Here is a 115,343-nt window from a genome sequence, read left to right as displayed (position 1 = left end):
AGAACGGCTTCGTCTACGCCCACTCTCCGCTGCTGACCGCTTCCGACTGTGAGGGTGCCGGCGAGATGTTCCGCGTCACCACCCTCGACCTCGACAACGTCCCCAAGAACGAGGACGGCACCGTCGATTACACCAAGGACTTCTTCGAGAAGCCCGTCAACCTGACCGTTTCCGGCCAGCTGGAAGCCGAGGCCATGGCAATGGCGTTCGGCAAGGTGTACACCTTTGGTCCCACCTTCCGCGCTGAGAAGAGCTTTACCACCCGCCACGCCGCCGAGTTCTGGATGATCGAGCCGGAGATGGCGTTCTGTGATTTGAACGGCTACATGGACACCGCCGAGGCCATGACCAAGTACGTTATCCGCTACGTTCTGGACAACTGCCCCGATGAGATGGCTTTCTTCAACCAGTTCATCGACAAGGGCCTCATCGAGCGCCTTGAGCTGGTGGCAAACAGCGAGTTTGGCCGCATCAGCTACACTGACGCCATCGAGATCCTGAAGAAGAACAACAAGAAGTTCCAGTTCCCCGTGGAGTGGGGCGTGGACATCCAGACCGAGCACGAGCGCTACCTGACCGAGGTGGTGTTCAAGAAGCCTGTCTTCGTCACCGACTACCCGAAGGAGATCAAGAGCTTCTACATGAAGCAGAACGCCGACGGCAAGACCGTCGCCGCAGCCGATATGCTGGTCCCCGGCATCGGCGAGCTCATCGGCGGCAGCCAGCGTGAGGAGGACTACGACAAGCTCGTGACCCGTATGGACGAGCTGGGTCTGGACAAGTCCAGCTACGACTGGTACCTGAACCTCCGCAAGTTCGGCGGCGTGGAGCACGCAGGCTATGGTCTGGGCTTCGAGCGCATGATCATGTACCTCACGGGCATCCAGAACATCCGTGACGTGCTGCCCTTCCCCCGCACGGCTTACGGCTTCTAATCAGTGAGTCAACCTCTCCGTCATTGCTTCGCAATGCCACCTCTCCTGACGAGGAGAGGCTTTGGCAGAACGGGAAACTTTTCCTTTTCGCCAGAGGCTCCCCTCGGTAGGGGAGCTGGCAAAGCCGCAGGCTTTGACTGAGAGGTTTTCTTTTATTTTCAACAAGGAGAGCAAAACAAGTGGAAAACATCGCCCCGGCATTGCTGGAATGGTTCTACAAAAACCAGCGCATCCTGCCTTTCCGCACCGACCCCAGCCCCTACCACGTCTGGCTCAGCGAGATCATGCTGCAGCAGACCCGCGTCTCGGCGGCGCTGCCCTATTATGAGCGCTTCCTCGCCGCCCTGCCGGACATTCCCGCGCTGGCGGCGTGCGAAGAAGAAAAGCTCCACAAGCTCTGGGAGGGGCTGGGCTACTACAGCCGGGTGCGCAATCTGCAAAAGGCGGCGTGCATCGTCTGTGAGCAGTACGGCGGGCAGCTGCCAGCCGACTACGACGCCCTCCGCGCTCTGCCCGGTATCGGGGACTACACAGCGGGAGCCATCGCGTCCATCAGCTTCGGGCTGGCTGTCCCGGCGGTAGACGGAAATGTGCTGCGGGTGTTTTCCAGACTGTATAATGACCCTGGCGTTATTACAGAACCGACAGTAAAACGAGCTTTTACGGCCCGGGTCATGGAGCACCAGCCCCCCGAGAAGGCGGGCGACTACAACCAGGCTCTGATGGAGCTGGGCGCACTGGTCTGTGTGCCGAACGGCTCACCGCTCTGCGAGCAGTGTCCGCTGGCGTCTCTGTGTGAAGCCCGCAGGGCCGGTACGGCGCTGGAACTGCCCCATAAGGCTGCGCCCAAGGCACGGCGCATCGAGCCGGTGACGGTAGTGCTGGCCGAAGATGCCGAAGAGCGCTTCCTGTTGCAGCAGCGGCCCGAAAAAGGTCTTCTGGCCGGTCTGTGGCAGCCGCTTCTGTGGGAGGGCGAAGCCCTCAGCGCCGAAGAAGTCTGCGGCCGGCTGGAAGCGCTGGGCCTTGCCTGTGAGGGCATCGAACCTCTGCCGGCGGCAAAACATATTTTCAGCCACATTGAGTGGCGGATGAGCGGCTATTCTGTCTGCGTCGGCAGTGCGGAAGCTCCGGCGGGCTGTGTCTGGACCAGCCGCGAACAGCTGCAGAACGAATACACCCTGCCCGGCGCATTCAAGGCGTATAAGAAAAAGCTGGGACTCTGAAAAAAGCAAAATTTTGCCTTTTTGGTTGTAATTTTCGTGAAGTCCGGGTATAATAGTTTCAGAATAGACCGAGCCTGTGCCGCGGAACGACCGCTGAAAATAGCTGGACCGCTGGTTCGACCAAAAAGGAGTGTGCTGAACCTATGAAGAAATCCTGTCTGATCGCTGTTATCGCAACGCTGGCTGCTGTGGCTGGTGCGCTGGCTGCTGTGGCTGTTTATCTGCGCCGCCGTGAGAAGGAGCTGGACGAGTACGAGCGTCTGCTGTTCGGCGAGGATACCGCCGCCCCCGCTGAGGAAGAGCCTGCTGAGGCCGAAGACGAGGCCGAAGACGAGGCTGCTCCCGCTGAGGATACTGCCGAATAACGCGGGCCGAAACAGAACAAAATGACGAAGGGCGCACCGGCAGTCTGTAACAGGGCTGTGCCGGTGCGCCTTTTTATACCCTCTCAGGCGCTTGCGCCCAAACTTTAGGAGGAGAGTGCATATGAAGCGGCTTTTGTTATGGCTCATCGGCGTCGCGCTGGGCGTCGTGGTGCTGCTTGCGGCGGTGCTGGGCGTGAGCTATTCGTTCACCTCGGAGGGCGCGAAGCCCGCGTCTGAGGTGCAGTTCGCCGGGCAGGAGCTGGAGCCCAACGGCTGGTGCTGGCAGGTACCGCTGCTGGGCGGGCAGGTGGATAAAGTCTTCGCCAGCCCCCGCACCCTCACGGTGCAGAAGCTGGGCGTCCTCTACGACGCCCACCCGGCCTTCGCTCTGCCCGAGTGGTACAGCTACGGCCCGCTGACCATCACCGATAGCGCGGGCAATGTGGTCTTCGAGGGGACTGCGGCCACCTACGACGATTTTTTGTTCCCGGCCAACGGCGACTATAAGGCCGAGCTGACCGTCTGGCGTCTGCCGGAAAATATGCTGGCCACCCAGTTCGAGGGCGGCAGCACCGGCGAGCTGCGGCAGGACGTCCGGCTCGAAAAGCCCGCGAAGCCCATCGGTTGGTATTATTACTCTTTCCGCTTTACGCTGCAGGCAAGCGCCGAGGTGGAGCTTTCCGCCGAACGGATGGAGCAGGGCGGCACGGTGGCCGCGGCTTTCACCGGCATGGTGGGTGAGACGGCCCCTACGGTGGAAACAGACCTCGGCAATGTGCAGGCTGTCCGTCTGGGCAGCGGGTGGCGAGCCTATATCCCGGCGGCCTACAATGCCGCTGCCGGTGCGCATGAAGTGACCTTTACCGTGGGCGGCGAGACGGTGGTGAAGAACATCACCGTCATCCCGAAGGACTTCGGCACCGTCGAAGTCGAAGCCGAACCGGAAGCCTCCGAAGCTGCCAACACCGAGTTCCGCAATGTCATCTGGCCCCTCTATGAGCAGCCCGCCCGCGAAAAGCTGTGGAGCGGCGGCTTCGCCTGCCCGGCGGAGGATTACATGACCCTCGTGGACTTCGGCCAGACCAAAGTCACCGGCGGCAAGCAGGGCAGCAAATCGAACTCCACGAAACTCTACACCATCCCGGGCGACCCCTGCCGCGCCCCCGCCAACGGCGTCGTGGTGCTGGCCCGGAACCTTGCCCTCACCGGCAACACCGTCGTCATCGACCACGGCTGCGGGCTGCGCAGCTACCTCTACGGGCTGGATGCTCTCTCGGTGAGCGAGGGTCAGAGCGTGGAGCGCGGGCAGGCCGTGGGCGCATTGGGCGAAGACCTGACCATGGACTTCAAGCTCGGCAGCAAGAGCGTGAATCCGTGGCTGCTCTTCCAGACCAGCGGCGGACTGTTCTGGAAGGAGAATGGGTGAGGTCGGCAAATCGGAATTGATATAAAAAAGAAGGACACATAGATGAAAACAGTGGTTCTTTATAATATTATTTCTTTTATCATCCTAGTTGCTTTGACTTTTGTCTTAAGGATTGTTAGTAAGAGTAATTTAAGACAAAATCAACAACTTGTTATTAAAGTCATTGCAACTATTTTAATTGTTTGTGTGATAGCGTTCGTGCTTTTTATTGATGCAATAGCATTTGGCATTATAGGACCAGTTCCAAATTAACAATTCGCGTTTGTGGAGCGAAGCAGAACAATGAAAGCCCCAGTGGGGCTTTTAAGTGACAGAACGGTCTTGCGGCAGCAAGATGGAGGGGCCTCGCCCCGACAAGTTCAAGTTTATCATAAAGAATCCAGATATAAAACGAGCAGAGCCTCTACCTTTCGGTGGAGGCTCTGCTCGTTTCATATCTGCGGTTTTGCTCAGGAAATGGCGTCCACATCCCACTTCATCTGGACGGCGTCGGCGCCTTCCAGTGCGATGTGGAGCGCACCGGCGTTGTCGATGGCCTGCTCCGGCGTCCGTGCGCCGCACAACACGTGCAGGCCGGGGATCATCCGGGCCGTCAGGGCGATGACCAGCTGCGCCTTGGTGCAGTGGTACTTCTCGCAGAGGTCAGACCAGCTGTCCAGCAGCCGGATGGCCTGCGCCCGGCGGGCGGGCTGGAAGCAGGGGTTCGTGTTCCGGGTGCTGCCCTCGGGGTAGGTGGTGTCCATGGTCACCTTGCCGGTGAGCAGACCCTGCTCCAAGGGAGAATAAGCCTGAATGGACACGCCCAGCTCCTTGCAGGTGGGCAGCAGCTGCTTTTCGATGCGGCGGGTCAACAGGCTGTACTTTTCCTGAATGACATCCAGCTGGCCGTATTTGCAGTAGCCGCGGATGAACTCAGCGGTGGTGTTGGACGCGCCGATGGCACGAATTTTGCCCTGCTCCTTGAGCTTCATCATGGCTTCGACGGTCTCTTCCAGCGGGAAGATGGAAAGGTCCGGCGTCTGCCAGTGGGTGTAGAGCACGTCCAGATGGTCGGTGCCGAGACGGCGCAGGCTGTCTTCCACATCCTCGATGATGCTCTTGGCCGACAGGTCGCGGTAGGTCTGCACGCCGTCCACCACCTTGTGGAGAACGGGGCTTTCGTGCCGCCACTCGAGGCCGCACTTGGTGGAGAGGATGACCTTGTCCCGGTCGATGTGGCGCAAAGCCTCGCCCACCACCTCTTCGCTGTGGTAAAGCCCGTAGATGGGGGCGGTGTCTATCCAGGTGATGCCCTGCTCCACGGCAGTCTCGATGGCTTTTACCGACAGGGCGTCGTCGTTGTCGCCCCACCAGCTGCCGCCGCCGATGGCCCAGGTGCCAAGCCCCAGAAATGGTGCGGAGAGGCCGCTTTTGCCAATGTTACGTTTTTCCATAAATCGTTACCTTCTTTTCCGGCAGCGCCCCGCGAAGGGGGGTGTTGTCGCTGACTGGTATATATTGTTGTATTTTAAATTTATTCCAAAAAGAGCTGCCATGCAGGTCTTCTGCACAGCAGCTCTTGGGAACCTGTAACTTAAATATTGCCAAATTCGCTCAGCTTTAACGTCTCATTGTGCGTTTCAGCCCAGCGGATAGCCCAATCGGAGGTGAACAGGAGCAGGCGGTTGCCCTTCATGTCCTCGACGGCCTTGGTGTCGCTGGTGAGGTCGAGGTCACGCAGGACGTAGGTGTCGGGGTCGTTCTGGATCCAGCGCAGCTGCTCGAAGGGGAGCTGCTGCATCCGGATCTCGACGTTGTACTCGGTGTTCAGACGGTACTCCAGCACTTCCAGCTGCAGCACGCCGACGACGCCGACCACGACTTCTTCCATGCCGCCGCCCACTTCGCGGAAGATCTGGATAGCGCCCTCCTGAGCGATCTGCTCCATGCCTTTCACGAACTGCTTGCGCTTCATGGTGTCCTTCTGCTCGATGCAGGCAAAGTGCTCGGGGGAGAAGGTGGGGATGCCGGCGAACTCGATCTTCTTCTTGCCGGTACACAGGGTGTCGCCGATGGAGAAGATGCCCGGGTCGAACAGGCCGATGATGTCGCCTGCGTAGGCTTCATCGACGATGGCGCGGTCCTGCGCCATCAGCTGGGTGCCGGTGGCCAGCTTGATGTTCTTGCCCTCCTGCACGTGGTAGGCTTCCATGCCGCGCTCGAACTTGCCCGAGCAGATGCGCATGAAGGCGATACGGTCGCGGTGGGCTTTGTTCATGTTGGCCTGAATTTTGAAGATGAAGGCAGAGAACTCATCGCGGCAGGGGTCAACGGCCTCGCCGGTCAGGCTGTCCACGCGGGCCAGCGGGGTGGGGGTGAGGCGGAGGAAGTTCTCGAGGAAGGGCTCGACGCCGAAGTTGGTCAGCGCAGAGCCGAAGAACACGGGGCTCAGCTCGCCGCGCAGCACGCGGTCGAGGTCAAATTCCTCGGCAGCACCGTCCAGAAGCTCAATTTCGTCCACCAGCTGCTGGTGCAGGTAGGGGGTCAGCAGTTCGTCCAGTGCGGCATCGCCCAGCTCGGCCTCGGTCTCTTCGACTTTCTTGACGCCGTTGGCGCGGCCGTCGCTGGAGAAAGCAAGCACTTTGCGGGTGTTGCGGTCGAACACGCCCTTGAACTCCTTGCCGCAGCCGATGGGCCAGTTCATGGGGTAGGTCTTGATGCCCAGAATTTCTTCGATGTTCTCCATCAGCTCGAAGGGGTCGCGGGCCTCGCGGTCCATCTTGTTGATGAAGGTGAAGATGGGGATATGGCGCAGGGTGCAGACCTTGAACAGCTTGATGGTCTGGGCCTCGACGCCCTTTGCGGCGTCGATGACCATGACAGCCGAGTCGGCTGCCATCAGGGTGCGGTAGGTGTCCTCCGAGAAGTCCTGATGGCCCGGGGTGTCCAGAATGTTCACGCACTTGCCTGCGTAGTTGAACTGCAGCACAGAGGAAGTGACGGAGATGCCGCGCTGCTTCTCGATGTCCATCCAGTCGGACACGGCGTGCTTTGCGCTCTGCTTGCCCTTGACAGAGCCTGCCTGATTGATGGCTCCGCCGTACAGCAGCAGCTTTTCGGTCAGCGTCGTTTTGCCGGCGTCGGGGTGGCTGATGATAGCAAACGTCCGGCGGCGCTCGATTTCTTCACGATTTGTCATAAAAGTTTCGTTCTCCTGAGATGCGGCCCCGCGAAGGGCCGGGTGGATGTATCAGCAAACAATAGGGTCTGTTTACATGGGAAACTCTCCTATAAAATTACATACAACGCTTATTTTAACAGAAAATCCACATGGATGCAAGAGTTTTTGCTATTTTTTCAGAATAAGGCAGGGCAGGGGCGCGGTGTCGGCCCAGTTGGCAAAATCGCACACCAGTACGGTATATTTTTCCAGCGGGAGAGCCCGCAGCCAGCCGAGGATGCTCTGCTTTTCGTCCGTGCCGATAACGCGACCGCTGTAGAGGATGGCGCTGAGCACGCCGCCGGTGCGCAGCGCCGCGAGGGCGGCTTCCAGCGCAGGGATGCTGCTGTCTGCTGTGGAGAAGACGCTGTGGTCGGCCCCGGGCAGCCAGCCTAAGTTGAACATCACGATATCCGCCGTGCCGGGCCGGACATACTGTAAGAGGTTCGCGTGGCTGTCGCAGATAAGCTCTGCCGTAAGGCCCTGCTTTTCGAGTCGGGCGCGGGTGGAAGTGATGGCCTCGGGCTGGATGTCGAAGCCCAGCACCCGGCCTTCCGGGCCGACAAGGCGGCAGAGGAACGCCGTGTCGCCGCCGTTGCCGCAGGTGGCGTCGATGCAGAGCTTCGGGTGGGGGAGATGGGCGGCAAGATAGTCCTGCACGAAGCGCACCGCCGTCAGATCGGGGGTGCGGCGGCGGACGAGCCGCCCATCCTCAGGCGCAAAGCCGAATTTCTGCCAGAACAGCCCTTCGCCCTTGTCGGCGGGCAGGGGCGCGGTGAACACCGTCGCAGCCTCCCGGTCATAACCGCCGAACCGGCGCAATATCTCTTTTAACAGGTAGGAGCCGTAGCCCTTCCGCCGCCACTGGGACAGGACGGACAGGGCCGTGATGTCCGCGCCTTTTGGGGTGGGGGTGACGTCGCACTGGCCGATGATGTCGGCCTCTTTATAAAGGGCAAAGCCCATTTGCGTGGCGCTGATTTTCATAGAAACTCCTTAGGACTTGGAAGCTGTTCCCATAACCATTGCACACCGTCTGAACGGCTTTTTTGACCGCATTCTGTGTTGCTTTCCCTTGCAATCCGTCAGGATTGCTGCGGAAAATCGCCTTGCCTGCGGGCAAAAAATCTCGTTTATCCGGCGCACTCTGGCTATGGAAACAACTTCTGATTTCACACATTCTTCACTGGGGAAACGATTGATTTTCACAATTAGCAGATAGAATAAAACCGTGCCAGAGAGGAGCGGAAAAGCTCTTCCCCCGACCATATCCCTTAGAAAGGAAGTAATCACGATGGATGAAAACAAATGGGAATATGACTATTCCTCTTCCAATAATCCTGCCGGTGATACCGGCTACCCAAATGTGGGGTCCAGCGGCATGAACACCGCAAACACTGCTTCTGCCTTCAGCGAGAGCACCCAGCCTTCCGGCGGCACAACGCCGCCCCCCGCAGGCCCGCAGAACACAGCCCCTGCCGCGCCGAAAAAGCCCAGGAAGAACGCAGGCAAGGCTGTAAAGAGCATCGTCGCTCTGGTGCTGGCCGCAGCCATGGGCTTTATGGGCGGCTTTGTGGGCGCACGTTTCGGCGGCAATAACAAGGTCATCATCCAGCAGGTGGAACGGTCCGACAGCTCTTCGGCAGACTCTGAGAGCGCGGCCGAAGGCACGACTGTTTCCAGCGGCATGAACACCGCACAGGTGGCCAAGACCGTCAGCCCCAGCGTCGTGGTCATCACCACCGAGCAGGTGGTCTACTCCCAGTGGTCCTGGTACGGCCAGAGCCAGGTGGAGAGCGGCGCCGGCAGCGGCGTCATTATCAGCTCGGACGGCTACATCCTCACCTGTGACCATGTCGTGAGCGGCGCGTCCAACATCACCGTCACCATCGGCGACAAGGACTACCCTGCCACCGTCGTGGGCGAGGATTCCACCAGCGACATCGCCGTCATCAAGATCGATGCCGACGGCCTGACCCCCGCCATCGTGGGCGACAGCGACAAGCTGGCTGTGGGCGACAACGTGCTGGCCGTGGGCAACCCGCTGGGTGAGCTGGGCGGCACCGTCACCAGCGGCATCGTCAGCGCCCTGAACCGCAGTGTCTCCATCCAGAGCTCCAGCTCTGTCAACACCATGTCCCTCATTCAGATGGATGCTTCTGTCAGCCCCGGCAACTCCGGCGGTGGCCTGTTCAACATGAACGGCGAGCTGATCGGCATCGTCAACGCAAAGTCTTCCAGCTCTGACGCTGAGGGTCTGGGCTTCGCCATCCCCATCAACGACGCCATCAAGGTGGCGCAGGACCTGCTGGAGAACGGTTACGTCACGGGCCGTCCCTACATGGGCATCACCTATCTGGCTGTCACCGACGCACAGACGGCGGCACAGCTGGGCGTCAACGCCTACGGCATCTACGTCGTGGACGTCGTGTCCGGCGGCCCAGCCGATAAGGCGGGCCTCAAGGCCGGCGACCGCATCGTCAGCATCGACAACACTGAGGTGGCCCAGAAGACCGACCTTGGCACCCTGATGCAGGAACACTCCGCCGGGGACACGCTGTCCATCACCATCGCCCGCGACGGCCAGATGCAGACCGTCAGCCTGACGCTGGGCGAAAAGAACGCCTCCAACAGCGGCAATGGCACCAACGGCGCATCCCGTCAGGAGAAGTCTGCCGAGTCTGCACCTCAGCAGGACCCGCAGGGCTAAAAGTTAAGACATCCCCCAGAAGTTCCTTTCTTCTTGTTGGGCGGCTCGCCGCGTAAAGCGGCGGGCCGCTTTTTGTTATACCTGGCCGAAAATCGTTGCACTGCATGGCAGCAGTGTCACTTCGCCGCCGCAGACCCGGCTGGGGCCTTTCCAGAGCGCAGACGATACGCCGTCGCTCAGCAATTTCCACTGGCCGTCGGGCAGGTGGGCCCGTTTTTCTTCTTCCGTGGGATTGTAAAAGACGCAGAGCGCCCGCCATGCCGCGCCGTCGCCGGGTGCGGCGGGCAAAGTCCAGCCCACGAGGGGCTGTTCCAGCGAGAAAAACTTGATAGCCGCCGGGCTGGCCGCGTCCGGGGCGCTCAGGCGGGGGAACTGCGCCCGCAGGCCCAGAAGCCCCCGGTAATAGTCCACCAGTCTGTGGAACTGCGCGGCTCGTTTCCAGTCCAGACGGTTGAGGGAGGGCGAAGAGCGGTAGGTGTTGCCCTGACCTTTTTTGGTGCGGGCGAACTCCTCGCCGGCCTGCATGAAGGGCATCCCCATGCAGGTGAGATAAATGCCCGCCGCCAGCCGGTTCTGGGCCAGCGCCGCCGAGTCGGCGGCAGTGTACTCGGGACGGGCGTACCGGACGAGCATCAGTTTGTCCCAGAGAGTGAAATTGTCGTGGGCAGAGACATAGCTGACGATTTGGGCGGGCGAATGGGCGGGCATCTTGTCGCTGCGGCACCACGCGGCCACGGCCCCGCCGATGTCCCAGAAGCTGCCCGGCCTGCCCTCGACGTAACCCGGCTCCCGGGCGTCAAAACAGCCGCCCTTGATGACGTCGCGGGTGCTGTCGCAGAAGATGCCGATGCGCTCGGACAGCATGGCGAGGTTCGCCTTGTTGGCCTCGTACCGGTGGAGCTGGCTTCCGCCGCCCTGCCACGGCTCACCGTACATCAGGATGTTTCTGCCGCACGGCAGAGCGTCCAGCGCGGCCCGCAGTTCGTTCATGGTGTCCACGTCATAGAGGCCCATGAGGTCGAAGCGGAAGCCGTCGATGTGATATTCCTGCGCCCAGTAGAGCACCGAGTCGATGAGGTATTTCCGGGCCATGGGCCGCTCGCTGGCAAACTCGTTGCCGCAGCCGCTGCCGTTGGAGAAGCTGCCGTCCGGGTTCTGCCGGAAAAAATAATAAGGCACCGTGCTGTTCAGCGGGTTCTCGTTGCGGTACATATGATTGTACACCACGTCCATGACGACGCCGATGCCCGCCGCGTGGAGGGCGGCTATCATCTCCTTGCACTCCCGCACCCGGACTTCGCCTTTCGTGGGGTCGGTGGAGTAGCTGCCCTCGGGGATGTTGTAGTTGGTGGGGTCGTAGCCCCAGTTGTACTGCCGGGTGAGAGGGCGGCTCTCGTCCACACTGCCGAAGTCGAAGATGGGCATCAGCTGCACATAGCCCACTCCCAGCCGCTTGAGGTAGTCGAGGCAGGTGGGGAAGGTGCCGGCGGAAGAAAGGGTGGTTCCTTTCTGGGTAAAGGCCATGAATTTGCCCCGCCATGCATTCCGAACGCCGCAGGCCGGGTCTTGCGAGAAGTCACGGACGCTGACCTCCCACACCGTCCGGCGGGAGGCCGGGACGATGACCCGGTGGTCGTGGTTCCAGTCGGGCGGGTCGATGCGGGGCGCGTCTAAAATCATGCTCCGCAGGCCGTTGACGCCTGCCGTCCGGGCGTAGGGGTCGCCCGTCTCGTATGCTGTGCCGTCCACCTCGACGGTAAAGGTATAGTAATGTCCGTGCTGGTCGCCGGGCAGATAAACCGACCAGACGCCCTGCCCGTGCTGTTCCAGCGGCAGGGTCCCCATGCAGGCCCCGCCGTCGCCCCGGCGGTAGAGGTTGACTGATACCTTCTGCGCCGTGGGCGCCCAGAGCCGGAGCCGGGTGCCGGAGGGGTTATATTCCGGCCCCAGAGGGCCGCTGTAGTTTGTCTGCCGTGCAAAGGCGCTGCTCTCGAACAGCGTTTTCCACTCTGCGGGCGTTTTCATTTCGTTCCATTCCCTTCGCATATCAAATCAATATAAAATTAGTGTACCCGCCTGCCCGTGGATTTTCAAGACTTTTCTTGCAAAAGGGGGCAAAGTACACTATACTGGGAAAAAACGCAGGACGGAGGCAGGCAGATGGCATACACCGACGATTGGGAGAACTTGATGAACGGAGTGTTCGGCCCGGGAGGAAAACTGCGCTTTGATACGCAGAAAACGCCGCCGGAAAAGCCCGGTTTGCCTGATATGAACGCAGCCCTGCTCGAGCAGCAGAAAAAGCTGGATGAAATGCTGAAAAAACAGAACGCCGAGCTGCGCAGAGACACCACACAGGAGGCGCTGGCCCAGAGCCAGAAGATGCTTGAGGATATGGAGGCCGACGGCCTGCTGGCCAAAGGAACCACCGAAGTCAAACAGGAGCATCTGGGCAGCTTCGAAGGGCTGGCCGCTGAGGTGAAAAAGACAGTGCTGGGGCAGGACGCCTTCGTGGACGGCGTCGTGCGGGCGATGCGCCGGCCTTTCGTGCTGGGGACGGAGGCCCCCACGGCCCGGAACGTCATCCTGCTCTGCGGTGCGCCCGGCACGGGGCGGCATTTCGCTCTGACGGAGACGGCCCGCTGCATGGCCGCCCGGGGTCTTTTGCAGAGCGATAAGCTGGCCGTTATGGATCTGGCGCTTTACCCCAACTCGGGGGCTGAAAAGCTCTTTTTGCAGGATCTGTATGCCGCCCTCCATGCGCCGGGCGAGATCCTGGTCTTTGAGCACTACGAGAGCTGCTACCCGGGCTTTTTGAAGACGCTGGCAGACCTCGCCGTCAAGGGCAGTGCGCCCCTGTCCAGCCGGTATCTTGTCAACAAGGAGGGCATCCTCGTGGACGCCGGAACGGCGCTTGCCCCCGGGGCTGTGAGCCGCATCACCCCCTGCGGCAAGTACCTCGTCTTCTTCTCCCAGAAGGGCCGGGAGGCGCTGGCCGATAAGTTCGGTGCGGCCTTCGTCTCGGCGCTGGGCGATGTCTGTGAGACCAGCGCCTTTGCGCGGGAAGCTCTCGCCGCGCTGGCAGCCCAGCAGCTCAACGCGCTGGCCGCAAAAGTGAAGACCCGCCTCGGCCTGACCCTGTCGGCGGGCGCGGATGTGCGGGACTATGTGGCGGCCCAGTGCAGCCCGAAGCAGGGTGCGGCGGGGCTTTCGGCCTGCTGCGATAAGATATTCCGCGCTCTGAGCGAATATTGTCTGCAAACAGATGCCACGCTTACCGGAACGATTACACTGACTGCCCGGGAGGACGGCCTCGACTTTGCCCTCAACGACGCCGGACCCCAGAAGCTCTTCGACCTACTGCCCGCCGCCTATACCGGCGCAGTGGAAGAAATCAGGAAAGAGCTGAACGACCTCGTGGGTCTTGCACCGGTGAAGGAATACGTCTTCGGTCTTGCCGATAACATTCAGGTGCAGCAGCGCCGTGCGGCGGCGGGCCTCAAGACCGCCAGCCTCTCGATGCACATGATCTTCACCGGCAACCCCGGCACCGGCAAGACCACCATCGCCCGGCTCGTGGCAAAATACCTCAAGGCCATCGGCGCCCTCAAGGGCGGGCAGCTGGTGGAGGTGAGCCGGGGAGACCTCGTGGGCCGCTACACCGGCCACACCGCCCCCCTGACCAACAGCGTCATCCAGAGCGCGCTGGGCGGCGTCCTTTTCATCGACGAGGCCTACAGCCTCTATCGGGGCGAGCAGGACAGCTTCGGCCTTGAGGCCATCGACACGCTGGTGAAGGGGATGGAAGACCACCGCGACGAGCTGGTGGTCATCCTTGCGGGCTACACCGGGGAGATGGAGACGTTCCTGACCGCCAACAGCGGCCTTGCCAGCCGCTTCCCGAACAAGATAGAGTTCCCGGACTACACTGCCGATGAGCTGCTGGACATCACGAATGTGCTGGCGAGGGGCAAGGGCTACAGGCTGGCCGAGAGCTGCACGGAACCGCTGCGGGGCTACTACGAGCGCCGCCAGGCAGAGGACGCCCGCACGGCGGGCAACGGACGTCTCGCCCGCAACACGCTGGAAAAGGCCATCTTCAACCAGAGCCGCCGCCTCGTGGCAGAGCCTGCGGCGGAGTTGGATGTCATCCTGCCCAGTGATCTAGAACTCCAATGATAAAAACAAACGCTGGCACGAACGTGCCAGCGTTTGTTTTTTACAGATTTTCCATCCGCAGCAGGTAGTAAAGCACCTCGATAAGGACGTTTGGCGAGAGCAGCGATGCCGCATGGCTGCCCTCGATGAGCCGCTGTTCGCGGTTGGAAGCCGTCATCACATAGTCGGCCAGCTGGGCCAGCGGGCCGTGGCTGTCACAGGTGATGACCAGCACCGGTACATTCCGCCCTTTGGCGACAGCGGACACCTCTTCCAGCCTGGCGCTCTGCCCGGAGGCCGAGAGCACGATGAGGATGTCTTTGGGTGTCAGCGTCTGAGCAAAGGCAAGGTTCTTCTCGTGGACTGCGCTGGAAACGCACCGCTTGCCCAGGTGGCTGAACCGGATGGAGGCATCGAAGGCCACCGGCAGGCCGCCGCCCTCAGAGACCACCTCCATGACCTCGCAGCTGCGCAGAAGAGAGAGTATCTGCCGCAGCTGGCGGGTATCAATGGCCTGAATGGTGGCCCGCAGCTCCTCTTCGCGGTTTGCCAGAATGTTCAGAAGTGCCTGATGCAGCTCGTCCTGCCCTTCGTCCCGCATACGCTGGGCTTCTTGCTGCTCCATGGCGTCCCGTGCCAGCGCCAGCTGGAATTTGCGGTAGTTCTCGAATCCCAGTTTGTGGCACAGCCGGGTGACGGTGGCCTCGGACGAACAGCTCAGCCGGGCCAGTTCTGCTGACGTACACATCGACGCCCGCTTTACATCTGCAAGGATGCAGTCCGCAATGCGCCTCTCGGCGCTGTAAAGCTGGATGCCGGAACATAGCAGCGTTACTACGCTTCCGGGGGCTTCGCACATAAGTGATCCCTCCTCGCATTATGCGCAAGACACAATTTCTTCTTGAGTTCTACTTGAGATTGTAGCAGTTTTAACGAGGAAAATCAATTCAAATTTCCATAAATTTTCAGAGTTGACGAAAATTGACTTTTTCTGCCGATTTTTGCATCCTGCACGGTTTTGCCGCAGGAAGCGCAAAAAATGCCCCTCCGCGGAGTGCGGAGAGGTATCGGGAACCAAATATTCAGCGCAGCTTAGTGCAGAAAGGTGTTTCAGCAGCCTTCCTTCTCAGTCAGCTTGCGGCCCATCAGCACGCCCATGACGGAGGCCATCATCAGGCCGCGGGTCCAGCCGGAAGAGTCGCCGAGGCAGTGCAGGCCCTTGATGTTGGTGTCGAGGTTCGAGTCCATCTTGACCTTGTTGGAGTAGAACTTCAGCTCAGGGCTGTACAGCAGGGTCTCGTTGGCGGCGAAGCCGGGGACGACCATGTCCAGCATCTTGATGAACTCGATGATGTTGGTCATGGCGCGGTAGGGCATGGCGGCGGTGATGTCGCCGGCCACGGCGTCCTTCAGGGTGGGCTTGACGTTGGACTGGGCCAGCTCCTTCGCCCAGGTGCGCTTGCCGTCGAGGATGTCGCCGTAGCGCTGCACCATGATGTGGCCTGCGCCCAGCATATTGGTCAGCTCGCCCACCTTCTGGGCGTAGGCGATGGGCTGGTTGAAGGGTTCGGTGAAGTTGTGGGAGACGAGGATGGCGAGGTTGGTGTTCTCGCTCTTCTTCTCCTTGAAGCTGTGGCCATTGACCACGGCCAGGTCGTTGTCATAGTTCTCCTGTGCCACGAAGCCGCCGGGGTTCTGGCAGAAGGTGCGGACCTTGTTCTTCCAGGGCTTCGGGTAGCCGATGAGCTTGGACTCATACAGTACCTTGTTCACCTTTTCCATGACCTCGTTGCGGCACTCGACGCGGACACCGATGTCCACGGTGCCAGGCTTGTGGGCGATATGGTGCTCTGCACAAATTTTCTCAAGCCAGTCTGCGCCGCGGCGGCCGGTGCCGATGACCACGGTGTCGCCGTAGACGGCGCGGGGCTCCCCGTTGCCCTGACGCAGCAGCACGCCCTTGCACTCCTCGTCTTCGAGGATGATGTTCTCGCACTCGGTGGAGAAGAGCATCTCCACGCCGTTGTCAGCCAGATAGTTCTGGATGGCGAGATAGAGCTGCTGTGCCTTCTCGGTGCCGAGGTGGCGGATGGGGCAGTCCACCAGCTTCAGACCGGCGTGGATGGCGTTCTTGCGGATCTCCTTGATGTCCTCGCCGGTGTAGATGCCCTCCACATGGGGGTCAGCGCCGAACTCGAGGTAGATCTTGTCGGTGTAGTCGATGAGCTCCTGTGCAAACTCTTCGCCGATGAGGCTGGGCAGGTCGCCGCCGACCTCATAGGAGAGGCTCAGCTTGCCGTCGGAGAAGGCGCCTGCACCGGAGAAGCCGGTGGTGATGGCGCAGGTGGGGCGGCAGTTGACGCAGTGGCCGATCTCGGCCTTGGGGCAGTGGCGCTTTTCCACCGGCTTGCCTTTTTCCACCAGCAGGATGTGCTTCTTGCTGCCGTGGCGCAGCAGCTCCACAGCGGTGAAGATGCCGGCAGGACCGGCACCAACGATGATGAGATCGTACTTTTCCATAACTCTTTTTATCCTTTATGTTGAATTGATTTTGGGTTTCGTTTTTCAGCAGAGGGTTAGCCTTCGCCTATCGGGAGCAGACGGAGAGGGCAAGCCCGCTAAAGTTATTTGTTCTCCTGCTCCACCTCGGCGCTCTCATCCACATAGTCGAGCTCCACAGCGGTAGACTCCACATCTGCGTGGGAGACATCCGGGGCGATGACGCCGTCGCCGTTCAGATCTTGGCCGGTAATGGCTTCCAGCATGGACTGGGTCTCCGGATGCAGCTTTATAAAGCGCCGGACGGCCAGCATGGTGTACAGGGCGCTCAGCAGGTTCAGTGCGCCTTCCAGGATGAGGATGAGGCCGATGGCCATCACCAGCGTCTCCATGGTGCCGAAGGGGTCCACCACCATCACGATGCCCAGCACGACGCTGAGCACGGCCAGCAGCAGAAAGACCTTCCAGCTCGAATACTCGCACCGGCGCAGCTCGAGAGCGTTCTGGATGCGGCCCAGACTGTCAAAGATGACGAACAGGCCGAACACGATGGGCAGCACCCGCACCACCACATCGCTGCGGATGATGAGGAATGCGCCCAGCGCCAGACAGACAAGCCCCGAGATGAGGGTGAGCTGGCTCTGGAACACGCCACGCTCTACGACAAAATACCGCACCAGCTGCACTGCCGCGCAGGCCAGCACCACGCCGCCCAGCGCGTAGCAGACCACGTTGAGGGCCGTGCCAGGCACCATCAGCAGGAAGATGCCCAGCGCCAGATAGAGCAGGCTCATGAGGATAAGGTTCCACTTCAGCTTTTTTGCCATAGAGTTCACGTTCCTTTCAGGTTATACGGCCGCGTCCTGCTTTTCGGAGAGCGGGACGATGACGGTACGGTTGATGCGGGCCATGAAAACGAGGCTCAGCGCAAGGCTGACCACCTCCGCGATGATGAAGGCCCACCAGACCATGTTCACCTCGCCGGTGCGGCTCAGCAGCCATGCAGCGGGGATGAGCACCACCAGCTGACGGCAGATGGAGACGGTCAGGCTGAACACGCCGTTGCCCAGCGCCTGGAACACCGAGCTCAGCACGATGCCGGCGCCCGCCAGCAGGAAGTGGGGGCAGATGATGCGCAGCGCCGGGACGCCGATGGCCAGCATGGCGTCGCTGGCGGCAAAGAGGCCCAGCAGCTTATCCGGCAGGAACTGGAAGATGCAGAAGCCCACCAGCATGATGCACTCGGCGTAGAAGACTGAGAGGCGGATGGTCTTTTTGACCCGCTCTGGCTTCCGTGCGCCGTAGTTGTAGCTGATGATGGGGACCATACCGTTGTTCATGCCGAAGATGGGCATGAACACGAAGCTCTGCAGCTTGAAGTAGACGCCGAAGACGGCGACAGCCGTGGCCGAGAAGGCCATCAGGATCTGGTTCATGAAGAAGGTCATCACGCTGCCCACGCACTGCATGGCGATGCTGGGCAGGCCGACGGTGTAGATGCGGCCGATGGCCTTTGCGCTGGGCCGGAAGCCCCGGAAGCTGATCTGGATGTCGGGGTTCTTATTGAGGTTGAAGTACAGCGTCATGCCCGCGCCGCAGAACTGGCCGATGACGGTGGCCGCGGCAGCGCCGGTGGTGCCGGACAGGGCCTCGCCGCAGTAGCCGAAGATGAAGATGGGGTCGAGAACGATGTTCACGACAGCGCCCACCAGCTGGCTTATCATGCTCAGATGGGTGCGGCCGGTGGCGGCCAGCAGCTTCTCGCCCATGGTCTGGGTAAAGAGGCCGAGGCTGAGCACGCAGCAGAGCTGCAGATACTGGATGCCCTGCCGGGCGATGTCCATGTCCGAAGTCTGTGCGTAGAAGTAGGGTTTCATACAGGTGAGGCCGATGACGAGGAAGACGGCGTAGCTGCACAGGGACAGGAAGATGCCGTTCTCGGCGGTCTTATTGGCCCGTTCCTGGTTCTTTTCGCCGAGGCTCTTGGACAGCAGGGCGTTGACGCCCACGCCGGTGCCGACGCCCACGGCGATCATGACGTTCTGCAAAGAGAACGCCAGCGAAACGGCGGTCAGGGCGCTCTCGCTGACGTGGGACACGAAAATCGAGTCCACCACGTTGTAGAGGGCCTGCACCAGCATGGATACCATCATCGGCACACTGAGCTTGATGAGCAGAGGGTTGATGTCCATGGTACCCATGATGTTTTCCCGCTCACCGGCGGGAGAGGATAAGGACTGCTTGTTTTCCACGATTTCTCCTTTTGATGTTGATGACTTGGGGATGCAAAGTTCTTCTATGCCGCAAACGTGGGCAGAGCGCAAAAGCACCCCACCCACGCAGCATCATTATTTATTTTGCCCCTTCCGGGGCGGCGGGCATCAGCCCTCCATGGCCTTCTCCTTGGCCTCTGTGGCGGCAAGGATCATCTGCACACAGGCGTCATGGCCCAGTGCAGCGTTGATGGCAAGGTCATAGTTGTGGGCGTCGCCCCAGCGGTTCTGGGTGTAGTAGTTGTAGTAGGCGGCACGGTTGCGGTCGGTCTTGTCGATCTCGTCCTTGATGCCCTTTTCGTCCTTGGCCTGCAGCATGTTGTTCTCCTTGCCGTAAGCCAGACGCCACTCCTTGGGGGCGTAGACGAAGACGCGCAGCACGTCTTTGCGGTCGCGCAGGACGTAGTCGCCGCAGCGGCCCACGATGACGCAGGGGCCTTCGTCGGCCAGCTGCTTGATGATGCGGCTCTGCAGGATGAAGACCTGATCGCCCAGCGGAAGGTCATTGCCCATCGTATACAGGCTGTACAGCAGGCTGTGGGTGTGCCGCTTTTCGCTGGCGGCCACGGCCTCCTCGGACAGTCCGGAATTCTTGGCGGCCATCGTGATCAGTTCCTTGTCGTAGAGTTTGATGCCCAGTGCGCGTGCCACGTCCTTGGCGATGTAGCGTCCGCCGGTGCAGTACTCGCGGCCCAAAGTGATGATCGTCTTTGCCATAATATGTTCCTCCCATGTTGATGATTTATCCCAAAAAGCTCTTGGCTGTGCTGCCTCTCAGGAGACAGAAGGCTCGGTGCTTTGGTTTGCTTCTGATAGCGGCAGCGTGGGCGGCGGAGGGGCTGGCAGACGTACCTCTGCAAACTGCATGGTGCCGGTCTGGTCCACGATGTAAACGCTGCACCGCCCGCCTGCGTCGGTCTGCTCGGACGGGAAGCGGAAGCCGCCTGTCCGTGTCCGCTCCATCCGCCGGAAGGTGCGGTGGGCTGTGGTGGCGTGGGCTACTCCGTCGTGAGGGCTGCAGGCCGCCCAGCCGGAGAATTCTGCCGGGAGCAGCTGCCGCTGGCCCTTCTGGGCCAGATACCAGCAGTCATCCTCGGCGCTGTACACAAAGTCGCAGGAGACCCGCCGGGGGCGGTTGGCCTCGGTGTTCCGGGGCTTGGGGCGGAGGGCGATGGCCCGCCCGGTGAAGTAGCGGGCAAAATCCGTCACCGCCATCGTGCAGTTCACGGCCCCGTCGCTGTCGGCGGTGGGGTCGTTGAGCAGGACATAATCGGCGAGGACCGCGTCATCGTGGCCGAAGCCCCGCAGACCCATCCAGACTCCGATGGGGTCCCGCTGGCCCCGGATGCGGCGCTCGATGCGCACGGCTACGGAACAGCCGTCGTGTATCTGCTCCCGCAGGTCCTGCAGGTCCATCCACGCCTGCCAGCAGGGAAAACCGCAGCAGCCTGCTGCCGCAGCGGCGAAAGCGCCGTTGCTGGTGCTGCCGGTGGTCTTGTCCTCCATGACGTAGGCCACCTCTTCGGGCAGGATGTCCTCGCCCCAGCGGTTCATCAGGGCCGCCATCACCAGCGGCAGGTCCATGTCCCGGCCAAAGCTGGGGTCATGGGCCGAGAGGCAGTATTCCGGTAAGTACAGGCGGCGGTTGATGGGGTGGCCGCTCTGCTTATCCCACGCAAGGGGGCGGACCGCCGCCGCCAGCAGCCGGAGCGCCGGGGTGACTTTATCGTCGTTGGTCGAAAGATTGACCTGAAGCTGGACGCCGGTGCCGCCGCCGGGCAGCGCCACCGTCACGGTGTCGCCCATCAGGAAGATGAGGCCGTCGTCGCTGTGGGTGCTGATGCTGGCCCGGGGGTAATCCGGCGCCCACTTGCCAAAGCTCATCCAGCCCGTCCAGCTGCCGCCTGCGTAGACGCGGCAGCGCACCTCCACCATCGTGTTCTGGGGCGCGTGGGCGTTCCAGCTGACGTTCAGGTTGCAGAAGGCCGGCATGGCGAACTCGGGCGTCGTGTAGCTGCCGTATTGCAGGTACCGCCCGGCCACGCTGTCCAGCACGACGCTGCCGTTGTCCAGCGCTACATTATCGAGCTGTCCGCGGGAAAATGTCTCCGTGCCCTGCAGCACCAGATTGTTCCGCTGTTCCATTGCACGCATCCCCTTTCCGCGTCGGTGTGTCGTTTATTCCTCGTCGTCGCTGCGCTCCTCGGCCATCTCGGCTTCATACTCGGCGTCGTGGAGCTTGCGGATGTTCTCCTCGATGTGGAACACCCGGTCGAGGTCGCCGTAGACGATCTGGCTGGTGATCTCCACCTGGAACCAGAAGCCGAACACCAGCATGAGCAGCAGGCCCAGCGGCATACAGAGGATGACGAGGCCCCAGAACAGTACCGTCACGAGAGACGCAGCCAGTGCGTGGGGCAGGAAAGCGATCATGCAGTTGACGCTGTTCTTGAGCGTCTGGCCGAAAGGCTGATCCAGCAGGACTACCTGGGGCCACATGTAGGAGAACAGCATGTGGAAGATGACGAGGTTGAGCACCGTGGCCACCCACATGCCTACGCCGACGTTGGTGCCGTGGTAGAGCAGGTTGAAGCAGAAGTACACGAGGAAGATCTGCACCGTGACCACGACGCAGTAGAGCACGCCCGGCAGGATGCTGGCTTTGAAGTTCTGCTTGAAAGCCTTGCGGTAGGTGGTCCACCAGTAACCAGCCTCATCGCGCAGAGCGCGCAGGACGGTGTCGTACATGCCTGCCAGCACCGGACCGGCCAGGATGCCGCCCACGGCGGCGCTGAGCACCATGACGGGCAGGCTGTTCATCAGGAAGCCGATGTACACCAGACAGATGACGGGCAGAAAGCCCAGACAGGTGAGCAGGTTTGCAAGGAACATCCCGCTCATATCCCGGCCCACCAGCTCGAAGAAGCGGCCTACGCCGGTCTTGCGGGGGGCGTCCTTTTCGACGCCCGGCCCGGACTTGAAATCGTTTGCAGAAGGGAACAGACTCATGTTGTGTGAATATCCTCTCTCGCTGTCCCGAAAGACGGCTTACATTGCACAGCACGGTTTTGGCAGGAAACGCCATTGTGCTGGCTTTCTGATTATAAATATACCCGGATTTTGTGGATTTTGCAAGCCGCAAAGCCCTCTAAATGTAAAAAAAGTATTTCCTCTCCCTTTTTGGGGCGGAGTGTGATACAATAGAAACGGCTTTTTGAGCCAGAAGGAGGTATCGCTCTGTGAGCATTTTCCGCACCATTGCGTTATTCGTTTATCTGTTCGGGTACATGATCGTCCATTACAGTGTGCTGTGCAAAGCCGAGCGTGCGCTGGCCGCAGGCGACACCGAGACGGTGCGCCAGCTGGTAAAAAAGCACATTCCCCATTGGAGCAAGGGCATCCTGAACGTCACCGGCGTCCGGCTCAGCGTCGAGGGACTGGACAACATCCCGAAGGATGGCCCCTGCGTCTTTGTGGCGAACCACCGCAGTTATTATGACATCCCGCTGCTGCTGGCCGGCCTCGATGAGCCCTACGGCATCCTCGCCAAGGAAGAGCTGGGGAAAATTCCTCTGCTCAACCGCTGGATGAAGCTGCTGGGCTGCGTTTTCGTCCAGCGCGACGATGTCCGCGCCTCGGTGCGCGCGTTGAACGACGCCACCGCCATCGTGGAGAGCGGCAGGAGCTTCATCATCTTCCCTGAAGGCACCCGCTACAAGGGCGAAGAGGGCGGCGCCGGTGAGTTCAAGGCCGGTGCCTTTCGCATTGCGGTCAAGACCGGCGCGCCGGTGGTGCCGGTGGCCATCTCCGGCGCACGGGGCCTGTTCGAGGCCCACGGCAACCGTGCCACCCCCGGAACGGTACACGTCCGGGTGCTGCCGCCCATCCAGACGGCAGACATGAGCCGGGCCGAGCAGAAGCAGCTGCCCGACGCCGTCCGCCAGACCATTCTGGCAGAGTTATAACTTTTTTGGAGGACACTGCCTCATGGCAAGCTACCGTTACGAGCGCGACATCGACCCGAAAGACATTGCCCCTCGCAAGGAAAGACAGTACACCCGCAAGGAGCGCTGGGCCAACTGGTGGGACTATAACCTGAAATGGGTCATCATCATCGGCATCGCCGCGGCTTTTGTGGCCTACAACTTCATCGGACAGTATTTCTTCGTCACCAAGCCCGATTATAACGTGGCCGTGGTGGCCCCCTACTATCTGCCCGAGGACACCGTGAACGCTTTGCAGGATGCACTGGCCGCCTACGGCGAAGACCGCAACGGCGACGGCAAGGTGGTCGTGACCCTCAACGTCTACACCCTCGACTACTCCGACACTGAGACCCAGACCGAGAGCGCCGCCTATCTGACCATGGCTGGAACTACCAAGCTGGCCACCGATGTACAGGGCGGCCTCAGCTCTGTCTTTCTGCTCTGGGACCCGGCGGGCTTTGAAGAAAGCACCGGCTCGCTGCGGTATCTTGACGGCACTTTGCCCGCCGCCGACAGCGACGAGGACTGGTGGAACATGGTGTACAAGTGGGATGACTGCCCGGTCCTGGCTGGCCTCGACCTCGGTGATTACGGCCCCGATACCACCCAGAGCAGGAGTGGTTCCAGTCAGGAGTATATGTCCCAGTTCTATGTGGGAATGCGGGGCGCGTGGAACAGCGGCACTGCTGATAATCTCGCAGGAGGCGAAGAATTCTGGCAGAAGCTGACCGAAGGCGCTGCCTCCACGGCAGCTCCGGAGGACTGAGCCATGCGGTACCGTGTTCTCTCCAAGGGGAAGGCAAAGCATCTCAGCATCCCTGAAAAGCCTGCCGAAAAAACTGCATCTCTGAGGGCTGCCGACCTCGACAACCCCTATGGCCGGGTGTTCGGCACCCCCCGCAGCAGGGAAGACCTGCGCAAATAAGCAAGAACGCCCTCTCCGTCATTGCCGGAGAGGGCGTTTTGGTTATCGGCCAAAGAGCCGCTGTGTTTCCTGCAAAAAGAAGCGGGCCGGAGTGGAGGGTGTGACGTTCTGAGGATAGGCGACGCAGAAGGTCCAGAACGCTTCATATTTATCTTCCAGATAGAAATAGGCGAGTTCTTTCTGTGCATTGAAAAGGGGGATATAGCTTTCTGGCGCAAAGGTGATGCCGAGGTCGTTGGATGCAAAGCAGAGGGCGCTCTGGATGCTGCTGGTCTCCAGCCGGATCTTCGGCACGATGCCTGCATGGCGGAGGATGCGGTCGGAGATCTGCCGGACGCGCTGCTGAGGGTGGGCGAGGATGAACTGCTGCTCTGCGGCCAGCGCCGGGTCGAGAAAGAGGTGCGCAAAGCCGGGTTTGGAGTAGGCTTTGCGGGTGAGGGGATTGTCTTTCGCTATTGCCATGACATAGCGGTCGTCGCTGACGCGGGTATAGACTGCGTGCTCGCAGAGCAGAGGAAGATGCATGAGCGCCAGATCCAGCTCGTTGTTGTCGATGAGCTTTTCCAGCGTGAGGGAAGTCCCCTCTGTGATGGCAAGCTGGATGTTCGGATAGCGGTTCTGGAAAGAAAAAAGCATCTCGGGCAGAACGATGGAGCCGATATGGGGAGAAGTCCCGAGACGAAGGATGCCTTTGCGCTCGGCCTGTATCTCACACAGCTCCTGGTCGAAGCTGTGGCCAAGCGCGATGGACTGACGGGCAAATTCGATGTATTTCTGGCCTGCGTAGGTAGGGACAAGTCCACGTTTGGTGCGCTCGAAAAGCCGGGTCTGAAGCTGCGTTTCCAGCCGTGTGAGGAAAATGCTGAGGGCAGGCTGGGTGATATAGAGCTTTTCGGCGGCTTTCGAGAGGCTTTTTTCCTGATAGATGGTTAGAACATATTCAAAATCTCGGTATTCCATGAGACAGCTCCATTCTGCCAGAGAGGGCGTTTCGTCGCTTTTATCATAGCGCAAAATGGGAAAAATGAAAAGCGGAACTGGCCGATGCAGAGCACCGGCCAGTTCCGGGAAGAGGAAGGAGCGAGAATGCGTTTCAGACGACAATGGTGCCGATGAGGCAGCCGAAGACGATCATGATGAGGCCGATGATCCAGTGGGGGAGGAAGTTGGTCTTCATGACGTCCTTCAGGGACATACCGGACACGGCCAGGCCGAGGTAGGTGGAGGCGATGACCGGTGCCATCGTGAAGCAGGAGTCTGCGCCGACGCCGAATGCGATGGCGACGCTGGTGGCAGGGATGCCGTAGTTGCCGCAGACCTCGATAAGAACGGGCAGGATGCCGTAGTACAGTGGGTCAGGAGAGACGGCCAGACCGATGAAGCCGCCCAGGAAGGCAAAGACGAGGTGCAGGTGCTTGGCCAGTGCGGCGGGCAGGATGTTGATGATGAACTCTGCCATGGCGACGATCATGCCGGTATTGTTCAGGATGCCGACCATGACGCCGGCGGCCAGAACGGTGGCGACCAGGGAGATGGCTTTGGGAGCGTGTGCGGCGAGACGGGCTTCCTGCTCTTTGGGGTCAGGGAAGTTGACGACAAGGGCGAACACGCAGCCCAGCATGAAGATAAAGTAGTTGGGAAGCTTGGTGGTGAAGAGGAGCACGAAGACGACGACAGTCAGCAGGACGTTGTACCAGAGCAGTTTGGGGCGAAGGAGCTTCGCAGCGGCTTCATCTACGACTTCAGCTTCTTCTTCCTGCGTGGCAGAGACGTCGATCTTACCGGCACCGCGCTTGACTTCGACACGAGCCATGATAACGGCCAGACCGACACAGCAGACGAGGCCGCAGACCTGCAGGGGCAGATACATATGCCACAACTCGTTGGAATCCATCGCCAGCGTGATGGACTGACGGTTGAGCACGCCGCCCCAGGGTACGAGGTTCATGACGGTGATGGTGGCTGTGCAGACCATCATGATGGTGCTGATGCGGATGTTCAGCTTTTTGCACAGGGGTGCCATTGCGGGGATGACGATGAGGTAGGTCGTGGGGCTGTTGCCGTCCAGATGGCCCAGGATGGAGACGAGGACGACGACCAGAAGGATGCCCAATACCCGGCCGTTGGCGATCTTGATGAGCTTTTTGACCAGCTTATCAAACATACCGACATCGGTCATGATGCCAAAGTAGGTGATGACGAAGACGAACAGAGCGGCCATTCCCCAGGTGGTGGAGACGCCGGATTTGATGTAATCGGTGATGTCTGCGATGCCGAAGCCGTTGATGAGTGCACCGATGATGGGAAGGACGACGAAAAGGGTCACGGGGATGGCCTTTCCCTTCAGCAGGAAGTACATCAGCAGGCCTATCATGACGAAACCTGTGAGCGCGAGCAGCATTGTTTTTTCCTCCTTTTTCGTGTGGTGTTTTTATTTTTGGCGGGAGAGCGCGTCGGCTTTCCGCACAAAGTCAGCGAGACAGGCGTTGAACTTTTCCGCCTCGTACAGGAACATCAGGTGGCCGCTCTTGTAGAACTTGTGGACCTCACTGTAGCCCTGCACTTCGGCGGCAAAGCGGTCTACCATGTCCAGACCATACGCCTTGGACTGTGCGCCGAATACGGCGTAAGGAACGGTGACCTTTTTCAGATTGCTGAAATTATCGGTCAGGCAGAAGTCGTAGTGCAGCTCCAGCGCCGTCCAGGGCATCGTCTTTTTGCACTCGGCCTCGAACCAGGCACGGGTCTCATCGTCCATTCCCTCCGCACAGGAAACGCGGGCGATGAATTTGTCATAGAAGAGCTTGGGGTCATAGTAAAGAGGCAGGTAGGTGTCGAACCAGTTCTGCAAATTGTAGCCCCGGCCACGGTGGTGGTTCCAGTCGGCGTCCGAGAACGGATACAGCGAGCCGTCCATCGTCACGAGGCCGCTGAGCTTGTACTGCTCAAATTCGGCTGCATAGCTGACAACGATGGAGGAGGCCAGCGACCAGCCCAGCAGGACGACATGCTCCAGACCGAGATGGTCGATGAGTTCCTTGATGTCCTGTGCGTTGCGGCGGATGGTGTTGCCCTGACAGGTCTTGGAGGAGTTGCCCTGTCCGCGGAGGTCCATCGTGATGACGCGGAACTCTTTGGAGAGGACCTCAGCGTTTTTTTCGAAAAATTTGGTGGTGCATAAAAATCCGGGGACCATCACGATAGGAAGTCCGGAACCCCGGTCTTCGAAATAAATGTGAATGCCGTCCGAGGTGGTGAAAAAATTATCTGTGGTGATTTTCACTGAAACTGCCTCCCTTCTGTTGACAATTTAATTATAACTTGCCGTGGTATAAAGTCAAATTTATGGTTTTTATGTCAGATATTAGCGCAGAGTAATAGGAGGGCGCAGGGCATAAAATACAGCGCAGGTCCCGGAAACAGACGGGTCCCCCTGTTGCAATCTCTTCGCGTTGACGGCCCTGGATTTGAAATATTATCTGCCCTCAAAGAGAGCCGGGCTTGTTGTTTCCTCATCCGGGTTATGGTATACTTACTAAGTATCATCGCTGTAAGAACTGAAACTTTACCCAAAGGATGTGGAAAGATGGACACACTGGAACAAGCCCGCGCCGAGATCGACGCGGTGGACGCGCAGCTAGCCGCCCTGTTTGAGCGGCGGATGGCCGCTGTGCTCAGCGTCGCCCAATACAAACAGGCCCACGGCCTGCCGATTTTTGACGCCGCGCGGGAGGCGGTGGTGCTGGAAAAGGCTGCGGCCCGCATCCAGAACGCTGCCCTCCGGCCTTACTATAAAGACCATGTCCAGAACATGATGGATGTCGCCAAGCAGTACGAAGCCGAGGTGCTGGGCCGGAACCGCGCCGCCTATCAGGGCGTGGAAGGCGCTTTCGCCCACATCGCGCTGCGGGCGCTCTTCCCCCACGCGGAGGCCGTCAGCTACCCGACGTGGGACGAGGTGTTCGATGCCGTCAGCCGGGGCGACACCGCCCACGGCGTTGTGCCGTTTGAGAACAGCCACGCAGGCGATGTCTCCGCTGTCCTCGACTTGTGCTACAACCACCCCGAGCTGTGGGTGGTGGACGTCTACGACCTGCCCATCTCCCAGAACCTGCTCGTCCTGCCCGGCACCCAGCTGGCCCAGCTCAGGCACGTTTACAGCCATCAGCAGGCCATCGCCCAGAGTGAGACGTTCTTAAAGCAGTTCCGTCTGCCCGCCACGGCCATGCCCAACACGGCCATGGCCGCAAAGTTCGTGGCCGAGTCGGGCGACCCGTCCAAAGCCGCCATCGCCAGCGCCGAGACAGCCGCCCTCTACGGGCTGGAAGTCCTCGTCCCCAGCATCAACACCGACGGCGACAACACCACCCGCTTCATCGTCCTCAGCCGCGAAAAGCCCACCGCGGGCAACCGCTTCTCGCTGCTGTTCACACTGGACAACAAACCCGGCAAGCTGGCTGAGGTCATCCAGGTCATTGGCCGCTTCGGCTACGACATGGAGTCCATCAAGAGCCGTCCGCTGCCCCATGTCCCCTTTGATTATTATTTTTACGTCGAGCTGGTGGGCGACCCCTCCGCCGACAAGACCGCCGCGCTGCTGCGTGAGCTGGACCATACCTGCCGCACGGTGCGGCTGTTAGGAGTGTATACAAAATGAGTGGATTTATCGGCACCAAGCTCACCATGAATCTGGGCGAGCGCAGCTATGACATCATCCTGAAAAACGGCGCACTGGAAAATCTGTACCAGTTTGCCCGCCTCGACCGCCGGGTGGCGGTGGTGACGGACGCAGGCGTTCCCGCCGAGTACGCACAGCGTGTGGCCGACCAGTGCCGCGACGCAAAAATTATTACTGTCCCGCAGGGCGAGGCCAGCAAGAGCATGAAGATCCTCGAAAGCGTCCTGCGCCAGATGCTGGAGTTCAACATGGGCCGCGGCGACCTCGTCATCGCCGTCGGCGGCGGCGTCGTGGGCGATCTGGCGGGTTTTGCCGCTTCCGTCTATATGCGCGGCATCGACTTCATCAACTGCCCCACCACCACCCTCTCGATGATCGATTCCTCTATCGGCGGCAAGACCGCTGTGGATCTGGGGGAGACGAAGAACATCGTCGGTTCCTTCTGGCAGCCCAAGCTGGTCATCGTAGACCCCAGCACCCTCGCCACCCTGCCCCGCCGCCAGTACATCAACGGTCTGGCCGAGTCGGTGAAGGCCAGTCTGCTGGCCGACCCGGAACTGTTCGCCATCTTTGAAAAGGGCGACATCGACGAGCAGATCGGCGAGATCATCTACCGCAGCCTCCGTTTCAAAAAGAGCATCGTCGAGCAGGACGAGACGGAGCATGGAATGCGCAAGGCCCTCAATTTCGGCCACACCATCGGCCACGGCATCGAGGCCGTCAAGGGCGTCAAGGGACGCCGCACCGTGGGCCTCTACCACGGCGAGTGCGTGGCTCTGGGGATGCTGCCGATGATCGAGTCCAAGGCACTGCAGAAGCGCGTCCGTGCGGTCTACCGCCGTCTGGGCCTGCCCCTGCGTACCGCCTACAATAAGGACAAGGTCTACGCCGAGATGCTCCACGACAAAAAGGCACAGGGCGGCCAGATCACCGTCATCAAGGTGCCGGGCCTGGGCTGCTGGCGCGCGGAGACCATCCCGGTGGAGGGTCTGCGCCCCCTGCTGGGCATGGAGGACTAAAGCCATGAAAAACACCTTTGGCAGCGCATTGGCGCTGACCATCTTCGGCGAGAGCCACGGCAGGGCCATCGGCGGTGTGCTGGACGGCATGGCCGCTGGTGTGCCGGTGGACGAGGAATTCATTGCCGCCTGCATGGATAAGCGCCGCGCCCGGGGCGACGGGCTTTCGACGCCCCGCGTGGAGGCTGATAACGTACAGCTGCTCTCCGGCGTCGTAAACGGTCACACCACCGGCACGGCCATCGCCCTGATGATCGAGAACCAGAACACCCGCAGCGGCGACTACGCCAAGACGGCTGACCTTCTCCGCCCCGGCCACGCGGACTATACCGCCTACGCCAAATACCACGGCTTTCAGGACGCCCGGGGCGGCGGACACTTTTCGGGCCGCATCACTGCCGCGCTGGTGGCAGGCGGTGCCATCGTGCTGGGTGCGCTGAACCGCGCCGGCATCGACATCACCACCCACATCGCCCGCTGTGCCGGCATTTCCGATACGCCCTTTGCGCTGGACGATGCCGCCGCACTGGCCGCTCAGGTGAGCGTGCTGGAAAGCAGGGACGAGGGCTTCGCCCTGCTGGATGCTTCCGTCGAAGAGCCGATGAAAACGGCCATCCGTGCCGCCGGTTCGGAGGGCGACAGCGTGGGCGGCATCCTTGAAACAGCCATTCTCGGCCTGCCCGCCGGTGTGGGCGAGCCGTATTTTGACAGCGTAGAGAGCCTTATTTCCCACATGGCGTTTTCGGTGCCTGCCGTGAAGGGCATTGAGTTCGGCACCGGCTTCGGCTTCGCCGACCTGAAAGGCTCTGAGGCCAACGATGCCTTCCGCATGAAGGGCGATTCGGTGGTCACGGCCACCAACCACAACGCGGGCATCAACGGCGGCATCACCAACGGAATGCCTGTCGTCTTCCGCACCGCTGTCAAGCCGACGCCCAGCATCTACAAAGAGCAGGAGACGGTGGATTACATTGCAAAGCAGGACGCGCCCCTCTCCATTCAGGGCCGTCATGACCCCTGCATCGTGCCTCGCGCCGCCATCGTCCAGACCTGCGCCGCCGCGCTGGCTGTGGGCGATTTGATGACCGCCCGCTATGGCACCGCATGGATGGAGCGGCCCACCAGCTACCGCAGGGAGGGACTGTGATGGAATACGGACTCATCGGCTCGAAACTGGGCCATTCCTACTCGAAGATCATCCATGAGATGCTCTGCGGCTATCGCTACGACCTCTGCCCGCTTCCCACCGAAGAGGAAGCCCGGGCTTTCCTGACCAGGCGGCAGTTCAAGGCCATCAATGTCACCATCCCCTATAAGCGGCTGGTGATGGAATACTGCACCTACATCGACCCCCGTGCCAAGGCCATCGGCGCGGTGAACACTGTGGTCAACAAGAACGGCCTGCTCTACGGCTACAACACCGATTATCTCGGCTTTGCCCACCTGTGCGACGCCCACGGCGTCGATTTTGCGGGCAAAACCGTCCTCATCCTCGGTACCGGCGGCACCCACAACACCACCAGCGCCGTCGCCCGCGACAAGGGCGCGGCCAGAGTGCTCACCGTCAGCCGGACGCCGGACGCCGCCAAGGGCCAGCTCTCCTATGAAGAGGCTGTGTTCAGCGGCGCACAAATCGTCATCAACACCACCCCCGCCGGAATGTACCCCAACGTGGGCGTGTGCAGTCTGGACGTGGCAAAAATGCCCGGGCTGGAAGCTGTACTGGACGTGGTGTACAACCCCGATAAGACGGAACTCATCCTCCGGGCCGAAGAGGCCGGGACCCCGGTGGCTGTGGGCGGCCTCGAGATGCTGGTGGCGCAGGCCGTGTACGCCGCCGAATACTTCCTCAGCCGGAAGTTCGACGACGCAGCAGGGGAGATCGGCCGCATCACTGCCGCACTCCGCCGCGATATGCTCAACGTGGCCCTCATCGGAATGCCCTCCAGCGGAAAATCTACCGTGGGCCGTGCATTGGCCGAAAAGCTGGGCAAAAAGTTCATCGACCTCGACGAGGAGATCGTCAAGGCCGATGGCCGCAGCATCCCCGACATCTTCGCCGCCGAGGGCGAGGACGGCTTCCGTGCGAAGGAATCCGCCCAGACCGCCCGCTTTGCCAAAGAGGGCCGACAGCTGCTCTCCTGCGGCGGCGGCATCATCAAGCGGGGCGAGAATCTGCGGGCGCTGCATCAGAACGGCGTCGTGCTCTTCCTCGACCGGCCCCTGGATGCGCTGACGGTGGGCGGCGGACGTCCGCTCTCGTCCAGCACCGAGGCGCTGAAAAAGATGGAGGCGGAGCGCCGCCCCCTGTATCTCGCGGCGGCAGACGCCGTTATCCCGAACAGCGGCACGGTGGAAGACGCCGTGACCGCCGCAATGGAGGCACTGGATGAAATTTTTAGTCATTAACGGCCCCAACCTCAACATGATGCACTTCACCGAGCCGGGTGTGGCCGGTCAGCTGGATTATAACGGTCTGCTGGATTACCTCGAGCTGTGCTGCACCCAGATGGGCATGGAAGTGGAATTTTTCCAGTCCAACCACGAGGGCGACCTCATCGACGAGATCCAGTCTGCCGCAGGCCGGGCCGATGGCATCATCCTGAACCCCGGCGGCTACGCCCACTACAGCGTCGCCATCCTCGACGCGCTGCGCCTCTGCGGCGTGCCTGCCGTGGAAGTGCTGCTCAGCGAGCCCGACGAGCACGAGTCCTTCCGCAAGACGGACATCGTCTCGTTCGGCTGTCAGGGCCACTTCATCGGCGAGGGCATCAGCGGCTATCTCCACGCTGCCGCCTATCTGGCCCAGCTGCTGCGGCTGGACGGCAGTGCGCACACCCATTTAGTGATGTAAAAATCGACTCTCTTCTGCTGGAAAGCGGAGCAAAGAGGGCGTGGAAAAGAAGGATAGAAAGGAAAAATTTTATGATCATCTCCACCAAAAAGGGTACCCCGAAGGAAGAACTCGAGAAAATCGTTGACCGCTTCGAAAAGCAGGGCCTCGACGTCACCCTCATCACCGGCAAGGACTACAATGTCTTCGGCCTCGTGGGCGATACCACCAAGATCGACGAGCGCGACGTCCTAGCCAACCCCTGGATCGACAACGTGACCCGTGTTTCTGCCCCCTATAAGCGTGCCAACCGCCTGTTCCACCCGGCAGATTCCGTCATCGACTGCGGCGGCGTGAAGATCGGCGGCAAGGAGAAGATCGCTGTTATGGCCGGCCCCTGCAGCATCGAGAGCGAAGAGCAGGCCCTCCGCATCGCACAGGGCGTCAAGGCCGGCGGTGCGACCCTCTTCCGCGGCGGCGCTTACAAGCCCCGCACCTCTCCCTACTCCTTCCAGGGCCTCGAGACTGAGGGCATCCTTGACATGGTAAAGGCCCGCGAGGCCACCGGTATGCCCATCGTCTCCGAGCTGATGAGCGAGGAACGCATCCCCGAGTTCGAGGAATATGTGGACGTGGTGCAGATCGGCGCCCGCAATATGCAGAACTTCCAGCTGCTCAAGGCTGTGGGCAAGATGCACAAGCCCGTTCTGCTCAAGCGTGGCCTTTGCAACACCATCGAAGAGTGGATCATGAGCGCCGAGTACATCATGGCCGGCGGCAACGAGCAGGTCATCCTCTGTGAGCGCGGTATCCGCACCTTCGAGAAGTACACCCGCAACACCCTCGACCTCTCCGCTGTGCCTATCATCCACGAGAAGACCCATCTGCCCGTCATCGTGGACCCCAGCCACGCTACCGGCAAGGCAAACCTTGTGGAGCCCATGATGATCGCCGCTGTCGCCGCCGGTGCCGACGGCCTTGAGGTGGAAGTCCACTACGACCCCCGCCACGCATGGAGCGACGGCGCACAGTGCCTGACCCCCGACGCCTTTGCGCAGGCTATGGCAAAGTGCCGTCAGGTCGCATGGGCTATTGGCCGGGATATGTGATATGAATGCTACGATAAAACGCGCCCCCGGCGGCATCGGCGGCACCATCACCGCGCCGCCCAGCAAGAGCATGGCGCACCGTGCGGTGCTCTGCTCGGCGCTGGCCGAGGGTGCTTCCCACATCGAAAACCTTGAATTCAGCAAGGATATTTCTGCCACCCTCTCCGCCGCCGGGCAGCTCTGCGCCAAAGTGCGCACCGGTGCGGATCGTGCCGTCGTGGAGGGTCTGGGGAGCTTTCTGCCCGTCAGCGCTCCGGTGGACTGCTGTGAGAGTGGAAGCACCCTGCGCTTTCTCATCCCCATTGCCAGCCTCACCGGGCAGAAAGTGACCTTTGTTGGCCGCGGACGGCTGATGGAACGCCCTCAGACAGTATACGAGAAGTTGTATCAGGAGCAGTCTCTCCGCTTTGAACAGTCTTCGGCGGGCCTGACCGTCGAAGGAACTCTGAAAAGCAGCGAATACGAGCTGGCGGGCGACGTGTCCAGCCAGTTCATCAGCGGATTGCTGTTTGCCTTGCCGCTGCTGGCAGGCGACAGCACCCTCCACCTTATCCCGCCGGTAGAGAGCCGCAGTTATATCGAGATGACCCGGGCAGCCCAGCGCCGTTTCGGCGTCGAGAGCCGCTGGCAGGACGAAAACACCCTCTTTATCCCGGGCGGGCAGAAATACCGGCCTTGCGATTACACCGTGGAGGGCGATTACAGCCAGGCGGCCTTCCCGGCGGTGCTGGGAGCGGTGCAGGGCGGCGTGACCCTCAAAGGATTATCCGCCGACACCCTGCAGGGCGATGCCGCGATCCTCGACATTCTGCGCCGCTGTGGTGCAAGCTTCCGCACCACCGATGCAGGCATCGTGTTCGAGAAAGCACCTCTCCACGGTGTGGACATTGACCTTGCCGACTGCCCCGACCTCGGCCCCGTGCTGATGGTCCTGGGCCTGCTTTGCGAAGGGACCACCACCATCCGCAACGCGGAACGTCTCCGTATCAAGGAGAGCGACCGCATTGCAGCCATGGAAGCCGAACTGCGGGCCTGCGGCGGCGTCCTCGAGAGCGAGGGCGGCACCATCACCATCCACGGCTGTGCAGACAGGCTCCACGCCCCCGCCGCGCCGCTCCATGGCCACAACGACCACCGTGTGGTGATGAGCCTTGCGGTGCTGGCGCTGGCCGCCGGGCTGGAACTCTCCATCGACGACGCCGAGGCCGTGCAGAAGAGCTGGCCCCATTTCTTTGAAGCCATCAAGCCGTTAGGCGCGGAGGTAGAATATGCTGGATAAAACAAAGCGTTATCTTATCGTGGGCCTCGGACTGCTGGGCGGCAAATACGCCCTCGAGCTTTCCAAAGCCGGATTCCATGTGGACGGCATCAACCGCAGCGAGGGCCACTTACAGTACGCCCTCGACCACGGCTATATCGAGACCGGCAAGACCCACGATTTCGAGGACCTCGTCTCGCAGGCCGACCACATCATCTTCGGCCTCTACCCCACGGCCCTCATCGACTGGTTCAAGACCTACGGCTATCTCATCAAGCCCGGCTGCATCTTTACCGATGTCTCCGGCGTCAAGACCGGCCTTGTGGAGCCGGTGCAGGCCATGTGTCCGGAGGGTGTGGAGTTCATCGCCAGCCACCCGATGGCAGGCCGTGAGACTTCCAGCGTCGAGCACGCCGCCGAGGTCAGCTTTGCCCCGGCCAACTTCATCATCACCCCCACCGAGAAGAACACCCCCGAGGCCGTCCAGTGGGCAAAAGAGCTGGCCGAGGTGCTGGGCTTCCGCCACATCTGCACCCTGACGGTGCAGGAGCACGACAAGATGATCGGCTACGTCAGCCAGCTCTGCCACGCCATCGCCGTCAGCCTCATGTGTGCAAACGACAACTCTTCTCTCTGCGAGTACACGGGCGACTCTTTCCGCGATTTGACCCGCATCGCCCGCATCAACGAGAAGATGTGGGCGGAGCTGTTCCTCTGGAACAAGGAGAACCTCATCGCCGAGATCGACCAGTTCGATTCCGCTCTGGACCAGCTGCGGGACGCCCTCGTGGCCGATGACCGGGACAAGCTGGAAGAGATGTTCCGTCTGTCCACCCAGCGCCGCGCCGCATTCGACAAAAAGGACTCGTGACCGTAAAGGAGGCCGCCCATGCCCAAGCAGGAGGGACAAAAATCCAAACTGTTGGCGCTGCTGCATATCTTTGAGCAGCAGACCGACGAGGAGCATCTGCTGAATGTGCCTCAGCTGGTGGAGCTGCTGGCCCGGCAGGGCATCCTCTGCGAGCGAAAGAGCGTCTACAGCGACATCGACGCGCTGAACGCGCTGGGCTATGACATCCGGCTGCGCCGGGGCCGCAGCGGCGGCTATTGGATGGCGACGCGGCCTTTCGAGCTGGCGGAGCTGAAGCTTCTGGTGGACGCTGTCCAGTCCAGCCGGGTCATCTCGAAAGCGTCCAGTGATAAGCTCATCCATAAGCTGGAAGGGCTGGCCTCCCAGTATGAGGGCAGTCAGCTCCAGCGTCAGGTCTATGTCGATGGCCGCCCCAAGAGCGCCAACAAAGACCTGCCCTACAGCGTGGATGCCCTCTTTACGGCCATCAACACCGGCAGGATGGTGCGCTTCCGCTACAAAAAGGCGGGACGCCCCGCGCCTTACACCATCAGCCCCTGGCAGATGGCGTGGGAGAACGGCTGCTACTACCTCATCGCCTATCAGGACGAGAAGGAGCCGGTGGGCATCCGCCATTACCGGGTGGATAAAATGGCCGGCGTCACGGTGCTGGACGAGCCCCGCCGCGGCAAAGAGCAGTTCGCGGATCTCGACCTGCCCGCCTACCTGAAAAAGCACTTCCAGATGTTCGGCGGGCCGGAGTATAGAGTCACCCTGCGGTGTACTTCCGACCTTGAATCAGCCATGCGGGAGCGCTTCGGCGCTTCGCCCATCTTCGTGCCGGAAGGGAAGGAACATTTCCATTTCGACGTCCCCGTCTGTGTCAGCGACCAGTTCTACGGCTGGGTCTGCGGCTTCGGCGGCAAGATAGAAGTCGTCTCGCCCGCCGAGGTGCGGGACGGCCTGCGGGCGCTGAACGAGCGGCTGGTAAAAATGCATCAATAAAAATAAAGAGGCTGTTGTTCTAACCTCTCCGTCACGGCTGCGCCGTGCCACCTCCCCTATCGAGGGGAGGCTTTGGCATGGCGGAAAGCCTTCTCTTTTCGCCAGAGGCTCCCCTACTAGGGGAGCTGTCGAGCGTATGCGAGACTGAGAGGTTGAGTCAACAGCCTCTTTTTCTGTATAAATATTATTTGAAATTACTTTGCGTTGAACACATACTTGTCCATCCGGTGGAACGCCTCTTCAATGCGGGCGCGGGGCGAGGCCAGATTGATGCGCAGATGGCAGGGGCCGTGGAACATCACGCCGTCCTGCACGGCAGCACCGACGGCCCAGCAGGCTTTCTCCACGTCCTGAATGGTCTTGCCGTGGGCGGCGCACCAGTCGGTGCAGTCCACAAAGAGCATATAGGTGCCTTCGGGCTTTGTCACATGGACACCCTCGAAGTGCTTTGCGATGTAGTCACAGGCGAAATCCACGTTGCCGGTCAGCGTCTCACAGAGCTCGTCGGCCCACTCATAGCCTTCGGGGCGGTAGGCACCGATGAGGGCGTGCATCGAGAGGACGTTCATGGAGTTATAGTGGCAGAGGGAGGATTCCTTCTTGATGCGGTCCCGCCACCACGGGTTATAAACGATGTGATAGCTGCCGATGAGACCGGCGAGGTTGAAGGTCTTGGAGGGGGCGTAGAGGGCGGCAGTGCGCATCCGGGCGTCCTCACTGATGGACTGGGTGGGGATGTGCTTGTGGCCGGAGAGGATGATGTCCGACCAGATCTCGTCGGATACGACGTAGACATTATACTTTTTGTACAACTCCATGGCCTTTTCCAGCTCCCACCGCTCCCAGACGCGGCCGCAGGGGTTGTGGGGGCTACACAGGATGGCGGCGTGGATGTGCTCTTCGGCGAGGTGCTTTTCCATGTCGGCGTAGTCCATCCGCCAGATGCCATTCTCGTCCTGCACCAGCGGGGAGTGGACGATGTCATAGCCGTTGTCGGTCAGGCAGCGGGTGAAGCCGATGTAGGTGGGGCTGTGGACCAGCACCTTGTCGCCCCGGGAGCAGACGCAGTTCAGTGCGCTGATGACGCCGCCCAGCACGCCGTTCTCGTAACCGATGGCCTCGGCGGTCAGACCCGTGACGTCGTTGCGAGTCTCCTGCCAGCGGATGATGGAGCCGTAGTATTCGGGCGTCGGGTCAAAATAGCCGAAAGCCGGGTGCTGGACCCGCTCGATGACGGCCTGCTGGATGGTGGGCAGGCAGACGAAGTTCATGTCTGCCACCCACATGGGGATGGCATCGAAGCCGGGCTGCGGTGCGTCGGGCGCAAAGCCTTTGCCCAGCCCGTCCACGGCGATGGCGTCCCGGCCATGGCGGTCGGGCAGGGTGGTGAAATCGTACTTCATGGAAGTTCCTCCTGTGGATGCAAAAAAGGCTTTCCCCAAAGGGAAAGCCATAGGTGCAGAAAATCAGCCCTCGATGAGCTCGACGGTCTTCATCTTGACGGGGGTCTTGGGCTTGTCGTTCCAGTCGGTGGGGACGGATGCGATCTTGTCCACGACGTCCATGCCGGCGACGACCTTGCCGAAAGCGGCGTACTGGCCGTCCAGATGGGGTGCGTCCTTATGCATGATGAAGAACTGGCTGCCGGCGCTGTTGGGGTTCATGCTGCGGGCCATGCTGATGACGCCGCGGACGTGCTTGATGGGGTTGTTGACGCCGTTGGCGGCAAACTCGCCTTTGATGTTCCAGCCGGGGCCGCCGGTGCCGTTGCCCAGCGGGCAGCCGCCCTGGATCATGAAGTTGGGGATGACGCGGTGGAAGGTCAGGCCGTTGTAGAAGCCCTGACCGACCAGCTTCTTGAAATTCTCACAGGTGATGGGGGCAGCTTCCTCGTTCAGCTCGATGTCGATGATGCCGCCGTCTTCCATAGTAATGCGAACCATAGTTTTAACAATGCTCCTTTTATCATAGCCCGTTTCGGGGTGGGTGCGGCAGATGCTCTGCCGAAGCTCCCCTTTAGTATACCATACCTTTTGCAGAGCGCAACGGCGCAGATGCAACCTTTTTGTAAAGAATCACCGCATTTCTACCATATCCTGCCAGAAACGCTTGGGACAGTGGGTCATCCGGCCCTTTTCGTTGTGGCGGGCCTTGATCTCCAGCGTGTCGTAGAACTGCTTCCAGAGAGCCTGAAACTCCTGTTCCCGGGCGCTGGGCGGGGGCAGCTCCAGCGGCGCAGCCAGCTCCAGAAGCTGGGCCTTGTGCTCCTGATAAAGCAATACCGCCTGATGGACCGCGTCGTATATCATGAAGTTCTCTTCCGGAAAGCGGGAGCAGAAATGCCCCCGCAGCAGAGGCAGGATATAGTTTTTGGGGTGGATGACCGCACCCAGCATCCCGTCGTGCTCCTCGAAGCGGACGAAGCCCTGAAACTTGTCCACCTCCCAGTCGAGACTCTTTTTCATCTCGTAGAGCGGGGCCACATCCGGGTGGCCCATCCGCTTGACCGTGCCGGGGCCGAGGGCGAAGGCCAGATGCAGGAAGCGGATGAGAAGCAATTCCTTATCTTCCTGCCCGGAGAGAAAATCCCGGCTGACGAGATATTCCGTCTCCCGGCCCAGTTTCCGGCCAAGGGCCGAAAAGACCCGCTGCGCTCTGGAAGAGTCCGTCTCGATGTCCCGGACGGGGTAAAGGGTGGCCGTCTCCCGCTGGGGCGTCCAGACAGCGAAGGGGATCTCATGCTGGGCGAAACTCTCGAATACACAGCACAGAAAGCCCTCAAAGCTGCCATCGTAGAGGTAGACCACATCGGCGTCGTGGAGCTTCCGGGGCGGCATCACAGTGCTCTCGCCAGACATTGCACCGCCTCCTCCCGCACCATCCGCTGGGCCGCCCGGGGCGGCACGCCCTGTTCCACCAGCCGGTCAACGGCGGGCGGTGCGAACATACTCAGCTGCTCGGCCCCGGCGCTGAAGACGTTGGGGTCGATGAGCGTCCGGGTGATGCGCTCCCGTCCGGCGCTGCCCCGGCCCGGGTGCGCCCCGGAAAAGCCCCGGCAGGTGATGAAATACTGTGCCCGCTTGAGCACGACGCCCATCCGCTTCAGCTCGTCGAGGCCGAGGGACGACAGCCGCCGGGCGTCCCGGATGCGGCGGGCGCTCTTGGGGCCGATGCCCGGCACCCGCAGCAGCATCTCGAAGGGGGCGCGGTTCACGTCCACCGGGAACAGCCCGTAGTGCTGGACGGCCCAGTTGCATTTCGGGTCGAGATAGGGGTTGAAGCTCTGGTTGTCCTTATCCAGTATCTCGTCGGCCTTGAACTGGTAGAACCGCAGCAGCCAGTCGGCCTGATAGAGCCGGTGTTCCCGCAGGAGCGGCGGCTTCGTGTCCAGCGCGGGCAGGCGGGTGTCATCCGATACCGGGATATAGGCCGAGTAGAACACCCGCTTGAGGCCGTATTTCTGGTACATCCCCTCGGACAGCTGCAAAATGTGGTAGTCCGTCTCGGGCGACGCACCGACGATCATCTGGGTGCTCTGGCCGGCGGGAGCGAACTTGGGCGCGTGGCGGTAGAGGGTCAGCTCCTGCCTGCTCTCTTCACCTGCCACCGAGATCTGCTTCATGGGCCGGAAGATGGAGTGGCGGCCCTTGTCGGGGGCGAGAAGATGGAGGCTCTGCTCGCTGGGCAGCTCGACGTTGACGCTGAGGCGGTCGGCGAGGTAGCCCATCTGCTGGATGAGCTCGGGGCTGGTGCCGGGGATGGTCTTGGCATGGATGTAGCCGCCGAAGTGATATTCGTTCCGCAGCAGCCGCAGAACGGTGAGCATCCGCTCGGTGGTGTAGTCGGGGGTCCCCAGCACGGCGCTGGACAGGAAAAGTCCCTCGATGTAGTTGCGGCGGTAGAACTCGATGGTCAGTTCTGCCAGCTCCCGGGGCGAAAAAGTGGCCCGGGGAACGTCGTTGGACTTCCGATTGACGCAGTAGCTGCAGTCGAAGGCGCAGCAGTTGCTCATCAGGACTTTCAGCAGGCTGACGCAGCGGCCATCGGCGGTAAAGGCGTGGCAGCAGCCCGGCGCATAGCAGCTGCCGATGGTGCCGCGCTTCGCCGGATGGGACGCGCCGCTGGACGTACAGGCCACATCATATTTTGCGCTGTCGGCCAAGATGGTGAGCTTGTCCATTAGGGACTGTTCCATAGAAAGATACCTCCCAAAAAGGTATATCCCCCCCTTACCCCCACAGCTGCTGATCAGAAGCGCCGTGGAGCAGGGGAGAGACTCACCACTTGGCCTTCGTCTCGACCACGCGGCCCGCGATGTGCAGGCGGTTCAGGTCCTCACCCTTGATGACCAGATCGTTGTAAGCGGGGTTGAAGGGCTGCAGAACGACGCAGTTGCCCCGCTGGATATACCGCTTGAGGGTGCCTTCGCCCTCGTCGCCGTAGACCAGCACACCCAGGTCGCCGTTTTCCAGCGTGTCCTGCTTGTGGACAAGGGCGAGGTCGCCGTCCTGAATGCGGGGCTCCATGCTGTCGCCGCGCACGACGAGGTAGAAGTAGTTGGAGGGGTCCTTGACGCGGGCATACTCCTGCCCATAATCCTCCTCAAAGGCCAGTGCGCCGTACCCGGCCTTCACGGTGCCGATGACCGGGATGAGGCTCTCGGCGTAGTTGCCGAAGAAACGCTCCTCAGGGGTGGTCACGTTGGACACCGGACGGTAGAGCCCCAGCAGGAAATCGGCTGTGGTGCTCAGGATCTCAGCGATGCGGGCCACCGTGGCGGGGTCGGGGGAGGATTTGCCGCTTTCCCACTTGCCGACGGCCTGCTGGGTCACCCCCAGTTTGGATGCCAGCTCAGCCTGACTGATCCCCTTCTGCTTGCGGCACTGCTTCAAAAGCTCTGAAAACGACATGGTCGTACACTCCTTTACTCCGAGGTCAATATTTTATGCTTTTATTGTACAACAAAAAGATGTTTTTGTAAAGAGAAAAGTGAGCAGCCAGCCAAAAAAAGGTTGTCGCATGAGAGAGATTTGCAGGGCTGGACGAAAAACTTTCAATTTGGGCTTGACAGAAGGCCGGAAATCTGGTAAATTAAATAGGCATTCGGTACGGCGTGTGCGAGTGCCCACGAGGAGAGATGTCCGAGTGGTTTAAGGAAGCAGTCTTGAAAACTGCCGTACGGCAACGTACCGTGGGTTCGAATCCCACTCTCTCCGCCATTTTTTTGAATAAGTGTAACGCACTTTGCTCTGGAGTAGTACTCAAGAGGCCGAAGAGGCGCCCCTGCTAAGGGCGTAGGTCGTCTAAACAACGGCGCGAGGGTTCAAATCCCTCCTACTCCGCCAAGAAAAAGCTCGATGGTTCGTTGAAACCACCGGGCTTTTTCCATTATTGCACACTTTTGTGAATTTTCGGGGCGGATGATTTACTTTTGCACCCGGATTTCTTATAATGGGATAAAACGGAAATGCCGGAACAGGAGGAAACGAGCAATGGCACTCAAAAAATTTGCCCGCAGGGACGTCATCCTGCCTGCAGTGGCCTTCCTGCTCACATTTGCGGTGGCCCTGTTTTCGCTCCGGCTGCTCTCGCTCAATCAGGAAAAAGACGAGCGGCTGCGGGCTGTCTATGCGGCCGAGTCCACCATCAGCCGTGTGTCTTCCCAGCTGAACCGCTATCTGGCAGAATCGGACTTCATCAAAAAATATATTGAGTCGGGCCGTGTGCTCCGTGAAGAGGAGTTTGCAGTTATATCCAGCAATATGCAGGATGGCAGCAGCGTCATCAAGACCCACGAGCTGGCGAAAGACGGCGTCGTCTCCCAGGTGTATCCGGTAGCGGGCAACGAGGCGGCCATCGGGCTCGATATGCTGCATAACCCCGCCCGCAAAAAGGAAGCAAACCTTGCCAAGAACAGCGGGATGTACACCATCGCTGGTCCCTTCGAGCTGGTGCAGGGCGGCACGGGCGCGCTGTTGTTCGACCCCATCTATACCTATAGTGAAAAGGGAGAGCGCTCGTTCTGGGGCTTCTCCATCCTTGTTTTACAGTGGGACAACTTCATTGAGGAGGTCGAGCTGGACAAGATGGAGGATGCTGGCTACCGGTATCAAATCTGGAAAAAAGACCCCTATACCGGCGAAAAGATCGTCATCGCGGAGAGCGAAGAGGATTTCCCCGGCAATGCGCTGGAAGTTGCGTGCAGCGTCCCCAACGATACATGGTATTTTGAAATCATCCCGAAGGCCGGGTGGTTCTCGGACCAGCAGCTCTCGCTGGGCATCGCCATCGCCACCATCATTGGCATAATGGCAGCCTATGCCTGCTGGGAGCTCATGAACCGGCACCAGAAGGACCTGCAGCACGAAGCGGCCCTTGAAAAGTCTGCGCAGGAGGCCCGGGCAGCCAACGAGGCAAAGACCCGCTTCCTGTTCAATATGAGCCATGACATCCGCACCCCGATGAACGCCATCATCGGCTTTTCGGAGCTTCTGGAAAAGCACATCGACGAGAAGGACAAGGTGCTGGATTACACCGAGAAGATACGCTCGTCCAGCGCATTTCTGCTCTCGCTCATCAACTATGTGCTGGAAATGGCCCGCATCGAGAGCGGCAAGGCCGTGCTGAAAGAAGAAACCGGCGACCTGTGCGCGCTGATGCAGACGCTCTCAGACGTATTTGAGCCCTCTGTCCAGCAGAAAAAGCTGACCTGTACCTACCATACGGATGTCGAACATCCCTATATTGTGAGCGACCGCACCAAAGTGCGGGAGATATTGCTGAATGTCATCAGCAACGCCATCAAGTATACGCCCGAGGGCGGACATATTGCGGTGTCGGTGAAAGAACTGCCGGCTGAGAAGCCGAAGACGGGCCGCTATACCTTTACTGTTCAGGACGATGGCATCGGCATGAGCGAGGAGTATCTGCCCCATATCTTCGAGGAGTTCACCCGTGAGCATACCAGCACCGAGAGCAAAGTCATCGGCACCGGCCTCGGCCTGCCCATCGTGAAGGCTCTCGTGGAGTGGATGCACGGCAGCATCGACGTGCAGAGCAAGCTGGGCGCAGGAACCACTGTGACCATCACCCTTGGGTTCCCACTGGCGGATGAGGCCCAGAAGAGCGTAGAGGAGCAGGACGCAGAGGGCGACGCGGCCCAGCTCAAGGGCTGCCGCATCCTGCTGGCCGAGGACAACGACCTCAACGCAGAGATCGTCGTGACCATTCTGGAAGAGAGCGGCCTTACCGTGGAGCGCACTGCCGACGGTGAACTCTGTATCGAAGCGCTCGAGGCCCACCCGGCGGGCTATTATGATGCCATCCTCATGGACATCCAGATGCCCAACATGGACGGCTATCAGGCAACGAAGATCATCCGCAATCTGTCGGGCAATTACCGCACCATTCCCATCATCGCCATGACGGCCAACGCCTTCGACGAAGACCGCCAGAAAGCCCTCTCCGTCGGCATGGACGCCCATCTGGCAAAGCCTGTTGATGTGAAGCGGCTGTTTGGGACGCTGCGGAAAGTGATAAGATGAGCATATCATTTCATCGACAACAAAAAGAACCCCAGCCTAGGCCGGGGTTCTTTTTGTTATGGGCCAGGCAGGACTTGAACCCGCGACCAAGCGGTTATGAGCCGCCAGCTCTGACCAACTGAGCTACTGGCCCACGAAGACGGCGGTCTGCCGCACATGGACTAACTATAAGTATACCAAAAAATCAGAAAAAAGCAAATCCTTTTGCCGGAATTATTTTGTGCGGCGGGCGTCGAACTTGTGCAGCATGAACTCGTCCAGCATCGCGGGCTGGAACAGCGGCTCTTTGTAGCCAAAAGCTTCCCGGATGAAGATGAGGGTCACGATGGTCTGGCGGCCCGGGTCGAACCGGAGGGTGTAGAGGGTGTCCAGCGGCTGCTGGGTGGGCTGATGGAGCGTCAGGTGGAGGGTGAAGCCGCCGTCGTTCTCCCGGCGGCACTCGTAGGCGAAGACATCGTCCGGGCTGTGCTGGTCCAGCCGGTCGAAGCAGTCGTCCAGCGGCAGGTCGGTGCGGAACTCGGACAGGCCGCTGGGGCCGTACTGGCTGCGGCGGTTCTGGTCTTTCTTAGACAGCAGAAATACGATAAAGCCCAGAATGGCCGCGAGAAGAAGGATGGAAAAAACAGCGTTCATGTGCGCCTCCCGATGGAATTTGTGTCGAGTTTTCCTTATTGTAACACAACACGCCCCAAAATGTGTTATAATATTTGAAAAATTCCAAAAACTGATGGGCAGCCTGCGCCCTTTCTGCGGGCGGGAGGAACGATATGAAACTCAAATTCACGCGAAAGACCTGGTATTTCCTGCTGCTGGCTTCCGCAGCGGCCTCTATGCTCAACGGCTTTGCCGTCCTGAGCGGCACCAGCTTCAGCCTCATCGAGCAGATCGCATTCGCCGCGGCGGGCATCGCGGCCCTCTTCCTCGCGGCGGAGAAAGGCTCTGCAAGCTGGGAAAAACGCAACTTCACCGGCGTGTTCGTGCTGCTGATGGTGAGCTACATGGTCAACGGCTGGGCGGGCTACCTCTGCTCTGCGCTGGCCTGGCCGCTGCTGCTCAGCACTGAGTATAAGCGCGGCATGGCCATCCAGCGCCAGCTGCAGCTGGTGGGTGCCGCCGAAGCGCTCCACCTGTTCTTCCTGCTGATGGCGAAATACGGCGGCATGGCCGCGCTGGGCTTCTGGACGAACCTGCTCTGGGTGCTGCTGGCCTGCGCCCGGGGCTGGGCGGCACTGAGTCTTTATAAGATGCAGGAGGACGCATGACCCAGCGGCGGAGAAGACGCCGCGCCCGGCGGGGCCGGTTCGGGCGGCGGGCGTTCCTGGCCGGGGCCGGCTGTGCCGCGCTGGCCGGGGCAGCGGTGATGCTGGGTCGGGGACAGACCGCCTCGGCGTCGTCGGTGCCGCCGACGGACGAAGCAGAGCCAAACGCCGCCCTGCCCTCGGGTGAATGGCGGGCCGTCTGGGTGAGCTATCTGGAATGGGCCGGGATGGACTTTTCGTCCGAAGAAGCCTTCCGTGCCGGTGCGGTGACGCTGATGGACAACTGTCTGTCCATCGGGCTGAACACCGTCATCGCGCAGGTGCGGCCTTTCGGGGATGCTCTTTACAGGAGCACCCTCTTCCCGTGGAGCCATCTCTGCACCGGCGTACAGGGGCAGGACCCCGGCTTCGACCCGCTGGACGTCCTCATCACCGAAGCACACAGCCGGGGCCTTTCGCTGGAAGCGTGGGTGAACCCCTACCGCCTCCGCTCCTCGGCGAAGATGCCGCCCGCGCTGGCGGAAAATAACCTTGTCAATGTACATCCCGAGTGGGTCTGCGCCGTGGGCGAGGGGCTGTACCTGAACCCGGCTATCCCGGAAGCCGCAGACTATGTGGTGCAGGGCGTGGCCGAGCTGGTGCAGAACTACGCTGTGGACGGCATCCACTTCGACGACTATTTTTACCCCACGACAGACGCTGCGCTGGACGCGGCCCAGTTCGCCGCCAGCGGCGCGGGGGATCTAGCCGCATGGCGGCGGCAGAACGTCACCACGCTGGTGAAAGCGGCCCACGACGCCGTCAAAGCCGCCGACGCTACCCTCCGTTTCGGCGTCAGCCCGCAGGGCAACCCCGACAACGACTTTGGACAGCAGTACAGCGACGTGAAAGCATGGCTGGCCGCCGAGGGCGAAAACGCCGTGGTGGACTACCTCTGCCCGCAGATATACTGGGGCTGCGGCTATACCCTCCAGTCGGGCAGCACCCGCTTCGCCTTTGAGAACATCGTGCCGGAGTGGCTGGCCATGCCCAGGGCGGCATCCACGGCCCTCTACTTCGGGCTGGGAGCCTATCGCATCGGCGAGGGCGACGGCGGTGCCAACGAGGACAGCCAGAGCCAGTGGTGTACGGGCAGCGCTCTTGCCCGGCAGGTGGAAAGTCTGCACAGCCTCGGCGCGGGCGGATGGGCGCTCTACCGGTACGATTCGCTGTTCCGGTCGGCTCAGCCGGAGCTTGCCGACGCCGAACGTGCGGCGCTGGCCGCTCTGACTACAGCCTGAACTCTTGTATGGGAGCATAAAATGCGGTATACTATATAAATCGTGTAAAACCTCGTGTTAAAACAAAATTTGAGGATAAAAGATCATGAAAAAGATAAAGCGAATCGTCCTGCTCGTCGTGGCGGTGCTGGTACTGCTTGTGGCTGCGTCCGGCGTCAAGACTGTGCTGGACATGAAGAACAGCGCGGACAATGAGGTGCAGGAAGAGGACAGCACCCGCTGGGCCGAACTGACCAGCGACCCGCTGAACCTCGAGGGCATTGCTGACGCCTCGGCCAAGTATGCCTCGGCGGCGGTGAATGGGAGCCTGAACCTCGTGTTCAACGGCATCTGGAGCCGCCAGACCGATTACTTCACCGTCCCGGGCGGCAGCCTGACCATCACCGGCTACGGCACCGCCGAGGGTACCCAGCGGTACAAGGTGTCCGTCTGGCAGAAGGTGGCCGGCGGCGCACAGTACGTCAACGGAAGCACCTATTATATCAAGACCGATGGTCAGAACTACCGCTGCGTCATCTCCGGGCTGGACCCGGCGGCCAGCTACCGTCTGACCATCTCCTACGATTCCAGCCGTTACTACCTCTATGGCGGACTCAAAGTGGAGGGCATAGGATGAAGACACAGACCAAACATTCGCTCATGCTGATGCTCTGTGCCTTTATCTGGGGTACGGCTTTCGTAGCCCAGAGCGCAGGCTCCGGCATGGGGGCCTATTCCTTCCTCGCAGGGCGCAGCTGGCTGGCTGTCCTTGTGCTGATCCCTACCGTGTTCGCTTTCGACGCCGTGCGCAAAAAACAGGGCCAGCCCTACGGCTGGCCGAAAGAGAAGTCGGAGCGCAAGACCCTGCTGGTGGCGGGCCTCGTCTGCGGCACCTTCCTGTTCGCGGCCTCTGCGGCTCAGCAGATCGGCATCACCATCAACCCGTCCACGGCCAAGGCCGCGTTCCTGACGGCCATGTACGTTGTGATGGTGCCGGTGTTCGGCCTCTTTCTGGGCCGGAAGGGCAGCGCTCAGCTCTGGGTCAGCATGGTCATCGCTGTGGCGGGCCTGTATATGCTCTGCATGAAGAACGGCTTCGGCGGCATTGAGACCAGCGACTGGATACTTCTCAGCTGCGCCGTGCTGTTCAGCTTCCAGATCATGTCCATCGACCACTTTTCGCCGCTTGTGGACGGTGTGCGGCTGAGCCTCATCCAGTTCATCGTGGTGGCTGTGGAGAGCTCTGCGGCGGCGCTGATCTTCGAGACGCCCACGCTGGCAGAGTACGGCGCAAACTTTCTGCCTGTGGTCTACTGCGGCGTCATGTCCAGCGGCGCGGGCTATACGCTTCAAATCCTTGGCCAGAAAGATTTGAACCCCGCCATCGCCAGCCTTATCATGTGCTTGGAAAGCGTATTCAGTGCGCTGGGCGGCTGGCTGCTGCTGGGCCAGAACCTTTCGATGCGGGAGAGCGCAGGCTGCACCCTCATCTTCGCCGCCGTTGTGCTGTCTCAGCTGCCCCTTGCGGAGCTGCGCAGATGCAAAAAGGGCGCGTGATGCTGCGAGTGGCCGGGGGCATCCCCTATGAGCTGACGCGGGGGCGGGTCAAGCGGCTCAACCTCCACGTCCGACGGGACGGCACCGTGGCTCTCAGCATCCCCCTGCGCACGACGCTGGAAGCGGCTGACGCCTACGTCATCGCCGAGGCGGAGTGGATACGGGCCGCACAGGCCCGGCAGGCCGCCCGCGAAAAGCGGCAGGAGGAACTGCCCGACAAGGCGGCCGCCCTGGCCCACTTCACGGCCATGAGCGACAAGGTCTACCCGGCCTTTGCCGGGGTACTGGGCGGGCAGAAGCCCACCATCAAAGTGCGCAGCATGACCAGCCGCTGGGGCGTCTGCCATATGGCGAAGCGCCAGATCACCTTCGCGCTCCAGCTCTACAATATGCCCGAGGCGGCACAGATCTATGTAGTAGTGCATGAGTACTGCCACTTTTTGCAGCCCAACCACAGCCCGGCTTTCTGGGCCGAAGTGGCGAAGCTGATGCCGGACTGGAAAGCCCGGCGGGATTTATTAAAATAGGAGAGAAAATCTTTTGGAAAGCGAAAAGACCTCCGGCGGCGATAAATATTCGAAGCTCGCCGGCAATACCATCATCTTTGCCATCAGCAGCTTTTCGTCCAAGCTGCTGACGCTCATCGTCCAGCCGTTCCTGACGTACGCGATGGCCGAGATTTCCGACCTCGGCCTGTCGAAGATTTTGAGCCAGTACGCCAACCTGCTCATCCCCTTTGTGTCGATGGGCATGTCCAACGCCATCATCCGCTTCGGCCTCGACAAGGGCAACAGCGAAAAGCAGGTGTTCACCAACGGCCTGCTCACCATCCTCGGCGGCTTCGGCATCCTCGTGCTCTGCTGGCCGGTGGCGCAGTTTTTGCCCGATATGGCTCAGTACGGCCTGCTCATTTATATTTACGTCCTGATGAGCTGCCTGCGCACCCTCTGCACCCAGTTCGTGCGCAGCCGCCAGTGGAACAAGCTGGTGGCCGTGGACGGTGTGCTCTGCACCGTGGCGACCATGGCGTTTTATGTGCTCTATCTGGTGGGTTTCAAGTGGGGGGCCAACGGCTATCTGCTGGCCATCATCAGCGGCGACTTTGTGAGCGTGCTCTTCCTGATGTTCACCGGCAAGCTCTGGGATTTCATCGAGCTGAAGGGCATCAACAAGACCCTCTGGAAGCAGATGCTCCACTTCTCGCTGCCCATGATACCGGCCCAGATAAGCTTCTGGATCATCAACGCCTCCGACTTGTTCTTTGTGCGTGAGATGTGCGACGGCCTCGACGGCCACAGCGGCGACGCATGGAGCGGCCTGCTCTCCACCGGCTACTTCCTGCCCACCATCCTCACGACGCTGGGCCTTATCTTCTACGACGCATGGCAGCTGTCGGCTGTCACCGAGGAAGAGGGGAGGGCCAAGTTCTTTACCCAGATCTTCCGCACCTATTCCAGCGTGCTGTTCTGCTGTGCAGCGGGCATCATCTGGCTCTGCCGCCCGGTCATGCACGTCATGAAGTCCAACTACTATTACGCATGGCACTTCGTGCCGTTCCTCGTGCTGGCGTCTACCTGCAGCTGCTTCAACCAGTTCATGAACAGCGTCTATGTCGTGAATAAGAAGTCCCAGCGCAGCATGGTCACCATGATGGCCGGTGCCATCAGCAACTGCCTCATGAACTACTTCTTCATCAAGTGGTGGGGTCCTGTGGGTGCGACCTATGCGTCCTTCCTCGGCCTCGGGCTGGTGTTCACTCTCCGCGCCATGGATGCCCACGGCATGATCGGGATGCATGTCCACCCGGGCCGTGTCCTCGTCAACGCCGCCGCGCTGGTGTTCGAGGCTTTCGTGCTGCTGGCCGAGACGCCGCTGTACGGCCTCTGGACGGGCATCATCACCGCCCTCATCATCCTGTACAACTTCTCCGGTGTCTGGGCCATGGCCCGCATCCTGCTGCCTAAAATTCTGGGCCGCCGGGGCAAGGCCCTTGTGGCTGTCGTGGACGGCTGGGCAGCCAAAAAGTAAAAATGGATCTATAAGCGCTCTGTCAGGCGGCTTTCGGGCCGCCCGGCGGGGCGCTTTTCCGTAGTCCAGAAGAAAAAGCCCCCACATCGTCAGTCCGATGAAGGAGCTTTGGATTCAAAGATGCAGTTGTTTTTCGAGCCAGCCGGCGATGTCCGCAAACACCTCGGCTTTGTTCGTCTCCACCAGCAGTTCATGGCGGGCGCCGGGGTAGAATTTCGACTCGATGTTCCCGACACCGGCGTCCCGGAGGCTCTGGATAGCCCGCCGGACTCCGGCGGTGCGCTCGCCCACAGGGTCGGCGTCACCGGCGAGGAAGAGAAGGGGCAGGTCCTTTGGCACCCCGGCCAGAACGGCGGGGTCGTACAGCCGCAGGATGCCTGTGAACATGCTGTAGTAGGCGTTCAGGGTGAAGGTGAACATGCAGCGCTCGTCGGCGCGGTACTTGTCCACTTCGGCCTGGTCACGGTTGAGCCAGTCCTGAGGCGTGCGGCCCTCGAGACCCCTGTTGTAGCCGAGGAAGGAGAGGTTCGCCACCAGCTTGCTGCGGTGCTCCCAGCCGAAAAAGACGGCCAGCACCCGGCAGAGCGCCCGGGCCGTGGCGACCAGCGCTTTGGGCTGGAAGCCGGTACCCATGATGATGGCTCCGTCAAGCTCACCGCCCCACTCGCAAAGGTACTGCCGGGCGTAGAACGAGCCCATGCTGTGGCCCAGCAGAAAATAGGGGACGCCGGGATAGAGCTGCTTCGTCAGCGCAGTGACAGCGTGGAGGTCGTCGAGGACGGCGCGGTTGCCGTCGGGCTGGGCGAAATAGCCGTAATCCGCCTTGGTGCGGATGGAGCCGCCGTGGCCCAGATGGTCGTGGCCGGTGACGAGGATGCCCCGGGCGGCCAGATACTCGGCCAGAGGCTTGTACCGGTCGATGAACTCCACCATGCCGTGGGAGAGCTGTAGGATGGCCCGCACCTTACCCTCCGGCACACAGCGGAATGCATGGAGCGTCCGGCCCGGTACGCAGGAGGGCAGGGTGAAATCGGTCATCTGACTCATGTGATTCTCCTTTTCCGTTTACAGCGCAGCGATCTTGGCCCGGCAGGCGGGGCAGATGCAGTAACCCTCATACTGGGCCATGTCGGCCGCCAGCTCACCGCAGAAATCGCAGCTGCCGGCGGGACGGTGCTTTTTGAGGATGATCTGATCGCCCTCCACGAAGATCTCGAGCTTCGAGTCCTTGTCGATGTGCATATTGGTGCGCAGCTCCTTGGGGAGGACGATGCGGCCCAGAGAATCGATGCCCCGAACGATGCCAGTTGTTTTCATATTCATTTCTCCTTTTCAGTGTGTCCGGAAAGATGGCAGAATGAGCGTCGTTTACACCGACACAACGCAAAAAATGTTCCTGTGCAGGAAAAACAGGAAAATTCTGTCAACTTCGTGCCTGTTCAGTATACAAAAAGTTGAGCCATTCGTCAATCTAAACGGGCGGATTCGACAAAAACTTCTCAAAGAAGCAAAGAGGGGCCGCTTTCCAGCAGTCCCGTCTCGTTTTTCTGATTCACTTTCCAGTGGCAGGCGTCTGGCGATAGATGCCCAGGCTGTTGTCCGGCATTGGCATCTCCACCCGGGAGGCACGGTCGTTCACGGCCACCATCATCGCGGCCATTGCGGCCAGCACCACGGCAATGATGAGCCACTTTACAAAATTCGGCAGTTTTTTCATTTGTTACATCCTCAGTTGGCTTTCGGTCGGCAGAGGGTGCGGGCGTGGGCCAGCAGTTCCGCCGCCTCCGGCCCGGAAAGCTGTTTCACCCACGCCGGGCGCTCTGCTGCGCCCGGGCCGGTGCTGTCAGCTTCCGCAAAGCTGGCAAGGCCGGTATCGGTGCGGTCATTCCATGCGATAAAACCTTCCGGCGCGATGTGGGCGCCGAGACGGCAGTCCAGCACCGCCGTCTTGCCCTCGGGACGCCACGGACGCCCCAGATAGACGCTGCCCGCCGGGCAGTCGGAGACGAAATCGCAGTTCCAGAACACAAAGCCAAGTCCATCGGCTTTGCCCGAAGGAGCTGTGACATAGCTGTGGGGGATGTGGTTGTCCACCGTGCGGATGACACAGTTTTCGAAGAGGGCGTCGCCGCCGCCAAAGATGAAATCAATGTCACCTGCGATCTCGCAGTCGGTGTAGTACTGGGCGGTCGGTTTGCGGGGCGCAAGACCGCGCGGGCCGAGAAAGCCGTCCTTCTCCCGCTCCTTTTCGGGCAGCGGGGCGCAGAAAAGCGTGTCCTGACTGCCCAGCAGCTTGACCCGGCGGAACACCGCCCGGGTGCTGTCCACATAGGCCGCGACGGCCTGCCCGGCTTTCGCGCCCGGGCCGGCGTCGTTTTCAATCGTCATGTCCTCCACGCAGAGCATTTCGCCGCTGAAAAAGGCGGTGTAGCTGCGGAAGGTATGGGTGGGCCGCCCGTCCTTGTGGGGCAGCTTGCCGCCGTCGCCCCACACGAGTTTTGTCTTATCTGCACCCGCCCCCCGCAGGGTGATGCAGCGCTTTTCGCAGACCAGCTTTTCCCGGTAAATGCCGGGACCGACCTGCACCAGTGCTTCCTCCTCATAGGGTACGGCCAGCACCGCCTCCGCGATGGACGCGAAGTCGCCGCTGCCGTCCTGTGCAACTGTAACTGTCAGCATATGTGTCTCTCCTATGATCGTTCTAGATACTGACAAGTATACCCTCTCGCCGCCCAAAAAGCAACTCAGCTGTTTTCGAGCCGGAGGACAGCGGCGGTAATGTCGTCGGGACGGCCCCGCTGGACGGCGCGGGCGCGGGCGGCTTCCACCAGCTTTTTCGCCAGAACGTCGGGCTGTTCTGCCTTGGCAGCGGAGAGTTCCAGCTGCTGCATCACCCAGCCGGGGCCGTCCACCAAGAGGCCGTCTGACACCAGCACCACATAGTCCCCCGCCGCCAGATGCACCACCCGGCTCTGCCCGCTAACGCCGCCGAGGATGCCCATCGGCAGGCTGGCTTCGCCCACAGCCCGGGCCTTGCCCCCATGCACGAGAAAGCCCGGGGCCGCACCGGCCTTGAAGAGCCGGGCTGTGCCGGTATAGAGGTCTACGCTCACGAGGTCGAGGGTCGCGCCGCTCTCCTCGTCGCTCTTGAGCGCCAGCGCCACGTTCACGAGCCGGGCCGCAAGCTCTGCGGTAAAGCCCGCTTTGAGCAGGCGTGCCGTCAGCTCTGCGGCGAGGTTGCCGTCTACTGCCGCCGGACGTCCCGTTCCCATGCCGTCGCAGAGTATCATCTGGGCCGCTGCCGCACTGCAGAACTGCTGGACTGCGTCACCGGAGATCTCGCCCCGCGCCGCCGCGCCCGCCGTCCCGAATACGGCCCGGAGCAGGGGCTTTTCGGCAAAGAGCAGGGTGGTCATCCCCTTGCAAGAGAGCACCTGCGGCGGCTCGAGGCTGCGGCGGCAGATATGCCCCACCTCCCCGGCCAGAGCGGCCAGCTCTTTTTCATTGAAGCGGGTGCGGGGCAGCGTCACTGCCGCCCGGGTGCGGCCCAAATCGTCCAGTGTCACAGCACATTCCAGCGGCGGCGTCCCCAGCTGAGCGAACAGCGCCGACACCCGGCCAGACTTGTAGGGCTCCGGGCTTCCGGGACGGCCCAGCTGTTCGCTGAGGACGCCCAGTGCATCGGCCACGGCGCTGTACTGCTCAGTGAGGGCTGTCCGCATGGCCTCGGAGTGGACGCGGGCCTCCCGGCGGCTGCGGTAGAGTGCAAACGCCTTGTCCCCCGCCGCGCAGAGCGCCGCCGGGTGGATGCACCGCGCCAGCTGACCGGGCAGAAGTGCCGCTTCCAGATGGCCTTTTTCTTCCAGAATGGGGCGCAGGGCCTCCATTCCTTCCAGGGTGGAGGCGTGCTCCTGCTTCCAGCAGACTTCCCGCCGTCCGCAGTTGGCGCAAAGGCCGTCGTGGATGTTGTCGATGACCCATCGGAAACCCTCGCACCGGCGTGGAAAAGCGTCGTACACCTCGTTCACCGTCTCCGCCAGCGAGGAGAGGCTTTCGGCCACCGCTTCCAGCCGGGTCGCGGCGGCAGAGAGGCGCGGCCGCTCGTCGCCGGGCGGGTCGTCCTCTTTGAGGGCAGGCATCAGCCAGCCCGCGGGCAGCAGGGCGCAGAGTCCCGCACCCGCCCCGGCACTGAGCAGAAAGCTGAACGCCCCCGCCAGCGGCTGGATGCAGAGCACCCCCGCCACACAGCCGCCCGCATAGGCCGCAAGCCCCTCCACCCGTCGCGCCGGGGCAAGCACTGCCGCAGCGGCACACCCACAGGCAAGCCCGGCGGCGGCAGGCGCAAGGGCAGGGTCTGACGCGGCCAGAGCCGCACCCGTCACCCCGCTGAAAGCCAATGCCTCCAGCGGCAGGCCCTTGCAGCAGAGGGCCAGCTCTGCCGCCGCACAGGCCATTACCCCGGGCAGGAAGAGGCCAAAGCTCATCCCGCCCAGTGCGGCGGCCACAGCGGCAGACAAGATCAGGCTGCCCATGCCCGGTTTTTCGGGCGGGAAGCGCCGCAGGCCGTACCCCGCGGCTGCTGCCAGCAGGGCGTCGCCGCCGCAGAACAGGATGGTCTGAACGCCGTTTTCCTCCCCCGCCGCGAAGCAGACTGCGCTTCCCACCAGTGTGCCGCAGCCCGCTGCCACCGCCGGGACGAATCGGCCGGGCCAGAGCCATCGTGCCGCTACCGCCGCACCCAGTGCGCAGAGCAGGCAGACGCTCTCCACGGTCAGCGTTCCGAAACTCCGGGCCAGCACCCCCAGTGCGGCCCCGGCGGCTCCCACAGCGAAGCAGTCCTCCGCAAAGCCCAGCGTCAGCCCCAGCCCGAAAGGCATCAGCGCACCATACAGCACGGCCCAGCCTCCGGCCAGCCCCAGCAGGAACGCGCTCCCCTGCCGCAGGGCAGGCCGCACTGCCGCCCGCGCCCGGAGCGCACCGTTCACCCGCTTTTTCCCGTCTGTGAGCTGTATCGTCCGAAAAGATACCTGCATGAAAAAATCCCCGCTTTCCGGCGGGGATCTTTTGCAATATTACGCTGTGCTGTTCTGTTTCCCGCGCCTTCTGCGTATACTGTAGCGCAGAGTGCGCGCAGTTTTTGGCGGGGTGATGGGATGGGATAAAATCTCAGCAGAAGTAGTGCGCTTCGCCAAAAAGCGGCTCAGCCATTCAGCTTCTCGATAGCGGCCTTCACCCGCTCGAGGGTCGTTTCGCGGCCCATCATGCAGGCGAGGTCGGTGCCGCCGCCGGGGGTGCGCTGCTTGCCGGAGAGGGCGATGCCCAGCGGGTAGAGCAGCCAGCCATTCTTCTTGCCCAGCTCCTCGGCCTTGGCCTTGCAGGCGTCGAAGACGGTGTCACGGTCATTGAAGTCCAGTGCCTCGTCGCTCAGCACGGGCAGCAGGGCTTCCAGCGCCTCCTTTGCGGACTCAGGGGTGGTCTTCTGCTTCTTATTGGCGTAGAGGCTCACGTCATACTCGGGCATGGCGTCGAAGAAATCCAGCTGCTCGGGGATCTCGCCCAGGACCTCGCAGCGGGGCTGCAGGTTTGCACAGAGCAGCTTCTTGTTGATGGGGGTATGGACGGCGCTGTCGATCCAGGGCTCAGCCTTGGCGAGGAACTCCTCGGGGGACAGGCGGCGGATATACTCAGCGTTGATGGCCCGCAGCTTGAGGGGGTCGAAGATGGCGGGAGACTTGGAGATGCCGTCCGGCGTCCAGATCTTGACCAGATCAGCCAGCGAGAAGATCTCCTGCTCGGCGTACTCGCCCTTGGGGCTCCAGCCCAGCAGGCAGATGTAGTTCAGGATAGCCTCGGTCAGGTAGCCCTTTGCAACGAGATCCTGATAGCTGGCGTCGCCGTTGCGCTTGGACAGCTTGTTCTGAGCGTCCTTCATGACCGGCGGGCAGTGGATGTAGTTGGGGATGTTCCAGCCGAAAGCCTGGTACAGCAGGTTATACTTCGGGGTGGAGGACAGATACTCGCTGCCGCGGATGACGTGGGTGATGCCCATGAGGTGGTCGTCCACGACATTTGCGAAGTTGTAGGTGGGCATACCGTCGGTCTTGATGAGGATCTGGTCGTCCATCTCGCTGTTGTTGACCTCGATGTGGCCGTAGACCATATCGTCGAAGCCGGTCACGCCCTCGCGGGGGATCTTCTGGCGGATGACGTAAGGCTCACCGGCGGCAAGGCGCTTTTCCACCTCTTCCTTGGGCAGGTCGCGGCAGCAGCCATCGTAGTGGGTCATCTCACCGTGGGCGCGCTGCTCGGCGTGGAGGGCTTCCAGACGCTCCTCGGTGCAGAAGCAGTAATAGGCCTTGCCCTCAGCCACCAGCTGCTCGGCATACTGCTTGAACATGCCCATGCGCTCGCTCTGGACGTAGGGGCCGACGGGGCCGCCGATGTCCGGGCCTTCGTCCCACAGCAGGCCGGTCTCCCGCAGGGTGTTGTAGATGACATCCACAGCGCCCTCCACGTAGCGGCCCTGGTCGGTGTCCTCGATGCGGAGGATGAAGGTGCCGTCATCGTGCTTGGCCATCAGGTAGGTGTACAGGGCCGTGCGCAGGTTGCCAACATGCATATAACCCGTAGGCGAGGGAGCAAAACGGGTGCGGATATTATTGTTCGGCATAATGATTTCTCCTTTTAATCTATCATAGGCAAATGAATTGCAAATATCTCTGCCTAAGTTTACCCTCTCCGGCCCTGTTTGTCAACGGAGACAGCAAAGAGAAGCGGCCTTGGCTGGAAAGCGGCCCCGTTTTTGCATGATACCGCAGTCTCCCGCATATGTTGTACGGACAAATCTGAATGGGTGGGAGGCAAGGGTATGTTTGTGGTCACACTGAGTAAGGCAAGCGTCAAGAAGCTGGGCGTGGGGGCGATGTGCTGTGCGCTGGTGGTGTTCAGCGCCATGCTGGGGCGGTACATCAGTACCCGCTCGGTGGCTGTCGCGGCGGCAAGTAATAAAATCGAGAGTGCGCAGGACATCCAGACCTGGTTCACGGGCTATGGGCTGGACGTGGACGGCGCGTCCATCACCGCCGACAAGGTGAAGATCCCCCGCAAGTGGGACGACAGCTTTTCGGCCTTTAATGGGGTGGTGCAGCAGAGCGGCATGGACCTGGCCCGTTACAAGGGCAAGACGGTGGAGAAGTGGACAGCGCTCATCCCGGCGGCCAGCCGGGGCGATGTGAGCAGCTACGGCGTGCTGCTGGTCTACAAGAAAAAGGCCGTGGGTGCGTATCTGTTGGAAAAGCCTTCCGGCACTGTCACCGGGCTGAAAGACGCCCAGACCGCGATGGCCCTGCAGGAGGCCGAACAGGTGTCCGGCGAGGACTTCAGCGGGGACTGGGGCGAACGGCACGAGGATGAACTGACCGACGGGCAGGCCCAGCAGACCTCGGGCGAAGATTTCAGCGGCGACTGGGGAGAGCGCCACGACGGCGAGCTGGGCGCGGAGGGTCAGGCCCAGCAGACTTCCGGCGAGCCGGACGCTGCACAGGAGCAGCCCGTGCAGTACACCGACCTGCCGCTAGACGCCGAGGGATACCCCGTCGAATAACCGTCATTCTGTACAAAAAAGTGCGATGAAACAGAAAAATTGTGCAGTAGTGGTATTTCTGTAGAAAGATTCTGTTCAATGTTACTAAAATTTTTGATAAAAAATCGGCAATATGAAAGGGTGAAAAAAGAACGACTAAGGTTTATAATAAAGATAAACATCCAGCAGCCAGAAGGTTCGAGTGCTGCGTCCCGAGGGGCAGGGTGAGCCGCCCAGGAGGACCGGATGAAGTAAGGAGAAAATGATCATGAAGGAATTCCAGTACACCGTTAAGGATGCCTGCGGCATCCACGCCCGTCCCGCCGGTCTGCTCGTCAAGGTGGCCAAGGGCTTTGCCAGCACCGCCACCCTCGAGAAGGGCGGCAAGACCTGCGACCTGCGCAAGCTGATGGCCCTGATGGGAATGGGCGTCAAGCAGGGCGACACCGTTACCATCAAGGTGGAGGGCGACGATGAAGCCGCCTGCGCCGAAGCTATCCAGAAATTCCTGAGCGAGAACGTCTGATCGCCCAGCGTGATGAGAAGCCCTTGCGGGGAATGTCCTGCGGGGGCTTTTTGTTACGGAACACAAAACAGCAAGAATAAGGAGAAATTGCAATGCAGGTAGGTACCGGTAAAAGCATCCTGAATGGCATTGCCATCGGAAAGCTGAAGATCTATAAGAAAAAAGATACCGTCATCTCTGCCGCCGAAGTGGCCGACAACGCCGCTGAAGTGGCCCGTTTTGAGGACGCCCGCGCCAAGGCCATCGACCAGCAGACCGCTCTGTACGAGAAGGCTCTGGCCGAGGCCGGCGAGGACATCGCCGAGGTGTTCAACATCCACGCCATGATGCTGGATGACGACGACTTTGTGGACGCCATCAAGGAGATCATCAACGGCCAGCACAAGTGCGCTGAGTACGCCGTCAAGACCGCCGGCGACAATCAGGCCGCCGTATTCGCCGCCATGGATGACCCCTATTTGCAGGCCCGCAGCGCCGACGTCATCGACATTGCACAGGCCATCCTCGACATTTTGCAGGGCGTAGACAATGCTACTTTGCAGGGTACTGAGCCCAGCATCCTCGTAGCCGAGGACCTGGCCCCGTCCGAGACGGTCCGCATGGACAAGAGCCTGCTGCTGGGCTTCATCACCCGGGAGGGCAGCTCCAACAGCCACACCGCCATCCTCGCCCGCAGCATGAACATCCCCGCTCTTATCCAGTGCAAGGACATCCAGGACGACTGGGACGGCAAGATGGCGGTCGTGGACGGCTACAACGCCTGTGTCTACGTTGACCCCACCCCCGACCTGCTCAAGAGCCTGAAAAAGCGCCAGCAGGAAGACCAGAAAAAGCAGGCACTGCTGCAGGAGCTCAAGGGCAAGCCCAACACCACCCTCGACGGCAAGACCATCAACGTCTTTGCCAACATCGGCGGCATGAGCGACGTGGGCGCTGTGCAGCAGAACGACGCCGGCGGCGTCGGCCTCTTCCGCACCGAGTTCGTCTACCTCAACTGCAAGGACTTCCCGACGGAGGACTACCAGTTCGAGGCATACAAGCAGGTGCTCGAGAGCCTTGCACCCCGCAAGGTGGTCGTCCGCACCTGCGACATCGGCGCAGACAAGACCGTGGACTACATGAAGCTCGACCACGAGGAAAACCCCGCGCTGGGCTACCGCGCCATCCGCATCTGCCTGACCCGGAAGGACTTCTTCAAGACCCAGCTGCGCGCTCTGCTCCGCGCTTCCGCTTACGGCAACATGAGCATTATGTTCCCCATGATCACCAGCCTGCGGGAGCTGCAGGACGCCAAGGCCGTGCTGGACGAGTGCCGCGCGGAACTGCGGGCTGAGGGCAAGAAGTTCGACGAGAAGATGGAAGTGGGTACCATGATCGAGACGCCCGCCGCTGTCCTCATCGCCGACGAGCTGGCCGAGGAGTGCGACTTCTTCTCCATCGGCACCAACGATTTGACCCAGTACACCTGCGCTCTGGACCGCCAGAACGCAAAGCTGGAGCCCTTCTTCAACCCGCACCACCCCGCTGTGCTCCGGGCCATCAAGATGACCATCGACGCGGGCCACCGCCACGGCATTTGGGTGGGCATCTGCGGCGAGCTGGGCGCAGACACCGCCCTCACCGAGACCTTCCTGCGGATGGGCGTGGACGAGCTGTCCATGAACGCCAAGAGCGTGCTGCCCGTGCGCAAGATCATCCGCAGCATCGACTTGAGCAAGCCTTCCGATAAGTAAGGAGCGCTTGGCCCCAAAAACGCCGCCCCCGGCAGGGAACTTCCCCGCCGGGGGCTTTGCATACCCGAAAAATTTTACCGAAATACTTCAAAACCATAAAGTGCAGTGCTATACTGGTAGCATCGAAATACCTGCTGAGAGGGAATTTTATGACACAACTGCTCATCCGTCTGTTCGTCCGGCACCCGGACGATACCAAGAACGCCGCCGTCCGCACGGCCTACGGCAATCTGGCCAGCCTCGTGGGCATGGCCTGCAATCTCCTGCTCTGTCTGGGCAAGCTGGCGGCGGGGACGCTGTTCGGCTCCATCGCCATCATGGCCGACGCCCTGAACAACCTCTCGGACGCCTCGTCCAACGTGGTGAGCCTCGTGGGCTTCCGTCTGGCGGCCAAAGGCCCGGACGAAAAGCACCCCTACGGCCACGCCCGGTATGAGTATCTGGCGGGCCTCGTGGTCTGCGTCACCATCCTCGCCATCGGGCTTTCGCTGCTGAAAGAATCTGTGCTCAAAGTGCTGCATCCGACGGCAGTGGTGTTCAGCTGGCTCAGTGTGGGGGTGCTGGCGGCGTCCATCGGCGTCAAGCTCTGGATGAGCCGCTTCAACAAGACCATCGGCCAGCGCATCAACTCCGAGACTCTGATGGCCACCGCCGCCGACAGCCGGAACGACGTGCTGACCACCAGCGCCGTGCTCCTGTCCACCGTCCTCTCCCACCTGACGGGCTGGGACGTGCTGGACGGCCTCATGGGCGTGGCCGTGGCGGCGTTCATCCTCTGGTCGGGCTGGGGGCTTATGATGGACACCCTCAGCCCCCTGCTGGGCGAAAGCCCCTCGCCGGAGCTGGTGGAGCACATCGAGCACACCGTCATGAGCTACCCGGGAGTGCTGGGCGTCCACGATCTGATGGTCCACGACTACGGCCCGGGGCATCAGTTCGCCTCGCTCCACATCGAGTTCCCCGCCGAGGCCGACCCGCTGGAAGCCCACGACATCATCGACAACATCGAGCGGGATTTTCTGAAAAAAGACCACTTACAGGTCACCATCCACTACGACCCTATCGTGACGTCGGACGCCGCCGTGGGCATCCTGCGGAGCCGTTTGATGGAAAAAGCCCGCCAGATGGACCCCCGTCTGTCCATCCATGACCTGCGCATCGTGCCGGGGGACAGCCACACCAACGTGCTGTTCGACCTCGTGTTCCCGGCGGGCTACACCGGCGACAAGGACGCGCGGCTGGCCGAGATGTGCAATTTCGTCAAGGAGCAGGACCCGAGATACTGCTGTATGGTGAAGGTGGAGCAGAGCTATGCCTCCGCTCTGCCGGAAGAGGATCAATAAGAAAAAGAGGGAAAGTATTATGCTGAACGAGACTTACCGCGCCATGCTGGGCCACAAGAGCGTCATCCGCGAGACTTTCATGTACGGCAAACAGCGCGCCGCCGAGATAGGCTATGAGAACGTGTTCGACTACTCGCTGGGCAACCCCAGCGTCCCCTGCCCGGACAAGTTCACCAAAGCCATGCAGACCCTGCTGGCCGAGGAAGAGCCTGTCGCCCTTCACGGCTACTGCCCCAGTCAGGGCGACCCGGGCTTCCGCACCGCCGTGGCGGCCCATCTGGCAAAGACCTTCGGCCTGCCTTATGAGCAGAAGGATATTTTCCCCACCACCGGTGCGGCGGGCGCTATCGCCCACGCCATCCGCGCTGTGACAAAGCCCGGCGACGAGGTGCTGACCTTCGCCCCCTACTTCCCCGAGTACGGCCCTTATGTGGAGGGGACCGGCGCTGTGCTCAAGGTCGTGCCGCCTCAGGCACCGGCGTTCCAGCCGAATCTCGACGCCTTTGAAGAGATGCTGACCGAGAACGTCACCTGCGTCCTCATCAACACCCCGAACAACCCCACCGGCGTCGTCTACTCCGCCGAGACCCTGAGCCGTCTGGCCGACATCCTGACCGAAAAGAGCAAAGTTTTCGGCCACAACATCTTCCTCGTCAGCGACGAGCCCTACCGTGACATCGCCTTCGACGGCAAAAAGGTGCCTTACCCGGCAGCGTTCTACCCCCACACCCTGACCTGCTTCTCCTTCTCCAAGAGCCTGAGCCTGCCCGGCGAACGTCTGGGCTATGTGGCCGTCCGGCCCGGCTGCGAGGGCGAAGACGTGCTGGTGGACATGATGGCTCAGATCTCCCGCTTCACCGGCCACAACTGCCCGCCCAGCATCATCCAGAAAGCCACTGCCGAGTGCCTCGACGTCACCAGCGATCTGTCGGTCTACGAGACGAACATGAACCTGCTGTACGATAAGCTCACCGAGCTGGGCTTTGAGGTGGAGCGCCCCGGCGGCACATTTTATATCTTCCCGAAGGCGCTGGAAGAGGACGCCAACGCCTTCTGCCTCAAGGCCCGGGAGTTCGATCTGCTGCTGGTCCCCAGCGACACCTTCGGCGTCAAGGGCTATGTCCGCTTTGCCTACTGCATCGACACCGAGAAGGTGAAGCGCAGCCTGCCCGCACTGGAAAAGCTGGCCGCAGCCTATAAAACCTCTCAGTCTCGCTGACGCTCGCCAAGACCGGGTTGCGGCTCCCAGCATTCGCTTCGTGCTTGAAAAGCACTTGCGCCTTGCTGGCCGTGGCCCCAACAACGACTCCCTGTTTCCACCACTGGCGGCGGTCGTCGTTGTTGCCCCTGAAAAGGAGAGCCAAATCGGACTAGCTTATGAAAAAGAGGTACTAAAATGCATCCGCTCCCCGAATATCCCCGCCCGAGTATGCGCCGGGACAGCTACGTCAACCTGAACGGCCCGTGGGACTACGCCATCACCCAGAGCTCGGAGTTCCCGGCAAAGTGGGACGGCGCTATCCTCGTACCCTATTCGCCCGAGGCGAAAGCCTCCGGCGTGGGCCGGACGCTGCAGCCCGGCCAGTGGCTCCACTACCACCGCACCTTCACGCCCCCGGCGGGCGAGGGAGGGCGCGTCCTGCTCCACTTCGGGGCTGTGGACTACGCCTGCGCGGTGGAGGTGAATGGCCGTCTGGCCGGGGGACACCGGGGCGGCTACTGGCCCTTCACGCTGGACATCACCGACCTGCTCCGCCCGGAGGGCCGCAACACCCTCTGGGTGGCGGTGCAGGACCCCACCGGCACCGGCACGCAGGCGAGAGGCAAGCAGACTCTCCGGCCCGGCGGGATGTTCTACCCGGCCCAGAGCGGCATCTGGCAGACGGTCTGGCTGGAGCGGGTGCCGGAAAATTACATTGATACGCTGACCGTCACCCCGGACTACGACGCCCGGACGGTGACGGTGAAAGTCCATACCTCGAAGCCCGGCGGCGCGGTGAACCTCTGGGCCGTGGTGCGGGCCGGCGGCGTGACCATCGCCGAGGACTGGGGCAGCGACGAGGCCGACCGGGACGGCGAAGTGACCCTGAACATTGCCGAAGAGCATTTCTTCCCGTGGAGCCCCGACAGCCCCTTCCTCTATGATTTGACCGTCGGAACGACCCAGGGCGAAGAAGAGGGCTTCGACACCGTCCACAGCTATTTCGCCCTCCGCAAGTGGGAGTGCAAAGAGGATGCAAAAGGCATCCGGCGGTTTTTCCTGAACGGCAGGCCCATCCTGCTCAACGGCCTGCTGGACCAGGGCTATTGGCCCGACGGCCTCTACACCCCGCCCTCCGACGCGGCCGTGGAGCACGAACTGCACACCGTGCGGGAGCTGGGCTTCAACCTGCTGCGCAAGCACGCCAAAATCGAGCCGGAGCGCTGGTACTACCACTGCGATAAACTGGGCATCATCGTCTGGCAGGATATGGTCAACGGCGGCGGGGCCTACCCGATGTGGTACGTCACCTACCTGACCAACGCCTTACAGCCCCTGATGCGCCGCGCCCCGGACGGGAAGCTGCTGTGGGGTTTTCTGGGCCGGGGCAGCGTCCACAGCCGGGAGGAGTACGCCCGGGAGCTGGCCGACACGGTAGCCGCGCTGGGTCGGCACCCCTGCATCGGGTGCTGGGTGCCGTTCAACGAGGGGTGGGGGCAGTTCGATGCACGGAAAGCCACCGAGACCCTCCGCGCCCTCGACCCGTCCCGTCCGGTGGACGAGGCCAGCGGCTGGTTCGACCGGGGCGGGGGAGATGTGCATTCCATCCACAACTACTTCTATCCGCTCCGCATCCGCCCGAACGTGCGCACGGTGGTCCTCAGCGAGTACGGCGGCATTGCATGGCCCATGCCCGGCCATGAGCCGCCCCGGAAGACCTACGGCTACGGCACGGCCAGAAGCCGGGCAGAGCTGACGGAGCGCTACTGCGATCTGCAGCGCAAGACGGTGCTCCCGCAGCTGAAAAAGGGCCTCTCGGCGCTGGTGTACACCCAGCTGACCGACGTGGAGGACGAGGTGAACGGCCTGTTCACCTACGACCGCACGGCCATCAAACCCGATGCCGCCGCCGTCCGCGCCGTCAACGAGGCGCTGGAAGCGGAGTTTGAAAAGGCAGTAAAAGCATGAACGGACTTTCGGCCATTTTACCCTGTGCAGGTAGAGCTTTTGCCCTTGTTATAAAGGTAAAGCAAAGGGCAGCTTTTGAGGATCTTTGGCACAAATTTTGGCACGGATGCATATTTAACGGGCAGTTTGCTATTTTTCACGGCTTCTGATTGGACAAAATGCTGAAAACAATACCGTATCTTGACAATCTTGTGAAAATGCACTATACTGAACCCATCGAGACAGACCACGAAGTTCTTGTAGTGGTTTGCCGAAATAAAAAATATTTTTTATTGGAGGAATATCACTATGAAAATGTTCAAGAAGATCATGGCTGTTGCTCTGACTGCTGTCATGGCTGTCTCCATGCTGACTGGCTGCGCTATTGGCGATGCTGTCCACGAGAAGCAGCTGCTGAACGCTCTGAATGACGCTGGTACCACCACCAAGGTCAATGGCGCCTTCCATAAGTATGTCAAGGACAACAAGGTCACTGTTAACGGTGTCGATTATACGCTGTCTGAGAAGGCTACTGCAGTTGCTAAGAAGGTGGCTACTAAAGAGACCACTAAGAACGATTTTACTAATGCCGGTTACGTTATTAACCTCACTGATAGCGAGGTTGCCGAAGGCAAGTATGTTATTGCTGCAGTTGTCGTTCCTACCAGCGGTGATTACAAGTGGAACAAGCTGGCTGGTGATGTGAATGCGATTCTGGGCAACGGCTATTCTGCAACTGCCGCTGGCAAGGACGTCAAGGAAGTCAGCGTCGCTATGGAGACCAGAACCACCAAGAAGGCTGCTACTGACGGCAAGGAGTATGACGTTATTGTCATCGTCGCTGCTAAGGTCTAATTGCTTGACTCTTAAAAAGTAATTACAGGCACACGGCCTGTAATGATAAACATTATATGTTCGCGCATGTAGTGATTTATCTCACATAGTCTAGGGGGCGAGGTTCCGCAAGGGATCTCGCCCTTAGGCTTTTTATAGGTGCTGGGCTATTGACATTGGAGAACGATTCCTCTATAATCAAGGTGTAGACCAGCTAGAGATGCATGAGCTGGAAAATCATGGAAACTCAAAAGCGCAAAAACTGTCCGTTTTGAGATGCCGCAGAAGGCGAAAATGACGCCGGAATATAAGAAAAATGATGCATCTGCATTGTTTTTAAGGGAATGGATAAAAACGTCGGATTGCATCAGAATGCGTTAGAAAGCGTCGGACCGCCCGCCCCAGCCTGAAAAGGCCGAAGCGGGCGGTCCGTTTTTATCTTTTGTATTCTGAAAGTTCTGGCGCTTGACAATCCACGTACGGCTGTCTATAATAAAGATAAGGAAAGGCGCTATCCGTGCAAACGGCTAGCTCCTCACCAGTCAAGCATTACAAAAGTAATGACCGCCACCGGTTGGAAGCGTTGGGCGGTCATTTCTTTTTGTGCTTTTTCCTTTGTATTCTTGTGCTTGACAATCCACGTACGACTGTCTATAATAAAGATAAGGAAAGGCGCTATCCGTGCAAACGGCTAGCTCCTCACCAGTTTAAGTCGCTACAAAAAGTAATGACCGCCACCGAGTTGGGGAACTGTGGGCGGTCATTTCTTTTTGTGCTTTTTCCTTTTGCTGCCATAAGAATCATCCTTTTTCCGGTCGTCCATCAGATGTACAACACTTACGAGAAGTGCCAACAGTGCGATGATCGTCTGGAAAAGCAATAGAATTTCCGATGTAGTCATAAGGCATCCCTCCCTTCGCTGTGAGCGTCGGGAGCGGAACTCCAAAAAGTTGCCCTCCCGCGCTTGCTTTGCTCCGAAGAGCAAGACAGCGAGACCGGTGAGGAGCAATAGCCGCCTGCGTTTGGTTGGACAGCGCCTTTCTGCTAAGAGGATACCATAAAAACCGACAAAAAGCAACGCCGCACGATGCATATCCGCGCGGCGCTGGAAGCGGAATTTGAAAAGCAGTATGATAACAGAAAAGCTCCGGGGACCAACAGTTTCCCGGAGCTTTTGTATTATTTTTGAGGAAAATTACTTCTCGTTCTTGATTTTGGAAGCCGGCATCTTCTTCATGGCGGCAGAATCCAGAGCGTGGGGCAGCTGGGCGCCATAAGACTGAATGCTGTCCTGCAGCTCGCCGCTCTTCATGTCGGAGAGGGCCTGTGCGCGGAGGCTGTCCAAAGTGTCAGCGTCCAGCGGGTCGAGACGGACGAGCATCATCAGCGCATAGCTGGAATACTGCACGGCAGCGGCCTCGCCGGGCTTGAGGGCGCGGACAGCGTCGGCAGTGCCTTCCTCGGAGAAGGTGGCGTCGATGTTGTCAGAACCCAGCAGAGCAGTGGAGAGAGAAGAAGCGTCGGAAGAGGGCTCGCTATCCAGCACCGCGTAGATGTCGGGCAGGGCAGCGGCGACGGCGGCGCTGAAAGCGGAGGTCTGGGCGCTGGCTCCATCGGGGGTGGCAGCGTTGCAGCTCTCGGCGGCGGTCTGGGCCAGCTCAAGCATCTGGGCGCTCTGGTCGTCATCAGCAAAAGCGAAGGTGCTGGTGTTGTAGAGCGGCACGACCACATAGCGGATGTAGACCATCTCGTCCTCGAGGTGGCTGGTCAGCTCTGCGTCGGAGACGGGAGTCTCGCCGTCGGTGCCGTAGCACTTCTCGAGCAGGTCGTTGCTCTTGATGAGGATGCGCTCGAACCGCTTGAGGGTGTCGAGGCCGATGCCGTTGGCCTTATAGAGGTCGCCGTTCTGCTCCATCAGCTGGGAGGCGTAGCTGTCGGCCTGCGTCTCCTCGTCGGGGGTCAGCACGCCGCCCAGCTCATCGAAACGGGTCTCGATGGCGGCGTAGGACTCGAGGTTCTCGAGGGTCTTCTGGGCCACATAGTCGCTGACCACGGCGGTCTCGCCGGTGGCGTCATCGACGGTGATGGTGGCCTTGAGGAAGCTGGACACCTTGGTGGCGTCCTGGTCGTCGGAAGCGAGGTCGGCGGCGGTCTGGTAGGCATCGAACTGGGCCAGCAGATAGAGGCCGGAAGGGATGTCCACCTCACCGATGGTGCCTACGGAATCCGGGGTGGAGAGGCTGCAGCCCACGAGGCCGACGGCCAGAGCGAGGGCGCAGACGAGCGCGATGAGTTTCTTTTTCATAAGTGTACTCCTAGTGAATTTATTTTTTGCCGGTGTTTTCCTCCGGCGGGGCGGCAAGGATGTCTGCCATCGCCTTGAGGATGCTTTGCAGCAGTTCCAGCGGCTTTTCGTCGGGTTGGAGAGTCACCGAGAGGTAGGGCTTGGTGCCGGCTCCTGCCGTCACCCGGCCATTGAAAGCGATGAGCAGGCCGCGAATCATGGCCACATCCAGCGTCTCCACCTGTAACAGCAGGGTGTCCTTTTTCTGGGTGACTTCGTAGACGCCCACAGCGGTGGCCTGTACGCGCACCAGCGAGACGTTCACGAGGTCGCTGACAGAGGGCGGCGGGTCGCCGTAGCGGTCGATGAGTTCGTCCAGCACGTCGGCGGCGTCTTCGGGGGTCTGGATGGCGGCGATGCGCTTGTAGGCCTCGATGCGGCCCGGGCCGTCGGCAATATACTTTTCCGGGATGAAGGCGTCCACCCGCAGGTCCACGAGGCATTCGCTCTTGTCGCGCTGGATGGGCTCGCCCTTGGCACGGGCGATGGCCTGACCCAGCATCTTGACATAGAGGTCATAGCCGACAGCCTCCATGTGGCCGTGCTGGCTGTGGCCCAGCAGACTGCCTGCGCCGCGAATTTGTAAGTCGCGCATGGCGATGCGGAAGCCGGAGCCGAAGGCCGTGAACTCCCGGATGGCCGAAAGCCGCTTCTGGGCGATGTCGGTGAGGGTCTTGTCCCGCCGGAAGGTGAAGTAGGCGTAGGCTTTCCGGCCCGAGCGGCCTACGCGGCCCCGGATCTGGTACAGCTGGGCCAGACCCATCCGGTCGGCGTCCTCGATGATGAGGGTGTTGCAGTTGCGCACGTCAATGCCCGTCTCGATGAGGGTGGTGCAGACGAGGATGTCTATCTCGCCGTTCAGCAGATGCTGCCAGACGGGGTTCAGCTCTTCCTCGGTCATCTTGCCGTGGGCGATGCCCACCCGCGCCCCGGGTACCATCTGGCTGACATGGGCGGCGCAGGACTCGATGTTGTCCACCCGGTTGTGCAGGTAGTAGACCTGACCGCCCCGGGCCAGCTCCTTCTTCATGGCTTCGGCGAGGATGACGTCATTGTATTCCAACACGAACGTCTCCACCGGCTGGCGCTCGATGGGCGGCTGCTCGATGGTGGAGAGGTCGCGGATGCCGCTCATGGCCATGTTCAGGGTGCGGGGGATGGGGGTGGCCGAGAGGGTCAGCATGTCCACGCCGATAAAGTTCTCTTTCAGCTTCTCCTTGTGCTTGACGCCGAAACGCTGCTCCTCGTCGATGATGACAAGGCCCAGGTCGTGGAACCGGACGTCCTTGGAGAGAAGGCGGTGAGTGCCGATGACGATGTCCACGCTGCCGGCCTGCAGGCCCCGCAACGTCTCTTTCTGTTGTTTGGCGGTGCGGAAGCGGGAGAGCAGCCCGACTTTCACCGGGAACGCCTCCATGCGGGAGATGATGCTGTTGTAGTGCTGCCACGCCAGCAGGGTGGTGGGGGCCAGAATGGCGCACTGCTTGCCGCCCATGACGCACTTGAAGGCCGCGCGGAAGGCGACCTCTGTTTTGCCGACGCCCACGTCGCCGCAGAGCAGGCGGTCCATAGGCCAGCCCTTTTCCATGTCCTTCTTGATCTCGGCGGTGGCGGTGAGCTGGTCGTCCGTCTCGTCGTACTCGAAGCGGGACTCGAAATCGTTCTGCCAATCACCGTCGGCGGGGAAGGCGTAGCCCGTGGCCTGACGGCGGCGGGCGTAGAGCTCGATAAGCTCCTGCGCCATCTCTTCGGTGGCCTTTTTGACCTTGGCGCGGGTGCGCTGCCACTCGGTGCCGCCCAGCTTTGCAAGCTTCACCTTTTCCTCGTCGCCGGGGGCGGTGTAGCGGCTCAGCAGATCGAGCTGAGTGACCGGCACATACAGCACGTCGGAGCCGGAGTACTGAATCTTCAGGTAATCTTTTATCGCGCCCTGCACCTCGAGACGCTGGATGCCCGCATACATACCGATGCCGTGGCTCTGGTGAACCACATAGTCGCCGGGCTTGATGTCCGAGAGGCTGGACAGGGCGTTTTTGTTCTTCTTGCGCTTTTTGTTTTCGGCGGCCTCGTCGTCCAGACCATGACGCCGGGACGAGATGACCGCCACGCGGGCGAACGGGAAGGTGCAGCCCGCCGTGAGGTGGCCGGGCAGTACCTGAACCAGACCTTTCGCGGGCCGGACGTCCCGGCTCATGCTGACGGCATAGCCCTTGTCAGCCAAATCGCGGGTAAGGGCCGCTGCACCCTTGGGCGTACCGGCGAAAAGGGCCACGGCGTACCCCTGCTGGACCAGCGGGTCGAGGTCTTCCCGCAGGGAAGCAAGGTCGCCGCCCCAGTTGGGGGCCGCGAACGCCTCGGCGTTGATGAGGTCTTTCAGTTTGAACTCGTTCATGCCGCGCAGGAAGTTCTCGCAGAGCAGGGTGCTCTGGTCCTGCGCCGCAATGGCGAGGTCGTCCATGGTCTGGTAGAGCACATCGAGGCCGGGGCAGATGACGCCCTCCTCGAGCAGGCCGGTCAGCTCTTCGCTGCGGCGGAACTCGGTGGCCTTCTGGGCATCCCGGATTCCGCCCACCTCGTCGAGGATGAAGATGGGGCTGCTCAGGTGGTCGAGCAATGTGGCGGGCGTCTTGTACCGCAGACCGTAGTATTTGTCCATAGCCTCGGGCATGACGCCGCTGTCCAGCTGGGCGAGGTCAGACTCCATGGCCTTTTCGAGGGCGGTGCGGCGCTTGCCGCGGGCTTTCTTCTGGGCGGCGCGGAGGGCCTCCGCCGTGTCGGCGGTGCTGCCGAACAGCACCTCACGGGCGGGGGAAAGATAGATCTTTTCCAGCGCACCGTCCCGCCGCTGGGTGAGTAGGTCGAAGGAGGCGAGAGAGTCTATCTCGTCGTCCCAGTACTCCACACGGGCGGGCTGGCGCATATCGGGGGCGTAGATGTCCACGATGTCGCCCCGGACGCTGAACTGTCCCGGGCCGTCCACCTGACTTCGCCGCACGTATCCGGCGGCGAAGAGCCGCTCCACCAGCGCTTCGCGGTTGTAGACCATGCCGGGCTTGAGGGTGAGGGTGTTCTTCTGGAACTCATCCTGCGGCACAGTGTATTGGAGCAGGGCTTCGGCGGGGACGCAGACGGCGTTCAGCCGTCCGCCCGCCAGTGCGCCCAGCACCGACAGACGCCGGTACTCGTACTCGCGGCCCGCACCCTCGACGGGGCGGAGCATGAAGTCCCGGGGCGGGAACACCGCCGCCGAGAGTCCCAGCGTCTTGAGGTCGTCGGCAAAATGGGTGGCCTCGGCCTCGCCGGGCGTGACGACGCAGAGGATGCGGCCCGTGTCCTTCTGGAGCGCGGCGTAGAGCAATGCCCGGCCTGTCGGAGGCAGACCGAACAGCGCCGCCGGGCCGGGGGAGGCGAGGCTGGCCGCTATCTTCTGATATTCAGGGGTGTTTTTCAGGAGCGCTTCGTACATGGTGGACCTCCTTTCAGCCCTCTCAGTCATCGCTGCGCGATGCCAGCTCTCCCATGGGGAGAGCCACTGGCGTGTCGGTCAGGCTTTTGCGAGACAAGAGAGGGTCCTTTTATCGGGAACGGTAGTGCCCTGCTGCCGAGGGCTCCCCCTCTGAGGAAAGACTTCCCCCGGCCGGGGGAAGATGTCGCGTAAGCGACAAAAAGGGGAATCTGGCGCGTCAGCGCCTGAGAGGGATTACCCGTTATACTTGCTCTGCGCCAGACCCAGCTTGCCGTCCATGATGAGCTTTGCGGCGGCTGCGATGTCGGGGCAGCGGTCGGCGAGGGCCTTGGCGTCGTCGGGCGGGAACTTGCCCAGCACCCAGTCGGCCAAATCGTAGTCCGGGCGGGGTTTTGCGCCCACGCCGATGCGGATGCGGGGGAAGTTCTCGCCGCCGAGGCGGGCGATGATGCTCTTGAGGCCGTTGTGGCCGCCCGCAGAGCCGGAGGGCCGGATGCGCAGTTTGCCGGGGTTCTGGGTGATGTCGTCGCACAGGACGATGACGTGGTCAGCAGGGATCTTGAAGAAGCCCGCCAGCGGGCCGATGGAGTCGCCCGAGAGGTTCATATAAGTCAGGGGCTTCAGGAGCACGACCTTGTGGCCGTCCACCTCGCCCTGCCCCCACAGGCCCTGAAACTTGGTCTTGGAGACGGAGATGCCCCACTTGCCGGCCAGATAGTCCAGCGCGGCAAAGCCTGCGTTGTGACGGGTGCCGTCGTATTTCGGCTCCGGATTGCCGAGGCCGGCAATGAGCCAGATGTCATTGGTATTCATATGATATATTCTGCCTTTTTTACGTTGGATCTGTTTTCGAACAATATGTTATTATAACATACGCGCGCGCAAAAAGATACACAAAAAACATAAAATGCCCCGGCGCACGGATGCGGAACGTGCGCCGGGGCAGATGGAAAGCGCTGGATGCGGAACCGGCGCTCTGGGCAGAGTCGGAGGGAGAGTAAAAACGGAAAACTTAACCCTGCTCTTTTTCGAGTTTCTGCTTCTTTATAATGTACGCCTCCATTTTCGGTTCAGCCCAGCCGTCGAGGTTGGTCTGACGCTCCCGGGCGATGCCAAGAGCCTGCGGGGGAACGTCCTTGGTGATGGTGCTGCCGGCGGCGGTGTAGGCCCCGTCGCCGATGGTGACGGGGGCGACAAGGTTGGTGTTGCAGCCGATGAAGCAGTAGTCGCCGATCTGAGTGCGGAACTTGTCCTTGCCGTCGTAGTTGCAGGTGACGGTGCCGCAGCCGAAGTTGCAGTACTTGCCCACATCGCTGTCGCCGATGTAGGTCAGGTGGCTGACGGTGTTGCCCCGGGCAAAGTTGGAGTTCTTCGTCTCGACATAAGCGCCCAGATGCACACCGTAGCCGGTGACGGTGTTGATGCGCACATGGGTGAAGGGGCCGATGTTGTTGTGGGGGCCGAGGTGGCTGCTGTAGACCTGGCTGGCGTTGACGGTGGTGCCTTCGTCCACGGTGCTGTCCTCGATGAGGGTGTTGGGGCCGATGACGCAGCCTGCGCCGATGGTGGTCTTGCCGCGCAGGATGGTGCCTGCGAGGATGACGGCTCCCGGGGCAATGACTACTTCAGAGCCGATCTCCACATTGCGGCTGCGGATGTCCACGCCGTTTGCGATGTGGCGCAGCAGCACCTCTTCGCGCTGGGCCTCGGAAGCGTCGAGCTTTGCCTTTGCGGCAGCCAGTGCGGATGCATCAATATTCTGCATAGAGAAAAACCTCCTCCAAAACCGCCTCTCGCAGAAGCTGTGCAGACCCCTGCGGAAGAGAAAATGTTGTATCCAAGATAGAAGAAATTCGGAAAGATGGAAGACAAACAAAAACGGCAATGAGTTTAATGGATGGAAAGTTGTATCCAACTACCCAAAAACGGCGTCAGAACTCGAAAATCCTCTTCAAATCTTTCCCATTTTATATTACCCAAAAAGTGAGTAAAATGCAAGGGTTTGCACAAAAAATATCAAACAAATTCGGTGATTTGTCCGATGGAATAGACGTGAAATTCTGGTATAATAGTTTAGCATTCATAGAGAAATGTTTATCGTATGACAAGACAGAGCAACGATAAGACCGCCGTGCTTCGCGCCAGCGGCCACCATTTGGGAGGTAAACACGCATGAGCAAAAAGTATCTGTACTACTTCAGCGAAGGCAACGATGCCTTTGGCGGCGACAAGGTCACCATGAAGAACATTCTGGGCGGCAAGGGCGCTGGTCTGGCTGAGATGACTGCAGCCGGTATGCCGGTGCCGCAGGGCTTCACCATCACCACCGAGGCCTGCACCCAGTACTACGCAGATGGCCGCCAGATCAACGACGAGATCACCGCTGACATCTTCGAGCACGTCAAGGGCCTCGAGAAGATCACCGGCAAGACCTTCGGCGACAACGAGAACCCGCTGCTGGTCTCCGTCCGTTCCGGCGCACGTCAGTCCATGCCCGGCATGATGGACACCATCCTGAACCTCGGCCTGAACGACGAGGCTGTCGAGGGTCTGGCCAAGAAGACCAACAACCCCCGCTTTGCATATGACTGCTACCGCCGCTTCGTGCAGATGTTCGCCGACGTCGTCATGATGGTCCCGAAGAGCCTGTTCGAGGTCGAGATCGATAAGCTGAAGGAAGCCAAGGGCGTCAAGAATGACGTTGACCTGACTGCTGACGACCTGAAGGAACTGGTCGGCACCTTCAAGAAGATCTATGAGGACAACGAGGGCAAGCCGTTCCCCCAGGACCCCAAGGATCAGCTCATCGAGGCTGTCAAGGCCGTCTTCCGCAGCTGGGACAACCCCCGTGCAAACGTCTATCGTAAGATGAACGAGATCCCCTACGAGTGGGGTACCGCTGTCAACGTCCAGCAGATGGCTTTCGGTAACTCCGGCGACCGCTCCGGCACCGGCGTTGCATTCACCCGTGACCCCGCCACCGGCGCTAAGAAGCTGATGGGCGAGTACCTCATCAATGCACAGGGCGAGGACGTCGTTGCTGGTGTCCGCACTCCGTCTCCCATCAGCCACCTGCACGAGCAGATGCCTGAGGTCTACGACCAGTTCGTTGAGATCGCTACCCGTCTGGAGAACTACTTCCGCGATATGCAGGATATGGAGTTCACCATTGAGGACGGCCACCTGTACATGCTGCAGACCCGTAACGGCAAGCGTACCGCTCAGGCTGCTCTGCAGATCGCATGTGACCTGGTGGACGAGGGCATGATCACCGAGCAGGAGGCTGTCCTGCGCGTGGAGCCCAAGCAGCTGGATACCCTGCTGCATCCCCAGTTCGACGCAGCTGCCCTGAAGGCTGCTGAGGTCGTCGGCAAGGGTCTGGCAGCTTCTCCCGGTTCTGCCTGCGGCCAGATCGTCTTCACCGCCGAAGAGGCTGAGGAGATGGTCAAGTCCGGCAAGATGAAGAAGGTCGTTCTGGTCCGTCTGGAGACCTCTCCCGAGGACATCGTCGGTATGCAGGTGTCTCAGGGCATCCTGACCGTCCGCGGCGGCATGACCAGCCACGCAGCCGTTGTTGCTCGTGGTATGGGTACCTGCTGTGTCTCCGGCTGCGGCAACGACAACGACGTGAAGATTGACGAAGAGGCTAAGACCTTCGAGCTCAACGGCCACAAGTTCGTCGAGGGCGACTGGATCTCCATCGACGGCTCCACTGGTAACATCTACGGTGAGCAGGTCGCTACCGTCGCCGCTACCGGCAACAAGAACTTCAACCGCTTCATGGGCTGGGCAGACGCCGCTCGTCAGCTGCTGGTCATGACCAACGCTGATAACCCGCGCGACGCACAGCAGGCAGTTGACCTGGGTGCTGAGGGCATCGGCCTGTGCCGTACCGAGCATATGTTCTTTGCTGAGGACCGCATCAAGGCTGTCCGTGAGATGATCTGCGCACGTACTGTGGAAGAGCGCGAGGCTGCTCTGGCCAAGGTCGAGCCGTTCCAGCAGGGTGACTTCGAGGCGATGTACCGCATCATGGGTGAGCGCCCGATGACCATCCGTTATCTGGACCCGCCTCTCCACGAGTTCCTGCCCAGCAAGGACGAGGACATCAAGGAGCTGGCTGCCGACATGGGCATGACCTTTGATGACCTGAAGAACGTCGTTGCTTCTCTGCACGAGTTCAACCCCATGATGGGCCATCGTGGCTGCCGTCTGGCTGTCACCTACCCCGAGATCGCAGCAATGCAGACCCGCGCTGTTATCAAGGCGGCTCTGAACGTCTCTGCTGAGACCGGTTATGTCATCACTCCGCACATCATGATCCCGCTGGTCGGCGAGGTCAAGGAGCTGAAGTTCGTCAAGGACGTTGTCGTCAAGGTCGCAGACGAGCTCATCAAGGCTTCCGGCGTTGACATGAAGTATCTGGTCGGTACCATGATCGAGATCCCCCGTGCAGCTCTGACTGCCGGCGAGATCGCCAAGGAAGCTGAGTTCTTCAGCTTCGGCACCAACGACCTGACCCAGATGACCTTCGGCTTCAGCCGTGACGATGCTGCCAAGTTCCTGGGCGCTTACTACGAGAACAAGATCTACGAGAGCGATCCGTTCCAGCATCTGGACCAGGTCGGCGTCGGCAAGCTGGTCAAGATGGCTGCACATGATGGCCGTGAGACCCGTCCCGACCTGGGTCTGGGCATCTGCGGCGAGCACGGCGGCGATCCTTCCAGCGTCGAGTTCTGCCACAATGTCGGTCTGGACTACGTCAGCTGCTCTCCCTTCCGTGTGCCTATCGCACGTCTGGCTGCTGCCCAGGCTGCTATCAAAAATCCCAGAAAGTAAGATTGTTGCATGAAGATGCACTAATCCTGCAAAACATGGGAAGATAAGCGTATGATAAACCCTCCCCGGTAAAACTGAATGGTTTTGCCGGGGAGGGTTTTGGTTTAGTCAAGAATTCAATGAATTGAGGATATATAAATGACGGAGCAAGAAAGACAGGGAGGCTGGCAGTTTCCGCCGATTCCTGATGTGGACTGCATAAAATTGACTGGACTTGCCCGGAATACCTATTATAAATATAAGCGGCAGATTCGGGAGGATGCCGAAATGAACGATTGACTTCTATGTAAAAGAAGCCGCTGCAAAAGCGGACAGAAGGAACACGGGACATTCAAAACGAGAATGCCGTGTTCCTTTTTTGTTGCTTGTGGAGGATGGACAACCATACCGTCCAGCCAAATCTGTATAATGAGAGCAGAAAAGTTGATAGAAACATAAGGCAGAAGGAGAAGAGCGTATGAAAAAATTTTTGATGGTGCTGTTGAGCATTGCATTTGTGCTGAATCTTGCGATTGTGATTGGGCTGATTGGCGGATATGGTTCGCCACGCCGGGCGCTTTACACCATCACAGATGAACTGATGAACAGCGCCTATCGCTTCAAAAGAGGTTGGCAATTTAAGAATAGTCTACCTTGACTTTTTAGGAGATGGACAGGCAATCTGTCCATCTTTTTTTGTATACTGGGGTTGTGCAAAAGAGACAAAAATTTTTTTGTAATTCCGTGAAACGACAAAACTTCACACAAAGAATTGCAGCGATAGTTGTGTTGTGTTACAATGAGCAGAGAAGGAGAATGAACTGTGCGTAATAGTAGATTGGACCGTATACTCTATATCCAGCAGGTGCTGGTACAGGGCGGTGTGCTGAACAAACAGCAGATGGCTGACCGCTTCGGTGTCAGTGAGAAAACCATCCAGCGCGATCTTGACACCCTGCGCAATCATTTTGCAGACAGCGAGCCGCGCCGAGAGATCTTATACAACTCCGCAAAGGGCGGCTATCTGCTGGATGACACGCTTTCCCGCTTCCTCACCAGCAGCGAGATTCTGGCAGTGTGCAAGATCCTGCTGGAGAGCCGCTCCATGGTCAAGGAGGAAATGTTCCCCATTCTGGACAAGCTGGTGCAGGTGTGCACCCCGCTGGACCGATTGAATCAGGTCAAAGACCTCATCAGCAACGAACGCTTCCATTACGTTGAGCCGCAGCATGGCCGGAAGTTTATCGAGAGCCTGTGGGAGATCGGCACGGCAGTAGAAAATCACAATGTTATGGAAATTACCTACTGCCGCACCCACGACGGCGAGACTCGTGTGCGCACCATTGAGCCGGTGGGCATCCTGTTCAGCGAGTATTATTTCTATCTGGCGGCGTTCATCGAAGGCATCGACAAGGACAAACACTTCCAGAACCCGCAGGACAATTCCCCGACGATTTATCGTATTGACCGCATTCAAAATTACAAAACCCTCGACCGACACTTTGCACAGCGGTACACCGACCGATTTCAGGAGGGCGAGATGCGCAAGCGCATCCAGTTTATGTACGGCGGCGAGTTGCAGACCATTCGGTTTGAGTATACCGGGCCGAGTCTGGAATCTGTACTTGACCGTCTGCCCACTGCAAAGGTTTTGCAGGTGACGGAGAAGGGCTGGATCATAGAGGCTGAGGTGTTTGGCACAGGTATCCAAATGTGGGTGCGGAGTCAGGGAGACTATGTGCGGGTACTGGCAGAACAATAAACGCATTAGGAAAGGAGAAAAATAAAATGGCGGTGCCTTTTATCCTGCTGGGTGGTGCGGCGTTGGCCGGCATCACCGGTGCTGTAAAAAGTGTATCTGCTCACACAAAAAATGCAAACGCAAAGCAGATCGTTGCGGAGGCACAGAATATCTATGACGAGGCGCGGGAGATGCTGGAGGAACAAAGGACCTGCACAGCGGAATGCCTGAAACGGCTGGGAGTGCTCAAGGTAGATATCTGGTCGAAAGAAATGAATGATTTTATCCGTACGTTCAGAGCCTTCAAGAATGTCCGGATGGAAAGTGACGTGGCCGGGGATGAACGTCTGAAGCTCAAGCGTCAGGGAACAGAAAACCTGAAAAATATGGAAGTTGCTGCTTTGAAGGCAACGGAGATTGCGCGGGCAGGCGTTGCTTCTCTTGGCACCGGAGTGCTGGCAGGCATTGCCTCCTACGGCGGAGCGATGATGTTTGCATCTGCATCAACAGGCACGGCCATTGCAAGTCTGTCCGGCGTGGCAGCGACCAATGCAACGCTGGCATGGTTTGGCGGCGGTGCATTGACCGCAGGCGGTCTGGGCATGGCGGGCGGCACACTGGTTCTCGGCGGCATCGTTGTCGGGCCGGTATTGGCAGCCGCAGGCCTTATCATGAATGCCAAGGCGGATGAAAATCTGGCCAGTGCAGAAGCCACGGCGGCGCGGGCCGAAACGGCGGTGGAAAAGATGGCTGTTATGACAGATTTTATGAAAAAGACTGCAAGTATTGCAGAAAACTATTCGGACTTTCTGGTACGCTTTCGCAGTGCATTTTATCCGGTAGTAAATGAGATGAAATATATGGAACAGCGCACCAGACAGAAGCAGAAAAGGATGCTGTACGATTCGGACGATGAGAAAATCGATTTCAACAGCCTGACCGAAGCAGAGCAGAAAAAGATTCATCAGGCATGGCTTATGGCACAAATTATGTGTTCAGTACTGTCAGAACCGCTTCTGACACCGGCCGGGGAACTGGCTTCGGAAGCACAGACAACTCTGCAGAACGCAAGGAATGTGTATCCGGCATTCGCACAGGGAAGGTACGGCTTCTGATGCGCCTGTAAAGGAGAAAGAAGGATCGAGCTGTGAGAAGCAGGAAAGAAAAAAATCTGGAAGGTCAGGCTGGTGCATTTGTGGGCAATGCGGCCTCCCAGAATGTACAAATGGGAACCGATACGGCCATTGACTCTATGAGGGAGCTTTTGTACAAGGCAGGAAAGATTTCAAAAGTAGGCTTTGAGCAGTCCAAGGGAAATCTGTTTGAGTACATTGAGGCAGCAAAGCTGCAAACGAATATGGCAAACTGCGGCGAACGCTTTGACCGGAACCCAGTGACGGATCTGGCGGCAGGTCGGGGAGGATACGGCGGGCATACGGCACCGGATGACTTCCGTATGCAGAGGAATGGCCGAATCGTAGGGCAAGGACAGGCAAAATACAATAACAGTGCCTGGCGAGCTGCGCAGAATTTTGTAGATCCGAAGTATACGGATATGCAACGCATTGCACCAACAGACCAGATGGCAGACATTGAGAGCTGCCTGCACAAAATGGCTGAAAACGGTGAGATTTCAAAAACGGCCTACGAGAATGCGGTATCCAACTTGATGAAGAAGGGCTTGACAGATCCGTCCACTGGCATTGCATCAGGAGGCACAACAACTGCGGAGCTGCAAAAGCTGCGTGGCACAGATGGCAGAGTTTCTCAACAAGCGGTTCGGCAGTATGCGGCTCGCTTTGAAGGAAAGCAGCTGGCGCGGGAGGTCGGTACAGCGGCATCGAATATGGCGGTGGCAACCGGTGTTATCACAGCCATTGTGTCCGGTACACAGAATTTGTTTGAGGTACTGCGGGATCGCAAAACGCTCGATAATGCGTTGGAAGAGGTAAAAGCGGATACCGTCAGCGGTGCACTGCGCGGTGGCGAGACCGGCGTGCTTAGCACGGTGATCCGCTTTGGAGGCCGGAAAGTGGCACTTCCGGTGCTTTCGGATTCAACCGCAGCAACAGTCATGGCGGGCGGGCTGATAGATGGAGGCGCAGCACTTTATTCCTACGCAAAAGGAGAGATCACCGGGCAGCAGCTGCAGGGGGCTTTGGCAGATACGACGGTAAAGTCGGTCGCAACGGTCTATTTTACCAAAGCGCTCGGACTGGTGGTCGGCACGGCAAATCCGTTTGTCCCGATGGCGGTCTATACGGCAGCAGCTTATGTGGTGTCCTGCACACGCGCTATTGTGGAGCAGGCAGCGCTGAATGCGGCAGAGTACGATCGGATGACGGCATTGCTGAAGGAATCAACGCGGTTGGAACAGGAATATCACCGTCAACTGATGGATTTTATGAAGCAATATGAACAGCAGCAGCGTACCCGACTGAGCAGCCTGCTGGATGCTTTCGCGTACCTTGCGGATGATGATACCAACTACGAGCGTGCGGTATATGCCATTTTGAACTATGCAGACCAGACAGGTCTTGCACTGCAGCATAGAGATTTTGACGCGTTCCGCGCAGCAATGTGCTCCGAGGAAGAATTTGTTTTGCGATGACATATGACATGAATAGTATAAAACATTCTGAAAGGAACGATGAATCGTGAAAGTGGAGAAAAAACAAAGTCGGGCAAGTGTTCTGGATAAGGCAAAGAAGCTGGCGATTTCAAAAGCGGTAGACCAATATGCAGAAAGTTACGAGAAAAAAACAGGCAAAACAGTGAATGCAGAGGCATTGAAGTCGATTTTTATACAACACGCAGATGTTGTAGAAGACGTGATGACGAAAGGGGACTTTGAAAAAAAGATAAAAACGGCGGTGGATACCGTTGATGTTGTGGAAAAGATGGCACGGACGCAGGATCTCGATGGAAATGTAGTACACACCAAGGATCTTATAAAGGCAAAAAGTGCGTTGCATGTGCTGTTTAGCCCGGAAAGCATCAACGACAGGGGAGACCTGAAAGAGGGCGGCGAGCAGGCCATGCAGGAACTGGTGGAAATGTATGACCTGACCAATCCGAAAAAATTGGGGGAATTTCTGGTAGAGCTGCATATCGCACAGATCGAGCACTTCAACGAGCGTTTTGACTTGCTGGAAGATCTACATCTGAACGACTACAGCAGTCGGCTGATGGATGGCAAAACGTATCTGGAACGCTATAAAAGGGCACAGGATGAAACGAATCAAGTTTCCTACCTTGAAAAGGCGGACGATGCGTTTATCAAAGCAATCCACCGGTTTGAAGGTGCACTTCGTATTTATGTGAGCGATGTGAAAAAAATCGTGTGGGGTCCGCGTTTTATCCGGAGTATCAAGCTGAAAAAACTGGACGGAGACATGAAAAAAATCCGGGGTATGCTTGAGACTATGCAGGAATTGGTTGCGCTGGAAAACCTGGTCGGCCGCTGGAAAAAAGAACCGCAGGATGATATCCAGCGGGAATATCAGAATTTCTTTGATGAGGTGATCGGTGCAAATCTTAAACTCCTGCAGAATTACTGTAGAGATGAAGATGATATGTTTTGGAAAGACATTGAAGAGAATGGACGGACCATTCTTTTAATGGAATAAAATAACACAACAAGTAAAGGAGTAGTACAGTATGGGTATCGGCAGAAATGACATGGAAAAAGAACAGAGCGCTCTGTTTGCGACAGCGGTTTCTTTGGGTGCAGCACTTTTGGGCGGCGGTGCAAAGCTTGCACTTGACAATATGAAGGCTACGAGCGTTGCACTCATTGATTCCAAAATCAGTGATAACGAAGCAAAAAAGAAAGAGCTTTCCAAGGGTCTTGGCTGGTTGACCAACAGCGAAGAAATCGAAAAGATCAACCAGGAAAATGCAAGACTGCGTGCAAAGAAAGAGAAAAAATAAATTTTGTGTCCGGGGCTAAAGTGCAAAAAATGATTTTGACAGAAACTTTCTGTCAAAAGTCCACTGCACTTTCAGGTTATTACAATCCTGGTCGATTGCACATACAATACAAGTATCACTTCACAAAACGGAGGGGACTTGTATTATGGTGGACTACGCCGACATCGGAAAACGCATCCGTGCCTGCCGCCTTGCAAAGGGCATGACGCAGGAGCAGCTGGCCAATGAGGTCGGTGTGGTGGTCACGCACATCAGTCATATCGAAACAGGCAACTCCGTGCCCAGCCTGAAAACGCTGATCGACATCATCAACGCACTGGACTGTTCGGCAGACGAGCTGCTGTGCATTGAGATCAAAAAAGCAAAGCCGGTGTTCGACAGCTGGATGACCGAACAGCTTGCAGATTGCTCTGCCGATGAGGCAAAGATCATCAAAGAAACGGTGGTCAGCCTGAAAAAATCGCTTCGGAAGGTGTACGGAAAGTCCTCTAAATACAGATATGACTAAAACTTCAAAAACTGAATGCCAGTTGGTAGGCATTGAGTGCCTGAAAAAGCACCCATAAAGTAAACGAACCGCTCCGGTTTCCATAGTAGGAAGCCGGGGCGGTTTTTTGCGCTCACGGAGGGGCAGATGAAAAACGCAGTACGAATATATACCATATAAAAATGAATATATGCTAAAATTTCGGGAAAATACTTGCATTTTTATTAAAATGGGTGTATTATGACACCTGCCGACGAAATGCCGACAATCAACAAGAGAGGGATCGATACTATTATGTCTTTGAAGAAGAAAATTGCTGCGGCTTTCATCGCCTGTGCAATGACGCTTGCCGTGGTTCCTTCCGCCTTCGCCTGCACGGCACTCTATGTCGGCAGCGACCTCACCGAGGATGGCACCACCATGTTTGGCCGGATCGAGGATCTGGGCACCAACGATTACAACAAGCTGTTCAACATCAGCCCCGCCGGGAAGCACACCACGGGCGAAGTGTACGAGGGATGCTACGGCTTTACCTACACCTTCACCCACGACAGCTACCGCTACACCGCCCGCCGGGACGACAACGGTCTGGGTGTCTGCCCGGACTGCGACAGCACCCACGAGCACACCCCCTATGAGGAGGCTGGCACCAACGAGAAGGGCGTCATGGTCTCTGCCACCGAGTCTCTCTACGGCACCGACGCCGTGCTGAGCGTAGACCCCTATGTGGACAACGGCATTGAGGAAGCCGAGATCACCACGGTGCTGCTGAGCGAAGCTTCCACGGCCCGCGAGGGTGTTGCCCTGCTGACCTCCATCTACGACAACGCCGGTGCAGCCGGCGGCTCCGGCGTGTTCATTGCCGACCAGAACGAGACCTGGTTCGTGGAGAACCTGACGGGCCACACCTACCTTGCCCTGAAGCTCTCCTCCAGCGTGGTCTTCATGCAGCCCAACATCGCCGCTATGGGCAAGATCGATCTGGATGACACCGACCATGTGGTGGCCTCTGCCAACCTGATCTCCGTGGCCCAGAAGGCTGGTACTTTTGTGGGCGACGCCGCTGCCAATGTCATCGATCTGGATGCCTCCTACAACGGCGACATCGCATCGGACCGCATGGCAGCCGGCCTGAACTACCTGTACGGCACCGACACCTTTACGAAGGACAACTACAGCGAGACCGACTTTGCTATCAGCAACGTCGGCGAGAACGGTGCCATCGTCCCGGTCTACTCCAACATCCAGCTGACCAAGAAGTTCTCGGTGGAGGATTCCATCCACTTCTTTCAGACCGAGCCCATCGGCAAGACGGGCAATGTGGAGACTCATCTGTTCCAGGTGAGCGCCACCGGCGATCTGAACACCGCCATTACCGAGTGGACCGCTTTTGACGACGACGTGTACAACGCCTTCGTCCCTTACTATCCGATGCTGACCACCGACACCGCAGACGTCTACAAGGTCTCGGTCCATAAGGTCACCCGCTCCGACGAGCAGCCCACCGAGGGCGTCTGGTATCAGGATGCTAAGGGCCGCTACTATACCTACCCGGACGACTGGACCGACTCCTTCTACGGCGTGCGTGACGCCCTCTCCAACCTGCTGACCTACGGCAGCAATGGCAATCAGGTCACCGCAAAGGATCGGGCAGCAGCCAAGGCCAGCTATGCCGCGCTCCAGCAGGAGATCATGGCCGACTACGCCGATATGAAGGCCGCCGTTGCCGCCGCCGACACGCTTGAGGCCAAGCAGGCTGCCGCCACCAACGCCAGCAATGCCATGAGCCAGAAGGTGTACAACACCACCCTGAAGATGTACAATAAGCTCCAGGCCAAGACGGCCGCCCGGGCATGGGTCAGCTCTCTGCTGCACTGAGGCTTTGCAGCGCCTGAGGCGTTTCCCATAAAACCGCAGCGCCCCCGGTTTCCATGACAGGAAGCCGGGGGCGTTTTACTTTTGGCAGTACATGGAAAAGAACTTTTTACAGCATTTTCACGGTCATAGCCTCGCTGGTGAGGTCCTGTGCTGTGTTGCTATGGGCAGGGTCATCCAGCATATACCGCAGCACCAGAACTTCGCCTACATAGAGGAATGCTGCCTTGATGGGGATGCTGCCGGAGTCCAGCGGGCTTTCCTGTGCGCCGCAGAGAAGGACGACATCTGCGAGCAATGCGCCGGGGGAGTCCTCGTAATGGGTCAACAGGATGATTTTTGCCCCGGCGGCCTTGGCGGTGCGCAGTGTCTCCATCATGTCGCGGGTCGCGCCGGAGTAGGAAACGAAGAGCACAACGTCGGCCTCGTTCATCAGACTAGCAGTCAGCAGCTGTAAATGGCTGTCGCCTGCGGTGCGGAACTTGGTGGAAAGGCTGGCGAAGCGGGCGCAGATGTCGTTTGCCAGGAGCATACTGCCGCCCTGTCCGAGGCAGAACACCTGCCTGGCCTCCTGCATCAGGTGTACGGCCTCGTCCACGGCCTCGGTAGAGAGGGCGTTCTGGGTGCCGTTGATGGCGGTGAGAAAGCGGGCGTATGCGTGCTCGCAAAGTTCTGCGGTGGTAGCACCGGGCTGAAGCTCCCTCTGGCTGGATGGTGTGCCGGTGGCGTTGGCCTGCGCCAGCGCAATGCGCATCTCATGGTAGCCGTCGAACCCCAAAGCCCGGCAGAACCGGAACACTGTCGCCTCGGCGACATTGCACTCCCGGGCCAGCGAGGAAATGGAGAGATACTGCGCTTCGTCCGCATGCTGCAGCAGGTAGTCGGCGACCGCGTGGCCGGATCTGGTCAGCTGGTCCTGTCGTTGATGCAGCAATTCCCAAAAATTTGTACCCATGGTCAAGCTCCTTCGAGCGGGCCGCAATGCCCGCACTATTCCTGATACCTTCTTTTGCCCCTTCCGCTGCACAGGGAAGGGGGCATCTTTATAAAAAGTATAAAAGAAGTTTGGCCGCTTGACAAGTGTGCTTTTCGCCATAATTCGGAAGAAAAAGCTGTGCAGAGCATCTAAAAAACGAGGAAAAGTAGGACTTATTGCTGAAAATAAATTTCAAAACTGCGGAAGAAAAACGAAAATGATTTTCAAACCGAAAATGACAAACTACGCAGAAATGATTACAAAATGGCTACAACTGGCAATGAAACTGGTGAAAGTGGCCAAAAACTGGCTGGTATCCCAGATATTTGTGCGGAATGGACAAGAAAACTTTCTGAAAATTGTGTATGCGACCGATGGACAAAATGAAAGAAGTTTTCTATAATAAGGCCAACAAGAGCGGTCAGGGATGAAGGACCGCCGATATGATGATAGGTAAGGAGAACTTATTATGAAGAATGCCATTTCTCGTCGCTCCTTCTTGAAGGCCGTTGGTATTATGAGCGCAGCGGGTGCGCTGGCTGCCTGCGGCGGCAAGTCCGCTTCTACCAGCACGGCAGCTTCTAGTGCTGCTTCCACTGCCGCTTCCGGCTCTGCATCCGGCGCAAGCATCAAGCTGTGGACATACCCCATCGGCGGCTGGGGCAAGGACGAGACCGTGCAGGAGCTCATCGCCAGCTTCAACGCAAAGTATCCTGACATTAAAGTGGCCGTTGAGTATCTGGACTACACCAACGGCGACGACCAGGTGAACACCGCCATCGAGGGCGGCAGCGCACCCGACCTCATCATGGAAGGCCCCGAGCGTCTGGTGGCTAACTGGGGCGCAAAGGGTGTCATGGCTCCGCTGAACGATTTGTGGACCGACGACGCCAAGAAGGACATTTACGAGTCCGTCAACTCCGCCTGCCACAACGACAAGGGCGACTACTACGAGTACCCCCTGTGCATGACCGCACACTGCATGGCCGTCAACATGACCAAGGTCAAGGAAGTGGGCGCTGACAAGTATCTCGACACCGATAAGCACACCTGGAGCACCGAAGGCTTCCTGAACACCGTTGACGCTCTGTACAAGGGCGGCTACGAGAACGTGGCAGCCATCTACTGCGGCGGTCAGGGCGGCGACCAGGGTACCCGTGCTATTATCAATAATATGTACGGCGGCACCTTCACCGACGACGCTCACACCAAGTACACTGCAGATTCTGCCGAGAACATCAAGGCCATCCAGACCCTGTACGATACCGACGGCATCAACTTCGACGCTTCCATCGCCGGCGGCGACGAGATCACTCTGTTCCGCAACGGCACGCTGCAGATGGCATTCTGCTGGAACATCGCTCAGCAGCTGAACGCCGACAACAACGACGCCGGCCTGACCAACGACGGCGACGAGATCATGCCCATGGCATTCCCGACTGCAAGCGGCGACCCGAAGCTCTGCGGCGGCATCTGGGGCTTTGGCGTCTTCGATAATGGCGATGAGGCCAAGGTCAAGGCAGCCAAGACCTTCATTGAGTTCATCGCTGCTGACCCTGACCAGGTGAAGGACAGCGTTCTGGCTTCCACTTACTTCCCGGTCCGCGCCAGCGTGGGCGACATCTACGCCGACAATGCCATCATGAGCGAGTACACCAAGTTCATGGCCTATCTGGGCGACTACTACCAGATCACTCCGGGCTGGGCAACTGCCCGCACCGAGTGGTGGAACATGCTCCAGCGTGTAGGCACTGGCGAAGACGTTGCCACTTCCGTTGCAACCTTTGTCCAGAATGCCAACGCAGCCGCAGCCGCCGAAGCCTGAGCTTTTCCGCCTGAGGGCAAATAAGTAATGACTGCCCCTCCCTCGAACATCCCGGCGAGGGAGGGGCATTTTGTGTAAGACAAGCACCCAATCAGAACGAAAGGTCTGGTGATTTCTTTGGCTGCAAAGACTGCAAGCATCAAAGAGCCGAAGCGCAGCAGCGCACTGGTTCGGCAGGAGACCATCGCTTCCTACCTGTTCCTTCTGCCCAGCCTCATCTTTTTTCTCGGCTTCGTCATTTACCCCATGATACTCTGCGTGGTCACGAGTTTTTTTGACTCGACCATGAACCGTGCCGACGTCTTTGTGGGTTTTGCAAACTACGCAGAGCTGTTCGCAGACCCCATCTTCATCGGCGCTTTGCGCAACACCTTCATCATCGTGGTCGTCTCGGTGCCTGTGACCTGTGCGTTCTCGCTGTGGGTCAGCTCGGCTATCGTCGATTTGCCCGAGTGGGCCACCAGCCTCTTCCGCTGCGTGTTCTACCTGCCGGTCGTCACCGGCTCGGTGGCTGTCACCGTCGTGTGGAAGTGGATGTACAACAACTACTACGGCATCTTCAACTATCTGGGCAAAGCTGTGGGCCTCATCGACAAGAACATCAACTGGCTGGGCGATGAAAAATACGCTCTGGGCTGCATCATCCTCATCCTGCTGACTACTTCTGTCGGCCAGCCCATCGTGCTGTACGTTTCCGCACTGGGCAACGTAGACCAGTCCATCGTGGAAGCTGCTGAAGTGGACGGTGCCACCGATTTCCAGTGCTTCTGGCGTATCAAGTGGCCCGCCATCATGCCCACCACCCTGTACATCCTGGTCATCACTACCATCAACTCCTTCCAGTGCTTCGCACTGATCCAGCTGCTGACCTCCGGCGGCCCCAACCACAGCACTGATACCATCATGTACTACATCTACTACACTGCATTCAAGCTCTACCGCTATGGTTACGGCAACGCAATGGGCGTTGTGCTGGCCGTTATCATCGCCATCCTGTCGGCTGTCCAGTTCAAGTTTGGCAGTCAGGATAATTAAAGGAGGTGCCGGGCAATGACTGCAACTGCAAAAAAACAGAAACCGTTGAAGCGTCACCCCAGCAAGCTGAAAAAGATGAGCGCTTACATGATACTGACCCTCATCCTTATCAGCATCGTGGCCGTGCTGTTCGCGTTCCCGCTGTACTGGATCATTACCGGTTCCTTCAAGACCGGCGCGGCCATCAACTCCACGACCCCCGAGTGGTGGCCCAGCCAGTGGGTGCTGACCAACTACCAGAAGCTTTTCGCAGGCAAGAGCGCACCCCTGTGGCAGCTGGCCGTGCCCTTCAGCCACTCTTTCAGCGCGGATGGAGAGCCGATCTATTTCTCCGTCGGCCCAACTGCTCCGGCCGCACTGCGCTGGATGATAAACACCGTGTTCATGGCCGTCATGTCCATGATACTCACCTGCATCACCGCCGCAATGGCAGGCTATGCGCTGGCAAAAAAGCGATTCGTCGGCCGCAAGCTGCTCTTCACCCTCATCGTCTGCGCAATGGCCCTGCCCAAGCAGGTCATCCTCATCCCGCTGCTGCGTGAGATGAGCGCACTGAACCTTTACAATACCATCTGGGCCGTCATTTTCCCCATCGTGGGCTGGCCCTTCGGCGTCTTTTTGATGAAGCAGTTCAGTGAGGGCATCCCCACCGAGATGCTGGAAGCGGCCCGTATCGACGGTGCCAGCGAGGCGCGCACCTTCGTCAGCATCGTGCTCCCGATGGTCAAGCCGGGCATCGGCGCGCTGGCAATCTTCACCTTCATCAACAGCTGGAACGATTACTTCATGCAGCTCATCATGCTGTCCAGCACCAGCAACCTGACGATCTCGCTGGGCATCGCAAAGCTGCAGGCGGAGAACAGCACCGACTTCGGCCTTATCATGGCAGGTGCCGCTCTGGCCGCTGTGCCGATCATCATCATCTTCCTTATCTTCCAGAAGTACTTCACCAAGGGCATCGCAATGGGTGCGGTCAAAGGCTAAAATCCCGACCGCCGCCTGCGGCGGAAACAGGGAGGGATTTTTGGCGCCGCGGTCAGCAGGACGCGAGTGCCGCACCAAGGCACGAAGCGGACGCTGGGAACCGCAAGAGGGCGCTGCTGCCGTTTCCCGAACGGAGAGCGTGTAGGGCTTGAATTATCAGAAAGGACATGGACAAATGAAAGACATTACCAAGTATCAGGGCGTTATCCCGGCCTTCTATGCCTGCTACGATGCAGAGGGCAATATCTCCACCGAGGGCGTCAAGGCACTGACCCGCCATCTGATTGCAAAGGGCGTCAAGGGCGTGTATGTGGGCGGCTCCTCCGGTGAGTGCATCTATCAGCACGTCGATGAGCGCAAGGCCGTGCTGGAAGCCGTCGTGAGTGAAGCCAAAGGCAAACTGACCGTCATCGCACACGTCGGCTGCAACAACACCGCCGACAGCGTCGAGCTGGCCCGCCACGCCGAGAGCGTGGGCGTGGACGCCATTGCATCGATCCCGCCCATCTACTTCCATCTGCCGGAGTACGCCATCGCCAAATATTGGAACGATATGTCGGCGGCGGCTCCCAACACCGAGTTCGTCATCTACAACATCCCCCAGCTGGCCGGCACCGGCCTGACCATGAGCCTGCTGCGCGAGATGCTCAAGAATCCCAACGTCGTTGCCGTCAAGAACAGCTCCATGCCCACCCAGGACATCCAGATGTTCAAGGATGCAGGCATTGCCGCCCGTGGTGAGGGCAATTTCGTGGTCTTCAACGGCCCGGATGAGCAGTTCGTCTCCGGCCGCGTCATCGGCGCGGACGGCGGCATCGGCGGCACCTATGCCGTCATGCCGGAGCTGTATCTTGCCATGAACGAGCACATCAACAAGGGTGAGATCGAAGCTGCCCGCGCCATTCAGTACGACGCCGACCGCATCATTTATAAGATGTGCGAAGCCCACGGCAACCTCTACGCAGTGCAGAAGGAGATCCTGCGCCGGATGTACGGCCTTGAGCTGGGCGGCGTCCGCGAGCCGATGCCCGGCCTCATCCCGGAAGATGAATCCATCGTCGCCGAAGCACAGGCCATGATCGAAGCCGCCATCGCAAAACTCTGAAAAATCAAAAAGCGCCCCCTCTCCGTCTCTCAATGAGGGGGAGAGGGCAGGCGCTCTTTGTGCTTTTGTTAAAAAACACTTAGTTGGGAGAAAATCAACATGATCTGCGACGCACTGGAACACCTGAACCGTTATCGCGGGCTTCACCGGAATCTTGACACCGCCATCGACTATCTTACCGCCTACCATGTGGCCCACGATTTGTACGATTTGCCGCTGGGCCGCACCGAGGTGGACGGCGAGAACGTCTTCATCAACGTGATGGAGGCCGATTTGAGTCCCGACAGCACCCGCCTCGAATACCACAAAAAGTACGCTGACCTTCAAATCGATTTGACCGGCGGCGAGGGCTGGGGCTATACGACTCTGCCCGGCGAAGAGGCAGGGGAGTTTACGGGAGATATTGGTTTCAGGACCAGTCCGGATGCCGTCAGCGGCACGCTGGGCGAGGGGCGGTTCGTCCTGTTTTTCCCCGGCGAGCTGCACAAGCCCGGCGTGGCACGCCCCGGATGTGCTCATGTGCGTAAAGTGGTCATCAAAATCAGGATGGAGGATTGATGGATATGGAGAAAGAAAAACTGTTTGAGCAAATCAAAGGCGGGCTCATCGTCTCCTGTCAGGCACTTGAGACGGAGCCTCTTTACACCAAAGAGGGCGGCGTCATGCCCCTGATGGCGAAAGCCGCCGCCATGAGCGGAGCCGTGGGCATCCGCGCCAACACCGTCCGCGACATCACCCAGATCAAACAGGTGGTGGACCTGCCCGTCATCGGCATCATCAAAAAGGATTACCCCGGCACCCCCATGTACATCACCGTCACCATGAAAGAGGTAGACGAGCTGGTGGCCTGCGGCGTGGACATCCTCGCCGTGCAGGGAACTGCCGCCATCCGACCCGACGGCTCTACTTCGGCCCAGTTCATTCGCGCCATCAAGGCGAAATATCCCGACCAGCTGCTCATGGCTGACTGCGACAATTTCGAGAACGCCATGCTCTGCGCCGAGGCCGGTGCTGATTTTGTGGGTACCACCATGCGCGGCTACACCCCCGAGACGCAGGGAATCAACGATATTGATTTTGAGTTTGTCCACAAGCTGGCCGCGGAATGCCCGGCGAAGATCATCGCCGAGGGTCATATCCATTACCCTGAGCAGGCTGTCAAGGCGCTGGAAGCCGGAGCTTTTGCCCTCGTCGTCGGCGGTGCCATCACCCGCCCGGCGGAGATCACCGCCCGCTTCACCGGTGCCATCAACGCCATGCACAAATAATACGGAGATACGACTATGAAACAGTATCTTGCCATTGATATTGGCGGCACTGCCGTCAAACTGGGCATCGTGGACGAAGAGGGCCGTGTGCTCTCCAAAACGGAGCAGAGCGTCTGCTTCGACAACTACGAGACGCCCATCCTCACCACGGTGCTGTCTGCTGCCGAACAGTTCCTCAAGGAGCAGGCTGTTGAACCGCAGGGCCTTGCGGGCATCGGCGTTTCCGCCGCAGGACAAATCGACACCAGAAAGGGCATCGTGGCCGGGACCTGCGGCAGCCTGCCCAACTACATCGGAAGCCCCATTAAAGCAGAGCTGGAAGCAAAGTTCGGCCTGCCGACCACTGTCGCCAACGACGCCAACTGCATGACGCTGGGTGAAGTCTGGGTCGGCGGCGCGAAGGGTTACACGGACGTCATCGGTGTCACGCTGGGGACCGGCGTCGGCGGCGGCATCCTCACCGGAGGCCGCCTGCTGGAAGGTGCGCGGGGTCTCGGTGGTGAGCTGGGACACTTCCGCACCCACGCGCTGGATGGCGTGTTCTGCACCTGCGGCGCGTCGGGCTGCTGGGAGCGGTACGCCGCAACCACCGCTCTGGTGCGGGGCGCACAGCCCCGGAACCCGAAGTGGAAGGATGGCCGCGCTATCTTTGAATCGGCCCATGCAGGCGACCCCACCATCCTGGCGCTTCTGGACGACTGGACGGATGAGATCGCTCAGGGCCTTGCGGGCATGGTGCATATCTTCAACCCGCAGCTCATCCTCATCGGCGGCGGCGTCAGCGCACAGCAGGAGCTGCTGATAGACCCCGTCGCCAAGAAAGTGCGTGCCTCTGTGATGCCCGCTTTTGCGGAAGGACTGGAGATCCGCGCCGCCCAGCTCCACAACGACGCCGGCATGGTGGGCGCAGTTTACTATTTCCGCCAGTCGCGGGGCGAGATTTGAAAGGGGAAGAGACGATGAAAAAACATATCCTTTGTCTGGGCGACTCCAACACCCACGGCTACTGTGCCGACCCGGCGGACTGTGCCGACCACGGCATCCGCTTCAACGAGGACGAGCGCTGGCCCTGCCGCCTGCAAACGGCGCTTGGCAGCGACTATCTCGTGACGGAAGAGGGCCTTTCGGGCCGGACGACCGTTTTCGTGGACCCCATCCATGAGTCAATGGACGCTCTGAGCGTGGCTTATTCGCTCCTCAAGAGCCATGAAGTCATCGATCTGCTCATCATCATGCTGGGTACCAACGACGTCAAAGAGCGGTTCAACGCCAATGCCGCCTGCATCGGCGCGGGTATGGAACGGCTGATCCTCAAGGCCAAGAGCGTGGACTGCTGGGGGACCAAGGCTCCCAATATCCTCGTCGTGGCCCCGCCCCGCATCGGCGATGGTTTCCATGATGCCGTCATGGGCGAGGGCTGTGTGGAAAAGTCGAAGGGTGTGGCCGAGCAGTTCCGTATCGTTGCGGAACGTCAGAACGTCCATTTCCTCAATGCTGCCGACTGCGAGTTCAATCAGGTGGACTTCATGCATCTGACCCGTAAGGGCCACGCACAGCTGGCTGATCTGCTGGCAAAGGAAGTGCCGACGCTTTTATAATAGCATAACGAGCCGCCCCGGCTTCCTGTTACGGAAACCGGGGCGGTTTTGCGTACAAAATAGCAGAAGGCCCGCTTCTTCGGAAACGGGCCTTCTGCTGTTTTTGCATCTGAGTCGGAGTGGAAAATCAGCCTTTCACGCCGCCAAGAGCTATGCCGCGGACAATGAACTTGCTCAGCAGCAGATAGACGACGATGACGGGCAGGATGGCGATGGCTACCATCATGTAGACTTTGCCCATATCGAACTTGAGGAAGTCTGCACTGCGCAGCTGGGCAATGAGGATGGGCAGGGTCTTTTTGTCGGCGCTGTCCAGTACCAGAGCAGGAATGAAGTAGTTGTTCCAGCTGGCCACGAAGGAGAAAATGGCCTGTACGGCCAGTGCCGGCTTCATGATGGGAAGTACGATATGGTTGAAGGTGTAGAACTCGCCGGCCCCGTCGATGCGGGCCGCCTCCACGATCTCCATGGGGAGGGAAGCGTCCAGATACTGCTTCATGAAGAAGAACACGGTGGGTGCCGCGATGCTGGGGACGATCAGCGGGATAAAGCTGTTCTTCAGGCCCATCTTGGTGATCAGCTGCAGAAAGCCCAGTGCGGACACCTGTGTGGGCATGGTCATGATGAGCAGGATGATGGCGAAAGCGGCCTTTTTGAAGCGGAAGTTGTAGGCATAGATGCCGTAGGCCGTCAGGGCCGAGAAGTAGACGCTGAGGGCTGCAGAGCAGGCCGACACGATAAGACTGTTGCGGATGCCGCTGCCCACCGGGATGTTGGCGTCGGCCAGCACATTCTTGAAGTTGGTGAGCATCGACTTGCCGGGCAGCAGCGAGAAGCCCTTCTGGATCTCAAAGTGGGTGCGGGTGGAGTTGACGATCAGAATATAGAAGAAGAACAGGCACAGAAAGCTGATGAGCACCAGCACCAGATAACACCACGCACGGCGCGCGGACAGAACTGCTTTTTCGGATCGTGTTTTCGGAGCGTGTGCCATATTCACTTACCCCCTTTTGCTGCCTTGGCAGCAACCTTTTTTGCAGCTTTCAGCTCGTTGTGCTGGGCTTTGGTCAGGCCGTCATCCTCCTTGGTGAGGGAGAAGTAGACCACGACACACAGCACGGCGCACACCAGGAACAGGACCACGGAAACGGCACCGGCCATGCCATAGTTCTTGCTGAACAGGTGATTGTTCAGATACATGATCATGGTGGTGGAGGTGCGGTCCGGTCCACCCTTGCCGTTGGTCAAAATCTGCGGCACATCAAACATCTGCAGGCCGCCGATCATGGAGGTGATCATCACATATACCAGAATGGGGCGGATCAGCGGGATGGTGATCTTCCAGAACATCTGGTTCGGGGTGCAGCCGTCCAGTTCGGCGGCTTCGTACAGGGTGGGGTCCACACCCATAATGGCGGCCATCAGCATGATGGTGGTGTTGCCGAACCACATCAGGAAGTTCATCAGGCCTACCAGTGCGCGGTTGCCCCACACCGTATTCAGAAAGCTGATGGGCTCCGTTGTCCAGCCCATGCTCATGAGCACGGCGTTCACCGGGCCATTGTCGGAGAACAGGGCAAAGAAGAGCATGGCGAAAGCCGAGGCCATGATGAGGTTGGGCATGTAGATGACCGTCTTGAAAAAGGTCTGGCCCTTCAGCTTCAGCCGCAGGTCGGTGAACCATGCTGCCAGCAGCAGGGAGATGGCGATCTGCGGGATGAAGCCGATGATCCACAGGATCAGGGTGTTGCTGAAATACTTGGGCAGATCGGTGGAAAACAGGGTGATGTAGTTTTTCAGGCCCGCAAAATTGGGGCCGATGACTTTCAGGCCGCTGCGGTAATACTCAAAAAAGCTGTAATAAATGGTGGAGATCAGAGGGATCAGCTGAAATACCGCAAAGATGATGAAGAACGGCGCAATGAAGATATAGCCCCATTTTGCGTAGCTGATCGACCCTTTCTTTTTCGTCTTTTCTCTCATAAGGATCGCCTCCTGTCGTGATTGGAAAAGCAAAGGGGCGGGCGAGATGTGCCGCCCGCCCCTGTATTCACTTTTCCATAGGAACGAGTGGGTCAGCCGCTTATGCGGGCCATACCACATCGGTCAGTTCGGGGTACTTTTCCTGAACAGAGGTCTTGAAGTTTTCCTTGGCAGTGTCTTCGTCCACATTGCCGGTGAAGTAATCCTTGAACGCGGCCTGGAAGCTCTCGGTGATGCCCTGGTCGTAAGGACCTGCGTTGGACATATCGATCTTCTTGGCTGCCTCTGCGAACAGCGCGATATGGTTCTGGCCGCCCAGGAAGTCGGACTTGTAATCGCTGCTGGCGATCTCTTCCATAGCTTTCTCGTTGTTGGTGTAATCCTCGGTATCCAGAGTGATCTGCTTCATGATAGCTTCGTCGCAAGTCAGCTTCTGCATGACATCGCGGATCAGATCAATGTTGTCGCTGCCGGCCGCGCCGCAGATCCAGGTGCCGCCCCAGTAGTAGGGCTGAGGGCCTTCGCACACGGCGTAGTCGCCGTAGATGCCGTTGCCCACCTGCGGCTTTTCGCCGTCAGCCACGGGCGTTGCCAGCGAGTTGCCCAGCAGGGTGAAGTTGATGCCCCAGGTGGAGTAGAAGAAGCCGAATACCTTGCCGGTGGGACCCTGATCTGCTGCCCACTGGCTGTCCCACAGGCTGGACTTGTTGTTGTAGCCCTTATCGGTGTATTCCTTGGTCTGGTCGACCCACTTCATCATGTTCTCGTCCACATTGATCGTGGTGCCGTCCACCCAGGGAGCTGCAATGTTGTTGGAGAAGGTGCGGAAGGAATCGTCGAAGCCGGACAGCATCTTGTAGCCCTTGGCATAAGCCTGAGCGGCCACATCGTTGAACTTATCCCAGTCGGACAGATAGCTCTGTACCTCGGTGGGGTCATCGGTACCCAGCACGTCCTTGGCGATGCTGCGGCGGTAAGCGAACAGGCCGGGAGTTGCCTGCCAGGTGGTGCCGCGCTGGCTGCCATCCACACTGACGATGTCCTTGGTGTACTGATACTGCTGTGCCAGATCGGCATCGGTCAGGCCGATGTCCGCCTTGACATCCAGTGTATAATCGGAATCCACATACTTCAGGGCGTAATCCGCTTCTACCAAGAAGATGTCGATCTTGTCGTCATCGGCAGCAGATTCCTGATTCAGCAGACCTTCGTCCAGCTTGTTCTGATAGTTGTTGTTATCGTTGGGGTTGATGGTCCACTTGACGATGGTGCCGTCCTTCAGAGTGGTGGTGGACTTATCGGCTGCGATTTCAGCAACTTCAGGATAGTAATCGTTGAAGCGGCTCTGGAACTCATCGTTCCAGCACCAGATGTTCAGGGTCTTGCCGCCTGCTGCGGGAGCCTCGGATGCGGCTGCGGAAGAAGCGGTGGAGGATGCTGCTGTGCTGGTGGAAGAAGAGCCGCCGCATGCTGTGAGGGCTGCGCCAATAGTCACGACACCGGAAGCGAGCAGAAAATTACGACGAGAGATCTTTTTCATAAGGGTAAACCTCCTTCATGGTTTTCCATTTTCTTCAAAAAACTCCGCCATAGGAGTTCTGGTCCAAAATCAAAGGCTGCGGACTGACCCGCCTGACAGCAGCCTGCCGGAGACTCGGATCTGCTCCGGCAGTGTGACCCGCGGGTGCTCGATGAGTTCGATGAGCTTGTCCGCTGCGGTCTGGCCGAGAGCGGCTGTGTTCTGCTGGTAGGTCACCAGCGAGGGGTTGACCACCCGGGAAAGGTAGATGCCGTCGTATCCCATCACTGAGATGTCATCCGGGATGCTCAGCCCCGCTTCTGCCAGAGCGTTATAGCCGCCCAGTGCGGAGAAATCATCCGGGAAGATGATGCAGGTGGGCCGCTGCGGCAGTACCAGCAGCGCCCGGGTCTCTTCTGCACAGCGCTCGACATCGTGATACACGCCGTCGCGGACGTACTCTTCCGGTATCTCCAGCCCCAGTTCTTCACAGGCCTGATAAAAGCCGGCGATGCGGTTTTCAGTGACCGAGGTCTTTTCGCCGTGGATAAAAGCGATGCGCCGGTGTCCGCAGGCCCATGCCTGCTTGACCAGAGCTTTGAGACCCGCCACGTTGTCCGACAGGACTGCCATGCGGTTGTTGAACACATGGTCGATGGTCACCACCGGAACATCACTGTTGACCAGCTCCACTACCTGTGGGTCGTAGAAGTTCACGCAGGCGATCACCACACCGTCCACACTGCGGTAATGGCAGTGCTCCAGGTAGGTCATGCTCCTGCCGCTGATGTTATGGTTGATAAAGGTGATGTCGTAGCCGCGCTTTTCTGCTTCTACCTTGAAGCTGTCCAGCACGGCGGAGAAGTATTCGTGAGTCAGGCCGCTTTGCCGCTCGTCAACGAACAGGACCCCCAAATTATAAGTACGGTTGGTTTTGAGGGCCCGGGCCGCTGCGTTGGGCAGATACCCCATGCGGCGAGCCGCTGCGCGGATGCGCTCTCTTGTTGCGGCGGCAATGTCAGGCTGATCGTTCAGAGCCTTGCTGACGGTTGCGACGGATACGCCGCATTCTTTTGCCAAATCTTTCAGAGATGGCATCGGCTGGCCTCCTTTCCGGGAAAGGATTCTTGGAATCGCTTCCTGCAAAGTCCTTAATCGTTTTCGCAAATTCAATATAGCGCATTCTGTACCAAAAATCAAGCGAAAAAGAAAAAGTTTTAACTATAACGCATTGATTTCGGCAGCTTGCTTGCTTTTTGAAGACCAAAATTGTGCATCTCGATTGGATTTCGTTACATTTCGGTTAAAATCGAAAAAGTTTCGCTGCTTTTTTCGGAGCCGGAAGGAACAGGACAGGCGGGAGAGGGAGAGGATGCGGATCGGAAAGGTGTGCGGCACTGCGGATGTTTGTGATGAAACGATGCATATTTTTTGGAGAACTTTGGGCGGAATCTTGAAAAAGTACTTGCAATTTTTACACGGATAGGCTATGCTAAAAACAAAGAGACCGCTTCTTTCAAAAGCTCTCAATCGTTTTCGTGAGCAGGTTTTAAGGAGGAAGCGTTATGAGATTCGGACATTTTGACGACCAGAACAAAGAGTACGTCATCACCACCCCGCAGACCCCGCTGCCCTGGATCAACTATCTTGGCAGTGAGGATTTTTTCAGTCTGGTTTCCAACACAGCCGGCGGCTACAGCTTTTACCGCGATGCGCGGCTGCGCCGGCTGACCCGTTACCGCTACAACAGCTCCCCGCTTGATATGGACGGCCACCATATCTATATCAAGGATGGCGATACGGTGTGGAACCCCGGCTGGCAGCCAACAAAGACCGAACTGGACAGTTACACCTGCCGCCATGGTCTGGGTTACACGATACTGGAGGGCAGAAAGAACGGCGTGACGGCACAGCAGGAGCTGTTTGTGCCCAAAGGCGATGCCTGTGAGCTGGACCGCCTGACCCTGCGCAACGACAGCGGCACGGAAAAAGAGCTGGATGTGTTCAGCTATGTGGAGTTCTGCCTGTGGGACGCTGTGGACGACAGCTCCAACTTCCAGCGCAATTTTTCCACCGGTGAAGTCGAGGTGGAGGGCAGCGCTGTCTATCATAAGACCGAATACCGTGAGCGCCGTGACCATTACGCTGTTTTCTGGGCCAACTGCCCCATCAGCAGCTTTGATACCTCCCGTGATGCATTCTGCGGCGTATATGGCGGCCCGGCAGACCCGCAGGCCGTTCGGGCAGGCCATTGCTCCGGCAGCATCGCCCATGGCTGGGCTCCTGTTGGTGCGCTGCACATCCATGTAAAGCTGGCCCAGGGAGAGTGCCGCAGCATCCTGTTCGGTCTGGGTTACATCGAGAACCCGCAGGAGGAAAAATTCGTCGCGCCGGGCGTCATCAACAAAGCCCGCGCCCACGCCATGATGGAGCGCTATGCCACCGACGCGCAGGTCGATGCGGCCCGCGCTGCGCTGGCCGCCCACTGGAAAGACCTGCTCTCTACCTATCAGCTGCACTCCGGAGAGGAAAAGCTGGACCGCATGGTGAACATCTGGCACCAGTACCAGTGCATGGTCACCTTCAATATGAGCCGGAGCGCCAGCTATTACGAGAGCGGCATGGGCCGTGGCATGGGCTTCCGCGACAGCTGCCAGGATCTGCTGGGCTTTGTGCATATCATCCCCTCCCGTGCAAGGGAGCGCATTCTGGACATTGCGGCCACCCAGTTTGAGGATGGCAGTGCTTACCATCAGTATCAGCCGCTGACCAAAAAGGGAAACCGCGACATCGGCACTGGCTTCAACGACGACCCGCTGTGGCTCATCGCCGGCGCTGCCGCCTACCTGCGGGAGACCGGAGACTGGAGCATCCTGGATGAGCAGGTGCCGTTCGATAATGACGAGTCCAAGGCCCAGCCGCTGCTGGAACATCTGCGCCGCAGCTTCAACTTCACCGTTACGCACCTTGGCCCCCACGGCCTGCCGCTCATCGGCCGCGCCGACTGGAACGACTGCCTGAACCTGAACTGCTTCTCCGAGCACCCGGGTGAGAGCTTTCAGATCACCGGCCCCAGCGAGGGTCCGGTAGCCGAGAGCGTGTTCATCGCCGGTATGTTCGTCAAGTATGGCCGGGAGTACGCCGAACTGTGCGACCATCTGCATCTGGATGAGGAAGCGGCCGCTGCCCGCAAGAGCATTGAGGCCGTGGAGCAGGCCGCGCTGACGGCTGGCTGGGACGGAGCATGGTTCCGCCGCGCCTACGATGCCTTTGGCAAGCCGGTGGGCAGCAAAGAGTGTACGGAGGGCCAAATCTTTATCGAACCGCAGGGTATGTGTGTTATGGCCGGCATTGGCCGGGAGAGCGGTCAGGCTGCGCAGGCGTTGAAGAGCGTGGAAGAGCGGCTGGATACGAAATATGGCGTGGTGCTGCATCAGCCGGCCTACACCAGCTATCAGCTCAATCTGGGCGAGATCTCCAGCTATCCTCCGGGATACAAAGAGAACGCCGGCATTTTCTGCCACAATAACCCGTGGATCAGCTGCGCTGAGGCCGTTTTGGGCCACGGCGACCGTGCCTTTGAGGTCTACCGCAAGACCTGCCCGGCCTACATTGAGGATATTTCGGAGATACACCGCACAGAGCCCTATGTCTACAGCCAGATGGTAGCCGGCAGAGATGCGCCCACCTTTGGCGAGGCCAAGAACAGCTGGCTGACCGGCACGGCGGCGTGGACGTTCTTCAATGTGAGCCAGTATATTCTGGGCATCCAGCCCACGCTGGACGGACTGAAGGTGGACCCCTGCATCCCGCACACCCTGTCCGGCTTCACTGTGACCCGCCGCTTCCGTGGGGCGACCTATCACATCACGGTGGACAATACCGCCGGAGTGCAGCATGGCGTCAAGAGCGTGACCGTGGACGGCAAGCCTCTGCAAGGCAGCGTTCTGCCGCTGGCAGCGGAGGGTGCCGAGGTGAACGTGCAGGTCGTCATGGGCTGAAAGCGATTTCGAACTTCTCCGTTGCATTTCGCACCAAAGTATGTTTCAATAAAAAGCAGCAAATGGAATGGAACGGAGAAGGGAGAGACTGCGGGATGCTGAAAATTGCTGTCGTCGAAGACCAGCAGGAAGTGCGGGACGAGCTGTGCCGGTTCATCCGGCAGTACGCCGCCGAGAACAGCCTGCAGGTCGAGGTGCTGCCCATCGAGGATGGAGCTGTCATCGCGGAGCACTACGAGCCGGGGTATGACATCATCTTTATGGATGTGGAGATGCCGGGACTGGACGGCTTCGGCGCGGCGGAGAAGATACGGGCCGTGGACGCAGACGCCGTGCTGGTGTTCGTGACCAACATGGCGCAGTACGCTATCAAGGGCTACGAGGTGGACGCACTGGACTATGTCCTCAAGCCGGTGAACTACTACCAGTTCTGCACCAAGCTCTCACGGGCTGTTCAGCGGGTGCAGCGCCGCCGGGGCGGGCAGGTCGTTTTACAGCTGGCCGGAGGCGGGATGCAGGTGCTCTCCACCGGCGACATCTACTATCTCGAGACCCATGACCGGCTGCTCTGGTATCACACCACCAAGGGTGAGTTTTCCGTCCGTGCCAGCCTTGCCAGCGCCGAAAAGCAGCTGGCGCAGTACCATTTCTCCCGCTGTAACCAGTGTTATCTGGTCAACCTGAAATATGTAAAGGCTGTGGAGAACGACTTTGTCCACGTTAACACCGACCACCTGGAGATCAGCCGCCGCCAGCGTGCGGCTTTCCTGACGGCGGTGGCGTCCTACATCGGAGGTGTGCTGTGAATCTTCTTGCACGCCATGTCATCCTCCGGGCATTGCTGCGGTGGACTGCTGCGGTGGCGTTCTGCATCCCGCTCAAGCACCGGCCTCACGCCCGCCTACGGGCGCTGGGGATGCTGCTGCCGCTGCTGGGGCTGACCTATATGCTCGACCCCTCGGCCCAGAGCACCAGCCTCCACGAACTTCAATTATCTCTGCTGACACTCTATGTCGCGTTTTTCGTTCTGCTGGGCATGATGATATACGCCTGCGTTGAGATAGACAAAAAGAGTGCGCTCTACTGTGCCGTATGGAGCCTGCTTGCCTCCCAGACCGCTTACGAGTGCTGGCATCTGGTGGAAGTATTCTTCGAATGGCGGGGAACGCCCCTTGACCTCAGAAGCCTGCCGGTCATGCTGGTACAACTGGCCGCTGGTGCATTCTTTTATTTTGTTATCTGCACCACCCTCTCCCGGAAGATGTCTTATAAAGGAGCGTATAACATCGGCCCGCGCCAGCTGGCCAGCGCCTTTTTCATCGGGATCCTCTTCATGTTCCAGGCTGCGCTGCTGAGCGGCGGGCAGGTGGTGGTGCTGGATCGCAGTCTCGTCATGACGATGTTTGTCGGGCAGTTTTACTTCCTGACCCTGCTCTACTTCCAGACCGAGGTGTTCAAGCTCTCGGCCATGCAGAAGGAGATGGACACCCTCAACCTTTTATATGAGCGCCAGCGGGAGCAGTACCAGGTGGCGCGGCAGAACGTCCAGATCATCAACAAGCGCTGCCACGAGCTGAAGCTTCAAATCGCCGCGCTTCGCCAGATGTCGAGCGCCCCGGCAGACCCGGAGCTGAAAGCCCACATCGACGAGGCCGAAAAGGCCGCTCAGCTCTACGACGCCAGCCGAAACACCGGCAATGAGGTGCTGGACGTGGTGCTCACGGAAAAGAGCCTGCTCTGCGAGTCCCGCCGCATCCAGCTCAACGCGGTGACGGACGGTAGCTGTCTGAACTTTTTTGAGGCCAGCGACCTCTACGCCCTTTTTGCCAATATGCTGGACCACGCCATTGAAAGTGCAGTGAAGGTGCCGGAACCGGAGCGCCGCTGCATCGACCTGCTGGTCTGTACCCGGCAGAGCTTCGTGGTGGTGAACGTCATCAGCCCCGACCGCCCGGCGGAGTCTGCCGACACCCGTGCCGCCCATTACGCCGTCAAAGTGACCAACCGCATCGTTCAGAAGTATAAAGGTACCCTGACCACAGAGAGCCAGAACGGGTTCTTTGCGGTGAAAATTATTTTCCCGCAGGGGAAGTAACCTCTCCGTCAGCGCTGACGCGCTGCCGCAACCCGGCCTTGTCTGCGAAGCAGACTGAGAGGTTGAGACCGTCTCACAAAATCAATGTGGGACGGTCTCTTTTCTTTTTGCATTTTTCTTGTTGTATCCATCTATTTGTAAGAGATGCACAAATATATCAGCTTGGATTTGTGAGAGCAAAACCGAATATCCACACCATTCGACCGATTATCGCAACGGTCTTGCGAAAGAAAAAGTCTTTGATAAAATAATAGCGAAAGACAGAAAAACGACCGCACAACAGAGAAAACGCTACAGATACACGGGAGGAAAACGAATGCGAAGCATCGCCAAGCTCATGCAGGACTGGCAGTTCACCGGGCCGGACGGCAAGACCACTCTGGTGGAGCTGCCCCACACTTGGAACGCAAAAGACGGCCAGGACGGCGGCAACGATTACTGGCGCGGCACCTGCACCTACAGCACCACCTTTGCCGCTCCGGCGTTCGACGCAGCTTCGCAGGAAGTCTGGCTGCAGTTCGAGGGCGTCAATTCCAGCGCCAAAGTTCTGCTGAACGGCAGGAACATCTGCACCCACGACGGCGGCTACTCCACCTTCCGTGTCCATGTCTCCGACCTGCTGGCAAAAGACAACCAGCTCACCGTCGAGGTGGACAACAGCATCAACGACCGCATCTACCCCCAGAAGGCCGACTTTACATTCTACGGCGGCATCTACCGCGACATCAGCCTGATGGTGGTCAGCAAGAACCACATCGCGCTGGGCCACTTCGGCGACACCGGCGTCAAGATCACCCCCGCCCTCAAGGACGGCAAGGCTGACATCCGGGTCGAGACCATCGTGGAAGGCGAGGGCGCTGTCTCCGTCGAGCTGCAGGACGCAGCCGGAAGCATCGTGGCCAGGGCTGAGGGCGCAGACGCTCAGCTCCACCTCGACGCTCCCCACCTCTGGGACGGCGTGAAGGACCCCTACCTCTACACCTGTGTCGTCCGCCTGAGCAGCGACGGCACCGTGGTGGACGAAGTTTCCACCCGCGTGGGTCTGCGCACCTTCTCGGTGGACTCCAGGAACGGCTTCTTCCTCAATGGCCGTCCCTATCCGCTCCACGGCGTCTCCCGCCATCAGGACCGCAAGGGTGTGGGCAACGCCATCACCCGCGAGATGCACGATGAGGATATGGCCCTCATCCGGGAGCTGGGTGCCAACACCATCCGGCTGGCCCACTACCAGCACGACCAGTACTTCTACGACCTCTGTGACCAGTACGGCATGGTGGTCTGGGCTGAGATCCCCTACATCTCCGAGCACCTGCCCAATGGCCGCGCCAATACCATCAGCCAGATGAAGGAGCTCATCTACCAGAACTACAACCACCCCTGCATCGTCTGCTGGGGCGTCTCCAATGAGATCACCATCTCCACCAAGGACAAGGCCGACATGCTCGACAATCACCGCGAGCTGAACGACCTGTGCCACAAGATGGATTCCACCCGCCTGACCACGCTGGCCTGCTACGCCATGTGCGGCCCCTTCAACCCGGTGGCCCACATCACCGACCTCGTCAGCTGGAACCTCTACCTCGGCTGGTATGTGCCGGGTCTGTTCCTGAACGACCTGTGGATGGACTTCTTCCATCTGGTCTACCCGGGCCGTCCTCTGGGCTTCTCCGAGTACGGTGCCGAGGGTATGCCGAACCTCCACAGCTCGAAGCCCCGCCGCGGCGACCACACCGAAGAGTATCAGGCAAAGTATCACGAGTATATGCTCCGCTGCTTCGACCGGCATAAGTGGATGTGGGCGACCCACGTCTGGAATATGTTCGACTTTGCAGCCGACGCCCGCGACCAGGGCGGCGAGCCGGGCATGAACCATAAGGGCCTCGTCACCTTCGACCGGAAGACCCGGAAGGACAGCTTCTACCTCTACAAGGCATGGTGGAGCGACGAGAACTTTGTCCACATCTGCTCCAAGCGGTTCACCGACCGCACGGAGAGCGAGATGGAAGTGAAGGTCTACTCCAACCAGAAGTCCGTCGCCCTCTACGTCAACGGCGAGAAGGTCGGCGAGCAGACCGGCGAGCACGTCTTCAGCTTCCGTGTGCCGCTGACCGGCGAGATCGAAGTCAAGGCTGTGGCCGGTGACTGCACCGACACCGCTTCCTTCCGTCATGTGGACACCCCGAATCCCAGCTACAAGCTGGTCAAGACCAAGTCCAAGAGTGCAAACTGGGTCTGATTTGTGAAACATTCCGCCGACCGGCGGTTGTTATAGAAAAAAGGAGGAGAATCCGTGAAAAACACCAAACCGAAAGTACGGCTGTGGTCTGTTCTCACCGGCCTGACGGCTATCCTGACCGTCGCTGCCATCGTGGGCAACATCATCGCAAACCAGTACGCTACCACCATCAACGTCGCTCTGAATGCATCTACCTATAAGATCATCCACGGCGAGAATACCGGCGATACCGAATACTTCAAGAAGGGCTTTGATTCCGATGAGGAGCGCGAGGCTTACGAGGCCGAACTGTGCGCGACGGTCGAGGCCGAGGGCGCAGCTCTGCTGAAGAACGAGAACAATGCCCTGCCTCTGGCCAGCGGCGCTAAGGTCAGCCTGTTCGGCCACGGCTCTGTGGACCTGATGTACGGCGGCACCGGCTCCGGCTCTGTCGATACCAGCAAGGCTCCCAACCTCAAGCAGGCTCTGGAAGCTCAGGGCATCACCATCAACCAGACCCTGTGGGATCTGTACAGCTCTGACTCCATGATGAGCAAGTACAGCCGCCTGACCCCCGCTTCCATCTCCGATACTCTGGAGGCGAACACCCAGTACGCTGTCAACGAGGCTCCCTGGAGCGCTCTGTCCAGCGCTGAGTCCAGCTTTGCTGAGTACGGCGACGCTGCGATCGTGGTCCTCTCCCGCTCCGGCGGTGAGGGCGCAGACCTTCCCAGCGGCGAGAATGGCACCAGCGACAGCTGGATCTCCGGCCAGGAGGGCGACGGCAACTACCTCGCTCTGTCCGCTGAAGAGATCGAGCTGCTGCAGAACCTGAAGGCTCTGAAGGACAACGGTACCTTCAAGAACATCGTCGTCCTCATCAACAGCTCCAACGCCATCGAGCTGGACTTCCTCAACCCCGAGATCTGCGGTGAGGACTACGGCATCGACGCTGCTATGTGGATCGGCGACGTGGGCCAGACCGGCATCAACGGTGTGGGCCAGCTGCTGTCCGGCACTGTCACCCCCTCCGGCTCTCTGGTCGATACCTATCTGTACGACAACATGGCAAACCCCGCTATGTACAACTTCTACACCCAGGCTTACCCCAACGCAGCAGAGTACAACCTGCTGACCGAGGGTGCTGACGTGCAGGGTATGTACAGTGTCTATCAGGAAGGCATCTACCTGGGCTACCGTTACTTCGAGACCCGTTACGAGGATGTCGTCATGGGTACCGCCAAGGCTGGCGATTACAACTGGGCAACCACCGTTGCTTACCCCTTCGGTTACGGCGACAGCTACACCACCTTCGCATACTCCAACTTCAACGTGACCGAGTCTGACGATGCCTTCACCGTCACCCTGAAGGTCACCAACACCGGCAAGACCTTCTCTGGCAAGGAGACCGTCCAGATCTACTTCCAGTCTCCCTACACCGCTTACGACAAGGCAAACGGCATCGAGAAGGCTGCTGCTGAGCTGTGCGGCTTCGCAAAGACCGACGTGCTGGCTCCCGGCGCTTCTGAGGACGTGACCATCACTGTCCCGAAGAGCGAGCTGCGCACCTACGACGCGAACAACGCCAAGACCTACATCGTGGACGCTGGTGACTACTACTTCACCGCTGCCACCGATTCCCACAACGCAGTCAACAACATTCTGGCTGCCAAGGGCTACACCGTCGAGAACACCAATGGCCGCATGACCGAGAACGGCAACACCGACCTCGTCTGGAAGTGGACCAACGACACCCTCGACACCACCACCTTCTCCACCGGCGCAAATGGCACTGCCATCACCAACCTGTTTGACGAGTCCGACCCCAACAAGAGCAGCAATGCTCCCGGCAGTGTGACTTGGATGAGCCGCTCCGACTGGACCGGCACCATCCCCACTGCTCCCGCACAGCTGACCGCCAACGAGACTCTGGCTGCAAGCCTCGCCTTCACCAAGTACGACGGCTCTGAGGCCAACAGCGTCGAGATGCCCACTCTGGGCGCCAAGAACGGCCTGACCCTCGCTTCCATGATCGGCAAGGACTTCAATGATCCCGAGTGGGATACCCTGCTGGACCAGCTGACCTACAGCGAGATGGTCAACACCATCACCCTCGGCTTCCACAACACCGCAGCCGCTGCCTCCATCGGCAAGACTGCTACCAAGGACGAGAACGGCCCTCAGGGTCTGACCGCTGCCCTGACCGGTGGTGCATCCGCAATGTGCTACACCTCCGAGGATGTCATGGCTGCTACCTTCAATGTTGACCTCATCAATGAGGTCGGCAGGTGCATCGGCGAGGACTGCCTGGCCATGGGTTACTCCGGCCTGTACGGCCCCGGCATCAATATGCACCGCACCGCTTACTGCGGCCGTAACTTCGAGTACTACTCTGAGGACCCGTTCGTGGCTGGCACTATCTGCGCTGCTGAGGTGCAGGGCATCCAGTCCAAGGGCGTCTACGTCTACCTGAAGCACGTCGCCCTGAACGACTCCGAGACCAGCCGCCGCGGTGTCAACACCTGGCTGAACGAGCAGACCGCTCGTGAGATCTATCTGGAAGTCGCTGACAAGGCCATCACCGATGGCGGCGCCTGGAGCGTCATGACCGGCTTCAACCGCTGGGGTGCTACCTGGTGCGGCGCTAACGCCAACCTGCTGACCGGCTTCCTGCGCGGCGAGCTGGGTATGCGCGGCATGTGCATCACCGACTTCTCCGGTTCCAGCCAGTACATGGACCTGGTGGACGGCCTCATCGCCGGCTCCGACATCTGGGACAGCCCGATGCCCAAGATCCACACCACCAAGGCTGCAAACTATGAGAACGATGCTTACATCGTCACTCAGATGCGCAACGCGATGCACCACATCCTCTACACCGTGGTCAACTCCAACGCCATGAACGGCTGGGCTTCCACCGATACCCTGAAGACCATCACTCCGTGGTGGCAGACCGCCATCTATGCGCTCATCGCAGTGCTGGCCGTCCTGACCATCCTGTGCGCATGGCAGCTGAGCAAGGCCCTCAAGGCGAAGAAGAGCATGGTCGATACCGCTCCCGCAGCTGACCAGAAGTAATTCCGGCGCAGATTTCCGCAACTGTTAAAAACGAATGGCAGCCTGTCCCCCAGAACGGCGGGCAGGCTGTCGTTTTTTATAAGAAAAAAGGAGACACCGCAAATGGGTGAACAAACCGCAAAGGCGCCGGGCCTGAACCGCGCCAAGACCTACCAGCTGGTGCTGTTCCCGCTGAACAACGGCGCAACGAACGTGTACTATGTGCTGGTGCTTTCCTACATCGCTACCTTTGGCAGTAAGGTGCTGGCCCTGTCCATGATCTTCGCTTCGGTCATGGTCACCGGTATGCGCCTGTTCGACGCGATCACCGACCCCATCATCGGCGCCCTGATGGACCGCACCAACGGCAAGTTCGGCAAGTTCCGGCCCTTCATGGTCATCGGCAACCTCATCATGGCAGCCAGCATCCTCGTGCTGTACTGCCTGACCCCGCTCATCCCCGCCAGCTCGATGTTCCTGCGCTATGCGGCTTTCGTGGCTCTGTACGCAGTCTGGGTCATCGGCTACACCTTCCAGACCAGCTGCACCCGTTCCGGCCAGACCGTTCTGACCAACGACCCCAAGCAGCGCCCCCTGTTCACCATTTTCAACACCGTCGGCTCTCTGCTGGGCATGGGCGCGATGCAGTTCTTCGCCCCCATCCTCGCCAAAAACTATGAGGGCGGCTACGCCTCTGCCGGTTTCTTCCGCACTCTGGCTCCTGTGGGCATCGTCATCTCCATCCTCCTCACCATTCTGGCCATCATCGGCATCTGGGAGAAGGACCAGCCCAAGTACTTCGGCATCGGCGGCGAGGTCAGCGAGAAGGTCAAGCTGCACGAGTACGTCCAGATCATCAAGAACAATAACCCCATGCAGCGTCTGATGGTGGCTGGTGCCGGCTGCAAGCTGGCTCTCTCCATCGCTACCAACACCACCGTCCTGTGTATGCTGTACGGCTGCATGATGGGCAACTATGACGGCTTGTACCTGCCCATGATGGTGCTGGGCTACGTCTTCAGCGTGCCCTTCTTCCTGCTCACCGTCCGCACCAGCCAGAAGGAGGGCCAGAAGGCCAGCCTGATGAAGTACGTCAGTGTGGCATTTATCTGCTACATCGGCGTGCTGGTGCTGCTGCTGCTCTGGGGCCGCAGCGACGCCTTCACCCTGTCCATCATGGGGAACAACGGCCTGTCCATCAACCTCTACACCATCCTCTTCATCGCATTCTTCGGCATCGGCTACGGCGCATACTACGCCACCGCCGATATGCCCATCCCCATGGTCGCCGACTGCTCCGACTACGAGACTTACCGCAGCGGCAACTACATCCCCGGCATCATGGGTACTCTGTTCAGCCTGGTGGATAAGCTGGTGTCCAGCCTGTCCGCTACCGTCGTCGGCATCGCTGTGAGCTTCATCGGTCTTGAGAGCCTGCCCACCCAATACGACCTCTACACCCCCGGTATGAATTGGGTGGTCATCGTGCTGTTCTGCATCATCCCGATGGTGGCCTGGGCCGCTACCCTTATCGCCATGAAGGGCTACACCCTGACCGGCGAGAAGATGAAGGAGATCCAGGCGGTCAACGCCTGCCGCCGCGACGCTGTGGCCAACGGCATGAAGCTGGAAGAGGCCATGACCAAGTGGCAGAGCATGGACCAGCTGCCCGCCGAGTACCGCAGCTGAGCCTGTAAAAAGGAAGAACATGGAACAGAATGTACTGAACACTGACCTGACCGGCAAGGTGGCCGTCGTCACAGGCGCAAGCGGCACCCTGTGCTCCATCTTCGCCAAGGCTCTGGCCCGGGCAGGCGCAAAAGTCGCCCTGCTGGGCCGCAATATGGAGAAGCTCAAGGCTCTGGCCGACGAGATCGAGGCCGAGGGCGGCATCGCCAGGGGCTACACCTGCAACGTCATGAACAAGGCCAACTGCCTGCAGGTGGCTGAGGACGTGATGACAGAGCTTGGCCCCTGCGATATTCTGGTGAACGGTGCCGGCGGCAACAACGCCCGCGCCAACACGGACAAAGAGTATTTCGAGATGGCCGACCTCGAGGACGATACCGTGACCTTCTTCGACCTCGACGAGAGTGGTGTAGAGATGGTGTTCAACCTGAACTTCATCGGCACCCTGCTGCCCACCCAGGCCTTCGCCCGCCAGATGGTGGGCCGCCCGGGCTGCAACATCCTCAACATCTCCAGCATGAACGCTTATCTGCCCCTGACCAAGATACCGGCCTACTCCGGCTCCAAAGCCGCTGTGACCAACTTCACCCAGTGGCTGGCTGTCCATTTCAGCAAAGTCGGCATCCGGGTGAACGCCATCGCCCCGGGCTTCTTCGCCAGCGAGCAGAACGCCAGCCTCCTCTACAATGAGGACGGCACCCCGACGGCCCGTACCAACAAGATCCTCGCTGCGACCCCCATGGGCCGCTTCGGCGACAGCGAAAAGGACCTTGTGGGCGCACTGCTGTTCCTGCTGAACAATGACGCTGCCGGTTTCATCACCGGCATCTGCCTGCCCATCGATGGCGGCTTCTCCGCCTATTCGGGCGTGTAAAAACACAAAAAAGCTCCGGTTTTCGTATGAAAGCCGGAGCTTTTTTGTGCTTTTCAGGACTCTTTTTCTACATTCTGTTGTTTCTGCTCGATTTTTTCCATATAGCGCCAGAGGGTCGTGCGGCTGATGCCCAGCTGACGGGCGGCGGCGGCGCGATTTCCGCCGTGGGCGGCGACGGTCTGCTGGACGACATCGCGGATGACCTCTTCGAGGGTCTGCTCACTGGGCTTGCGGGCAGAAGCCGGCGGCGGCACGGCCCGCAGAGTCCGCTCTTTGGAAAGCATATCGGCCACCGTCCCGGCCCGGATGTAGGGGCCGTCCGACAGGGCGGCGAGGGCGCGCAGGACGTTCTTGAACTGGGTGTAATTGTTGGGCCAGGGGTACTGGCGGAGCATCTCGATGGCCCGGGGCTCGAAGCCCGAGAGCTGCTTGCCCAGCTCGAGGTTCAGGCTGTTGAGGTAGAGGCTGGACAGAGACGGGATCTCGTCGGAGAGGCTGCGCAGGGAGGGCAGGGGAAGGGCCAGTGAGCCCAGCCGCTCACTGAAATGCCGCAGCACTTCCGGCACCGGCTCCCCCTCGACAATGGAACAGGAGAAGATGAGCCGCACCCGGCGGGCAAGACCGGTTTCTTCAATGGCGGCAAGAAGCTCTGAACTCCACTGGGGCGAGATGGACTCAAAATTCTGGAAGTAGATGGTGTTTCCGGTGGCGCTGAGAGGGGAGTTGTAGTGGTTGAGCAGGAAATCCCAGGTCTTCTCATTCAGCAGCGCACAGTTCACCACGATGAAGGGGTGGTTTGCAAGGGAGCTGTGCAGATAGAGGTAGCGTGCGATCTGCTCTTTGCCGGTGCCGGGCTCGCCGTAGATGAATACCGGCTGGCGCAGCAGGGCGAGGGAGCGTATCTCGGCCGCCTGGGTACCCATCGCGCCGCTGAGGCTGTAGAAGCTGTTGGCGAAGAGGTATTCGCACTCGCCCTTGTTCAGGGTGCGCAGGCCGGGACGGCTGGAATGGAGCGGGATGCGGGCCGGAACACAGTAGAACAGATACCGCTGGACGTTGTTCATCAGCAGCTGCTGGGCGGTGATGCTGTAGAGCTGGTCCCGCTCGGTGTAGTAAAAGCGGAGGTTGCCGCTGGCCGGTATCTCCCGGATGTGGGACTGAAGGACGCTGCTCAGCTCCGCCGGGACTTCGGAGATGCTGCTGTAGAAGAGGTCGCCGTTGGACTCCATGACGATGACGCGGCCATTCTGGCCCTGAGTGATGCTGCGGAGGAACAGGTTCTCCTGCCGCAGATAGCCGAACCAGGAGCTGATGTTCACGGCCTGGTCGATGGCGGCGTGGAGGCTTTCGACGCCGGAGGTGATGAGGAAAGCGTCGAAGCCCATCTCCCGGGCGATGGTGTGGGTGACCATGTCACAGACCACCATCCGGTAGCCGCCCTGCTGCAGGCGCTCCAGAGTGTGGCGCACCTCAGCAGCGTTGTTCACGGTGAGGATGTCGAGGTTGAAGTCCAGCAGACTGCACAGGGTGTGGGCCGGCTCGGTGATGGAGGGGAAGCCCACGATGGCGTAGAGGCTGGAATAATTCTCGGCCAGCTTCATGGTGCGCAGCACGTCGTACACCGAGATGTGGATGTCCACCACCGGCAGGTCAGTCACCTGCCGGATGAGGGCGGCGGTGCCGCCGCGGGAGATGATGCAGTCATAGGAGTTGGGGGGCATCTGCTGCACGATGGCCTGCCCGTCTTCCAGGTCGCCGGTGTAAATGTCCATTTCGACATTGGGATAAGCCTGTGCCGCCTGCTCCATCGCAGTGCGCATTCCGTCGTAGGGGGCGATGCCCAGAATACGGGTGTGAGTCTCTATCACAACAGACACCTCCGTTCATATTTGCTACTATTCTAGCAAATAAACGCCCGAAAATCAAACAAAGACTGTCCTTATTTGAAACGGTTTAAGACTTTATAACCAAAAAACTTAATCAATGTTTCAAATTAAAACGGAAAAGACCGCTCGTTTCCATGCACGCCGTGTCAAAATAAGGCATAATGGTATCAAGAGAATAAATCATGAGAGGAGGAGCAACCTATGCTGCTTCTGCTGATCCTTGCAGATGACTTTACAGGCGCGCTGGATACGGGTGTCCAGTTTGCCGCCTGCGGCATCCCCACCCGCGTCGTGGTCGGAGAGCAGGTGGATTTTGCAGCCAATGACGCCGCTGTGCTGGTGGTGGACACCGAGACGCGCCATCTGCCCGCTGCAGAGGCCTACGCCGTCATCGCAAAACTGACCCGGGAGGCGATGAGTGCGGGAGTTTTCAGCATCTATAAAAAGACAGACTCCGCTCTGCGCGGAAACATCGGCGCAGAGCTTTCGGCCCTGCTCAAAACCAGCGGGGAGCGCCAGCTGCCGTTCCTGCCGGCCTTCCCCCAGATCGACCGTGTGACCCGGGACGGAGTACATTATATCAGCGGCGTGCCTGTGACCGAGAGCCCCTTCGGCATCGACCCCTTCGAGCCGGTGCGCCACGCCAGGGTGACGGAGCTCATCGGGGAACAGACCGATGTGCCTGCCTACAGCTTCCCGACCCTGAAAGAGGGTGAGGCTGTGCCGGAGCAGGAGGGCATCCTGGTCTTTGACGCCGGGAGCCTCGACGACCTTGCGTCCACGGGCCGCGCCCTGTTCCAGAATGGCAAGCCCCGCCTGATGGCAGGCTGTGCCGGCTTTGCAGCGCTGCTGCCCGACCTGATGAAGATGACCGAGCGCAGGACGGTCACCATGCCGAAGCTGGACCCCCGTCTGCTGGTGGTCTGCGGAAGCGTCAACTCCATCACCCTGCGCCAGCTGGATGTGGCCGAACAGAACGGCTTCTCCCGCCTGCGCCTGACCCCGCGCCAGAAGCTCGACCCCGGCTATTGGGAGAGCGAGGACGGCAAAGAGGCCCTACAGGGCATCAACGAGATGCTGGCCGCGAATCCCCGCTGCATCATCGAGACCAACGACGAGGGCGGCAACCAGCCCACGGCGGATTACGCCGCCGCCCGGGGCCTCGACCTCGAGGGCATGCGGGTCGGCATCGCCAGCAGCATCGGCCATATGCTGGGCAAACTGTTCACCAGCCCCGCGCTTGGGACCCTGCTGCTCACCGGCGGCGACACGCTGTTACAGTGCATGAACTGCGTGGGCATCAAGGAGCTTGAGCCGGTGTGCGAGGTGGAAAAGGGCGTCGTGCTGGCCCGCTTCACCTACCGCGGCTGCACCCGCTACGTTATCACCAAGTCGGGCGGCTTCGGCCACAAAAAACTGCTGCTCGACCTTGCAGACCGCATTGCAGCCGAGCAAACTTGAGATAGACGATGGATTCGGAGAAAACCATGGCCTGTCAGAAACTTCCCGGCCTGCCCTGAGACGGTACGATCTACGAAAACGAAGAGTTGGATACGCTGGAAGCTCTGCTGCCCACCGGTGTCCAGACCCGCTGATTTTTTTGAAGGAGGAAATTTGTTATGCTGACCCAGTACAATCTGAAGATGCCGCACGCAGTTTACGGCGGCGAGAACGCAATGGACAACATCACCGCCATCATCAAGGCCCGTGGTGCAAAGAAGGTGGCAATGTTCACCGACAAGGGCATTGAGGGCGCTGGCCTGTTCGCCCTGCCCGAGGAGGCTGTGAAGGCTTCCGGCGCAGAGTATTATGTTCTGGACGAGCTGCCTCCCGAACCCAGCTACATGGCTGTCCAAAAGCTGGTGGATGAGTTCAAGACTTCCGGCGCCGACCTCATCGTGGCCTGCGGCGGCGGCTCCGTCATGGACGCAGCCAAGCTGGCAAGCGTGCTGGTGACCGATGACTACGGCGTCAAGGAGCTGCTGGACAACCCCGGTATGGCTCAGAAGTGCGTCCCCATCGTCCTCATCCCCACCACCGCCGGCACCGGCGCTGAGGTCACTCCCAACGCCATCGTCGCTGTCCCCGAGAAGGAGCTGAAGGTCGGCATCGTCAACGAGAACATGATCGCGGACTACGTCATCCTCGACGCCCGCATGATCAAGAACCTGCCCCGCAAAATCGCAGCTGCTACCGGCGTTGATGCTCTGGCACACTGCATCGAGTGCTTCACCAGCAACAAGGCCAACCCCTTCAGCGACCTGTACGCTCTGGAGGGCCTCGACCTCATCCTGAACAACATTGAGAAAGCCTGCGATGATCCCGATGCCATGGCCGAGAAGAACCGGATGCAGATCGCAGCTTACTACGGCGGTCTGGCCATCACCGCTTCTGGCACCACCGCAGTCCACGCTCTGAGCTATCCTCTGGGCGGCAAGTACCACATCGCACACGGCGTCTCCAACGCCATCCTGCTGGCTCCTGTCATGCGCTTCAACAGCGAGCATCCGGCTGTTAAGGAGCGTCTGGCTGTGGCTTATGACCGCTGCTGCCACGAGAACAAGACCTGCACCACCGTGGACGAGAAGGCTGCATGGATGATCGCCCGCCTCGAAGCGATCGTCAAGCATCTGGACATCCCTACCAGCCTGAAGGAGTTCGGCGTCCCCGCTGAGGACCTCGAGGGTCTGGTCGAGTCCGGTATGCAGGTGCAGCGTCTGCTGGTGAACAATATGCGCCCCGTCACCGCTGACGACGCCCGCAAACTGTATCAGGAGATCATGTAATAGAAAAGGAGAACACGTTATGAAGACCAGCGACATCAAAGGCATTATCCCTCCGGTAATTACCCCGATGAACAACGATGACGAGCAGACCGTCAACCACGAGGCTCTGCGTCAGCAGGTCGAGCGTCTGCTGGCAGGCGGCGTCCACGGCATGTTCCCTCTGGGCACCAACGGCGAGGCTTACGCCCTCTCTTTTAAGGAGAAGGAAGAGATCCTGGCTACCGTCATCGACCAGGTCAAGGGCCGCGTTCCCGTTTACGCAGGCACCGGCTGCATCACCACCGCCGAGACCATCCGCATGAGCAAGCGCGCCGAGGAGATGGGCGCAGATGCACTGTCCATCATCACCCCCAGCTTCGCACTGGCTTCCCAGAAAGAGCTGTATGACCACTATGTGGCTGTGGCAAAGCAGGTCAACATCCCCATCATCCTCTATAACATTCCGCCCCGCACCGGCAACAAGCTCCTGCCCGAGACCGTGCAGGCCCTCTGCCGTGACGTGGACGTCATCGTCGGCGC

General features: G+C 59.6%; 98 protein-coding genes and 3 tRNA genes (1 of these 101 running past the window's edge). 63 read left to right on the top strand and 38 right to left on the bottom strand.

Annotation, left to right across the window (positions count from 1 at the left end; all coding sequences use genetic code 11):
- The 5 genes from asnS to AAAU26_RS11845 all read left to right on the top strand — a co-directional run.
- Nucleotides 1–935, top strand: partial view of an asparagine--tRNA ligase gene (gene asnS / locus AAAU26_RS11865; protein ID WP_015564447.1) — the 3' portion only. 454 nt of this gene lie to the left of the window's left edge; 935 of the gene's 1,389 nt are visible here — the last part of the coding sequence; its start codon lies beyond the left edge, outside the window; its stop codon occupies nucleotides 933–935.
- A 179-nt stretch (nucleotides 936–1,114) separates the two neighbouring features.
- Nucleotides 1,115–2,158, top strand: a complete 1,044-nt coding sequence (gene mutY / locus AAAU26_RS11860) for an A/G-specific adenine glycosylase (protein ID WP_227618659.1) — start codon at nucleotides 1,115–1,117, stop codon at nucleotides 2,156–2,158.
- Nucleotides 2,159–2,301: 143 nt separating this feature from the next.
- Nucleotides 2,302–2,523, top strand: a complete 222-nt coding sequence (locus tag AAAU26_RS11855; protein WP_227618658.1) for a phosphatase — start codon at nucleotides 2,302–2,304, stop codon at nucleotides 2,521–2,523.
- A gap of 121 nt (nucleotides 2,524–2,644) precedes the next feature.
- Nucleotides 2,645–3,949 (top strand): murein hydrolase activator EnvC family protein, encoded by a 1,305-nt coding sequence (locus AAAU26_RS11850; protein ID WP_227618657.1) that lies wholly within the window; start codon nucleotides 2,645–2,647, stop codon nucleotides 3,947–3,949.
- A 42-nt stretch (nucleotides 3,950–3,991) separates the two neighbouring features.
- Nucleotides 3,992–4,201 (top strand): hypothetical protein, encoded by a 210-nt coding sequence (locus AAAU26_RS11845; protein ID WP_227618656.1) that lies wholly within the window; start codon nucleotides 3,992–3,994, stop codon nucleotides 4,199–4,201.
- 197 nt (nucleotides 4,202–4,398) lie between these two features.
- On the opposite strand, the gene AAAU26_RS11840 is transcribed toward AAAU26_RS11845, so the two are convergent.
- The 3 genes from AAAU26_RS11840 to mnmM form a co-directional block, all read right to left on the bottom strand.
- Entirely contained in the window at nucleotides 4,399–5,382 is a 984-nt protein-coding gene (locus AAAU26_RS11840) for an aldo/keto reductase (protein WP_158390493.1), read from the bottom strand.
- Nucleotides 5,383–5,522: 140 nt separating this feature from the next.
- Entirely contained in the window at nucleotides 5,523–7,127 is a 1,605-nt protein-coding gene (locus AAAU26_RS11835; RefSeq protein WP_227618655.1) for a peptide chain release factor 3, read from the bottom strand.
- 150 nt (nucleotides 7,128–7,277) lie between these two features.
- Nucleotides 7,278–8,135 (bottom strand): tRNA 5-(aminomethyl)-2-thiouridylate-methyltransferase MnmM, encoded by an 858-nt coding sequence (gene mnmM / locus AAAU26_RS11830; RefSeq protein ID WP_227618654.1) that lies wholly within the window; start codon nucleotides 8,133–8,135, stop codon nucleotides 7,278–7,280.
- Nucleotides 8,136–8,442: 307 nt separating this feature from the next.
- Here mnmM and AAAU26_RS11825 point away from each other — a divergent pair, with 307 nt between their 5' ends.
- On the top strand, nucleotides 8,443–9,858 hold the full coding sequence (locus AAAU26_RS11825) for a S1C family serine protease (protein ID WP_227618653.1): 1,416 nt from the start codon (nucleotides 8,443–8,445) through the stop codon (nucleotides 9,856–9,858).
- A 75-nt stretch (nucleotides 9,859–9,933) separates the two neighbouring features.
- On the opposite strand, the gene pulA is transcribed toward AAAU26_RS11825, so the two are convergent.
- Nucleotides 9,934–11,883, bottom strand: a complete 1,950-nt coding sequence (gene pulA, locus AAAU26_RS11820) for a type I pullulanase (RefSeq protein WP_227618652.1) — start codon at nucleotides 11,881–11,883, stop codon at nucleotides 9,934–9,936.
- Between the two features lie 135 nt (nucleotides 11,884–12,018).
- Here pulA and AAAU26_RS11815 point away from each other — a divergent pair, with 135 nt between their 5' ends.
- Nucleotides 12,019–14,037 (top strand): AAA family ATPase, encoded by a 2,019-nt coding sequence (locus tag AAAU26_RS11815; RefSeq protein ID WP_227618651.1) that lies wholly within the window; start codon nucleotides 12,019–12,021, stop codon nucleotides 14,035–14,037.
- 40 nt (nucleotides 14,038–14,077) lie between these two features.
- Here AAAU26_RS11815 and AAAU26_RS11810 read toward each other — a convergent pair whose 3' ends face one another.
- The 7 genes from AAAU26_RS11810 to AAAU26_RS11780 all read right to left on the bottom strand — a co-directional run bounded on the left by AAAU26_RS11810 (nucleotide 14,078) and on the right by AAAU26_RS11780 (nucleotide 21,797).
- Nucleotides 14,078–14,875, bottom strand: a complete 798-nt coding sequence (locus AAAU26_RS11810; protein WP_227618650.1) for a MurR/RpiR family transcriptional regulator — start codon at nucleotides 14,873–14,875, stop codon at nucleotides 14,078–14,080.
- A gap of 251 nt (nucleotides 14,876–15,126) precedes the next feature.
- Entirely contained in the window at nucleotides 15,127–16,536 is a 1,410-nt protein-coding gene (locus AAAU26_RS11805; protein ID WP_227618649.1) for an NAD(P)/FAD-dependent oxidoreductase, read from the bottom strand.
- A 104-nt stretch (nucleotides 16,537–16,640) separates the two neighbouring features.
- Nucleotides 16,641–17,342 (bottom strand): HdeD family acid-resistance protein, encoded by a 702-nt coding sequence (locus AAAU26_RS11800; RefSeq protein ID WP_227618648.1) that lies wholly within the window; start codon nucleotides 17,340–17,342, stop codon nucleotides 16,641–16,643.
- Between the two features lie 21 nt (nucleotides 17,343–17,363).
- Nucleotides 17,364–18,716, bottom strand: coding sequence for an MATE family efflux transporter (locus AAAU26_RS11795; RefSeq protein ID WP_227623586.1), 1,353 nt, complete (start codon nucleotides 18,714–18,716; stop codon nucleotides 17,364–17,366).
- A gap of 180 nt (nucleotides 18,717–18,896) precedes the next feature.
- A complete protein-coding gene (locus AAAU26_RS11790) occupies nucleotides 18,897–19,505 on the bottom strand; it encodes a cytidylate kinase-like family protein (RefSeq protein ID WP_227618646.1) in 609 nt (202 codons plus the stop codon).
- A gap of 57 nt (nucleotides 19,506–19,562) precedes the next feature.
- Complete coding sequence (locus AAAU26_RS11785) at nucleotides 19,563–20,933, bottom strand: hypothetical protein (protein WP_227618645.1); 1,371 nt, start codon at nucleotides 20,931–20,933, stop codon at nucleotides 19,563–19,565.
- A gap of 33 nt (nucleotides 20,934–20,966) precedes the next feature.
- Nucleotides 20,967–21,797: a DUF624 domain-containing protein gene (locus AAAU26_RS11780; RefSeq protein ID WP_217209836.1), complete on the bottom strand. Its 831-nt coding sequence runs from the start codon at nucleotides 21,795–21,797 to the stop codon at nucleotides 20,967–20,969.
- Nucleotides 21,798–22,027: 230 nt separating this feature from the next.
- Between AAAU26_RS11780 and AAAU26_RS11775 the strand changes: the two genes are divergently transcribed.
- Genes AAAU26_RS11775 through AAAU26_RS11765 form a run of 3 tightly spaced genes read left to right on the top strand, consistent with a single transcriptional unit; the run spans nucleotide 22,028 to nucleotide 23,699 of the window.
- Nucleotides 22,028–22,753 (top strand): 1-acylglycerol-3-phosphate O-acyltransferase, encoded by a 726-nt coding sequence (locus AAAU26_RS11775; protein ID WP_207676778.1) that lies wholly within the window; start codon nucleotides 22,028–22,030, stop codon nucleotides 22,751–22,753.
- Between the two features lie 22 nt (nucleotides 22,754–22,775).
- Complete coding sequence (locus tag AAAU26_RS11770; RefSeq protein WP_227618644.1) at nucleotides 22,776–23,540, top strand: hypothetical protein; 765 nt, start codon at nucleotides 22,776–22,778, stop codon at nucleotides 23,538–23,540.
- A gap of 3 nt (nucleotides 23,541–23,543) precedes the next feature.
- Nucleotides 23,544–23,699 (top strand): hypothetical protein, encoded by a 156-nt coding sequence (locus AAAU26_RS11765; protein ID WP_227618643.1) that lies wholly within the window; start codon nucleotides 23,544–23,546, stop codon nucleotides 23,697–23,699.
- A gap of 42 nt (nucleotides 23,700–23,741) precedes the next feature.
- Here the strand turns inward: AAAU26_RS11765 and AAAU26_RS11760 are convergent, their stop codons facing one another.
- The 3 genes from AAAU26_RS11760 to AAAU26_RS11750 form a co-directional block, all read right to left on the bottom strand.
- Entirely contained in the window at nucleotides 23,742–24,659 is a 918-nt protein-coding gene (locus AAAU26_RS11760; RefSeq protein ID WP_227618642.1) for a LysR family transcriptional regulator, read from the bottom strand.
- Nucleotides 24,660–24,792: 133 nt separating this feature from the next.
- Nucleotides 24,793–26,100 (bottom strand): citrate:proton symporter, encoded by a 1,308-nt coding sequence (locus tag AAAU26_RS11755; RefSeq protein ID WP_217209838.1) that lies wholly within the window; start codon nucleotides 26,098–26,100, stop codon nucleotides 24,793–24,795.
- Between the two features lie 30 nt (nucleotides 26,101–26,130).
- Nucleotides 26,131–26,982, bottom strand: a complete 852-nt coding sequence (locus tag AAAU26_RS11750; protein ID WP_227618641.1) for an alpha/beta fold hydrolase — start codon at nucleotides 26,980–26,982, stop codon at nucleotides 26,131–26,133.
- Nucleotides 26,983–27,285: 303 nt separating this feature from the next.
- Here AAAU26_RS11750 and AAAU26_RS11745 point away from each other — a divergent pair, with 303 nt between their 5' ends.
- From AAAU26_RS11745 to AAAU26_RS11705, 9 genes are all read left to right on the top strand, one after another.
- Nucleotides 27,286–28,356 (top strand): chorismate mutase, encoded by a 1,071-nt coding sequence (locus tag AAAU26_RS11745; protein ID WP_227618640.1) that lies wholly within the window; start codon nucleotides 27,286–27,288, stop codon nucleotides 28,354–28,356.
- Complete coding sequence (aroB, locus tag AAAU26_RS11740; RefSeq protein ID WP_227618639.1) at nucleotides 28,353–29,396, top strand: 3-dehydroquinate synthase; 1,044 nt, start codon at nucleotides 28,353–28,355, stop codon at nucleotides 29,394–29,396. Before AAAU26_RS11745 ends, aroB begins: the two co-directional genes overlap by 4 nt.
- Before the next feature lie 4 nt (nucleotides 29,397–29,400).
- The gene (gene aroC / locus AAAU26_RS11735; protein ID WP_158395323.1) at nucleotides 29,401–30,543 is read left to right on the top strand and encodes a chorismate synthase; all 1,143 of its coding nucleotides are present in this window, start codon (nucleotides 29,401–29,403) and stop codon (nucleotides 30,541–30,543) included.
- Complete coding sequence (locus AAAU26_RS11730; protein ID WP_227618638.1) at nucleotides 30,543–31,805, top strand: shikimate kinase; 1,263 nt, start codon at nucleotides 30,543–30,545, stop codon at nucleotides 31,803–31,805. Before aroC ends, AAAU26_RS11730 begins: the two co-directional genes overlap by 1 nt.
- A complete protein-coding gene (locus AAAU26_RS11725; RefSeq protein WP_227618637.1) occupies nucleotides 31,786–32,250 on the top strand; it encodes a type II 3-dehydroquinate dehydratase in 465 nt (154 codons plus the stop codon). Before AAAU26_RS11730 ends, AAAU26_RS11725 begins: the two co-directional genes overlap by 20 nt.
- Nucleotides 32,251–32,321: 71 nt before the next feature.
- Nucleotides 32,322–33,338, top strand: a complete 1,017-nt coding sequence (gene aroF, locus AAAU26_RS11720; protein WP_158390455.1) for a 3-deoxy-7-phosphoheptulonate synthase — start codon at nucleotides 32,322–32,324, stop codon at nucleotides 33,336–33,338.
- 1 nt (nucleotide 33,339) lies between these two features.
- Nucleotides 33,340–34,617, top strand: a complete 1,278-nt coding sequence (aroA, locus tag AAAU26_RS11715) for a 3-phosphoshikimate 1-carboxyvinyltransferase (protein ID WP_158395317.1) — start codon at nucleotides 33,340–33,342, stop codon at nucleotides 34,615–34,617.
- Nucleotides 34,607–35,467: a prephenate dehydrogenase gene (locus AAAU26_RS11710; protein WP_227618636.1), complete on the top strand. Its 861-nt coding sequence runs from the start codon at nucleotides 34,607–34,609 to the stop codon at nucleotides 35,465–35,467. The genes aroA and AAAU26_RS11710 overlap by 11 nt, the downstream gene beginning before the upstream one ends.
- 18 nt (nucleotides 35,468–35,485) lie before the next feature.
- Nucleotides 35,486–36,451 (top strand): helix-turn-helix transcriptional regulator, encoded by a 966-nt coding sequence (locus AAAU26_RS11705; protein ID WP_158400385.1) that lies wholly within the window; start codon nucleotides 35,486–35,488, stop codon nucleotides 36,449–36,451.
- 194 nt (nucleotides 36,452–36,645) lie between these two features.
- Here the strand turns inward: AAAU26_RS11705 and AAAU26_RS11700 are convergent, their stop codons facing one another.
- The 5 genes from AAAU26_RS11700 to AAAU26_RS11680 form a co-directional block, all read right to left on the bottom strand.
- A complete protein-coding gene (locus tag AAAU26_RS11700; protein ID WP_227618635.1) occupies nucleotides 36,646–37,854 on the bottom strand; it encodes a MalY/PatB family protein in 1,209 nt (402 codons plus the stop codon).
- 63 nt (nucleotides 37,855–37,917) lie between these two features.
- Nucleotides 37,918–38,394, bottom strand: a complete 477-nt coding sequence (locus AAAU26_RS11695) for a peptidylprolyl isomerase (RefSeq protein WP_149793951.1) — start codon at nucleotides 38,392–38,394, stop codon at nucleotides 37,918–37,920.
- 132 nt (nucleotides 38,395–38,526) lie between these two features.
- Entirely contained in the window at nucleotides 38,527–39,309 is a 783-nt protein-coding gene (locus AAAU26_RS11690; RefSeq protein ID WP_149793950.1) for a TIGR03915 family putative DNA repair protein, read from the bottom strand.
- Nucleotides 39,288–40,646 carry a putative DNA modification/repair radical SAM protein gene (locus tag AAAU26_RS11685; protein WP_227618634.1) on the bottom strand — a complete coding sequence of 453 codons (1,359 nt, stop codon included), beginning with the start codon at nucleotides 40,644–40,646 and terminating at the stop codon, nucleotides 39,288–39,290. The genes AAAU26_RS11690 and AAAU26_RS11685 overlap by 22 nt, the downstream gene beginning before the upstream one ends.
- Nucleotides 40,647–40,728: 82 nt before the next feature.
- Nucleotides 40,729–41,361 (bottom strand): LexA family protein, encoded by a 633-nt coding sequence (locus tag AAAU26_RS11680; RefSeq protein WP_227618633.1) that lies wholly within the window; start codon nucleotides 41,359–41,361, stop codon nucleotides 40,729–40,731.
- Nucleotides 41,362–41,582: 221 nt separating this feature from the next.
- Between AAAU26_RS11680 and AAAU26_RS11675 the strand changes: the two genes are divergently transcribed.
- From AAAU26_RS11675 to AAAU26_RS11665, 3 genes are all read left to right on the top strand, one after another.
- Nucleotides 41,583–41,670: transfer RNA gene (locus AAAU26_RS11675), tRNA-Ser, on the top strand.
- A gap of 32 nt (nucleotides 41,671–41,702) precedes the next feature.
- A tRNA-Ser gene (locus tag AAAU26_RS11670) sits at nucleotides 41,703–41,796 on the top strand.
- Nucleotides 41,797–41,943: 147 nt separating this feature from the next.
- Nucleotides 41,944–43,995: an ATP-binding protein gene (locus tag AAAU26_RS11665; protein ID WP_227618632.1), complete on the top strand. Its 2,052-nt coding sequence runs from the start codon at nucleotides 41,944–41,946 to the stop codon at nucleotides 43,993–43,995.
- A 59-nt stretch (nucleotides 43,996–44,054) separates the two neighbouring features.
- Here the strand turns inward: AAAU26_RS11665 and AAAU26_RS11660 are convergent.
- Nucleotides 44,055–44,128, bottom strand: a tRNA-Ile gene (locus tag AAAU26_RS11660).
- A gap of 80 nt (nucleotides 44,129–44,208) precedes the next feature.
- A complete protein-coding gene (locus AAAU26_RS11655) occupies nucleotides 44,209–44,628 on the bottom strand; it encodes a hypothetical protein (protein ID WP_227618631.1) in 420 nt (139 codons plus the stop codon).
- A 134-nt stretch (nucleotides 44,629–44,762) separates the two neighbouring features.
- On the opposite strand from AAAU26_RS11655, the gene AAAU26_RS11650 reads away from it, so the two are divergent.
- The 6 genes from AAAU26_RS11650 (at nucleotide 44,763) to AAAU26_RS11625 (ending at nucleotide 50,098) form a co-directional block, all read left to right on the top strand.
- Nucleotides 44,763–45,257 (top strand): conjugal transfer protein TraD, encoded by a 495-nt coding sequence (locus tag AAAU26_RS11650; RefSeq protein ID WP_227618630.1) that lies wholly within the window; start codon nucleotides 44,763–44,765, stop codon nucleotides 45,255–45,257.
- Nucleotides 45,254–46,534 (top strand): glycoside hydrolase family 10-like protein, encoded by a 1,281-nt coding sequence (locus AAAU26_RS11645; protein WP_227618629.1) that lies wholly within the window; start codon nucleotides 45,254–45,256, stop codon nucleotides 46,532–46,534. The genes AAAU26_RS11650 and AAAU26_RS11645 overlap by 4 nt, the downstream gene beginning before the upstream one ends.
- Before the next feature lie 85 nt (nucleotides 46,535–46,619).
- Nucleotides 46,620–47,150, top strand: a complete 531-nt coding sequence (locus tag AAAU26_RS11640) for a hypothetical protein (RefSeq protein WP_217209874.1) — start codon at nucleotides 46,620–46,622, stop codon at nucleotides 47,148–47,150.
- A complete protein-coding gene (locus tag AAAU26_RS11635; RefSeq protein ID WP_227618628.1) occupies nucleotides 47,147–48,070 on the top strand; it encodes a DMT family transporter in 924 nt (307 codons plus the stop codon). Before AAAU26_RS11640 ends, AAAU26_RS11635 begins: the two co-directional genes overlap by 4 nt.
- Nucleotides 48,052–48,597, top strand: coding sequence for a M48 family metallopeptidase (locus AAAU26_RS11630; protein WP_223386425.1), 546 nt, complete (start codon nucleotides 48,052–48,054; stop codon nucleotides 48,595–48,597). The genes AAAU26_RS11635 and AAAU26_RS11630 overlap by 19 nt, the downstream gene beginning before the upstream one ends.
- Nucleotides 48,598–48,610: 13 nt before the next feature.
- Nucleotides 48,611–50,098: a lipopolysaccharide biosynthesis protein gene (locus tag AAAU26_RS11625; protein ID WP_158402096.1), complete on the top strand. Its 1,488-nt coding sequence runs from the start codon at nucleotides 48,611–48,613 to the stop codon at nucleotides 50,096–50,098.
- 114 nt (nucleotides 50,099–50,212) lie between these two features.
- Here AAAU26_RS11625 and AAAU26_RS11620 read toward each other — a convergent pair whose 3' ends face one another.
- The 6 genes from AAAU26_RS11620 to gltX all read right to left on the bottom strand — a co-directional run bounded on the left by AAAU26_RS11620 (nucleotide 50,213) and on the right by gltX (nucleotide 56,768).
- Nucleotides 50,213–51,145, bottom strand: coding sequence for an alpha/beta fold hydrolase (locus tag AAAU26_RS11620; protein ID WP_227618627.1), 933 nt, complete (start codon nucleotides 51,143–51,145; stop codon nucleotides 50,213–50,215).
- Between the two features lie 18 nt (nucleotides 51,146–51,163).
- Nucleotides 51,164–51,415 carry an AbrB/MazE/SpoVT family DNA-binding domain-containing protein gene (locus AAAU26_RS11615; protein ID WP_015564383.1) on the bottom strand — a complete coding sequence of 84 codons (252 nt, stop codon included), beginning with the start codon at nucleotides 51,413–51,415 and terminating at the stop codon, nucleotides 51,164–51,166.
- A gap of 235 nt (nucleotides 51,416–51,650) precedes the next feature.
- Nucleotides 51,651–51,815 carry a hypothetical protein gene (locus AAAU26_RS11610; RefSeq protein ID WP_174235877.1) on the bottom strand — a complete coding sequence of 55 codons (165 nt, stop codon included), beginning with the start codon at nucleotides 51,813–51,815 and terminating at the stop codon, nucleotides 51,651–51,653.
- An 11-nt stretch (nucleotides 51,816–51,826) separates the two neighbouring features.
- Entirely contained in the window at nucleotides 51,827–52,777 is a 951-nt protein-coding gene (locus AAAU26_RS11605) for a pectinesterase family protein (protein WP_227618626.1), read from the bottom strand.
- A 65-nt stretch (nucleotides 52,778–52,842) separates the two neighbouring features.
- Complete coding sequence (locus tag AAAU26_RS11600) at nucleotides 52,843–55,131, bottom strand: PP2C family protein-serine/threonine phosphatase (protein WP_227618625.1); 2,289 nt, start codon at nucleotides 55,129–55,131, stop codon at nucleotides 52,843–52,845.
- 167 nt (nucleotides 55,132–55,298) lie between these two features.
- Nucleotides 55,299–56,768: a glutamate--tRNA ligase gene (gene gltX / locus AAAU26_RS11595; protein WP_227618624.1), complete on the bottom strand. Its 1,470-nt coding sequence runs from the start codon at nucleotides 56,766–56,768 to the stop codon at nucleotides 55,299–55,301.
- Nucleotides 56,769–56,966: 198 nt separating this feature from the next.
- Here gltX and AAAU26_RS11590 point away from each other — a divergent pair, with 198 nt between their 5' ends.
- The 7 genes from AAAU26_RS11590 (at nucleotide 56,967) to AAAU26_RS11560 (ending at nucleotide 65,285) form a co-directional block, all read left to right on the top strand.
- Entirely contained in the window at nucleotides 56,967–57,701 is a 735-nt protein-coding gene (locus tag AAAU26_RS11590) for a DUF4830 domain-containing protein (RefSeq protein WP_158395281.1), read from the top strand.
- A 241-nt stretch (nucleotides 57,702–57,942) separates the two neighbouring features.
- A complete protein-coding gene (locus AAAU26_RS11585; protein WP_149793936.1) occupies nucleotides 57,943–58,206 on the top strand; it encodes an HPr family phosphocarrier protein in 264 nt (87 codons plus the stop codon).
- 92 nt (nucleotides 58,207–58,298) lie between these two features.
- Nucleotides 58,299–59,939, top strand: coding sequence for a phosphoenolpyruvate--protein phosphotransferase (ptsP, locus tag AAAU26_RS11580; RefSeq protein ID WP_227618623.1), 1,641 nt, complete (start codon nucleotides 58,299–58,301; stop codon nucleotides 59,937–59,939).
- 149 nt (nucleotides 59,940–60,088) lie between these two features.
- Entirely contained in the window at nucleotides 60,089–61,282 is a 1,194-nt protein-coding gene (locus tag AAAU26_RS11575) for a cation diffusion facilitator family transporter (RefSeq protein WP_158395277.1), read from the top strand.
- A 19-nt stretch (nucleotides 61,283–61,301) separates the two neighbouring features.
- Nucleotides 61,302–62,501, top strand: coding sequence for a pyridoxal phosphate-dependent aminotransferase (locus tag AAAU26_RS11570; protein WP_227618622.1), 1,200 nt, complete (start codon nucleotides 61,302–61,304; stop codon nucleotides 62,499–62,501).
- A gap of 177 nt (nucleotides 62,502–62,678) precedes the next feature.
- On the top strand, nucleotides 62,679–64,451 hold the full coding sequence (locus AAAU26_RS11565; RefSeq protein WP_227618621.1) for a glycoside hydrolase family 2 protein: 1,773 nt from the start codon (nucleotides 62,679–62,681) through the stop codon (nucleotides 64,449–64,451).
- A 288-nt stretch (nucleotides 64,452–64,739) separates the two neighbouring features.
- Entirely contained in the window at nucleotides 64,740–65,285 is a 546-nt protein-coding gene (locus AAAU26_RS11560) for a hypothetical protein (RefSeq protein ID WP_227618620.1), read from the top strand.
- 739 nt (nucleotides 65,286–66,024) lie between these two features.
- Here the strand turns inward: AAAU26_RS11560 and AAAU26_RS11555 are convergent.
- The 5 genes from AAAU26_RS11555 to AAAU26_RS11535 all read right to left on the bottom strand — a co-directional run bounded on the left by AAAU26_RS11555 (nucleotide 66,025) and on the right by AAAU26_RS11535 (nucleotide 72,839).
- Nucleotides 66,025–66,165 (bottom strand): hypothetical protein, encoded by a 141-nt coding sequence (locus tag AAAU26_RS11555; RefSeq protein ID WP_160141214.1) that lies wholly within the window; start codon nucleotides 66,163–66,165, stop codon nucleotides 66,025–66,027.
- 294 nt (nucleotides 66,166–66,459) lie between these two features.
- Entirely contained in the window at nucleotides 66,460–67,569 is a 1,110-nt protein-coding gene (locus AAAU26_RS11550; protein ID WP_227618619.1) for a foldase, read from the bottom strand.
- Nucleotides 67,570–67,588: 19 nt separating this feature from the next.
- Nucleotides 67,589–71,074 (bottom strand): transcription-repair coupling factor, encoded by a 3,486-nt coding sequence (gene mfd, locus AAAU26_RS11545; protein WP_227618618.1) that lies wholly within the window; start codon nucleotides 71,072–71,074, stop codon nucleotides 67,589–67,591.
- A 234-nt stretch (nucleotides 71,075–71,308) separates the two neighbouring features.
- Nucleotides 71,309–71,887, bottom strand: coding sequence for an aminoacyl-tRNA hydrolase (gene pth, locus AAAU26_RS11540; protein ID WP_158395265.1), 579 nt, complete (start codon nucleotides 71,885–71,887; stop codon nucleotides 71,309–71,311).
- A 199-nt stretch (nucleotides 71,888–72,086) separates the two neighbouring features.
- The gene (locus AAAU26_RS11535; RefSeq protein ID WP_227618617.1) at nucleotides 72,087–72,839 is read right to left on the bottom strand and encodes a DapH/DapD/GlmU-related protein; all 753 of its coding nucleotides are present in this window, start codon (nucleotides 72,837–72,839) and stop codon (nucleotides 72,087–72,089) included.
- Between the two features lie 407 nt (nucleotides 72,840–73,246).
- On the opposite strand from AAAU26_RS11535, the gene ppdK reads away from it, so the two are divergent.
- From ppdK to AAAU26_RS11490, 9 genes are all read left to right on the top strand, one after another.
- Complete coding sequence (gene ppdK / locus AAAU26_RS11530) at nucleotides 73,247–75,913, top strand: pyruvate, phosphate dikinase (RefSeq protein WP_158395261.1); 2,667 nt, start codon at nucleotides 73,247–73,249, stop codon at nucleotides 75,911–75,913.
- Nucleotides 75,914–76,370: 457 nt separating this feature from the next.
- Entirely contained in the window at nucleotides 76,371–76,550 is a 180-nt protein-coding gene (locus tag AAAU26_RS11525; protein ID WP_117554102.1) for a hypothetical protein, read from the top strand.
- 165 nt (nucleotides 76,551–76,715) lie between these two features.
- The gene (locus tag AAAU26_RS11520) at nucleotides 76,716–77,654 is read left to right on the top strand and encodes a helix-turn-helix transcriptional regulator (RefSeq protein ID WP_158395259.1); all 939 of its coding nucleotides are present in this window, start codon (nucleotides 76,716–76,718) and stop codon (nucleotides 77,652–77,654) included.
- Nucleotides 77,655–77,680: 26 nt separating this feature from the next.
- Nucleotides 77,681–78,748, top strand: a complete 1,068-nt coding sequence (locus tag AAAU26_RS11515; RefSeq protein WP_207676720.1) for a hypothetical protein — start codon at nucleotides 77,681–77,683, stop codon at nucleotides 78,746–78,748.
- A 32-nt stretch (nucleotides 78,749–78,780) separates the two neighbouring features.
- Nucleotides 78,781–80,244, top strand: a complete 1,464-nt coding sequence (locus AAAU26_RS11510; RefSeq protein WP_227618616.1) for a hypothetical protein — start codon at nucleotides 78,781–78,783, stop codon at nucleotides 80,242–80,244.
- A gap of 46 nt (nucleotides 80,245–80,290) precedes the next feature.
- Nucleotides 80,291–81,262 (top strand): hypothetical protein, encoded by a 972-nt coding sequence (locus tag AAAU26_RS11505; RefSeq protein WP_227618615.1) that lies wholly within the window; start codon nucleotides 80,291–80,293, stop codon nucleotides 81,260–81,262.
- Between the two features lie 31 nt (nucleotides 81,263–81,293).
- Nucleotides 81,294–81,566, top strand: a complete 273-nt coding sequence (locus AAAU26_RS11500) for a hypothetical protein (protein WP_207676717.1) — start codon at nucleotides 81,294–81,296, stop codon at nucleotides 81,564–81,566.
- A gap of 145 nt (nucleotides 81,567–81,711) precedes the next feature.
- On the top strand, nucleotides 81,712–82,074 hold the full coding sequence (locus AAAU26_RS11495; RefSeq protein WP_015537470.1) for a helix-turn-helix domain-containing protein: 363 nt from the start codon (nucleotides 81,712–81,714) through the stop codon (nucleotides 82,072–82,074).
- Between the two features lie 273 nt (nucleotides 82,075–82,347).
- Nucleotides 82,348–83,931, top strand: coding sequence for a C69 family dipeptidase (locus AAAU26_RS11490; RefSeq protein ID WP_227618614.1), 1,584 nt, complete (start codon nucleotides 82,348–82,350; stop codon nucleotides 83,929–83,931).
- A 106-nt stretch (nucleotides 83,932–84,037) separates the two neighbouring features.
- Here the strand turns inward: AAAU26_RS11490 and AAAU26_RS11485 are convergent, their stop codons facing one another.
- Nucleotides 84,038–84,883, bottom strand: a complete 846-nt coding sequence (locus tag AAAU26_RS11485; protein ID WP_217209911.1) for a MurR/RpiR family transcriptional regulator — start codon at nucleotides 84,881–84,883, stop codon at nucleotides 84,038–84,040.
- Nucleotides 84,884–85,001: 118 nt separating this feature from the next.
- On the opposite strand from AAAU26_RS11485, the gene AAAU26_RS11480 reads away from it, so the two are divergent.
- From AAAU26_RS11480 to AAAU26_RS11440, 9 genes are all read left to right on the top strand, one after another.
- Complete coding sequence (locus tag AAAU26_RS11480; RefSeq protein WP_227618613.1) at nucleotides 85,002–85,307, top strand: hypothetical protein; 306 nt, start codon at nucleotides 85,002–85,004, stop codon at nucleotides 85,305–85,307.
- Nucleotides 85,308–85,373: 66 nt separating this feature from the next.
- Nucleotides 85,374–86,729 carry an extracellular solute-binding protein gene (locus AAAU26_RS11475; protein WP_227618612.1) on the top strand — a complete coding sequence of 452 codons (1,356 nt, stop codon included), beginning with the start codon at nucleotides 85,374–85,376 and terminating at the stop codon, nucleotides 86,727–86,729.
- 108 nt (nucleotides 86,730–86,837) lie between these two features.
- Nucleotides 86,838–87,764, top strand: a complete 927-nt coding sequence (locus AAAU26_RS11470) for a carbohydrate ABC transporter permease (protein WP_187299025.1) — start codon at nucleotides 86,838–86,840, stop codon at nucleotides 87,762–87,764.
- A 15-nt stretch (nucleotides 87,765–87,779) separates the two neighbouring features.
- Nucleotides 87,780–88,748, top strand: a complete 969-nt coding sequence (locus AAAU26_RS11465; protein WP_149793917.1) for a carbohydrate ABC transporter permease — start codon at nucleotides 87,780–87,782, stop codon at nucleotides 88,746–88,748.
- 175 nt (nucleotides 88,749–88,923) lie between these two features.
- Nucleotides 88,924–89,853 (top strand): dihydrodipicolinate synthase family protein, encoded by a 930-nt coding sequence (locus tag AAAU26_RS11460; protein ID WP_227618611.1) that lies wholly within the window; start codon nucleotides 88,924–88,926, stop codon nucleotides 89,851–89,853.
- A 99-nt stretch (nucleotides 89,854–89,952) separates the two neighbouring features.
- Nucleotides 89,953–90,411, top strand: a complete 459-nt coding sequence (locus AAAU26_RS11455; protein WP_158400426.1) for a NanQ anomerase/TabA/YiaL family protein — start codon at nucleotides 89,953–89,955, stop codon at nucleotides 90,409–90,411.
- 5 nt (nucleotides 90,412–90,416) lie between these two features.
- On the top strand, nucleotides 90,417–91,121 hold the full coding sequence (locus AAAU26_RS11450) for an N-acetylmannosamine-6-phosphate 2-epimerase (protein ID WP_207676709.1): 705 nt from the start codon (nucleotides 90,417–90,419) through the stop codon (nucleotides 91,119–91,121).
- Nucleotides 91,122–91,136: 15 nt separating this feature from the next.
- Entirely contained in the window at nucleotides 91,137–92,066 is a 930-nt protein-coding gene (locus tag AAAU26_RS11445; protein WP_207676708.1) for an ROK family protein, read from the top strand.
- A 14-nt stretch (nucleotides 92,067–92,080) separates the two neighbouring features.
- Complete coding sequence (locus tag AAAU26_RS11440) at nucleotides 92,081–92,719, top strand: GDSL-type esterase/lipase family protein (protein ID WP_227618610.1); 639 nt, start codon at nucleotides 92,081–92,083, stop codon at nucleotides 92,717–92,719.
- A gap of 127 nt (nucleotides 92,720–92,846) precedes the next feature.
- On the opposite strand, the gene AAAU26_RS11435 is transcribed toward AAAU26_RS11440, so the two are convergent.
- From AAAU26_RS11435 to AAAU26_RS11420, 4 genes are all read right to left on the bottom strand, one after another.
- Nucleotides 92,847–93,713: a carbohydrate ABC transporter permease gene (locus tag AAAU26_RS11435; RefSeq protein ID WP_158395245.1), complete on the bottom strand. Its 867-nt coding sequence runs from the start codon at nucleotides 93,711–93,713 to the stop codon at nucleotides 92,847–92,849.
- Nucleotides 93,714–93,715: 2 nt separating this feature from the next.
- Nucleotides 93,716–94,702 carry a carbohydrate ABC transporter permease gene (locus AAAU26_RS11430; protein ID WP_227618609.1) on the bottom strand — a complete coding sequence of 329 codons (987 nt, stop codon included), beginning with the start codon at nucleotides 94,700–94,702 and terminating at the stop codon, nucleotides 93,716–93,718.
- A gap of 100 nt (nucleotides 94,703–94,802) precedes the next feature.
- Entirely contained in the window at nucleotides 94,803–96,242 is a 1,440-nt protein-coding gene (locus tag AAAU26_RS11425) for a twin-arginine translocation signal domain-containing protein (RefSeq protein WP_158395243.1), read from the bottom strand.
- Between the two features lie 69 nt (nucleotides 96,243–96,311).
- Nucleotides 96,312–97,319: a LacI family DNA-binding transcriptional regulator gene (locus AAAU26_RS11420; RefSeq protein WP_227618608.1), complete on the bottom strand. Its 1,008-nt coding sequence runs from the start codon at nucleotides 97,317–97,319 to the stop codon at nucleotides 96,312–96,314.
- A gap of 467 nt (nucleotides 97,320–97,786) precedes the next feature.
- Here AAAU26_RS11420 and AAAU26_RS11415 point away from each other — a divergent pair, with 467 nt between their 5' ends.
- The 7 genes from AAAU26_RS11415 (at nucleotide 97,787) to AAAU26_RS11385 (ending at nucleotide 110,152) form a co-directional block, all read left to right on the top strand.
- On the top strand, nucleotides 97,787–100,222 hold the full coding sequence (locus AAAU26_RS11415) for a glycoside hydrolase family 94 protein (protein ID WP_227618607.1): 2,436 nt from the start codon (nucleotides 97,787–97,789) through the stop codon (nucleotides 100,220–100,222).
- A 95-nt stretch (nucleotides 100,223–100,317) separates the two neighbouring features.
- Entirely contained in the window at nucleotides 100,318–101,028 is a 711-nt protein-coding gene (locus AAAU26_RS11410; protein WP_149793911.1) for a LytR/AlgR family response regulator transcription factor, read from the top strand.
- On the top strand, nucleotides 101,025–102,317 hold the full coding sequence (locus AAAU26_RS11405; RefSeq protein WP_227618606.1) for a GHKL domain-containing protein: 1,293 nt from the start codon (nucleotides 101,025–101,027) through the stop codon (nucleotides 102,315–102,317). The genes AAAU26_RS11410 and AAAU26_RS11405 overlap by 4 nt, the downstream gene beginning before the upstream one ends.
- A 316-nt stretch (nucleotides 102,318–102,633) precedes the next feature.
- On the top strand, nucleotides 102,634–104,553 hold the full coding sequence (locus tag AAAU26_RS11400) for a glycoside hydrolase family 2 protein (protein ID WP_227618605.1): 1,920 nt from the start codon (nucleotides 102,634–102,636) through the stop codon (nucleotides 104,551–104,553).
- A 54-nt stretch (nucleotides 104,554–104,607) separates the two neighbouring features.
- The gene (locus AAAU26_RS11395; RefSeq protein WP_227618604.1) at nucleotides 104,608–107,610 is read left to right on the top strand and encodes a glycoside hydrolase family 3 protein; all 3,003 of its coding nucleotides are present in this window, start codon (nucleotides 104,608–104,610) and stop codon (nucleotides 107,608–107,610) included.
- Nucleotides 107,611–107,712: 102 nt separating this feature from the next.
- Nucleotides 107,713–109,278: an MFS transporter gene (locus tag AAAU26_RS11390; protein WP_227618603.1), complete on the top strand. Its 1,566-nt coding sequence runs from the start codon at nucleotides 107,713–107,715 to the stop codon at nucleotides 109,276–109,278.
- A gap of 19 nt (nucleotides 109,279–109,297) precedes the next feature.
- Entirely contained in the window at nucleotides 109,298–110,152 is an 855-nt protein-coding gene (locus tag AAAU26_RS11385; protein ID WP_227618602.1) for an SDR family oxidoreductase, read from the top strand.
- Between the two features lie 53 nt (nucleotides 110,153–110,205).
- On the opposite strand, the gene AAAU26_RS11380 is transcribed toward AAAU26_RS11385, so the two are convergent.
- Nucleotides 110,206–112,020 carry a sigma-54-dependent transcriptional regulator gene (locus AAAU26_RS11380; protein ID WP_227618601.1) on the bottom strand — a complete coding sequence of 605 codons (1,815 nt, stop codon included), beginning with the start codon at nucleotides 112,018–112,020 and terminating at the stop codon, nucleotides 110,206–110,208.
- A 219-nt stretch (nucleotides 112,021–112,239) separates the two neighbouring features.
- Here AAAU26_RS11380 and AAAU26_RS11375 point away from each other — a divergent pair, with 219 nt between their 5' ends.
- The 3 genes from AAAU26_RS11375 to AAAU26_RS11365 form a co-directional block, all read left to right on the top strand.
- Entirely contained in the window at nucleotides 112,240–113,499 is a 1,260-nt protein-coding gene (locus tag AAAU26_RS11375; protein WP_227618600.1) for a four-carbon acid sugar kinase family protein, read from the top strand.
- A 158-nt stretch (nucleotides 113,500–113,657) separates the two neighbouring features.
- Nucleotides 113,658–114,824, top strand: coding sequence for an iron-containing alcohol dehydrogenase (locus tag AAAU26_RS11370; protein WP_217209950.1), 1,167 nt, complete (start codon nucleotides 113,658–113,660; stop codon nucleotides 114,822–114,824).
- Nucleotides 114,825–114,843: 19 nt separating this feature from the next.
- Nucleotides 114,844–115,343: dihydrodipicolinate synthase family protein (locus tag AAAU26_RS11365; protein ID WP_349181063.1), on the top strand; the 500-nt coding region annotated here is incomplete at its 3' end.

The sequence above is a fragment of the Faecalibacterium longum genome, from assembly GCF_040094125.1.
GTDB classification, from domain to species: Bacteria; Bacillota; Clostridia; order Oscillospirales; family Ruminococcaceae; genus Faecalibacterium; species Faecalibacterium longum.
Note: the sequence above shows the minus strand (reverse complement) of the source record. Positions and strands in the feature narration are given on the sequence as shown.

What these genes read in the sequence shown, in the direction of transcription:
- AAAU26_RS11700 (WP_227618635.1), bottom strand. Translation starts at nt 37,854, where the DNA reads ATGAAGTACGATTTCACCACCCTGCCCGACCGCCATGGCCGGGACGCC.
- AAAU26_RS11645 (WP_227618629.1), top strand. Translation starts at nt 45,254, where the DNA reads ATGACCCAGCGGCGGAGAAGACGCCGCGCCCGGCGGGGCCGGTTCGGG.
- AAAU26_RS11825 (WP_227618653.1), top strand. Translation starts at nt 8,443, where the DNA reads ATGGATGAAAACAAATGGGAATATGACTATTCCTCTTCCAATAATCCT.
- aroC (WP_158395323.1), top strand. Translation starts at nt 29,401, where the DNA reads ATGAAAAACACCTTTGGCAGCGCATTGGCGCTGACCATCTTCGGCGAG.
- AAAU26_RS11620 (WP_227618627.1), bottom strand. Translation starts at nt 51,145, where the DNA reads ATGAGTCAGATGACCGATTTCACCCTGCCCTCCTGCGTACCGGGCCGG.
- AAAU26_RS11815 (WP_227618651.1), top strand. Translation starts at nt 12,019, where the DNA reads ATGGCATACACCGACGATTGGGAGAACTTGATGAACGGAGTGTTCGGC.
- AAAU26_RS11590 (WP_158395281.1), top strand. Translation starts at nt 56,967, where the DNA reads ATGTTTGTGGTCACACTGAGTAAGGCAAGCGTCAAGAAGCTGGGCGTG.
- AAAU26_RS11570 (WP_227618622.1), top strand. Translation starts at nt 61,302, where the DNA reads ATGCTGAACGAGACTTACCGCGCCATGCTGGGCCACAAGAGCGTCATC.
- AAAU26_RS11475 (WP_227618612.1), top strand. Translation starts at nt 85,374, where the DNA reads ATGAAGAATGCCATTTCTCGTCGCTCCTTCTTGAAGGCCGTTGGTATT.
- AAAU26_RS11455 (WP_158400426.1), top strand. Translation starts at nt 89,953, where the DNA reads ATGATCTGCGACGCACTGGAACACCTGAACCGTTATCGCGGGCTTCAC.
- aroA (WP_158395317.1), top strand. Translation starts at nt 33,340, where the DNA reads ATGAATGCTACGATAAAACGCGCCCCCGGCGGCATCGGCGGCACCATC.
- AAAU26_RS11710 (WP_227618636.1), top strand. Translation starts at nt 34,607, where the DNA reads ATGCTGGATAAAACAAAGCGTTATCTTATCGTGGGCCTCGGACTGCTG.
- AAAU26_RS11575 (WP_158395277.1), top strand. Translation starts at nt 60,089, where the DNA reads ATGACACAACTGCTCATCCGTCTGTTCGTCCGGCACCCGGACGATACC.
- aroF (WP_158390455.1), top strand. Translation starts at nt 32,322, where the DNA reads ATGATCATCTCCACCAAAAAGGGTACCCCGAAGGAAGAACTCGAGAAA.
- AAAU26_RS11810 (WP_227618650.1), bottom strand. Translation starts at nt 14,875, where the DNA reads ATGTGCGAAGCCCCCGGAAGCGTAGTAACGCTGCTATGTTCCGGCATC.
- AAAU26_RS11465 (WP_149793917.1), top strand. Translation starts at nt 87,780, where the DNA reads ATGACTGCAACTGCAAAAAAACAGAAACCGTTGAAGCGTCACCCCAGC.
- mnmM (WP_227618654.1), bottom strand. Translation starts at nt 8,135, where the DNA reads ATGAAAATCAGCGCCACGCAAATGGGCTTTGCCCTTTATAAAGAGGCC.
- AAAU26_RS11535 (WP_227618617.1), bottom strand. Translation starts at nt 72,839, where the DNA reads ATGCAGAATATTGATGCATCCGCACTGGCTGCCGCAAAGGCAAAGCTC.
- AAAU26_RS11730 (WP_227618638.1), top strand. Translation starts at nt 30,543, where the DNA reads ATGGAATACGGACTCATCGGCTCGAAACTGGGCCATTCCTACTCGAAG.
- AAAU26_RS11560 (WP_227618620.1), top strand. Translation starts at nt 64,740, where the DNA reads ATGAAAATGTTCAAGAAGATCATGGCTGTTGCTCTGACTGCTGTCATG.
- AAAU26_RS11585 (WP_149793936.1), top strand. Translation starts at nt 57,943, where the DNA reads ATGATCATGAAGGAATTCCAGTACACCGTTAAGGATGCCTGCGGCATC.
- AAAU26_RS11420 (WP_227618608.1), bottom strand. Translation starts at nt 97,319, where the DNA reads ATGCCATCTCTGAAAGATTTGGCAAAAGAATGCGGCGTATCCGTCGCA.
- AAAU26_RS11680 (WP_227618633.1), bottom strand. Translation starts at nt 41,361, where the DNA reads ATGTCGTTTTCAGAGCTTTTGAAGCAGTGCCGCAAGCAGAAGGGGATC.
- AAAU26_RS11635 (WP_227618628.1), top strand. Translation starts at nt 47,147, where the DNA reads ATGAAGACACAGACCAAACATTCGCTCATGCTGATGCTCTGTGCCTTT.
- AAAU26_RS11705 (WP_158400385.1), top strand. Translation starts at nt 35,486, where the DNA reads ATGCCCAAGCAGGAGGGACAAAAATCCAAACTGTTGGCGCTGCTGCAT.
- gltX (WP_227618624.1), bottom strand. Translation starts at nt 56,768, where the DNA reads ATGCCGAACAATAATATCCGCACCCGTTTTGCTCCCTCGCCTACGGGT.
- AAAU26_RS11550 (WP_227618619.1), bottom strand. Translation starts at nt 67,569, where the DNA reads ATGAAAAAGAAACTCATCGCGCTCGTCTGCGCCCTCGCTCTGGCCGTC.
- aroB (WP_227618639.1), top strand. Translation starts at nt 28,353, where the DNA reads ATGAGTGGATTTATCGGCACCAAGCTCACCATGAATCTGGGCGAGCGC.
- AAAU26_RS11430 (WP_227618609.1), bottom strand. Translation starts at nt 94,702, where the DNA reads ATGAGAGAAAAGACGAAAAAGAAAGGGTCGATCAGCTACGCAAAATGG.
- AAAU26_RS11370 (WP_217209950.1), top strand. Translation starts at nt 113,658, where the DNA reads ATGCTGACCCAGTACAATCTGAAGATGCCGCACGCAGTTTACGGCGGC.
- AAAU26_RS11785 (WP_227618645.1), bottom strand. Translation starts at nt 20,933, where the DNA reads ATGGAACAGCGGAACAATCTGGTGCTGCAGGGCACGGAGACATTTTCC.
- AAAU26_RS11415 (WP_227618607.1), top strand. Translation starts at nt 97,787, where the DNA reads ATGAGATTCGGACATTTTGACGACCAGAACAAAGAGTACGTCATCACC.
- pth (WP_158395265.1), bottom strand. Translation starts at nt 71,887, where the DNA reads ATGAATACCAATGACATCTGGCTCATTGCCGGCCTCGGCAATCCGGAG.
- AAAU26_RS11650 (WP_227618630.1), top strand. Translation starts at nt 44,763, where the DNA reads ATGAAACTCAAATTCACGCGAAAGACCTGGTATTTCCTGCTGCTGGCT.
- mfd (WP_227618618.1), bottom strand. Translation starts at nt 71,074, where the DNA reads ATGTACGAAGCGCTCCTGAAAAACACCCCTGAATATCAGAAGATAGCG.
- AAAU26_RS11460 (WP_227618611.1), top strand. Translation starts at nt 88,924, where the DNA reads ATGAAAGACATTACCAAGTATCAGGGCGTTATCCCGGCCTTCTATGCC.
- AAAU26_RS11770 (WP_227618644.1), top strand. Translation starts at nt 22,776, where the DNA reads ATGGCAAGCTACCGTTACGAGCGCGACATCGACCCGAAAGACATTGCC.
- AAAU26_RS11840 (WP_158390493.1), bottom strand. Translation starts at nt 5,382, where the DNA reads ATGGAAAAACGTAACATTGGCAAAAGCGGCCTCTCCGCACCATTTCTG.
- ppdK (WP_158395261.1), top strand. Translation starts at nt 73,247, where the DNA reads ATGAGCAAAAAGTATCTGTACTACTTCAGCGAAGGCAACGATGCCTTT.
- AAAU26_RS11765 (WP_227618643.1), top strand. Translation starts at nt 23,544, where the DNA reads ATGCGGTACCGTGTTCTCTCCAAGGGGAAGGCAAAGCATCTCAGCATC.
- AAAU26_RS11850 (WP_227618657.1), top strand. Translation starts at nt 2,645, where the DNA reads ATGAAGCGGCTTTTGTTATGGCTCATCGGCGTCGCGCTGGGCGTCGTG.
- AAAU26_RS11690 (WP_149793950.1), bottom strand. Translation starts at nt 39,309, where the DNA reads ATGTCTGGCGAGAGCACTGTGATGCCGCCCCGGAAGCTCCACGACGCC.
- AAAU26_RS11845 (WP_227618656.1), top strand. Translation starts at nt 3,992, where the DNA reads ATGAAAACAGTGGTTCTTTATAATATTATTTCTTTTATCATCCTAGTT.
- AAAU26_RS11655 (WP_227618631.1), bottom strand. Translation starts at nt 44,628, where the DNA reads ATGAACGCTGTTTTTTCCATCCTTCTTCTCGCGGCCATTCTGGGCTTT.
- AAAU26_RS11440 (WP_227618610.1), top strand. Translation starts at nt 92,081, where the DNA reads ATGAAAAAACATATCCTTTGTCTGGGCGACTCCAACACCCACGGCTAC.
- AAAU26_RS11790 (WP_227618646.1), bottom strand. Translation starts at nt 19,505, where the DNA reads ATGGCAAAGACGATCATCACTTTGGGCCGCGAGTACTGCACCGGCGGA.
- AAAU26_RS11500 (WP_207676717.1), top strand. Translation starts at nt 81,294, where the DNA reads ATGGGTATCGGCAGAAATGACATGGAAAAAGAACAGAGCGCTCTGTTT.
- AAAU26_RS11755 (WP_217209838.1), bottom strand. Translation starts at nt 26,100, where the DNA reads ATGCTGCTCGCGCTCACAGGTTTCGTCATGATAGGCCTGCTGATGTAC.
- AAAU26_RS11375 (WP_227618600.1), top strand. Translation starts at nt 112,240, where the DNA reads ATGCTGCTTCTGCTGATCCTTGCAGATGACTTTACAGGCGCGCTGGAT.
- AAAU26_RS11745 (WP_227618640.1), top strand. Translation starts at nt 27,286, where the DNA reads ATGGACACACTGGAACAAGCCCGCGCCGAGATCGACGCGGTGGACGCG.
- AAAU26_RS11800 (WP_227618648.1), bottom strand. Translation starts at nt 17,342, where the DNA reads ATGGCAAAAAAGCTGAAGTGGAACCTTATCCTCATGAGCCTGCTCTAT.
- AAAU26_RS11600 (WP_227618625.1), bottom strand. Translation starts at nt 55,131, where the DNA reads ATGCAGGTATCTTTTCGGACGATACAGCTCACAGACGGGAAAAAGCGG.
- AAAU26_RS11400 (WP_227618605.1), top strand. Translation starts at nt 102,634, where the DNA reads ATGCGAAGCATCGCCAAGCTCATGCAGGACTGGCAGTTCACCGGGCCG.
- AAAU26_RS11525 (WP_117554102.1), top strand. Translation starts at nt 76,371, where the DNA reads ATGAAAAAATTTTTGATGGTGCTGTTGAGCATTGCATTTGTGCTGAAT.
- AAAU26_RS11565 (WP_227618621.1), top strand. Translation starts at nt 62,679, where the DNA reads ATGCATCCGCTCCCCGAATATCCCCGCCCGAGTATGCGCCGGGACAGC.
- AAAU26_RS11435 (WP_158395245.1), bottom strand. Translation starts at nt 93,713, where the DNA reads ATGGCACACGCTCCGAAAACACGATCCGAAAAAGCAGTTCTGTCCGCG.
- AAAU26_RS11760 (WP_227618642.1), bottom strand. Translation starts at nt 24,659, where the DNA reads ATGGAATACCGAGATTTTGAATATGTTCTAACCATCTATCAGGAAAAA.
- AAAU26_RS11630 (WP_223386425.1), top strand. Translation starts at nt 48,052, where the DNA reads ATGCAAAAAGGGCGCGTGATGCTGCGAGTGGCCGGGGGCATCCCCTAT.
- AAAU26_RS11450 (WP_207676709.1), top strand. Translation starts at nt 90,417, where the DNA reads ATGGAGAAAGAAAAACTGTTTGAGCAAATCAAAGGCGGGCTCATCGTC.
- AAAU26_RS11835 (WP_227618655.1), bottom strand. Translation starts at nt 7,127, where the DNA reads ATGACAAATCGTGAAGAAATCGAGCGCCGCCGGACGTTTGCTATCATC.
- AAAU26_RS11490 (WP_227618614.1), top strand. Translation starts at nt 82,348, where the DNA reads ATGTCTTTGAAGAAGAAAATTGCTGCGGCTTTCATCGCCTGTGCAATG.
- AAAU26_RS11610 (WP_174235877.1), bottom strand. Translation starts at nt 51,815, where the DNA reads ATGAAAAAACTGCCGAATTTTGTAAAGTGGCTCATCATTGCCGTGGTG.
- ptsP (WP_227618623.1), top strand. Translation starts at nt 58,299, where the DNA reads ATGCAGGTAGGTACCGGTAAAAGCATCCTGAATGGCATTGCCATCGGA.
- AAAU26_RS11725 (WP_227618637.1), top strand. Translation starts at nt 31,786, where the DNA reads ATGAAATTTTTAGTCATTAACGGCCCCAACCTCAACATGATGCACTTC.
- AAAU26_RS11425 (WP_158395243.1), bottom strand. Translation starts at nt 96,242, where the DNA reads ATGAAAAAGATCTCTCGTCGTAATTTTCTGCTCGCTTCCGGTGTCGTG.
- AAAU26_RS11390 (WP_227618603.1), top strand. Translation starts at nt 107,713, where the DNA reads ATGGGTGAACAAACCGCAAAGGCGCCGGGCCTGAACCGCGCCAAGACC.
- pulA (WP_227618652.1), bottom strand. Translation starts at nt 11,883, where the DNA reads ATGAAAACGCCCGCAGAGTGGAAAACGCTGTTCGAGAGCAGCGCCTTT.
- AAAU26_RS11605 (WP_227618626.1), bottom strand. Translation starts at nt 52,777, where the DNA reads ATGCTGACAGTTACAGTTGCACAGGACGGCAGCGGCGACTTCGCGTCC.
- AAAU26_RS11495 (WP_015537470.1), top strand. Translation starts at nt 81,712, where the DNA reads ATGGTGGACTACGCCGACATCGGAAAACGCATCCGTGCCTGCCGCCTT.
- AAAU26_RS11695 (WP_149793951.1), bottom strand. Translation starts at nt 38,394, where the DNA reads ATGGTTCGCATTACTATGGAAGACGGCGGCATCATCGACATCGAGCTG.
- AAAU26_RS11665 (WP_227618632.1), top strand. Translation starts at nt 41,944, where the DNA reads ATGGCACTCAAAAAATTTGCCCGCAGGGACGTCATCCTGCCTGCAGTG.
- AAAU26_RS11780 (WP_217209836.1), bottom strand. Translation starts at nt 21,797, where the DNA reads ATGAGTCTGTTCCCTTCTGCAAACGATTTCAAGTCCGGGCCGGGCGTC.
- AAAU26_RS11515 (WP_207676720.1), top strand. Translation starts at nt 77,681, where the DNA reads ATGGCGGTGCCTTTTATCCTGCTGGGTGGTGCGGCGTTGGCCGGCATC.
- AAAU26_RS11855 (WP_227618658.1), top strand. Translation starts at nt 2,302, where the DNA reads ATGAAGAAATCCTGTCTGATCGCTGTTATCGCAACGCTGGCTGCTGTG.
- AAAU26_RS11615 (WP_015564383.1), bottom strand. Translation starts at nt 51,415, where the DNA reads ATGAAAACAACTGGCATCGTTCGGGGCATCGATTCTCTGGGCCGCATC.
- AAAU26_RS11485 (WP_217209911.1), bottom strand. Translation starts at nt 84,883, where the DNA reads ATGGGTACAAATTTTTGGGAATTGCTGCATCAACGACAGGACCAGCTG.
- AAAU26_RS11805 (WP_227618649.1), bottom strand. Translation starts at nt 16,536, where the DNA reads ATGGAAAAGTACGATCTCATCATCGTTGGTGCCGGTCCTGCCGGCATC.
- AAAU26_RS11640 (WP_217209874.1), top strand. Translation starts at nt 46,620, where the DNA reads ATGAAAAAGATAAAGCGAATCGTCCTGCTCGTCGTGGCGGTGCTGGTA.
- AAAU26_RS11795 (WP_227623586.1), bottom strand. Translation starts at nt 18,716, where the DNA reads ATGGGTACCATGGACATCAACCCTCTGCTCATCAAGCTCAGTGTGCCG.
- AAAU26_RS11385 (WP_227618602.1), top strand. Translation starts at nt 109,298, where the DNA reads ATGGAACAGAATGTACTGAACACTGACCTGACCGGCAAGGTGGCCGTC.
- AAAU26_RS11445 (WP_207676708.1), top strand. Translation starts at nt 91,137, where the DNA reads ATGAAACAGTATCTTGCCATTGATATTGGCGGCACTGCCGTCAAACTG.
- AAAU26_RS11410 (WP_149793911.1), top strand. Translation starts at nt 100,318, where the DNA reads ATGCTGAAAATTGCTGTCGTCGAAGACCAGCAGGAAGTGCGGGACGAG.
- AAAU26_RS11555 (WP_160141214.1), bottom strand. Translation starts at nt 66,165, where the DNA reads ATGACTACATCGGAAATTCTATTGCTTTTCCAGACGATCATCGCACTG.
- AAAU26_RS11685 (WP_227618634.1), bottom strand. Translation starts at nt 40,646, where the DNA reads ATGGAACAGTCCCTAATGGACAAGCTCACCATCTTGGCCGACAGCGCA.